Raw genomic sequence first — 115,343 nt, 5'->3', positions numbered from 1 at the left:
TCCGTATTGTATAAGTGAGCAACCTCTGTTGCTAATTTGGGTGGTACCGCGGAACCAAAGCCTTTCGTCCCAGTTTTTTGGGAAAGAAGGGCTTTTTTTGTTGGCTTCTTTTCACAACATCCAAACATTTTAGGAGGAAACCACCATGTATCAATCATTAATGACAGTAAGAGAGACTCAAATCGCAATTAAGGAAGTTAAAACATTCTTCGAGGATCAATTAGCAAAACGCCTTGAACTATTCCGCGTATCTGCACCATTATTCGTAACGAAAAAATCAGGATTAAACGATCACCTAAACGGTGTAGAACGCCCAATTGAATTTGATATGTTACATTCAGGAGAAGAATTAGAAATTGTTCATTCACTAGCGAAATGGAAACGATTTGCATTACATGAATACGGATACGAAGCTGGTGAAGGTTTATATACAAACATGAACGCGATCCGTCGTGATGAAGAACTTGATGCAACGCATTCCATTTACGTTGACCAATGGGATTGGGAAAAAATCGTTCAAAAAGAATGGCGTACTGTCGATTACTTACAAAAAACAGTACAAACAATTTATGGAATATTCAAAGATTTAGAAGATCATTTATTTGAAAAATATCCGTTCCTTGGAAAGTATTTACCAGAAGAGATTGTTTTCATTACTTCCCAAGAACTAGAAGATAAATATCCAGAATTAACACCGAAAGATCGTGAACATGCAATTGCAAAAGAACACGGTGCAGTCTTCATTATCGGAATTGGTGATGCACTTCGTTCAGGTGAAAAGCATGACGGACGCGCAGCTGATTATGACGATTGGAAATTAAACGGTGACATTTTATTCTGGCACCCAGTACTACAATCTTCATTTGAGTTATCATCAATGGGAATTCGTGTTGATAGTAAATCGCTTGATGAGCAGTTAACGAAAACTGGTGAAGACTTCAAACGTGAGTATGATTTCCATAAAGGTATATTAGAAGACGTACTACCATTAACAATCGGCGGTGGCATTGGACAATCAAGAATGTGCATGTACTTCTTACGTAAAGCACATATCGGTGAAGTTCAATCTTCTGTATGGCCTGACGATTTACGTGCAGCTTGTAAAAAAGAAAACATTCATCTGTTTTAATAGAAGTGAGGGAATAGCTTAAATATAGAGCTATTCCCTCTTTTTTTAATTGTGTAAACGAATGGTTTACAGAGAGTTTTACTAATGGTTTCTTTCATTTATATCTCTTTTTATGTAATAATTTGTTAAAGGAGGGGACGTTATGAGCATAGGAGAGCAGCTAAAAAAACTACGAGAATCAAAGGGGTTTTCGCAAGAGGATGTTGCTAAAAAGATTGGTGTGACGAGGCAAGCAGTGTACAAATGGGAAAATGATAAAAGTTATCCTGATATTCATAATCTAATTTTACTAAGCGAAATGTACAATGTTACGCTTGATGAGTTAATAAAAGGGAAACAGAATATTAAAGAAAAAATACATATTGATGAAGAAGATGAGGATTTTGAGAAAGAGAATGATTTTGGTTTTTATATTGGGTTTGGATTGCTAATTATGAGTGCATTCATTGATTATGAAGGAATACAAGTATTTGTATTAGGAGTTGCACTATTCATGATGGTTTTTTATTCGAATGTGAAGAAAGTTATTTTGAATGAATATAGATCGTTTTTTCAAGAGAAAGAGCGAAAAGATATATGTGATAAAAAGTGAGAAGAGTTAGTTATATTTCCTAGGAAAGGGTATAACGAATATTTTCATTGTATTATAATGATTTTGGGATATCGGTAATATGAAAGCTATTTGGGTAGATCCTTGAAATCTATATGTAAAATGATAATAAAGTTATTTAATTTTAAAAGCTCAAACAAGCATAACCCCGTTCTAAAGCTAGGACGGGGTTCAAAATATAATAATAAAATCGCTTAAGAGTCTACGTTTTATTCAATGATAGTGCCTTTTTATAAAACGTCACTTGCTTATTTATTACCGAGTTCTTCCGCTAAACCGATTAAAATTCCTTCGACTCCACGAATGTAGCAGAGACGATACGAGTTCTCGTACTGAACTACTTCACCAACGAGCTCTGCACCATGCTTAGTGAGTCTCGATACCATTTCGTCAATATCTTGAACGGTGAACATGACGCGTAGATAACCGAGGGCGTTTACAGGAGCATTTCGGTGATCTGCTATAGTAGGAGGGGTGAGAAATCGCGAAAGTTCAATTCGGTTGTGGCCATCTGGAGTGACCATCATAGCAATCTCTACGCACTGAGAGCCGAGTCCAGTTACGCGACCAGCCCATTCACCCTCGACAGTGGCTCGCCCTTCAAGGTTCAAGCCAATTTCCTCGAAGAAAGAGATTGCGTTATCAAGGGATTCTACAACGATGCTGACATTGTCCATTCGTAATAATTTGTTTTTTGCCATAGTCTTATCTCCTTATGTATAAAAGTTTATTATTTAATCATCCTCATAATTATACTACTAAGTAGTTACAAATTCCTTTCAGTCAAAAACACCTTGTCACAGCATAGGAAAAATGGACAAGGTGTTTTTTTATATGTCATATAGCATCTTGTTAACGAACAGCTTTTATTTAATAGGAAGGAAGTAGAGTAATATGATTTTTTTATAAGTGTTACTGAGCATATCAAATTAGCTCATTTGCACTAAAGGCTCAATTTTCGCCATAAATGATTGATGCAGTGCCTCAACACCTGTTACTAAATGAAGGCGGTCAATAACGACAGACACTTTAATTTCTGATGTACTTACCATTTTAATATGAATATCTTCTTCTTTTAAAGTAGTAAACATATTTGCAGCGACACCAGGGTTAGATACCATGCCAGATCCTACGATTGATACTTTTGCTAAATGATTTTCATATTCTACAGCTTCATAGTGAAGTGCCTCTTGATTTTGTTCCAATACTTCTAATGTTTCTCTTAAATCATTAGAATGGATGGAGAAGGAGAGATGAACAGTTCCTTCATTTGTAATACTTTGAATGATGATATCTACATTAATATGTGCCGCTGCTAATGTAGAGAAAACAGTTGAAAGTGAACCTTGTTCTAATCCTTTCACTGTGATGCGTGTAATATTATCTTCAAATGCAATACCTTTAACGATTGATTGTTGTTCCATGTTACATTCTCCTTTTACAATTGTTCCGTTTTCTTGTTCCATACTTGAGCGAACTTCTAAAATGACATTATGATTTTTAGCAAACTCAACAGCACGCGGGTGTAATACACCAGCACCGAGGTTTGCAAGTTCTAACATTTCGTCATAAGAAATTTCATCTAATTTATAAGCATCTTTTACAACTCGTGGATCCGTCGTATATACGCCGGTCACATCTGTGTAAATATCACATTTTTTTGCGTTTAGTGCAGCAGCTAATGCGACAGCAGTTGTATCAGAACCGCCTCGTCCAAGCGTTGTAATTTCAAAATCTTCACTGACTCCTTGGAAACCAGCTACAATAACAATGGTGCCTTTAGTAAGATAAGACTGAATTCGATCTGTATTAATTTTAGTAATCCGTGCACTACTATGTACAGATTCTGTCGTAATACCAGCTTGCCATCCTGTTAATGAAATCGCGTTATACCCTTTTGCTTGTAGTGCCATCGTTAATAATGAAATAGTTACTTGCTCTCCTGTCGATAGAAGCATATCCATTTCGCGTTTACTTGGATTTTCTGTAATTGCGTTAGCGAGTGCGACAAGTTCATCCGTGCTTTTTCCCATTGCTGAAACGACAGAGACAACGCTATGACCTCGTTCATATTCTTCAATAATTAAATTTGCTACATGTTGAATGCGCTCGACGCTTCCGACAGAAGTGCCACCAAATTTTTGAACAATTGTTTCCATTACAAATTCCTTCTTTCGTCTATTTTTAAGAATAGATTAGGAAATATATAAATCCCAATACTCCTGTAGTTACCAGAAAGACAAACAAAAAACACCATCTCAAATAAGTGAGGATGGTGCTGTTACAGGAAAAGGGAAACAGAAAACGGAGCTAATAAAAAAACCGCCAAAAAAGGAATATCATAAAAAATGATATCTCTTTTTTGTAGATAGCTCTTCATACGTACACGTCTGTACATATGACAGTTCTGTTTCTATTCGAAAACAGCCCCAATTGATAAATGCAGAGAAACTTATCAATTTCGGCAATACTTCCTTTCATCTAAGTTCATAGACATCTCTGTGTCTCCATTAGAATACTCATAAGTATCGCAACCTCTATCTCACGTTTTAGGCGAGAGTGTTTGATTTATGAAGTTGTTGGTAACATTTGTTTTATAATAATTTAAATTTTTCGGGGAATCAAGTGTTTTATATATATTTTAAAAATTCTTTCTTTTTTCTGAGGAAGTTTGTGAAAAATGTAGCAAAATAAATTCATTGCATGTACATTAAACTTATAGTGCATAGGAGGTGGGAGAATGAAAAGGAAACAGCCTATTTATGTTGCGACAAAAATGAACACGACGATGGGAAAATTATGGGAATATACGCAAGAACCAGATATACATACAGAGTGGGATGCTCGCTTTACTGAAATTTCGTATTTAGAGAAAAAAGAAGGAGAACCACAGAAGTTTTTGTATAAAACAAAGATTGGATTTGGGCTTGAAATAGCTGGAGAAGGGGAATCAATAGGTGAAATAAGAAAAGAAACTGGTGAAAGAATTTCTTCTTTAAAATTTTGGACGGATAATACATTATCTCTTATTCAAATAGGACGTGGTTATTGGAAGTATAAGCCGAATAAAGAATACATCCATTTTGAGACACAATATGATTATGATACAAGATTTGGTCGTATAGGAAATGTGATAGATTCCTATATTTTTCGTCCGTTATTAGGTTGGGCGACTGCTTGGAGTTTTGATGCCTTAAAATTATGGTTAGAAAAGGGGCTTCATCCTAGGTTACTAATTAGAAGAACAATGACGTATTGGCTCGTATGTTTTTTATTTGCTTTTGTATGGATATATCAAGGGATAGTGCCAAAACTACTTTTTACTCATTTAGAAGAAGTAAAGATGCTTTCTATATTAATCGGTTCAAATGAAAATAGTGTATATATACTTAAAATAATTGGGGTGTTAGAAATAATTTTCGGTGTTGTATGGCTGTTGCCAATAACAAAACGAAAATTATTTATACTGCATATTATTGTATTACTAGTTTTAACATTAGCGGCAGGATTTACGAATATTGCAAGCTTTACAGGGCCGTTTAATCCGATTACATTAAATGTTCTTCTAATGGGGTTATCAATTGTCGGTTATATAAATAGTTTCGATTTACCAAGAGCGAAAAATTGCAATAGGGCGAGAAAGGGATAAGTGTATGGCTAATATATATGAACGATTATTAGGGGATACCTATAAAAATCTTCATCCTGAATTGCAGAAGCGTTATGCGATTACAGAAGAGAATAGTTTTACAGGTGAAGGAAAGATGGATGAAATTTACGGTGGCTCTTTTTTCGTGAAATTTATATTAAAAATTGCATCGAAGTTTCGAATGTTTTTCTCGGAACGAGGAGAGGAAATTCCCTTTACGATACAAAACATAGCTGAGCGAGATGAATATGGACAAGAATTAGTAAGGTGGAACCGTACTTTTTATTTTCATAATAAGAAAAGATATTTTAACGCAGTTATGCAATTGGATGGAAACGAAAATGAAATTGTAGATTATTTTGGCGAACCACATTTACTCGTTTCTACACTGCATTTTCATATCGATGAGTTAGGGGCAATGCATATTTCTTCAAAGAAACAATGGTTTTATATGTTTGGAAGAAAAATGCCGTTACCAAAATTTTTGTATGGTGAAGCAAAAATTGTTGAAAGTTATGATGCAACACTACAGTGTTTTCGAATTCATGTACAAGTACGAAACCCGTTAATTGGCTCGCTTTTTTCATATAAGGGAACATTTGTGGAAAGGAAATAAACGATATGAAAAATATAATATTTGGGCTTGCTTGTTATGTTGTTTTTCTAATATATGAGTGGTCGAATATAAATCCTGTTGAAGCAATTATATTATTATCTGTTTTATTATTTATACCAATGTCACTTTGTATTAGTGATAAAAGAAAAAGAGATGGATCGTATTTATTATTTTATAAATTCGTATCGTTTTTATATCCAATCGCAGCAATTTGTGCAATGCTAGCTTTCGTCACAAATTACAATGTATTTGCGCTAGTTTGGTTTGTATATACAGGAATTGTTGCGTTATTTGGTGTAAGTAGATTGCTAGAAAGAGGATGGAAGCCGTTAGAAGAGATCGCCATAGATAGTGCGTTTATTTATTTGTTTTTAGGTGGTTTTTGGTTTTTTGCTTCAGTAGCAAAACTTTCAATTATGCATTTTAGCTCTGACATTGTTTTACTCACAGCAGCGCATTTTCATTATTCGGCGTTTCTATTGCCATTATCAGCTGGTTTAATAGGGAGAAAAAGAGAAAAGAGAAGTAAAGTATATGATGCTATTATGTTTATCATCATGATTTCACCTATGACAGTTGCAATAGGAATTACATACTCGAGAATATTTGAATTTTTTGCAGTGCTCCTATATTTATGTGCGATTTATGGATATGGATTTTACGTTTGGAGAGCAAAATTTAATGCTATCAGTGCAAAGATTCTTTTAATCGTTTCGTCTAGTACACTCATGGTTACAATTATGTTCTCACTTATATACTCATACGGGAATTTGAAGCATGTAATGACGATTACAATTGCTCAAATGGTTTGGATTCACGGTGTTGTCAACGGAATTGGAGTAGCGTTACCGGCATTTGTCGGCTGGATGATCGAAAAGAGTGTTCCGAATTATAAATACTATGGGAAACCAATGAGTAAATTAAGAGGAAATGTGGCAATTGGTGAGGCTTTTTTATATAGCGGCAATTTAGTAGGCAGTAAGGAATACAACGGTTTAGTTGATCAAATAACTGATTTTCATAGTGAGTCATTTGACGTGACGAAGGTACCTTTAAGTATTATTCGTTTTTATGAAAATACAACAGAGTATGAGTTGCAATCAAATATTAAATGGGCTCGTTGGTTCCGCCTATTTGCATTTTGTTATGAGAAAATGAGCAAGCATGTAGGACAAATACATTTAGGAATGGGCGACAAGTGGGAAACGATGCATGGCTCTATCATTGGTGTAATGGATGAGGAAGATGGAAGAGAGAATGTAAGGGCTTGGCTAAGGAAAAATGAAGCAGGTGAATCTATTTTTGTAGCTCTTTATTCAAAGCATACAGATAAGGATGAGACATATATGAATATCGCCTTGCCTTTACCTTATTCGAATATGACTGGTATTTTGAGGCTATGTAATGATAATCATGATTTAATCATTACTAGTAAGTTAAGAGAAAATGGCCAGGGAGATGAGGGGATTTATTTACATACTCGGTTCTTAACAATCCGTTTACCGTTAGCAGAGACTTTCATCATTACAGAGGGTAAGGATAAAATGTTAACAGCTCATCATAGCATGTGGCTATTTGGACTTGAATTTTTACATATTCATTATAAGATTGAAAAAATTGCACAGAAGTAAGAAAGGCTTGGATGGGTTTCCAAGCTTTTTTATGTATGGGTAATTGTCATAGAAATTTGTTTATTTAGCTCATTATCCCAAACACGTTGAATTTCAAAAGTGCCTGTTTCAAAAAATAATGGGAATCTTTCTTTAAACCAAGTTTGCATAGGTAGCTTTAGTGCTGTATCGATTGGTATCCATAAGAAAGAATAAGCCCTAAAGAAATTAGGACTTATTCTTCATTAAATACAAATGTTTGTTTCATTTTTTTACCTTCATTTACCGGATGGCCGTTATAAGAGAAATTCTTTTCTTCCCAAGTGATCACAACTTTAAAATTATGACTATTAAAGTCTAATGGGAATACCATGTAGTCAAAGCTTGTATGACTTTTAGAAATATTTTCATTAGGTGTAGTAGGTTTAAAGGTAGCCTTAGAGGTAGGATTGTTATCAAGTATTTCCACGGATACGTTTGATACATCATGACCGATGTTTTTTACGAGTAAACTATACGTATCAAATACACCTTGTTTCGGCTGGATTGCTTGCTTGTTTGAGTTATGAGATTTATCAATTTCGACATACCATTGTTTAGACTTTGATGCAATCGGTAGTGACTGAAATGTGTAAGCACTAGCTTGCATTGGTAGTGCTAAACATATAAGCGTAAAGAGAGTTAATATTTTTCGTTTCATTTTTTGAGAGCTCCCATTCTTTAATGGATTTACTTGTTATTATCTTCTTTTTACGAGTGAATATACCATATAATGTAAAGTGGTTATTGTGAGTAGTGAATTAATATCTTATTCACTACTCTTATAGCTGGCATAATTACGTATGTAGTAAGAAAGAATAAATTTATTTTTTCTATACTTAGATTGCCGCCCTTTTTAAAAGGGCTATTTTTACGTTTTAATAAAAAGAATATCCTAAGAGTTCCGTATAAATTATTTATTTTAATGTAGTTAAATGTGCTTATATATGTGAAATTAGAGAAGGAAGCTGTGTAGAGATGTTTCTACACAGCTTTTTAGGATACGAAAAAATTTCCAAAATATGTTAAAATAATATTGTCATACAACAAGGGGGATTTGTTTTATGGAAAATGGACATCTTGCTAAAGTAGACTTAACGAAAAAAATTGAATCAAAATCTAAGTACAACAAGAAACTCGAAAAATATCAAAGGCGCTTATTAGCATTACAACAAATTTTGAAAGAAGAAAAAATCGCGGTTATGCTTGTTATGGAAGGATGGGATGCGGCTGGTAAAGGTGGGGCAATTAAGCGGGTGACGGAACATCTTGATCCACGTGGGTTCCAAGTAAATCCAATTGGAGCACCTGCACCTCATGAAAAACGTTACCATTATTTGCAACGTTTCTGGCGCAAAATTCCACAGTACGGGCAAATCACCATTTTTGATCGCTCATGGTACGGTCGTGTGTTAGTTGAGCGTGTTGAAGGATTTGCTACAAAGGAAGAGTGGATGAGAGCATATGATGAGATTAATGATTTTGAAAAACTACTAACAGATGACCATTACATAATAGGGAAGTTCTTCTACCATATAAGTAAAGAGGAACAGTTAAAGAGATTTAAAGATAGAGAGAAAAATCCTTTGAAAAGATGGAAAATTACAGACGAAGATTGGCGTAATCGTGAAAAATGGGATGAATATGTTGAAGCAATGGAAGACATGTTTGAAAAAACAAGTAAGCCAAATGCGAAGTGGCATATTATTGAAAGTAACGATAAATTGTATGCCCGTGTGAAAACGTTAAAAATCATTATTTCATTCATTGAGGATTATTTCTTAGAACATGGTATAGAATTGCCTTCTTATTATTATGAAATGAAAGAGGATATTGAAGTTTTGCAAGATGTAGGTGTTAAAGAGTAAAAAAGAAAATGGTCCTGTGAATTGGTGAAACCAAATTATGGGGCTTTTTTATTTAGAAACATTTTACAATTAACAGAATAAGGTATATAATCAATAATCATATTAACATTGTTAATATGATTATTGATTATATACTATGTGGGGGTTTTACTTTGAAGGGAAGAGATGTTGTTTTAGGTTTACTAATGGAAAAGGAATTGTCTGGTTACGATATTAAAATTGTGTTTGAAGACGTATTTACTCATTTTTTTGATGGAAGTTTTGGAATGATTTATCCAACGTTACGACAATTGGAGAATGAAGGGAAAATAAAAAAAGAGGTTGTCATGCAAGAGGGAAAACCGAATAAGAAAATGTACTTTATTACAGATGAGGGGCGTGAAGAATTTTATCAATACATGCAGACACCTGTAGAGAAGGATGTTTTACGTTCGGATTTTTTAATGAGAATGTATTTTGGTAACTATAGTGATGATGTAACAATAAAAAAATGGATTAAAGATGAAATTGAAAGAAAAGAAGCGTACATTGCAGATCTTCGATTGAAATATGAAAAGTGGAGAGTAGGTATTACTTTCGTCGAAGAAATTTCACTAGATGTAGGTATTGCATCGTATAGTGCACAAGTGGAGACTTTGAAGAAAAAATTAGAAGAGTTAGAGGCGAAAGAAAACAATAAAACAGAAGAATGAAAAACGCGTTCACAATAAATAAAGGGGTATATAAAGATGGAGCAATCAAAGGGTATTAAGATTGTCTTTTTAATGTGTCTAGGTATCTTTCTTTGTATGATTGATACGACAATTATGAATATAGCTTTACCGGCAATACAATCGAGTGTAAATACTTCGTTAGAAAAGATGTCTTGGGTATTAAATGTTTATACAATGACGATTGCAGTACTTGCCATTCCGTTAGGGCGGATAGCTGATATCTTTGGAAAAGCAAAGATGTATATTCTTGGTCTGGTGATTTTTGGTGGTGGATCGGTACTTTGCGCTTTTGCTAATACAGGTGATTTTCTTATTTTTTCTCGTTTTATACAAAGTATTGGGGCAGCGATTTTATTTCCAACAAGTATGGTAATTGGTGTATCAGCTATGCCATTAGCTAAGAGGCATGTTGCGCTTGCGATTTTAGGAGTAACACAAGGATTGTCAGCTGCTATGGGACCAGTAATAGGTGGAATTATTACGCAAAATTTAGGATGGAGATGGGTGTTCTTCGTTAATGTTCCGGTTTGTATAATAGGAATCGTGTTATGTTGCATCATGCTACAAATAAAAAATGAAGAACGTATTATTTCAAAAATAGATTGGATAGGACTACTATTAAGTAGCACAGCAATTTTTTCATTTACTCTCATATTAGTAAAAGGTAATACATGGGGATGGCAAAGTAATATTGCTTTGTCTTGTTATGCAATTAGCACTATTTCTCTTATTCTATTTGTTTTAGTAGAACGAAAGATTCATAATCCAATGGTGAATTTAAAGTTATTTCAAGATCGAATGTTTGTCGGAGCGTCTATCGTTGTTATATTAAGTAATTTATTTTTAATTGGAGTTACTGTATTGCTTCCAACGTTCTTGACGAAACTACAAGGTCGAACGGAAATTGAAGCGGCTTTTTTAGTGACACCTATTTCAGCAATGATATTTTTTGTCTCACCAGTTGCAGCAACTTTAATTAAAAAACTCGGAAAAGTAACTATTATTTTGTCAGGATTTCTTATTATGGGGCTTTCCTACTATTGGTTGCAAATGATTGATGTTCATTCAACAAATATAGAAATTATTATTCCATGTATGATATTAGGTGTTGGATATGGTTTAGTAGTGGGGCCAATTACAGTTTTAAGTGCGTCTTCGTTTGAAGGAGAATTGTTAACTGCTTCTCAAAGTGTTGTATCAATGTTACGACAAGTCGGAATTGTATTGGCAGTCGCAATATTTGTCTCTAACTTAACTCACAATTTAACTGTAAATAAAGAAAAAGTATATCGTTATGCAGAAGAAAAGGTGCGTACTATTCATGTGAATAGTACTGAGCAAACTGAAATTTTACAAATGACTAAAGAGAAAATAGAGAATCAAAGTTTAGAGTCGAATATAAATAAGAAACAAAATGCAATGACAATGGGATTAAGTAAAGAGAAAAAGGAAGAATTGATTCGCGACAAGACGGATGAAATATTAAGAAAAGTTCCAGTAGAATATAGAGATGTAAAAAGAGAAGAAGTTATGAGGCAAGTGACAAAAGAAGTTGAAAAACAAGAGGAAAGTATAAAGAAAGAGGTACTCACATTTTCAAATGATGTGAATCATTATGCCAAGAATCAGATGGCTATGAGTTTTACAGATTTATATAAAGCAAGTGTGCCAATTATTTTAATTTGTGCTTTCGTAAGTTTGTTGTTTTGGGAAGGGAAAGCTTTGAGTAAAAAGAGAAGGGGAAGATTAGTAGAAGAAGCGTAAAGAAAAACAGGCTATAGCAGCCTGTTTTTTTCATTGTTTTCTCCTTGCATATTGTGAATAGTAGTATTTTTAATATAGCATGGGATAAGTCGAGTATGATTAGAAAGTTTTTTAGAATGAAAGGGATGAATGGAAAATGCCATTGAATATGTAACGTTATACATAGTACATTAACAAGAGGGATTAATTTTAAAAGGAGGATGGGGAATTGCTAGATAAGGCAGGGGCTTTAATAGATAATCATGTGTACACAGAAGAAGAGCAACAAAAACTATACAAACGAACGTTAATAATCGTCAGCATTTCACAAATGTTTGGCGGTGCAGGACTAGCTGCTGGTATTACAGTGGGAGCACTTCTTGCGCAGCAAATGCTTGGAACAGATGCATTTGCAGGATTACCAACTGCTATGTTTACATTAGGATCGGCATTAGCAGCTTTCATAGTAGGGAAGCTTTCGCAACGATATGGACGCCGGATAGGTCTTGCAACAGGGTTTATAGTAGGCGGATTTGGAGCAATTGGTGTTGTAATGGCAGCTTTAACGAACAGCATTATTCTTTTACTTATTTCTTTACTCATATATGGTGCCGGTACAGCCACGAATCTACAAGCTCGTTATGCAGGTACAGATTTAGCAGATAAGAAGCAGAGAGCAACGGCTGTTAGTATTACGATGGTAATGACGACTTTCGGTGCAGTTGCAGGACCAAATTTAGTAGGGGTAATGGGAAGTTTTGCTCATTCAATTGGAGTTCCTAAACTTGCAGGTCCGTTCATACTATCGGCAGCAGCATTTATACTGGCGGGTCTAGTTCTTTTTGTTATGCTTCGTCCAGATCCTTTGATTATTGCTAACATAATAGAAAGATATAAACAGGAACATACATATAAAGGACAACCAATAACAGAAGAAGCGAAAGAAAATAAACGAGGTATTACAGTTGGAGCAATCGTAATGATACTTACGCAAATAGTGATGGTTGCGATTATGACGATGACGCCAGTTCATATGGGACACCACGGTCACGGTTTAAGTGCAGTAGGACTTGTGATAGGTTTTCATGTAGGTGCAATGTATCTTCCATCTCTCGTTACAGGAATGTTAATTGATAAAATTGGCCGAACTACAATGAGCATAGCTGGTGGAGTGATTTTACTTGCAGCGGGTGTCATAGCTGCGATAGCGCCAAGTGATTCTTTATTATTATTAATCGTTGCTCTGTCTTTACTTGGGCTAGGATGGAACCTCGGATTGATAAGTGGTACAGCACAAATCGTTGATTCCACAACACCGTCTACACGTGCTAAAACACAAGGGAAAATAGATGTTTTTATTGCGCTAGCTGGAGCTTCTGGTGGAGCAATGTCAGGTATGGTAGTAGCGAATTCAAGTTATGCGGCATTGTCATTGGCTGGAGGCGTGTTAGCGTTATTACTTATTCCTGTTGTGATATGGTCTCGAAAAGGGGCAAGAAATTAAATGAAAAAGAGGTTCTAGTTACTGACTAGAGCCTCTTTTTATACACTTAAATTAAATTCCACTCTACAATAAGCCCTAAATGCGTAAGCCCGCCACCAAATCCGTATAGTAAAAGTGTGTCTCCGTTATTTAATTTCCCTTCTTTTATAGCTAAATTTAAAGCGAGTGGAATGGTGACTGAAGAGGTATTCCCCATATATTCCACGCTCGTTAATGTTTTTTGTATTGGAATTTGAGATTTTTCGCAAATAGATTCGATCATTCGTAAGTTAGCGCTGTGGGGTATGAACCAGTCTATATCATCTACTTGCATATTTACGGTATGTAATAAATTTTTTATGCCTTTTGGTACTGTGCGTGTTGCCCATTTATATACTTCTCTTCCATTTTGAACGATTTTTTCATTTGTTTGCAGTGGTGTGCCATTCATAGTAGTAGATAAGTTTGTTCTATATAGATGAATGCCGCCATCACCGTTTGTTCCCATGTGAGCAGCGATAAAGCTTTGGGTGTTTTCATCTCTTTCTAATAAAATAGCTCCAGCACCATCACCGAATAAAATACAGGTCGTTCTATCGGTATAATCAGTAACTTTAGATAATGTCTCTGTCGCTACGACAAGTACTTTTTCATGTGATCCAGAAGTGATTAAGCTATTACCGACGTGTAGTCCATATGTAAAACCAGCACAAGTTGCATTTAAATCAAAAGCTAGTGTATGAGGTATGTTGAAGTATTGTTGTATTTGGCAAGCAACACTAGGGAAAACGTAATCAGCAGTATTAGTAGCGACAATGATACAGTCGACATCTTCTAAGTTTTTCTTATATGTTGTACATAAATTTTCAATTGCTTTAATGGCTAAGTTTGAGGAGTATTCTTCGTCGCTAGCGATTCTTCTTTCCTTCATTCCTGTTCTTTGTACAATCCATTCATCATTCGTATGGACCATCTTTTCTAAATCGTTATTAGACAATATTTGATCTGGAACATAAGTACCAATTGCAGTAATACGAGATTTAGAATGCATAGGAACATCTCCTAACTTTTATTTTTATAACCTGATACTAATATTAGGTTATAAAAATGTCAATAAAGATTTTTGTTGTATTAAAACGATAATACTTAACTTACTATGAAGGAATTTGGCGAGTGCTGTAAAAATAATATACGAGAAGTTTCTAAAATTGATAATGAAGGGAGTTAAGCTCCTTGAAAAGGATTTTACACATGTTTCCTGTTGTCATCATTTGTAGCTTTATTCTTATTATTTTTCCTGAGAAATCTTATGCTTGTGATTGTATTAAAGTATCAACAGAAGCTGCATTTCAAAAAACGATGTAGTGTTTGAGGGAAAAGTAATTGAGGTTGGAAGGAAAGCAGAGGTTGGAACTGAAGTGTTATTTGAAGTGAAGAAAATTTGGAAAGGGACAACTTCTTCGCAAATTATCGTATATACAAAGGGTGGTGATTGTATGTTTCGCTTTGTAGAAGGAGGAGAGTACTTAGTATTTTCTACTCAAAGAGGATCAGAAAAACAATTACACACAAATAGTTGTAGTGGAACGAAGAGATTGGATGAGGCAGGGGCAGACAAAGCGGCTTTAAGTCAAATTGCAAAAGAGTCTGTTCCGACGAAGAAAGTGGATTTAAAAGGTGAGATGGTGAGCGGTTTAAATTGGCGGCAAGTTGCTATTATTTCCATTGGTTTGTTATTGATGATTGTTTTTGTTATTTTTATTGTGAGAAAAACTCGCAAAAAATGACGATTAAAGTAAAAATATAAAGATTTTCTTTAGTGTGATATAGGTTGTTAAACCTTGTGAAAGCGAATTACTTATGCTACACTTTATGTAACTTAAAATGAACGGAGGGGCTTCCTTTGATCTTAATCAGATTACGTCTCAATACTTTGTGCCAATAATTGAATAGCGCTCAAAGGCTCTGTCTGTGTACAGAGTGAACGGGATTGGTCTGCCTATTTTAAAGGAACCCTTTATTAAACTTATATGTGAAAAAGAGGGAGGGACGAATACGCCCTCTTTTTGTTTTGCCTTTATAAATAGAATGGGATTGTATAAGTGAACACTTACTGTGGATACGTATACAATCTTGGGACTTTTTGACTATAAAATAGGATGAAAGCATAGCTTTCTTCTATTTCTTTGGTGAACCCTTATCCGTTTACGAAAACACAGGCAGCGACCTGTGTTTTTTATTTTACGTAATCGAAATGGAGGAATAAATATATGGAAGAAGTATTACAAAGAGCAGTTTTAGTTGGAGTAAATGTAGGTAATGAAGATGATTTTGCATATTCGATGGAAGAGTTAACAAATCTTGCGGAAGCTTGTGATGTAGAGGTAATTGGGCAAGTAACGCAAAATTTACAACGAGTAAATCCATCGCATTATATCGGAAAAGGAAAGATTGAAGAAGTTGCAGCGTATGTACAAGAAATAGATGCGAATATGGTTATCTTTAATGATGAGTTATCTCCTTCACAAATTCGAAATTTAGAAGAGGATTTAGATTGTAAGGTAATTGATCGTACCATTTTAATTTTAGATATTTTTGCGCAACGTGCGAAAACGAAAGAAGCACAGCTACAAGTAGAAGTAGCACACCTTCAGTATATGATGCCTCGTTTAATCGGTCTTCGTGAATCGTTAGGGAGACAGAGCGGCGGCGTTGGTACGAAAAATAAAGGTGTCGGTGAAAAGAAGTTAGAGTTAGACCGTCGTAAAATTGAAGAACAAATTTCAGTTTTGAATAAAGATTTAGAAGCGCTCGTTGCCCAGCGTCAAACGCAGCGAAAGCAGCGTAAGAAAAATGAAATACCTGTTGTAGCATTAGTAGGTTATACGAATGCAGGAAAGTCAACGACGATGAATGCAATGCTTGAAATTTATAATGGTACAGAAGAAAAACAAGTATTTGAAAAAGATATGTTATTCGCGACGTTAGAAACATCTGTACGAAATATTGATTTGCCAGATAATAAATCATTTTTATTAACAGATACAGTTGGATTTGTAAGTAAATTACCACATCATCTTGTGAAGGCGTTCCGTTCAACATTAGAAGAAGTAGCGGAAGCAGACCTACTTATTCACGTTGTAGATTACGCAAATCCAAATTATGAACAATTAATTGATATTACAAATGAAACGTTAAAGAAAATTGGAGTAGAAAATATTCCAACGATTTATGCTTATAATAAATCAGATATGGTAGATGTTGAAATTCCGAAAGTGCAAGAAGATCGCGTTTATTTATCAGCGAAAAAACATGTTGGAATTGAAGAACTTGTAGAAATGATTCGCTCACACATCTATAAAGAATATACGAAGTGTGAAATGTTAATTCCATATGATCAAGGACAGGTAGTTTCGTATTTCAATAATCATGCACACGTTTTATCTACGAGTTACGAAAACGAAGGTACCAAATTACAAATAGAATGTAAGACGAGTGATTACGAGAAGTATAAGCATTTTGCAATTTAATGTAAGAGGCAACCCAGTATGTGATTGGGTTGTCTTTTTTTGTACTGTTTTACCGCTGAAAGTTACAAGGATGCAAGCCAATGACGGGAGTTAAGTTATATTTCTGGAAAAAGAAATGAAAGCAGTATAGAATAGAAATGTTTCAAAAGTCAGAATTTATTACACCTACTGTAATAAATATATATTTTGTACAGAAAGGGGAGATTCACATATGCAGGCAGTTTCACACAAAAAAACTGTAGAAACACCGACAATATATCGAATTTTATTTGCGATTAGCTTTGGGCATTTTTTAAATGATTCGATGCAAGCAGTTGTGCCGGCGTTGTTTCCTATTTTGGAAAAAACGATGAATTTATCCTATATGCAAGTAGGGTGGATTGCGTTTGCATTAAATATGACGTCATCGATTATGCAACCGGTGTTTGGTATGTATTCAGATAAGAAGCCGTCACCATTTTTATTACCACTCGGCATGTTTTCAAGTATGCTTGGAATGATTGGACTCGCGTTTGCACCAAACTTTATTATTGTTATTATTTCTGTTTTATTTATTGGTTTAGGTTCCGCGGTCTTTCATCCAGAAGGCGCTCGTGTTGCGTATATGGCGGCAGGTGCAAAACGAGGGTTAGCGCAAGCAATTTATCAAGTTGGGGGAAACACGGGGAATTCTTTAGCTCCTATTTTTACAGCACTAATTTTCGTTCCACTCGGTCAAATTGGTTCATTAGGTTTTACAGCATTTGCAGCAGTAGGAATTGTATTATTAATTTTCGTATCGAATTGGTACAAAAATGAATTAGCAACCGGTGCTGTAAGAAGGAAGAAGAGGGCTGCACTTGAGGCGGAAAATGCAATTGTAAGTACACACATTAAATTCGTTATTATACTTCTTGTTTTTCTTACTTTTGTACGCTCTTGGTACGGTGCTGGTATCGGGAATTTCTATCAATTTTACTTAATAGAGCATTACGGTTTATCTATAAAAAATGCCCAGTATTTCGTATTCGCATTTATGATTGCTGGTGTGTTAGGAACTTTCTTCGGAGGACCGTTAGCAGATCGATTTGGTAAGAAAAATATCATCGTATTTTCAATGTTAGGTTCAGCGCCACTTGCACTGTTATTACCACATGTCTCACTTGTGTGGGTCGTACCGTTATTTTTATGTATCGGTTTTATTAGTTCAAGTAGTTTTAGTGTAATTGTTGTATATGCACAAGAGCTTGTACCTGGAAAAGTGGGAATGGTGTCAGGATTAATCGTAGGTCTTGCGTTTGGACTTGGAGCATTAGGTGCTGTAGTTCTTGGGAAATTAGCAGATATATATAGCCTGCAATTTATTATGCTATTATGTAGTTGTCTACCATTAATTGGACTCACTTCATGGTTACTGCCAAGTGATAAGAAAACGATAGAATAGGGGATGCGCTATGAAATTGTGTGAAAACGTTACGGAATTAATAGGAGATACACCTGTCGTCCGATTATCTAAATTTATTCCGGAAGACGCAGCAGATGTGTATGTGAAACTAGAAATGTTTAATCCATCGCGCAGTGTGAAAGACCGTGCTGCTTATAATTTACTTCACGTTGCAGAAGAAAATGGTCTCATCAAACCAGGAGATACAATTATTGAACCGACAAGCGGGAATACAGGGATTGGTTTAGCGATGAATGCAGCAGCTAAAGGGTATAAAGCGATTTTAATTATGCCAGATAATATGTCAAAAGAGCGTATTAATTTATTGAAAGCATACGGAGCAGAAGTAGTTTTAACACCAGCAGAACAAAGAATGCCAGGAGCAATTGCGAAGGCGTTAGAACTGCAAAAACAAATACTGAATAGTTTTATCCCGCAACAATTTGAAAATCCAGCTAATCCGAATATTCACCGTTATACAACTGCACTTGAAATTTACGAACAAATGGATGGAGAGCTTGATGCTTTTGTTGCAACGGCAGGAACAGGCGGAACGATTACAGGGACTGGTGAAACGTTAAAAGAGAAATTGCCAAACTTATATATTGCAGTAGTGGAACCGAAAGGATCTCCCGTTTTATCCGGTGGTGTACCAGGTCCTCATAAACTAGTAGGAACAAGCCCAGGATTTATTCCGAAAAACTTAAATACAGAAGTGTATAACGAAATTATTCAAATTGCAGATGAAGAGGCTTTAACGACAATGAGAAACTTAGCTAGACAAGAAGGATTATTAGTTGGGCCATCTTCTGGAGCATCTGTTTACGCTGCAATCATGATAGCGAAACGCCTAGGCGTTGGTAAAAAAGTTTTATGTATTGCGCCTGATACAGGTGAACGTTATTTGAGCATGGGGTTATTTGAATAAAAAGGATAGAAACACCTTAATAGTGAATAGCTGCTATTAAGGTGTTTGTTTTATGGAATGAAGAGGGGGAGAAGAACAATGAAACTATTAAAACCAATCCATGAATATAGTGAGCATATTACGGCGTATAGACAAGCGTTTTTACACTCAGGGGAACAACCACATGGAAGTAGTTCTTTACAAAACTTTGATTCTCTTGATGAATGGTTTGAAAAAGTGAGTAAACAAGAACTAGGAGAAAATTTACTAGCTAATCGAGTGCCATCTAGTCAGTTTTTAAGTTTTGAAAAAGGGAAACTTATAGGTTTTGTGAATATTAGACATAGATTAAATCCAGAATTATTACGGGAAAGCGGTCATATTGGATATAGTGTCCATCCGAATAAACGTCGCCACGGTTACGCTACGAAACAACTACAACTTGCATTAGCTGAAGCGCAAAAATTAGGATTGCAGAAAGTATTAATAACTTGCGATAAATCCAATATCGGTTCTGCTAAAACGATTCAAAAGGTTGGAGGTGTGTTAGAAAATGAAGTAGTTTCTTCTCGTACTGGTGAAGTTATTCAGCGCTATTGGATAGAAATATGATTAAGTAGGAATTTGAAAAGGTAATGCAAGCTGTAATATCGAAATAGATAAATGAAATATAGGGGATTACTGCAATTTTAGGGGGAAATGAAATGGGATTAAAAGAGAAAGCGATAGAGATGTCAGAGATTTATAGGAAAAATCCGAAAGTAGAAGCTATTATTTTAGCGGGTTCAGTAGCTAGAAAGCTTGAAGATGAACATTCAGATATAGAATTACATATTTTATGGTCAACACCGCCGGAAGATGAGGATCGTAGGGCCCCTATTTATCATATTGATGGGAAAATATTATCGTATCATCCGTATGAGGAAGAAGAATGGTCGGAAACGTATTTAACGAAAGAGGGAATTAAATTAGAGATTAGTAACTTTTTAACAGAGACAGTAGAGAAAGTGATTTCGGATGTGGTGGATCAATATGATATAAGTTATGAAAAACAATGTGTTGTATCATCCATTCATGATGGTGTTAGTTTGTATGGAGAAGGGAAAGTGAATGAATTAAAAGAAAAAGTAGCGGCATATCCAGATGAACTAGCAAAACGGATGATTTCAGAAAATCTATGGTTAAGTAATCGTTGGCACAATCGAAAGGCGCTTTTAAAACGGAAAGATTGGCTTATGCTTTATGACATTATTTGCGAAGTACAAAGGAACGTATTCGGTGTTTTATTTGGTTTGAATAAAATGTACGTACATCATCCAGCGTTTAAATGGATGCCTAATAATGTGGAACGAATGACTATTAAACCTGAAAAATTATATGAACGTATGGCGGACACATTAATAGGGAATCCAGAAAAAAGTGTGCAGGAGTTAGAGTTGCTAATAGAAGAAGTGTTGCAACAAGTTCATACATACGCGCCAGGAGTAAATGTGGATGAGCAAGAAAAATCTATTTTTTATTTTGTGAAATAGAAAATAGTAATAAGGGGGAAGTTATGGGTTTTTTTAATAGGTTTTTTAAAAAAGTTGAAAAAGTAAATGAGCAAGAAGCTACTCTTCATGAATTAAGTGAAGAATTGTATGTTGAATCACCGGTAGAGGAAGCGACTAGTTACTGGGTATCAATGGCACAAAATATAATTGTTAATGCTGTAAAAGCGGCTGACAATGATGTGGAACGTGCCTTCGTGTTATTGAATTTGAAGAAAGGTGAGGCTTCATTTGATATTTTTTATCAAATAAATGGGCAATTGTATTTCTGGGATCAGCTAGAAAATGAGACGATAAGAAATAGAATTCAGAACGAGTTGTTACCGCAAGCTCCAGAAGTTTCAAATGCAGTAAATGAGCAATTTCGTGGAGCTGATCACCCTATAATTTCGTTCGCACAATTGCAGTTTGAATGGGAAACGAAAGCCTGGTTCTCACATATAATTTGGGAAGATAGCCTTGCTGCTCAATTGCCCAAAACTCAAATTCTAAATGAATGGTTTCGTGTAATTAAAGAAGAAACGAAAAATAGACCACTGGATAGTGATGCGAAATTTTCTTGGTATCCATCAAACTCTTAAAAAATGAATACAGAGAGACAGGTTATGTTTCTAGATGATTTGTATTATTGAATAAGTATCAATAATACGTAATTCTTTTTCTATTGCCTGTTAGAATTCGTTATGTACTAAGCTACTTGTTTTCTAAACTAAAACTTATATTTCGAATTTTTAAATAGATTGTAATACATAAAAATTCAAAATATAAGTTGACACTATTTTTAATGTGTGATAAAAATGATAGTAATCAATTCGGAAAATAATATTTGGGCAATGAAAGGGTATAGTAGTGAATATCTCCCTATTTCAGAGAGCTGATGGTTGGTGTGAATCAGTATATAGATTATTCATGAAGTTCGTCCTGGAGCATCTTTCATAAATCTCGCATTATGAGGAAATGAAAGACGGTAGTTTATACCGTTATCAAATAAAGTGGTGAAGATTTTTTCACAACTAGGGTGGTACCGCGATATTTATCGTCCCTACGTATTTACGTAGGGACGTTTTTTATTTAGGTCCTAACTTTGGTGTGTCTTCATAACTAGGGTGGTACCGCGATATTTTATCGTCCCTACGTTTTTGCGTAGGGGCGTTTTTATTTAGGTGGTTTCTTAGTGTTCTTCACAACTAGGGTGGTACCGCGATATTTTTGTCGTCCCTACGTATTTACGTAGGGACGTTTTTTTATTAGGGAGGAAGTGAACGTATTAGAAAAGAGTATTGATAGAACAATATAAATACCGAATTGTAACAAAGAAAAAGAGATAGAGAGGAGATTAACAAATGAATTCACAGCAATGGACATCGAAATTAGGTTTCGTATTAGCTGCAGCAGGTTCGGCAATTGGTCTTGGGGCGATTTGGAAATTCCCATATATGGCCGGCATTGGAGGAGGCGGAGCGTTCTTCCTAATTTTCATCGGTTTCACATTATTAATTGGTTTACCGCTATTATTAGCTGAATTTGTTATTGGAAGAAGTACACAAAAAGAGGCTGTCGATGCATATAGAGAGATTGCTCCTAAAACGTTATGGCCTTGGTTAGGTAAATTAGGAATTGTAACATGTTTCATATTACTTTCTTTCTACAGTGTTGTAGGAGGCTGGATTTTATTATATTTATGGAATGCAATTACAGGTAGACTATGGGAAGGAAATGGAGCATACGAAGCTACGTTTGGTGAAATCATTTCCAATCCATATTTAGCAGTTGGATCACAGCTATTATTCATCCTTATTACTATTTTCATCGTAAGTAAAGGTGTACAAAATGGTGTTGAAAAAGTAAATAAATATTTCATGCCAGCATTATTCGTTTTATTCTTTGTATTAATCGTTCGTGCACTTACATTAGATGGTGCTGGAGAAGGCGTTCGTTTCTTCTTACAACCTGATTTCTCACATGTAACATCAGAAGTTATATTATACGCAATGGGGCAATCGTTCTTCTCATTATCTGTCGGGGTAGCCGTTATGGTAACGTATAGCTCATACTTACCGAAAGAAGAAAGCTTACCACGTTCAGCATTTTCTATCGTAGCCTTAACTCTTGTTATTACATTACTTGCAGGACTTGCAATTTTCCCAGTTGTGTTCGCATTTGGAATGGAACCATCTCAAGGGCCGGGACTATTATTTATCGTGTTGCCAGCTATTTTCAGTAAAATGGCGTTCGGAAAATTATTCTTCATTGTTTTCTTATTACTATTCTTCTTCGCTACGATTACATCAGCAATTTCGATGTTAGAAATTAGTGTTGCATCGTTAACATCAAAAGGTAAAGGGAAACGTGAAAAAATGGCCTTAATCGTAGGGTTATTAATCTTCGTTGTTGGGGTACCATCAGCATTATCATTCGGTATATTAAGTGATCTGAAGATTTTCGGAAAGACAGTCTTTGATTTAGCGGACTATGCAGTAAGTAACGTTTTAATGCCACTTGGTGTATTATTAGTTTCTATCTTTGTTCCTTTAAAAATGAAGAAAGATGTATTAATGAAAGAGCTAGGTGTAAGTAAAAATAAAGGTTATAAACTATTCGTATTATGGTTATTCTTACTTCGTTATATCGCACCAATTGCGATTATTATCGTATTCTTAAATGTACTTGGCATTATATAAAAAGAAAGGTAGCGTATCATACATAGATACGCTACCTTTTTATTTTGCTCTTTTTTGCAATTCATTTACTGTTACGAACTGATAGCCCTTCTTAGATAAAGAATCTAAAATACCTTCAATCGTTTTAAAATTTTCATTAGACTCATCATACATAGAATGCAGTAAAATGATAGAACCTGGTTTTACATTTTTATTAACATATTCAATTTTATCAGCTGCAGATTTATAAAAAGTATCGGGCTCAAGATCCCATATAATCGTTTCGATATTATTTTTATTTAAATAATAGGGTAGTCCAATTAATTTTTTTCCGTTAGGGGGCCTAAAATTAATTTCGTCTGTAAATCCTGTTTGGCGGATTAATGAATTCGTTTTTTCTATTTCATCTTTAATAAAAGAAGGTGTTTTGAAAACCATTCTATTATGAGAATATGTATGGTTTCCAAGTTGGTGCCCAGATTGCGCGATAGCTTCTCCTAACGATAAATTTTGCTCTAATTCATTTCCAATTAAAAAGAAAGTAGCTTTAGCGTTGTATTTATCTAGTAGCGGTAATATTTGTTTTACATTGTTAGTAGGGCCATCATCAAAAGTTAAAGCAATCACTTTTTCATTTGTTTCTACGCGTTGTGTTAAATCTCCAAATAATTGAAAGCTTCTTGCGTTCATCAATTTGTATGTTCCGAATAATGCCGTGATAATAAAGAATAGTGTAACGATTGTAATGATAATTTTTTTCTTCATAATGTAACCTCACAATGATTTTTAATTCAGTTAAAAAGTATTATATCAAACTAAGTAATTTCGTGCTTTAAGAAGGGTGTGGATGCAAGGAGAAGGAATTTATCATATAATAAAATGCAAAAGGTATATTAGGAGGTGTTTATATGGCGATTATAATTCAATTGCCAGACACTGCAACGTCTCATGCAAAGCCAAGTATGGAAATGGCGATACTTTGCGTGAGGTAGACAAGTAATATACAATCGCCTATATGAGCTCGTATCATTTTTTATATTTGGCTTTGCACCTTATTGAAATGGACCATAAAAAATAAGGGGCGAGCAGAAATGAAATACGTAAAAGCTAATGCTGTTTTACCAGAGAGTTTAATTACTGAAATTCAAAAGTATATACAAGGTGAAACAATTTACATTCCGAAACAAGAAACGAAACATTATAAATGGGGTACACGATCTGGCGGAAGAAAACAACTAGATGAAAGAAATAAAGCAATTAAAGAAGCGTTTAAAAGTGGGATTGCTATTCATCAACTTGCAGAAGAATATTTTCTTTCTGGGGAAACGATTAAAAAGATTGTGTATTCTAAATAAGAGGAAAAGAGTCTGATTCATATATTACTTTGAATCAGACTCTTTTTGTTTTATGTGTATTGGATATATGAGGTGTGAACGGGCATGATAATAGAAAAAATGTGCCGTTTTTTTATTAAATGGTATACAGAGCACTTGAAAAGTAGAAAGGTGAACATATATGAATCATATTGGACAAATAACGATAGAGCTTTTAGTTGGTTTTTTTGTTCTATTAATTGCTACAAAAATATTAGGGAAAACACAAATATCTCAGCTAACGCCATTTGATTTTATTTCTGCAATCGTCCTAGGTGAGCTCGTTGGAAATTCAATATATGATCCTAAAATTAAAGTATGGTCTATTTTATATTCAGTATTTGTTTGGGTAATTTTAATTTATACTATAGAAGTGATAACACAAAAAGTAAGAGGAACAAGAAGGTTTTTTGAAGGGTATCCTTCAATTATTATTCGTAACGGAAAGATTGATCGTGAACAATTAAGCGTAAATCATTTGGATATAAACCAATTACAACAAATGCTTAGGCAACAAAAAGATATATTTTCAATCCGAGAAGTTGAATATATGATATTGGAACCGAACGGAAACATAAGCGTTCTGAAAAAAAGTAAATACGAATCTCCTACTATAAATGATTTAAGTTTAAAACATAAGCCTGTATACTTACCAATTTCATTAATTAGTGATGGAAAAGTAGTTAAGGATAATTTGAGGGAAGCGGGATTTGATGAAGGATGGCTTTATAAACAAATAAAGCAAAAAGGAATTACTAAATTTGAAGACGTATTATATGCGGAATGGAAAACAGATGATGGCTTCTTTTGTCAGGAAATGCAGCGGTAGAGAATAAGTGATATATGTAATGTTTGTTTCTAAGTTATCTTTTACATATCAAAAAACGTAATCATTGTATACAATAAAACTAGATCAACAATTTGTATGGAGTGATAAAGATGGAAGCGTTTATTAGAAGTGATCAATATAATTTTATAAAATCACAAGCTTATATTTTAGCAAACGGGCATGCAACGGCAAATGATAGAGGTGTAATTCAAGCGTTAAAATCGCTTGCGATTGAAAAGATAATACATGTATTTGAGAATTTAACGGATGAACAGAAAGAGTTAATTGATACGGTATTAACAGTTCAAAATAGAGAAGATGCAGAATCATTTTTAATGAAAATAAATCCGTATGTAATTCCGTTTCAAGAAGTTACAGCACAAACATTAAAAAAATTATTTCCTAAAGCGAAAAAGTTAAAACTTCCTGATATGGAAGAAATGGATATGAAAGAAATATCTTATTTAAGCTGGATCGATAAGGGGTCAAGCAGGAAATTTATTATAGCGAAAAATGATAAAAATAAATTTGTTGGTCTGCAAGGAACGTTCCAAAGTTTAAATAAAAAAAGCATTTGTTCGTTATGTCATGGACATGAAGAAGTAGGAATGTTTTTAGTTGAAATTAAAGGCGATGTACCAGGAACTTTCGTTAAAAAGGGAAACTACATTTGCAAAGATGGTGTAGCTTGCAATCAGAATATGAAATCGCTAGATAAATTGAACGATTTTATTGAACGCTTGAAGAAATAACGAGAAAACCTCTAGTATTTAAACTGGAGGTTTTTATTTTTTGAAGAAGTAAAATAAGCTTTCTTTGTAAATGTAGATTTATAATGAAATTTGATAAAAATATCTATTATGATACAGTTGCTTATATGCAAGGAGGTAAAACATGGATTACCTTTTATCGAAAGAAAAAGTGAAGCGATGGCCCAAAGATATGATAGCGGCGGGGCGTTGTCATACAGTTGGCCTGAAATCGGATGGCACGGTAGTAGCGGTGGGCCGGAATAAAGAAGGGGAATGTAATGTAAGTGGCTGGCGAGATATTGAAGCAGTCGCAGTGGGCAATGTTCATATGGCAACGAACACGGGTAATGCTCATACAATCGGTCTTACATGTGACAGTACTGCGGTAGCAGTGGGTTGGAATAAGCATGAACAATGTGATGTAAACGATTGGCATAATATTGTAGCGGTTGCGGCAGGGTGGCGTCGTACTATTGGCCTGAAATCGGATGGCACGGTAGTAGCGGTGGGCCGAAATAAAGAAGGAGAATGCAATGTAAGCAGTTGGCAAGGTATTGTGGCAGTCACAGCGGGTGACTGGCATACAGTCGGTCTTAAATTGGACGGCACATTGACGACTGTGGGGAATAATCGATATGGTCAATGCAATGTAAGTAGCTGGCGAGGTATTGTAGCGGTCAAGGCTGGGTATCTTCATACTGTTGGTCTTAAACGAGACGGTACGGTGACAGCAGTGGGGAATGATAAACATAACCAGTGTGATGTAAGTGGCTGGCGAGATATTGTAGCAATAGCGGCTGGTACGAATCATACAATCGGACTTAAATCAAACGGTACCGTGGTGGCAGTGGGTTGGAATGAGTATGGTCAATGTAACGTAAGTGATTGGAGAGATATTGTAGCGATAGCGGCTGGTTGTGCACATACAGTCGGACTAAAATCAGACGGCACGGTGATAGCGGTAGGTAATAATGAATTTGGCCAATGCAATGTAGGTAGCTGGCGCGACATTCGGTTGCCTGGCAAATAGTCAATTTACAATAAATCATTAGTAATATTATTCTATTTTAGGAGTAATTATGGAATAGGATATGTAGAAAATAATTAAACTTAAATCTGCTGAATAAGAATCTCTTTTGAAAAGGGATTCTTATTATTTTTCATAAAATGAGGGTATAAATGGAATTTTTGAACAAATTTTATTTCAAAATTACAGTAGAAGATATAAATTAAAAAGTATAGAGGAGATAAAGGAATGCTTAAAAGGTTTTTACTTTCTTTACCGGATGTTTTACTTATATGTATCGTTCTCTACATAATGTACACAAATTCTTTTAGTTTTGGACAGATGCTAGTAATTTCCATTTCAATCGGAATTATTGGTGGTCTTGCTATTAGAATTTGTAAGGATGTATTCACATATATAAGATGGACAATTAAACAAAGAAAAAATTGAATATGTTTAATAGTTATTAGGAGGGAATGAAATGACTAAGAAAAAGAATAGAGTGAAAAACGAGATAGTACTTTGGTCACTAACAGCAATTGTTCTATTAATTGTATGGTACTTTTATCAAAAATAAAAACGCATCGTACTCAAAAAGCACGATGCGTTTTTATTATTTTTTTTGCCAATTTTCTTTTATAAAGTCTTCACGACCAGATTCCTTTTGCTCAGTAGCATATTTCTCTGGATTCTTTTTATAGAAATGTTGGTGGTATTCCTCTGCTTCGTAAAAAGGTGCAGCAGGACGAATTTCAGTCACGATTGGATCTTTAAACATACCGCTTTCTGCAAGAGCTTGTTTTGATTTTTCAGCAAGCCCTTTTTGTGTTTCGTTATGATAAAAAATAGCGGTACGATAAGATGGACCACGGTCAAAAAATTGTCCGCCATCATCAGTTGGATCGATTTGTGGCCAATATAAGTCTAGTAATTTCTGATAAGGAAAAATAGAAGGATCGAATGTAATTTGAACAACTTCTAAATGTCCAGATGTTCCAGCTTTTACTTGTTCATATGTTGGGTTTTCTACATGACCTCCTGCATAGCCAGAAAGTACTTTATGAATACCAGGAAGTTCATCAAATGGTTTTACCATGCACCAAAAGCAACCGCCTGCGAAGGTTGCGAGTTCGTATGTTTTTTCGGACATTGCTGTAATCCTCCTAAATGTATATGTTTTATATAGTATTATATAAATTGTTTTATTGCGCAATAAAAAAGATTTGAAAATATATGTTTTTTATAAACAAGATCCTCCGCTCACATCAATTAATTGTCCAGTAACCCAGCGGCTGTCTGGAGAAGCAAGGAATGCAGCAGTATCGGCAATGTCTTCTACTTCACCTAAGCGATTGAAAGCGGAAATAGTAGTAGCGTACTGCTTCATCATCGGGTCGCTCAAGAGTTCTGCATTCATATCTGTTTTAATAAATCCTGGAAGTATTGCATTCACCGTTATTCCTCGTGCTCCAAGCTGTTTTGCTAGCGTAAAAGTCATTGTATTAATAGCGCCTTTCGTCATACTATATGCAACAAAATCAGGTAAAGAAATGCGGGTGGCAGCGGATGAAATATTAATAATTCGGCTATTGTCACGTAAACGTGGCAGTGCTTGTTGAATGATAAAGAATGGTGCTTTTGCATTTACTGAAAACGTTCTATCAAAAAATTGTTCAGTCGTTTCTTCAATAAAAGCACCAGGACCGATGCCAGCATTGTTTATTAAAATATCAAGTCGTGTTTCACCAGTGCGCTTTTGTAATTCAGTATCTAAAGCTTTATAAAGGTTTTCTACACCGTGTAAGGATTCTAAATTTGCGCCGATAGAAAAAGCTTGGCCACCATTTGATTGAATTTCATGAACAGTTTCTTCAGCGCCATCTTTTCGATTACCGTAATGAACAGCAACCAATGCACCGTCATTTGCTAAACGTTTAGCGATTGCTCGTCCAATTCCTCGGCTTGCTCCTGTAACTAACGCTACTTTCCCTTTTAACATAGTTTCCTCATCTCCTCATAAACTTTATAAGTTTTTCTTTATGTAGTAATGCAAACATACTTAAGTAATATATGAGTGTATGTAAGTAATGCATTCCAATTTTGATTTGAGAAAAAATAAATAGAATGAATTTTGATTTTTTTGAAAAAACATGTTGACAAGGAAAAGAACAACGTCCTATAATACGTGTAACAAATAAAAGTTAATTAAGAATTTTCTAACTTTATATGTTGTATATGCAAAGAAGAGGAAAGTAGATGATTATGATCGTTTCAGAGAGCTACTCCAAGGCTGTGAGGGTAGTAACAATCGAATCATTGAAGATCACCTCGGAGCATCGCTTGCGAAAGGGAAACTGAGTAGAGGGCGGCGGCATCGTCTCCGGTAAAAGGACGGAGGTCTGATTGGACCTACAAAGCTTATATTTCGTGAGAAGTATAAGGAAGCTGAGTGGTAACGCGAAACTCTCGCCTCAGCAATCAAAGCTACTAAATTGTAGTAGTTGATTGCTGAGGCGAGAGTTTTTATTTTTAAAAATAGAAGAAGAGAATGCGTAGAAGAGGAGAGTAAATGATAAAGATTGTTTCAGAGAGCTGCCCCGAGGCTGTGAGGGTGGTAACAATTCACTCATTGAAAATCACCTTGGAGCACTACTTTTGAAAACTAGTAAAAAGTAGCGGGGTTGTTCCCGATAGAAAAACAAAAGTCTAATTGGACTTGCAGAGCTTATATTTCGTGAGAAGTATAAGGAAGCTGAGTGGTACCACGATTCCCTCGTCTCAGCAATGGATTGCTACAAGTATGTAAGTAATCGATTGTTGAGACGAGTATATTTTTAAGGTTTATATACTGAATATTCTGTTAAAAATACTCATCTCAGCAATCGATGTAGAAATAGATTGCAAAAAATAGAGAAAAAAAGAGGAGCGATGTGAGATGGGAAACCAGTACATTTACATGAATGGGGAATTTGTAGAAAAAGAAAAGGCAGTTGTTTCAGTATATGATCACGGTTTTTTATACGGAGACGGTGTATTTGAAGGGATTCGTAGTTACGGAGGAAATGTATTTTGTTTAAAAGAACATGTGAAACGATTGTATGAATCAGCGAAATCTATTTTACTAACAATTCCAATGCCGGTAGAAGAAATGGAAGAAGCAGTTTTACATACACTCCAAAAAAACGAATATACTGATGCTTACATTCGCTTAATTGTCTCAAGAGGAAAAGGTGACTTAGGGCTCGATCCGAGAAGTTGTGTGAAGCCGAGCGTAATTATCATTGCAGAACAATTAAAGTTATTCCCACAAGAATTTTATGATAATGGGCTAAGCGTTGTATCGGTTGCATCAAGACGTAATACGCCAGATGCGTTAGATCCACGTATTAAGTCAATGAATTATTTAAATAACGTACTTGTAAAAATCGAAGCAGCACAAGCAGGAGTGTTAGAGGCTCTTATGTTAAATCAACAAGGATATGTTTGTGAAGGTTCTGGTGATAATGTTTTCGTTGTGAAAGATGGAAAAGTATTAACCCCGCCATCCTATTTAGGAGCATTAGAAGGTATTACGAGAAATAGTGTTATCGAGCTATGTGAGCGACTGAGTATTCCGTGTGAGGAAAGACCGTTCACTCGCCATGATGTATATGTAGCGGATGAAGTATTTTTAACAGGAACAGCAGCGGAGTTAATTCCAGTTGTAAAAGTTGATTCCAGAGAAATTGGAGATGGGAAACCAGGAAGTGTAACGAAACAATTGACCGAAGAATTTAAAAAATTAACGAGAGAAAGAGGAGTACGTGTTCCCGGGCTGACGGAAAGCTTAGCGTAAATAAGGAGAGGAGTTAATGGAAATGAAGCAGCAGTATACAGCGTATGAGAAATTACAGTATGAAGAAATGACAGGCGCTGGGCATGTGATTCAATGTTTAAAGAGATTAGGTGTAACAACCGTTTTCGGCTATCCGGGCGGAGCAATCTTGCCAATATACGATGCTTTATACGAAAGTGGTTTGAAACATGTTTTAACTCGTCATGAACAAGCTGCCATTCATGCGGCTGAAGGATATGCGAGAGCTTCTGGAAAGGTCGGGGTAGTCTTTGCTACCTCTGGCCCAGGGGCGACAAATTTAGTTACGGGTTTAGCAGACGCTTATATGGATTCGATTCCTTTAGTTGTCATTACCGGGCAAGTTGCAACGCCTTTAATTGGTAAAGATGGATTTCAAGAAGCGGATGTTGTCGGAATTACAGTACCTGTTACGAAGCATAATTACCAGGTTCGTGATGTGAATCATGTATCACGAATTGTGCAAGAAGCTTTTTATATCGCCAAAAGCGGGCGCCCGGGACCAGTATTAATTGATATTCCAAAAGATGTTCAAAATGCAAAAGTCACCAGTTTCTTTAATGAAGAAGTTGATATTCCGGGGTACAAACCAGAACTTGTACCAGACAGCATGAAACTTAGAGAGGTGGCTAAAGCAATTTCAAAATCTAAGCGTCCACTTCTTTATATTGGAGGAGGTGTCATTCATTCAGGTGGATCCGATGAACTCTTCGAATTCGCAAGGGAGAACCGTATTCCAGTCGTTTCAACTTTAATGGGACTTGGTGCATATCCACCGGATGATCCATTGTTTCTAGGGATGCTTGGTATGCATGGGACATACGCTGCTAATATGGCGGTAACAGAATGTGATTTACTACTTGCATTAGGTGTTCGCTTCGATGATCGTGTAACAGGAAAATTAGAACTTTTTTCTCCGCACTCGAAAAAAGTACATATTGATATTGATTCTTCTGAGTTTCATAAAAATGTAACTGTAGAACATCCGATTGTTGGTGATGTAAAAAAAGCGTTACAGATGCTGTTACATATGTCTATTTATACACAAACAGACGAATGGCTTCAGAAAGTAAAGACATGGAAAGAAGAATATCCACTTTCTTATAAGCAAAAAGAATCTGAGTTAAAACCACAGCATGTGATCAACTTAGTAAGTGAATTAACGAATGGTGAAGCGATTGTCACAACAGAAGTAGGTCAGCATCAAATGTGGGCTGCTCACTTCTATAAAGCAAGAAAACCTCGGACGTTCCTTACTTCTGGAGGATTAGGAACGATGGGGTTTGGTTTTCCAGCAGCAATCGGTGCTCAGCTAGCTAAAAAAGAAGAACTTGTTATTTGTATTGCAGGTGATGCTTCTTTTCAAATGAACATTCAAGAACTACAAACAATTGCTGAAAATAATATCCCTGTAAAAGTATTTATCATAAATAACAAATTTTTAGGGATGGTAAGGCAATGGCAAGAAATGTTTTATGAAAATCGTTTATCAGAGTCAAAAATTGGATCACCAGATTTTGTGAAAGTAGCAGAAGCTTATGGAGTAAAGGGATTAAGAGCAACAAATTCAACCGAGGCGAAACAAGTGATTTTAGAAGCATTTGCTCACGAAGGTCCTGTCGTAGTTGATTTTTGTGTAGAAGAAGGTGAAAACGTATTTCCGATGGTTCCGCCAAACAAAGGAAATAACGAAATGATTATGAAGAGGTGGGAAGAATGAGTCATACTTTTTCACTCGTTATTCATAACGAGCCAAGTGTCTTATTACGTATAAGTGGGATTTTTGCTCGGCGTGGTTATTATATTTCTTCTTTACATTTAAACGAAAGAGATACTAGTGGTGTTTCTGAAATGAAACTCACAGCAGTTTGTACTGAAAATGAAGCGACATTACTTGTTAGTCAGTTGAAAAAATTAATTGATGTTCTGCAAGTAAATAAATTATAAGGAGTGTATGGAATATGAAAACATATTATGAAAAAGATGCAAATGTAGAGTTATTACAAGGGAAAACTGTTGCAGTAGTTGGTTATGGATCACAAGGGCATGCGCAAGCACAAAATTTACGTGATTCTGGTGTAGAAGTAGTAGTTGGTGTTCGTCCTGGTAAGTCGTATGAAGTAGCGAAAGCGGATGGGTTTGAAGTAATGTCTGTTTCAGAAGCGGTTCGAACCGCACAAGTTGTACAAATGTTATTGCCAGATGAACAGCAAGCACATGTATATAAATCAGAAGTAGAAGAGAATCTCCGTGAAGGACAAATGTTACTTTTCTCACATGGATTTAACATTCACTTCGGCCAAATTAATCCGCCAAGTTACGTAGATGTAGCAATGGTTGCGCCAAAAAGTCCAGGTCATCTCGTTCGCCGTGTATATCAAGAAGGAAATGGTGTTCCGGCATTAGTCGCAGTGCATCAAGATGCGACGGGAACAGCGATACATGTAGCATTAGCGTATGCAAAAGGTGTAGGTTGTACACGGGCGGGTGTAATTGAAACGACATTCCAAGAAGAAACCGAAACGGATTTATTCGGTGAGCAAGCTGTACTTTGCGGCGGGGTAACTGCACTTGTGAAGGCCGGGTTTGAAACGTTAACGGAAGGTGGATATCGCCCTGAAATTGCATACTTTGAATGTTTGCATGAATTAAAGCTAATTGTTGACTTAATGTACGAAGGTGGATTAACGACTATGCGCCATTCTATTTCAGATACGGCAGAATTTGGAGATTATGTAACAGGATCGAGAATTGTTACAGATGAAACGAAGAAAGAAATGAAGCGTGTTCTGACAGAAATTCAGCAAGGTGAATTTGCGAAGAAATGGATTTTAGAAAATCAAGCAGGGCGTCCGACGTATAACGCAATGAAAAAAGCAGAACAAAATCATCAATTAGAAAAAGTGGGAGCAGAGCTTCGTGAAATGATGAGCTGGATTCATGTACCGAAAGAATTAGTAAAGAAATAGAGTAAGAGAGTATAAATGAAAAATATGTAAGAGGGGATTTGACAAGATGAGAAGTGACATGATTAAAAAAGGTTTTGATAAAGCACCGCACCGTAGTTTATTAAAAGCAACTGGTTTGAAAGATGAAGATTTTGATAAACCTTTCATAGCGATTTGTAATTCTTTTATTGAAATTATTCCAGGGCATAAACACTTGAACGAGTTTGGGAAACTTGTAAAAGAGGCAGTTCGCGCGGCAGGTATGGTACCATTCGAATTCAATACAATTGGAGTTGACGATGGTATTGCGATGGGACATATCGGTATGCGTTATTCTCTTCCGAGTCGTGAAATTATTGCAGATTCAGTAGAAACGGTTGTAAATGCACACTGGTTTGACGGCATGATTTGTATCCCAAACTGTGACAAAATTACACCAGGTATGATGATGGCTGCACTACGTATTAATATTCCGACTGTGTTTGTTTCAGGCGGCCCGATGGCGGCTGGAAAAACGTCAAAAGGAGAAGTTGTTGATTTAAGCTCTGTTTTTGAAGGGGTAGGAGCTTATCAATCTGGGAAAATTTCAGAAGAAGAATTAAAAGATATTGAAGATCATGGCTGTCCATCTTGTGGCTCTTGTTCGGGTATGTTTACCGCGAACTCTATGAATTGTTTATGTGAAGTGTTAGGTTTAGCTCTTCCTGGTAACGGGAGTATTTTAGCAATTGATCCAAGACGCGAAGAGTTAATTAAACAAGCAGCAGAGAAATTGAAAATTTTAATTGAAAGAGATATTAAGCCGCGTGATATTGTAACAGAAGAAGCAATTGACGATGCTTTTGCACTTGATATGGCGATGGGTGGATCAACGAATACAGTATTACATACGCTAGCACTCGCACAAGAGGCAGGACTAGATTATGATATGAATCGTATTGATGCAGTTTCAAGACGTGTACCCCATTTATGTAAAGTAAGTCCAGCCTCAAATTGGCATATGGAAGATATTGATCGTGCGGGCGGGATTAGTGCAATTTTGAAAGAGATGAGCCGGAAAGAAGGAGTACTTCATCTTGATCGAATAACTGCTACTGGGCAAACATTAAGAGAAAATATTGCTGAGGCAGAGATTAAAGATAAGGAAGTTATTCACTCTCTCGAAAACCCTCATAGTGAGGAAGGAGGATTGCGTATATTAAAAGGCAACCTTGCGAAAGATGGAGCAGTTATTAAAAGCGGTGCAACAGAGGTAAAGCGTTTTGAAGGACCTTGTGTTATTTTTAATTCACAAGATGAGGCACTTGCTGGCATTATGCTTGGGAAAGTGAAAAAAGGAGATGTAGTTGTCATTCGTTATGAAGGACCAAGAGGTGGCCCTGGTATGCCAGAAATGTTAGCACCAACATCAGCAATTGCTGGAATGGGATTAGGTGCTGAGGTTGCATTATTAACGGATGGACGTTTTTCTGGAGCTTCACGTGGAATTTCAGTAGGACATATTTCACCAGAAGCAGCAGCGGGCGGGATGATTGCACTTCTTGAACAAGGGGATATTGTATGTATTGATGTTGAAGAACGCTTGCTAGAAGTAAGGGTGAGTGATGAGGAATTAGAAAAGCGTAAAAAAGAATGGAAACGACCAGAACCGAAAGTGAAAACTGGCTGGCTTGGACGTTATGCACAAATGGTAACATCGGCGAATACAGGGGCTGTTCTGAAAATCCCGAATTTTGATTGAGCCAATTTAAAAGAGATAAGGATGATATATAATGGTGCAAAAGATAAAGGAGAGAGTGAAAATTGAAGATATCTTAATGGCCCATAATTGCATGAAAGATATCGTTATTAAAACACCGTTACAACGTGATACAGTTTTATCTGAGAAATATGATTGTGACGTTTATGTAAAACGAGAAGACTTACAATTAATTCGCTCTTTCAAAATTCGTGGTGCATACAATTTGATTCAAAGTTTACCGAAAGAAAAGTTACAAAACGGTGTTGTTTGTGCAAGTGCTGGTAATCATGCGCAAGGAGTTGCTTATACGTGTAATTTATTGAAGATTACGTCAAAAATATTTATGCCCACAACAACACCGAAACAAAAAGTATCACAAGTACAATTTTTCGGTGGTGATTTCGCAGAGATTGTATTAGTTGGTGATACATTCGATAGCTCTTTCCAAGAAGCACAGTGTTATTGTGAAGAAAATAGAATGACATTTGTTCATCCGTTTGATGATCCGTATGTAGTTGCTGGTCAAGGGACAGTGGCAGTTGAAATTATGCATGATATGGAGAAACCGGTTGATTATATCTTTACAGCAATCGGTGGTGGTGGATTAGCATCAGGAGTTGGTACATATGTAAAAGGTGTTAGTCCTACTACAAAGGTTATTGGTGTAGAGCCAATGGGAGCTGCATCTATGAAAGAGGCTTTTCTTCAAAATGAAAATGTGGCATTGGATAAAATAGATAGCTTTGTTGATGGGGCAGCTGTTAAAAAAGTAGGAAAGTTAACATTTGAAACTTGTAAAGATGTAATTGATGATATTGTTTTAGTACCAGAGGGGAAAGTTTGTACGACGATTTTAGAACTGTATAAGAAAAATGCGATTGTAGCTGAACCGGCTGGTGCACTCTCTATTGCAGCACTTGATTTATACAGGGATGAAATAAAAGGTAAAACAGTTGTATGTACGCTAAGTGGTGGAAATAATGATATTGATAGAATGCAAGAAATGAAAGAGCGTTCGCTCATTTATGAAGGACTGAAACATTACTTTATCATTGAATTTCCGCAACGTTCAGGTGCGCTAAGAGAATTTCTTGATAAAGGATTAGGACCAGAAGATGACATTACGCGCTTTGAGTATATTAAGAAACATAATAAAGAAAATGGTCCAGCATTAGTCGGCGTAGAATTAAAACATAAAGAAGATTATGAGCAATTAATTACTCGCTTTAAAGAAAATAATATTCAATTTATGGAACTTAATAAAAACCCAGTTTTGTTTGATTTGCTTATTTAATAGAAGGAAAGAGTTAGAATGTAAATAAAAAAGATAGATACAAGCGAGGAAATATAGTGCTTGTTCTATCTTTTTTATAGTTAAACTAGGTACTCATTAAATTCAAGAAGAATAAAGCTAGCTAACCAAAAGAGTATCGCAATACGAATGATTACATACATTGTAAATTCAGAGGGAGTAAGATTTCTCTCACGCTTTATTTTTTTAAATAGTCTCACAGAATAAAAGGAACATAAAAGTAGGATTGCTATAGACATTTTATAAACGTTCTCTAACAAACTTACATTTTCTAATAAGTCTTTCAGCATGTTTATCACCTATTCTGTAAAGTATATTACAGAGAAATAGATCTTGAGCTGTCTAGTTTCGTTTGTTTTTTATTTTCCCTGTATCATCAATTTCTACATCAGTTGAAATTGTTTGTAAATATTGAAGAGCTTTTTTCTTTTCTCCCTCATTTACAGGGGAAACTTGGTTGTTGCGAATGATATAAGGATTGAATGACATTTGGACATCCTTTCCTTTAAAAGTTAAAGTTAATACGCCAGTTTCAGCGCTTTTCCCATTCACATAACTCGGGAATAAAAAGTTACCTAATGAGTAAGCGATAGGAACTTTATTATAATACTCAAACCCTTGTAACCAATGTGGATGGCTTCCGACAATTGCGTTAGCTCCTGCTTCAACCATTTTAGGTACATATTGCTTTTGGTATTCTACCGGACGATTTGATTTTTCAACGCCCCAATGCATATAGACGATTAAATAGTCTGCATCTTGTTTTTGTTCTTTAATTGTTTTTGTTACAAGATTTAAATCATAGCCATTCGCAACGCCAGGTTTATTCTCATCAGCTACCCAATTAGAATCAGGCATAAATCGAACGAAGGAAAGAAATTTGAACTTTTTCCCTTTTACGGTCATTTCTCGTGCTGTATATGCATCTTTCGCATTTTTTCCGGCTCCAATGTAAGGGAACTTTAATTTTTCTACGTGAGAAATCGTATCTAATAATCCATCTTGCCCATAATCAAGTGTGTGGTTATTCCCAATATTTACGATGTCATATCCAGTGTTTTTAATAGCTTGTAGTGTAGATGGATCACTTTTAATCCAAAACAGTTGCCCAGGTGCTTTCTTTTCTTTCGTTGTAAATGCCGACTCTAAATTCACAAAAGAAATATCAGCTTTTTTTATTTCTTCTTTTACATGTTGGAATGGGTAATCAGCCCCGTTTTTTTCGATTATAGGACGCAATTGCCAATCAAACATTGTATCACCAGAGAAGGTGAGTGTGATTTCTTGGTCTTCTATTTTCTTTTCGCTTTTTGAAGCGGTTTTACTAGATTTGTTTTGTAAATCGGGTTTGTCTTTTGCTTTTGAAATAAAAGAGTAATTGATTAATAAAACAATCGGTGTAATGAAAAAGGCTATTAACAAAAATCGTTTTAGTAAAGTTTTCATATATACCTTCCCTTTTAATATTATCCCGCAATTAAATTAACACTGAATCTATTAAAGGTAATTAAAGTTACAAAAAATAGCGGGTTATGTAGTGGAAAACATTTGTTAATATTCTCAATATTAAGTTAACATATAGATAACCTGTAAATCAATGTATAAACCAAAATATAGAAATAAAGAATTCGAAGGGTGAAGAATGAGAAATGGTTATATTAGGAGCAGTTGTAAATGGGATTTGTATTATATTTGGTACTTTACTTGGTAAATTATTTAGTAGGATTCCAGAAAGTATGAAAGGGACGATAATGCACGCAATCGGTTTAGCGGTTACTGTGCTTGGGCTTCAAATGGCATTAAAAAGTGAAAACTTTCTTGTTGTCATACTGAGTTTAGTGATTGGTACGGTAATTGGAGAATGGTTACAATTAGAAGAAAAGTTAAAACATTTAGGGGATTGGCTAGAAAATAAAGTTGGATCGAAAGGAAAAGGTAGCATATCAGAAGGTTTTGTAACAGCTACTTTAATTTTTGCAATTGGCGCGATGGGGATACTTGGTGCACTTGACAGTGGGATTCGCGGAAATCATGATATTTTATTTACAAAGGCGATTATCGATGGATTTATTTCTATTATATTAACGACAACTCTAGGAATTGGCGTAGTATTTTCGGCGATTCCAGTTGTTTTATATGAAGGTGGTATTGCAGTTTTTGCAACACAAATTAATAGTTTTGTCCCAAAAGAATTAATGAACCAATTTATAGTGGAGATGACGGCTACGGGCGGCATTATGATATCTGCTATTGGATTGAACTTGCTTAGTATTATTAAAATCAAGGTGGCAAATTTACTTCCAGGTATATTGGTAGTGGGTGTAATTGTTTCAATTATTTATGGTTACGGTTTGTTAGTAAATTAGTAGAGGATGGAAACACATATGGAGGAATTTCAATTTACAAAACGTGTGCATAAAATATTGGAGATTGCAGCAAAAGAGAGTGAGTGTAACATAATTCAACCAGTCCATCTGTTTATAGGTATGTGTAAAGAAGGTACAGGAGTTTGCGCTGAGTTATTTATGTATTTGTTTCATAAAGTGGGTCCAGATTTTTTAGAAAAACTTTCGTTACGAAAACGATTCGATTTACATAATCAAGAGTATAAAAAAATAGGGCAATATAAACTATCTTATAAAGCGATAGAAATTTTACAAATAGCGAAGAAACGTATGGAACGCTTTCAGCAAGTAGTAATCAATGAAGGACATGTTATGTATGCATTATTTCGTGTAGATACAGATATTGGCGAATTTATACATACACAAATGCAAGAAGATATATTACGTATTACAGCTGCACCGAGAGACTTAGCGGTTGATTTAAATAGTTTTAAATCTATTTATAATACATTATTTTGTCATGTAAGAAGAGCTAGTCCTTCTGATTTTGATAAGTTATCACGATTTGTGGCGGATGAATTTGGTGAACGGTGGTTACAGTCGGTTGATTACGGATTTCGGACATATAATGAAAAGTTACCTATCTATATTGCACAGCAGGAGGAAGTGATAATTGGTTTCGCCTGTTACGATGTAGTGAGAGGAAAGAAAGGATTGTTTGGTCCGATGGGCATAGCGAAACAAAATCGAGTGAAAGGTGTAGGAAAAGAATTATTGCATCATTGTTTATATAATATGAAGCAAGATGGATATGAATATGCGATTATTGGACAAGCAGGTCCCATTGAGTTTTACGAGAGAAATTGTAATGCTCGTTTAATACCGATAAATAATAAGTAACCAACTTCATATAGAGGAGTTGGTTTTATTATGAAAATGATGTAGAGATGTAGTGGTTTTTACTAGAAAATAGCGGGTTTTGTAGTAAATCTTGCATATAAAGCAAATTACTAAACTTTTTACAAGAAAGGGTGTAGAATGGGTATCTAAAGAAAGAAGGTGTGAAAATGGCCAGCTGGAAACGGAATTTAATGATTTGTTGGCTAGGTTGTTTTACCACTGCAGCCGGTATGAGTTTAGTAATTCCTTTCTTATCTTTTTATATTGAGGAATTAGGAGTAACTGGCACTTCAAATATTGCACAGTGGTCGGGACTTGCATTTGGTGTAACATTTTTAATGGGTGCGATCGTATCGCCAATATGGGGAAAGCTTGGTGATATACATGGACGGAAATTGATGCTTATTCGTGCGAGCCTCGGTATGGCGATTATTATGACGCTTATGGGGTTTGTAACGGATGTGTATCAACTAGTCGCACTAAGATTTTTAATGGGAGCAGTATCTGGTTTCCTTTCAACCGCGATGACATTTATTGCAGCAGAAACTCCGAAAGAACATTCAGGTTGGGCGATTTCCACAATTTCAACCGGGGGCGTGAGCGGCTCATTACTTGGCCCATTACTTGGTGGTTATTTGTCTGAGTTAATTGGAATGCGTCATGTCTTTCTTGTTACAGGAGCTTTTTTATTCCTTTCCTTTCTCATCGTTTTTTTCTTCCTGCATGAAGAAAATCACTCTGCTCAAGCAAAAAAAACACAGCCGAAAAAAGTATGGACGATGGTCCCAGCGAAGCATTTAATTATTAGTTTATTTGTAACAACATTTATTATTCAACTTGCTAATATGTCAGTTCAACCAATTGTTACATTGTACGTGAAAAATTTAGTAGGTCCTCATACTGCACATATTGAAACAATTGCGGGTGCAGTTATGTCAGCGACAGGATTAGCAGTTATTTTGGCAGCACCAAGACTAGGAAGATTATCAGATCATATCGGTCCTCAAAAAACGTTAGTTGTAGCGTTATTTGCAGCAGGAATTATTTTTATCCCGCAAGCATTTGTAACCTCAGCTTGGCAACTATTAATTCTTCGATTTTTATTAGGTATCGCCCAAGCAGGATTATTGCCTTCCGTACAAACTCTACTAAAACAACATACACCAACCCATGTTACGGGACGAATATTTGGATATAATCAGTCGTTTCAGTTTTTAGGAAATATGATTGGTCCAGTGCTCGGGGGACAAATTGCAGCGCATGCAGGCTTCCAATATGTTTTCCTCTCTACATCATCACTATTATTTATTGCGTGTATTTGGGTTTATTTTCATAATAAGAACGAAGAAGTATCAGAGAAACAACGTTTGGAAGTTAGTTAACTAAGTGAATGAAAAAGAAAAAGGATGAAGCAACATGTGCTTCATCCTTTTTCTTTAAAATCGAAGACAGAGATAACTTAATGTACCAAGCTCATAACTACGGTGAATGACTTCACCGCTATTCTCGCCACTTCCCATTGCAATAAACAAAGGAACAAAATGCTCTGCTCTTGGTACTGCTAATTGTGCATGAGGAGCATTATTCTCCCAATTAAACAATGCATCTTTATCGTTATTCTGCATATGTTTAATAATCCAATCATCAAATTCAATTGCCCATTTTTCAGGAGTAGTTTGATTCCATTTCAGTGCTCGTAAATTATGAACGGTAACGCCACTACCGATTACTAAAATATCTTCTTGTCCGAGTCCTTTAAGTGCTTCTCCAATTTCAAATTGTTCTTTTGCAGAAAGGAATGGATTTACTGATATTTGCACGACAGGAATATTTGCTTCTGGATACATGCGGTACAGGAGTGTCCATGAACCATGATCTAAACCTCTCGTCATATTATGATTGACTGGAATACCTTTGTTTCTAAATTTTGTTTCTAACATAGATGCAATGCTAGAAGAGCCTTTCGCACGATATTTGATTTCGTATAACTCAGGGGGGAAACCTCCAAAATCATAAATTGTTTCATACTCGTTATCTGATGAGGAAATCGTTAATACTTCACTTTCCCAGTGAGCAGTGAAAATAACAATTGCTTTCGGTTTATATGTTTCTCCAAGTGTTTTTAAAAATCGTGTATAGTCTGTATCTTGAATAGCGAGCATAGGCGAACCATGTGCTAAAAATAGTGATGGCATCATAATAGTAGAAACCTCCTAAAAATTATATAATTACTTTATGTAAGTAACTATATAATTTTATTTTTGATTCGTCAAGAGATTAGTTTGAAAGCAAGTCTGAAAAATACATCATTTGTCATAATGAAAGCAATTACATATAATATAAAATAAGAAAAGTGAATGGATATTCATTTTTCTTAAAGGTATACATAATAAATTTGGGGGCTGACGAAATGAATGTACAGGAAAGTTTCGTTACGGCATTGGATGGATCGGAAATTTATTTGCGTAAATGGTTACCAGAAGGAGATCCGAAAGGAATTATTCAGATTGCACATGGCATGACAGAGCATGCAGGGGTGTATACAGAATTTGTAGATGCTTTATTGGAAGCAGGTTATGGTGTTTATGCGCATGATCATAAAGGACATGGGAAAACAGTAAAAAAAGAAGAAGATTATGGTCATTTTGAACCAAATATAGGGTGGAATCAAGTTGTATCGGATGTTATCTTTGTTTCAGAAAGGATAAAAGAAGAACAGTCAAGTCCTTTGTTTTTACTTGGACATAGTATGGGTTCTTTTTTATCAAGACGTGCTGTACAACTTAGGGGTGAACTATATGATGGATTTCTAATTTCAGGAACAGGTGGAAATCCAGGGCTTTTAGGAGCTATTGGTCATAAAGTAGCAACAATCGAAATGAAATTGCGCGGGGCAAAAACGAAAAGTCCAATGTTAAACTTTTTATCTTTCGGAAACTTCAATTCGAACTTTAAGCCAAATCGTACAAAATTTGATTGGTTATCTTCAGATAATAATCAAGTTGATAAATATATTGCGGATCCGTTATGTGGTTTCATTTGTACGACGAGTTTTTACCGAGAATTATTTTCTGGAGTATTAGAAGTAAATAAACTAGAAGAATACAAGAAGACGCCAAAGAATCTTCCGATACATATATTCTCTGGTGATCGTGATCCTGTTGGCGATATGGGGAAAGGTGTAAAAGAAGTATATGAAAACTATAAAAAATGTGGTGTGAAAGACGTGACACTACGTTTATATGAAAATGGTAGACATGAAATGTTTCATGAAGTAAATAAGGATGAAGTATTTAAAGATTTAATTTCGTGGTTAGATGCGCATAATAAATGAGAAAGATAATCCCAAACTGTTTGTAGTTTGGGATTATTTATTATACAGAAATAGGGGCAATAAATTCTTAAATTCACTTTACTTAATAAAAAATAAATCTTATTCTATAGTCGTTAAAAAAATAAAGAAATATTGTATGAGAGGAAACCTCACTTTTCTGAAGTGAGGTTTTTTGTAGTAACGAAGTAATAGTGAATAAAACTAATTTTAAAAGTAACTTAAAATCAAACTTTTTATAAAGCAACAGATGCCTGTTCATAATAGTAGTATAATAGTGAATGAGGTGTTAATAGAATGGAAGATAGAACGTTAGGTTTATTACTAGATGTTGTTGGTGAATTATTTTCAGATGAAATTTCAATTGCTGTTTCGAATACGAAAGAATATATTTACTATCGGCCAAGTAAACGAATTGATTTAAAGATTAGTGTCGGGGATCCTATAAAGGAAGGAACGATTGCTCATAAATCGATGGTGATGAATCAAAAAACATCTGAGTTTATTAATCGGGATGTTTTTGGTATTCCTTATCATGGAATGGCTGTACCATTTTCAAACAATGGAAAGCTTGAAGGGTGCGTAACGGCAATTTATCCAGCTTTAACGGATGGAAAGTCAGTTGTTACTTTAAAAACAACAGACGGCTGGATTCCGGTTCCTTTTTCAAAGGTTATGTATTTAGAGGCTAAAGATAAAAAGACGTATGTGAATTCAGAAGAGTTATCAGGAACACATAAATACTCTCTACAAGAATTCGAATACTTGCTTCCGAAAGATTCATTTATTAGATGTCACCGTTCGTTTATTGTAAATGTTAATCATATTAAAGCGATTTATCCTGATACCCATTCTACTTTTGTACTTTCGCTGGATAATGGTGAGAGGGTACCAGTTAGTCAATCATACGCTAGTTATTTCCGTAAGCTTCTAGGATTCTAAATTTTTCTGCTTTAGAACCTAGATTTGCTGTTCTGTCTGAATTTTCGGCATTGTATACTAAAATCCCTATTTTGATAGTGTTAATGTGTAAAATAATTATGAATATTCAATGAGAGAGGGATTACATATGGAGAACAATTTAGATAGAATCAGAGATCAACGCCTAAAAGATCGGGTAGTTACACCTGAAGAAGCAGCTTCCTGGATTCAAAGTGGAATGACTTTAGGCTTAAGTGGGTTTACACGTGCAGGTGATGTAAAAGCAGTCCCATTTGCGCTTGTAAACCGAGTTAAGAATGATGAATCTTTTAAAGTAAATGTTTATACTGGGGCTTCTTTAGGATCGGATGTAGACAAATTATTTGCTGAGGCAGGAATTTTAGGGAAAAGATTACCTTTCCAAGCTGACGCGACTATGCGAAAAGGAATTAATAACGGAGACTTTTTATTTGTGGATCAACACTTGTCTCATACAGCAGAGTTACTCCGTGCTGACGTTCTGGATATAGATTTCGCTATTTTGGAAGCGGTTGCGATTACAGAGGACGGAATGATTATTCCAACCACTTCAATTGGAAATTCCTTAGCGTTTTCCTTAAATGCTAAGTCTATTATTATTGAAATGAATATGGCTCAATCCGCGCAATTAGAGGGGCTACATGATCTATATGAACCAGGTAAACAAGGGGAGAGGCTTCCAATTCCGCTTGTGAAAACAGATGACCGAATTGGAACAATCGGTATTCCAATTGATCCTGAAAAAGTAAAGGGAATTGTGTTTACGAATCAATTGGATTCGCCATCGACAATTGTTCCTCCGGATGAAGAAACTGTTATTATGGCACAGCATTTAATAGAATTCCTTCGAGAAGAAGTCAAAGTAGGCCGATTAACAAATCGTTTAGCGCCGTTACAATCAGGAATTGGTTCAGTGGCTAACGCCGTATTGCATGGAATGTTAGATTCAGAATTTGAAGATTTAGAAGTATATTCCGAGGTTTTACAAGATGCAGTTTTTGATCTTATGGATGCTGGAAAAGTCAATTTTGCTTCTTGTTGTTCTATCACGCTTTCTGAAGAGAAAATGCAACAAGTATTTTCTAACTTTGAAAAATATCGTGACAAATTAATGATGCGTCCACAAGAGATTTCCAATCATCCTGAAATTATTCGTCGCCTTGGATTAATCTCAATTAATACTGCATTAGAATTAGATATATACGGAAATGTTAACTCTACTCACGTTTTAGGTACAAAAATGATGAATGGTATTGGTGGGTCTGGCGATTTTGCAAGAAATGCCCGCCTAGCTATCTTTGTTACTAAATCGATTGCGAAAGGTGGTAACATTTCAAGTATCGTTCCTTTCATTTCTCATGTAGACCATACTGAACATGATGTAGATGTTATCGTCACTGAACAGGGATATGCCGACTTAAGGGGACTTGCGCCAAGAGAAAGAGTGGAACTTATTATTGAGAATTGCGCACATCCAATGTATCGTGAACAGCTACGAGCTTATTACGAAGAAGCAAAAATAAGAGGTGGACAAACTCCTCATATTTTAGAAAAAGCTTTTTCTTGGCATACGAACTATGCTAAAAATGGAACAATGCTTGAAGCGGTAGTAGAAACTGTATAGGTTTGTATCGTACGAAATAGTAAAACGAATGAGTGAGCTTGAAGATTAAATTTTAGAAAAAGAGAACGCCAACTTTTATGGATGGCGTTCTTTTTCTTTAAAAAAATTGTTGAAAATCGTATTGATTATAATAAAGATTTATAAAATTAATTTCTAATTTATGGAAATTAAAGGTTTTTTTGAAGTGCTTTCCGAATCAGTTTAGTAGTGTACATATTGAAAGTGAGGAAAAAGAATCATGAAGATAAGAGAAGCATTATTAAGTGAAGCAAATGAATTAAGCGAACTCGCACTACATTCAAAAGCAACGTGGAATTATAGTGAAGAATTCATACTTGCTTGTAAGGAAGATTTAACAATTACGGAAGAGTACATAAAAAATAATTTTGTATATGTTTTAGAAAACGATAATGCGAAGATTGGTTTTTTCTCATTTTTACGTAATGATAAAGCTCTCGATTTCTTGTATATTCATCCTCATTACAAAGGAAAAGGTTACGGGAAAATACTTTGGGAGTATGTAATAGAAAAAGCCAATGAATTAGAATTAAAAAGTTTTACAATTGATAGTGATCCGAATGCAAAAGGATATTACTTGAAAATGGGAGCACAGTTAATAGGAGAGACACCATCAACTGTCTTTAAGGGTCGTGTACTGCCTCTTTTGAAATATGATGTGTAAAACTATTAATAGTAGGGGAAGATTAGAATGGATGATGTAAAGGAAAAAAGAATATATGAAGCACTAATAAAATCGTGGACAATTGAAAACCCAGCAAAGGGACAATGTGGTGTTACAGCTCTTGTCGTTCAAGACATATACGGAGGAGAAATTAAAAAGACAAAAGTAATAGAGGTATGGCACTTTTATAACTTTATAGATGGGCAGAGATTTGATTTTACAGAGACTCAATTCAATGGGAAATTGAATTATATGGATGAAAAGTCAAATCGGGAAGAAGCATTTGCAGATACAAATGAAAAGCAATATAGCATTTTGAAGGAAAAAATAACAAAAGAATTAAAATTATCTTTTGACTCTTAATCTTTGATAAGTTACTATAATGGTGGTAACTTATTAAAGGGAACTTCATAGAGTTGAAAGGGGAAATACTTTTGAAAACAACTTATGTAAACGCTACAATTGTAACGATGAATGAACAAAACGAAGTGATAGAAAATGGATATATCATTGTAGAAAATGATCAAATTATAGATGTAAAGAGCGGAGAATTCGCTAATGATTTTGAAGTAGATGAAGTAATTGACATGAAAGGAAAGTGGGTTTTACCAGGGCTTGTAAATACACATACACACGTTGTAATGAGTCTCCTAAGAGGTATTGGAGATGATATGTTATTACAGCCATGGCTTGAGACGAGAATTTGGCCACTGGAAAGTCAATTTACTCCAGAGCTTGCGGTAGCTAGTACGGAATTAGGATTGCTTGAGATGGTAAAAAGTGGTACAACATCATTCTCTGACATGTTTAATCCAATTGGAGTAGATCAAGACGCAATTATGGAAACGGTATCAAGGAGCGGGATGCGAGCTGCTGTTTCAAGGACTTTATTTAGCTTTGGAACGAAAGACGATGAAAAGAAAGCGATTGAAGAAGCTGAGAAATATGTGAAGCGTTATTATAAAGAAAGTGGCATGTTAACTACGATGGTTGCACCACATAGTCCATATACATGTAGTACAGAATTGTTAGAAGAGTGCGCACGGATTGCAGTAGAGAATCAAACGATGGTTCATATCCACCTTTCTGAAACAGAGCGTGAAGTACGTGATATTGAAGCACAGTACGGAAAACGTCCAGTAGAATATGCAGCGAGCTGCGGATTGTTTAAACGCCCAACAGTTATTGCACACGGTGTAGTATTAAATGATGATGAGCGTGCATTTTTAGCAGAACATGACGTTCGAGTAGCTCATAATCCGAATAGTAATTTAAAACTAGGTTCTGGTATAGCGAATGTAAAAGCGATGCTAGAAGCCGGAATAAAAGTAGGGATTGCAACAGATAGTGTTGCGTCTAACAATAATTTAGACATGTTTGAAGAACTGCGCATAGCAACTTTATTGCAAAAAGGTATACACCAAGATGCAACAGCATTACCAGTTGAAACAGCTCTTTCTCTTGCGACAAAAGGAGCTGCGGAAGTAATTGGCATGAAACAAACGGGATCACTTGAAGTTGGTAAGTGTGCCGATTTTATTACGATTGACCCGTCTAATAAGCCGCATTTACAACCAGCGGATGAAGTGTTATCACACCTTGTATATGCTGCTAGTGGAAAAGATATAAGCGATGTAATTATTAACGGAAAACGTGTCGTTTGGAATGGCGAATGTAAAACGTTAGATGAAGAGCGTATTATATTTGAAGCAAGTCGTTATAAACGAGGTTTACAAAGATAACTTTTTTAGGCTGTGGAGAGAATCTTCTCCACAGCCTATTTCTAATTTGTAAACCTCACTATATTTTTTAAAACTTTGCAACAGAAGTGATAATGCTAACACTACCCAAAAAATTAGATGTTGACGCTAGTTTTAGAGTACATTGATAGTTAGGACATGTATTTATTTTTGGTTTTTAATAAACTTATTGTATTATTGTGTATTAAATGAACTATTAAGGAGATTAAAGGTAAAGCAGCTCCAATGAGTAAAGTTACTTCACTATTAAATTTATAGTAAGTATAACTTCCAATCCATGAACCAAAGGCTCCTCCCAAAAAGAAAATGGTCATATATAATCCATTAAGTCTGTTTCTTATCTCGGGATTCAAACCAAAGATAATTTTTTGACCTAATAATAAATTTCCTGCTACACCAATATCAATGCAGATACCTGAGATAAGAATTAAAATTATGCTAAATAGTGAATGATCTTGAACAAAGAATAATAGTACGATCGATAATAGTACGAGTGCCATTGATACATTAGTCATTGTAAAAATATAACCTTTATCTGCTATTTTACCAATAGTAGGAGTTAATAAAGCTCCAGCAATTGCAACAAAGCCAAATAATGCAATTTCATTATTTGAAAAATGTAATGGCTCTGATCTTAATAAAATTGGAATAGCTGTCCAATAAAGGCTAAATGCAGCAAATAAACATGCGTGATAAAAAGCTCTTTGTTGTAAAGGAGAAGTATTTATTAGTAGCTTTACCATAGAAGTTATTAAATTTGGATATGTCATGTTACTAGTTGAGATAACTTCATAGTTGGGTAAAAATTTTAGAATTAACAGTAATACGGTAACTAGGGTTATTAATGAAAAAAGAAATACCATTCTCCAGCCAAACCACTCTGTTATTCCGATAGATAATGGGCGAGCAATCATAATCCCAATCAATAAACCACTCATCACTTTACCCACATATTTACCTGCCTCTTCAATTGGCACGATTCTCATTGTTAGTGGAACTAACATTTGAGCTGCACAGGCCCCAATGCCAATTATAGTTGTTAATAGTAAAAAAATAATTCCGTTTGTCGAAATTAGCGTACCAATTAATGAAAAAATAGTTAACCCGATAAGAATTCCTATTATTTTCTTACTTTTCAATAAATCAGCCATCGGTACGATAAAAAATAACCCCAATCCATACCCAATTTGTGTCAAAGTAGTGAGCAATCCAGATAAATCAGAAGAAATGTTCAGATCTTTTGCAATGAATTGTACAATTGGTTGTGCATAATAAATATTTGCAGCAAGTGAACCACAACTAATTGCTAAAATAAATATTAGAAAATTTGTCTTTTTAGTCAATTTTATCATTCCTTTTATTTATTTTGGTACGTTCGTTCCAGAAACTTTAAAAAAGAAAGACTATAGGTCTGCAATAGTCTTATCTACTAGATGATAGGCTGAATTTTTCTCTTTTTTATATTTAGACATTACATTCAAACTATGATTTAAACTTAATAAAGAATATGCAACTAATTCAGTATCAACCTCTTGTGAAATTTCTCCTTTCTTTTTTCCTTCTTCGATAACTTGCTTAAATACTTTTTCAAGTTCATTAAAATCATTTATGAGTATTTCTTCTATGGCAGGGTCAATTTGTCCAATAAGCAGTGAAGAATTAGTTATCATACAACCTTTTGGAATCTCACCTGAATAACATTTTTCAATATGTTGATAAAAAAAGGATTTAAGTGATGCTTTTGTGTTTATACCACTAAAAAGTAAATTTCTCTTTTGAGAGCCATAATTTTTATAATGTTCCAAAACTAGTTTAAATAGTGCATCCTTATCTCCAAAGCTATCGTAGAGAGTAGATCGACTTATACCCATCGTTTCAATAAGATCTGATATATATGTAGCATCATAACCTTTTTCCCAGAATAAATGCATAGCTTTATTTAAAGCGTGTTCTTTGTTAAAACTAATACTTCTACCCAATTTATAACACCTCCATTCATGTAACTTAGTATAAATATTCCGGAACGATAAGTCCAGAATATTCGTCTTAATTTCCGAAAGTTTCGTAAAATATCCGTAAATATTAATTTGGTATTGTGGTATTTAGATGCTATAAAATAGAAAGTATGTATTGAAGCGACAATTAAATTCGATTTTATTGAGGAAAAGTTAAGCTCCTATTAGTTTATATGTTTTTTTCGTTAAAAATCGAAAAGATTCCAAGGTAATCCATATCCTTTTAAAAGGATAGTTTTTTTCTTGAACGAATAAATATTCAAAAGAATGTCGCATCTTTCTGCTAGTATTTCTGCTATAATATATTACGCTTTATAATATTTTATATTTAAGGAGAACAACTCATGAAGCGAAAAAAGAGCCATTTAATGGTAATGGCACTTGTTACATCTTTATTATTAACAGCTTGTAATAATAAAGCGGATAAAAGTGACATAGAGGTTAAAAAACAAGTGTTAAATGTAACAGTATCAGAAGAAATTCCTTCTCTGGACACTGCGAAAACAACAGATGGTACATCAGCACACATTATGCAGAATATATTTGAAGGGTTATATGTATTAAACGATCAAGATCAGCCTACTCCAGCCATAGCAAAATCGTTTAAAAGAAGTGAAGATGGTAAGAAATATACATTTGACTTGCGTAAAGATGCAAAATGGTCAAATGGGGATAATGTAACAGCAAATGATTTTATATTTGCTTGGAAACGTGCAATTAACCCTGAAACAGCCTCTCAATATGCGTCCATGCTCTTTTATGTAAAAAATGCGAAAGAGATCAATAAGGGAACAATGCCTCTTGATGCACTTGGGGTTAAAGCGATAAATAATTATACGTTAGAAGTTGAACTCGAACAGCCAGTTCCGTATTTTTTACAGTTGTTAGCACTATCTATATACTTACCACAGCATGAATCATTTTTGAAAGAACAAGGAAACAATTATGCATTGGAACCTAGTAATCTCATATATAACGGTCCATTTGTATTAGAAAAATGGAAGCATGAACAAGAGTTTCAATTAAAGAAAAATACTACATATTGGGATCGAAAGAAAGTGAAATTAGATGAAATAAACTTTCATATCCTAAAGGATACAATGACAGCTGTAAATTTATATGAAGCCGGAGATTTGGATCGAGTACCTATTAATTCGCAAGTTGTAGACAAGTATAAAGGGAATAAGGAATTACATATGTCGAGTGATCCTGGAATTGCTATGCTTCGTTTTAATGAAAAAAATAACGCGTTAGCAAATAAAAAGGTGCGTCAATCTATTTCATTAGCGTTAAATAAAGATGATTTCGTTGCTCACTTTATTAATAACGGAGCAAAACCTGCAAGTGGACTTGTACCAGTTGGTCATGTAAATGAAGTGACTGGTAAAGATTTTAGAAAAGAAAATGGAGATATTTCCTCATATGATTTGCAAAATGCGAAAAAACTTTGGGAAGAAGCGAAAAAAGAGCTTGGGGTAGAACAAGTAAACCTAGAGTTCTTAACGTTCGAACAAGATAATGCAATACGTATGGCAGAATATATAAAAGGTGATTTAGAGAAGAATTTGCAAGGGTTAACGATACAAATTAAACAACAGCCATTTAAGCAAAAATTACAGTTAGAACAAATAGGTGATTACGATATAACTATGGCAAATTGGGGACCTGACTATAAAGACCCAATTAGTTATTTAGAGTTATTTACGACAGGGAATCCGAATAATAAAATGAATTATTCTAATGTTCGTTACGATGAATTAATAAAGAAAGCGAAAACGGATTTTGTACTAGATACGGAAAAACGATGGGAAGCGTTGCGAGAAGCCGAGCAGGTATTATTAGAAGATGCTGCGGTGGCGCCGCTTTATCATATTGGCTCAGCATATGTACAAAAGGATTATGTAAAAGGAATTGAAAAGCATCAATTTGGTGGTATTTATACTTATAAGAATGCTTATATTGCTAATGAATAAATACAAAAAACCTTACTTTTTAAAAGTAAGGTTTTTTACACATAAATTCTATTAAACTGATTTTAATAAAGCGTAAAAATTCGTATCATATGGGATATCATCTTGATACATATAATTTTTTAGAACGCCTTCTTTTTCAAAACCTAATTTTAATAGTACTTTATTGGAAGCTTCATTTTCAAGAAATACAATTGCTCCAATCCGCTTTAAATGAATCGTATGGAAACCGTATGATATAACCTCAGAAACAGCTTCAGTCGCATATCCTTTTCCCCAGTGTTCAGGCAAAAAGGCATAACTTATATTGGCTCGTTTATGCTCAGAAGACCAATCGTGAAAACCAATGGTACCGATGAGTTCTTTCTTGTCTTTTAATTCGATTCCCCATTTTATACCGCTTCTTGCATTGTAACTCAACTTAAAGTTATGAATGATTTGTTTCACTTGATCAACATCTTGTAACGGTTTTTGGCCATAATAGCGCAGTACATTAGTATTAGAAAAGCATTGTAGTATACGCGGTGCATCTTCTTCGGTAAGTTCTCTTAAAATAAGTCTTTCAGTTTTTAATAAAGGAAACATATTTTCGCTCCTTTTCACATGAAAATAGAATGTATTTGTTATTATATAATTTAATCTGAAAATAAAGATTATTCAAGGTGTAAGGGTAGATTTGATTTATGATAAACTTAGATGTGGAATATATTTCAAAAAAGAGGTTTGGAAATGGAAAAAAATTCGATATTAATTGTAGATGACGATAAAGATATTATTCAATTTATTAATGTGAATTTAAAACAAGAAGGTTTTAAAGTTTTTAGCGCTCATAACGGAGAAGAGGCTTTAGAAATAATAAATAATAACAGTATTCAACTTGCTATTTTGGATATTATGATGCCTCAAATGGATGGTATAGAACTTTGTAGAAGGATTAGAGAGAAACATAGTTTACCAATTATGTTTTTAAGCGCGAAATCATCGGATGTAGATAAGGTAATTGGATTTAGTACTGGGGCAGATGATTATATTGTGAAGCCGTTCAGTACAATTGAATTTATAGCAAGAGTAAAAGCCCAATTAAGAAGGTATACATATTTCAATCAAAATGCTCCCCAAGTAATGGAAAAGAAAATAAACATTAGAGGTTTAGAAATAGATGAAGTGTCGAGAACAGTAATGTTATATGGAGAAACAATGAATCTTACGAAAACTGAATATGATATTTTACACTTAATGGCAGCTGCAAGGAATCGTGTGTTCACAATTGAAGAAATATATGAGAGCGTTTGGAACGAAAGAGCCTATGAAAGTAATAATACAGTAATGGTTCATATTGCAAGATTGAGAAATAAAATTGAAGAGAATCCAAAAGAACCGAAGTTTATTCAAAATGTTTGGGGAGTCGGATATAAAATTGAAGATTAAATCATTACAAGGCATTAGAGCTAAGTTTTTTATCGCATTCATATGTAGCATCTTGTTAGCAACTGTAAGTATAATAGTGTTTCAAATTTTAATTGGAAATACATATAGTCATGTTACTGCATTAGAGGAAAAATATTCATTTTTATACTTTATAGTTTTTTTGATTTTTACTACGACATACTTTGCATGTATGACAAAAACAATGATGAAAAGATTGTCTGAAATTAATAAGAACGTGAAGGAAATAAGTAACGGTAATTTTGAAGTACATATACCTATTTCAAAAAATGACGAGATTGGTGAATTAGCGGCAAATGTTAATAGAATGGCCAAAAGCTTAAAAGAGTCTATCGAGAATGAAAAAAAATCACAGGAAATGAAAAATGAAATGATTAGTAATATTTCTCATGATTTACGAACGCCAGTAACATCTTTAATCGGTTATGCGGACCTGTTAGGAAATAAACTCCATTCGAATGGAGAAGAATGTGAACAATATGTAAGTATATTAAAGCGAAAAAGTTATGAATTAAAAAATCAAGTAGATGATTTATTAGAATACTGTCAAATAAATTATAGAGAGATTGAATTACATAAAGATGAAGTAGATATGAAAGCATTAATTGAACAAATCATGATTGACTTTGTACCACAATTAGATGATGCCAATATGAGCTTTTATATTAAAAGTGATGAAGTGCTACATGTAGAAGTTGATGTGACACTTATAGTGAGACTATTTGAAAATGTAATAGGTAATAGTATTATGTACGGGAGAGATGGAAAGGAAATTGCAATTGGAATTTTCAATAAAACAATGAATGTTGAAGTAGAAATTAAAAATTTTGGACAATGCATTCCGAAAGAGGACCTTCCTTACGTTTTTGAGAAATTTTATCGTAGTGAAAAATCACGTAGTTCTCATACGGGTGGGAAAGGAATGGGGCTTGCAATTTCGAAAAGTATAGCGGAGCTCCATCAAGGGGATATAACTGTACGTAGTAACGATAAAGAAACAGTTTTTACTGTGAAATTACCGCAGTATAAAAAAGTAAGAAAGTCGTAATTATTTCTTTTATATGTCGTAATTTTTACTTTGTATCATTGAGAAAAATGATATGAGAGTAGGGATGCGACATGTGGAAGAAATTTTTATTAGTAATTATAGTTTCTTTTTTAATTATAAGTTGGAGTTTAATTTATCTAGCTAATGGTGTTACATCAGTTTTTGTTTGGTGGAGTATACAGGCTTTTAGTTTTATTTCAGTTTTCCTCTTGATAGGATCAGTAATAATATTTTTTTGGAAAGGCATTTTTAGAAAGCGGATAGATAGAACGCTATTTTTAATCATTCTGTTTTCTATCATTGGAGCTTGGCCTGTCGGTTGGTTTGCTAATATAGGTAGAATTCCTTATCCAGCAGATATACAATCTATGAGTCCTAAAGCAGTAGTTCGTTTTCCTTTGAATGAGCCAGCATTAATAGGTTGGGGTGGTGATCGGTTAGAAATGAACTATCACGTTATAAAACCAAATGAAAGGTGGGCATATGATATTCTCATTCCACCTGCTGAAGTGAAAAGTAGTAAGTTAGAGGATTACGGAATATATGGAGCGAAAGTAATGGCACCAGCTTCTGGGACGGTGGTATCAATTAATAATAATGAACAAGATTTAGTTCCGGGATCGGATAATTTTCAGTCAATGGCTGGGAATCATATTTATTTACGACTAGATGAAACAGGCACATTTTTAATTCTTGCCCATTTAAAGAAAGGGTCAATTAAAGTGAAAGAAGGACAACGTGTAAGAGAGGGAGAAGTTCTTGCTCAAGTCGGTAACTCAGGAAGTTCAAGTGAGCCGCATTTACATATCCATCATCAAAGGCAAGATCCGTCAAAGGTAAGTATGTTTTTTGTGGAAGGATTGCCACTTTACTTTCGAGCTGAAAATGGTGTCATGATGCCGGAAAGAGGAGAATATATAAAAGGGAATTAGGGGGGGAAGCGCTAATGTGGGAGAAGTATTATGTTGAAACTGATAGAGGGAGATTTGAGTATTTTCAAAAGGGTGAAGGAAAACCACTGTGTGTAACGCATTTATACAGTGAGTTTAATGGCAAGGGTAACTTATTTGCTTCGGCATTTACGAATCATTACACAGTGTATCTTATAAACTTAAGAGGGTGCGGAAACTCTACACATGACACCACTAAATATAATCTAGGAATGGTAGATGCAGTACGTGATTTAGAGGCGATACGTAAAGCATTAAATATTGAAGATTGGACGTATGCAGGTCATTCGACTGGTGGAATGCTTGCTTTACAGTATGCGATAATGTGTCCGGAGAAGCTTGTGAAAATTATAGCTGGCGGATTATGTGCATCAGCTGAGTATATAAATCACAAAAATAGTATTTATTGTAGAGATAATAATCAAAATGCTCGTTTAAGAGAAATATTTGCAGTACTTAGGGACACGGCTTCTACAATTGATGAGAGGCGTGCCGTAAACAAAGAATGGACAATGATGTCTTTATATAATGAATCAGCTTATGATGAAATGATTACTAGACCGAACAGCGGTAAAACAGTTTCAAAACGTCTTGATTATTTTTCTTATAAGGAGTTACCTACATTTGATGTGCGTTTACAATTAGAGAATGTAAATATACAAGCCCGTATTTACGCTGGAATTTATGATGCACAGTGTCCTCATGAATTTGCAGTAGAAGTAGCCGAACTTATGCCAAATGCAATAATGTCGACATTTGAATACAGTAATCATTTTCCATTTATTGAGGAGGAAGAAGAGTTTGAAAAATTTGTTGAAAGCACGGTGTGATATGTGAATAGATGATGAAAATTTATAATTCAAAAGAGAAGGCTGTCTCCAAATAATCTTGGGACAGCCTTCTTTTTTCATTACCCTACAAATGTTTGATACAGTAAGAAGATATTTAAAACGATAACGAGTGCTGCAATTATCCAAGCGATAAATGTTGTTATGCGGTGGTTAACGAGTGCACCCATAATCTTTTTATTACTTGTAAACATAATAAGTGGCACTAATGCAAATGCAATACCGAATGATAAGACGACTTGGCTCATGACTAGAGCGTAAGTTGGATTTACACCTAAAGCGATAATAACTAGTGGTGGAATCATTGTAATAAATCGGCGTAAATATAACGGAATATGCATGCGAATGAAACCTTGCATAATAATATCACCCGACATTGTACCGACAGAAGAGCTAGATAGTCCTGCTGATAAAAGTCCAATCCCAAATAATGCAGCCGATACAGGACCTACTAAATTGGTAAATTGAGTGTAAGCAACATCTAAATCTTCAACGTGCAAGCCATTTTTAAAGAATAGTGCAGCTGCTACAATTAACATACTTGCATTAATTGCTCCAGCAATAACCATTGCAATAATAATGTCGATAAATTCGAAACGAAAAATCTTTTTCTTTTGTTCGTCATTTGTTCCGACCACGCGGCGTTGTGTTAATGCAGAATGCAAGTATATTGCATGCGGCATAACTGTCGCACCTAAAATCCCTGCTGCAAGTAATATACTGTCTACACCTTGGAATTTTGGAATAAATAGTCCTGAAAGAAGGGGACTTAATTCTGGTTTTGCATAAAAAACTTGAATCCCAAAAGCAATTACTACAATGAAAATCATTCCTGTAATAATAGCTTCTAGTGGACGAAATCCTCTACGTTGAAATTCAAGGATAATAAATGATCCGGCTGCTGTAATTAAAGCGGCAGGTAGCATCGGGATTCCAAATAGTAAGTAAAGCCCCAATGCAGCTCCAATAAATTCCGCTAAATCTGTAGCCATAATAACTAGTTCACCTTGTATCCATAAGCCGATAGACACAGGCTTTGGAAAGTTTTCACGAGCTATTTCGGGTAAATTGTTTCCTGTAGCAATTCCTAATTTAGCCGATAAAGTTTGGATTAATACAGCCATTAAGTTAGAAGCGAGTATAACCCATAATAGTAAATATCCATATTGTGAACCAGCTGCGATATTTGTAGCAAAGTTGCCAGGATCAATATAAGCAACGGACGCGATAAAAGCGGGTCCTAAAAATGGTAACAGTCTTTTCCAGCCTTTTGTTTCTCCACTTAAAGCTAAGTGAGCTGATTGTACAGTTGTACTTTCAGAAGGGAGATGTTTATCTTTTGTTATATCTTTATTCATAGTAGTTTTCCCCTTTAAAATGTTAACTTGATGAAATTATTGTATTTATTCTTACTCATTATTTCAATACATTTAAATATGTTATGTGATAATTTCATTTGAACACGAAAGTTTCCTTAATGCAAATTATATGCCTTTATGCAATGTATGGTGTGATAATGTAAAATGAATTGGGAGTTTATGGTGTGATGACGTGGGGAAACATAGTGAATTAAAGGGCTGTTTTTGAAATTTATGTGAACATAAAGCTGATAATACAGCATATTAATTGATGGAATTGCAATTGTATGATATATAATATATTGGGATTACAACATAACCATAGTGTTATGATGTGTAATCTTGTTTTTTATTTTTGTTAACTGATAGAAAATAGTATAAAGAAAAGAAAATGGGATTCATTTTCTTATTATATATGTTTTGATATGAACGTTAACTTATACATGATTTTAAAAATTAGATAGGTGGTAGAAATACATTGGCAACTACAAAACCATACAGAGTATTACTATATTACATGTACACAACAATTGAAAACCCAGAAGAATTTGCTGCAGAGCATTTAGAATTTTGTAATTCACTTGAATTAAAAGGAAGAATTCTTGTAGCAAAAGAAGGTATTAACGGAACTTGTTCTGGAACTGTAGAGCAAACAGAGAAATACATGGAAGCAATGAATAATGATCCACGTTTTGATGGTATCGTATTTAAAATAGATGAAGAAGAAGGGCATGCATTCAAGAAAATGCACGTACGTCCTCGTCCAGAATTAGTTACACTTCGTCTAGAAGATGACATTAACCCACACGAAATAACTGGGAAGTATTTAGAGCCAAAAGATTTTTATGAGGCAATGAAACAAGAAGATACAGTTATCATTGATGCACGAAATGATTATGAGTTTGATTTAGGACACTTCAAAGGTGCGATTAAACCTGATATCGAATCATTCCGTGAATTACCAGATTGGATTAGAGAAAACAAAGAAACACTTGAAGGTAAAAAGATTTTAACTTACTGTACAGGTGGAATTCGTTGTGAGAAATTCTCTGGTTGGTTAGTTCGTGAAGGTTTTGAAGATGTAAGTCAGCTTCACGGCGGAATTGTAACGTACGGAAAAGATCCAGAAGTACAAGGTGAGCTTTGGGATGGACAATGTTACGTGTTTGATGAGCGTATCGCTGTTCCAGTAAACCAAAAAGAACATGTTATCGTTGGTAAAGATCACTTTACAGGTGAACCATGTGAGCGCTATGTAAACTGTTCAAATCCAGAATGTAATAAGAAAATTTTATGTTCTGAAGAAAACGAAGCGAAATATTTACGTGCATGTTCTCATGAATGTCGTGTAAGTCCACGTAACCGCTACGTAATACAACATGAATTAACGGAAGAGCAAGTAGCTACTGCATTAGAGAAAATCGAAGCTGGGAAGTAAGCTGAATTCGTATAATAAAAAAGGGTATTCCAAGTTTTAATTTGGAGTACCCTTTTTTTATTATCCAGTCCTGTCATTCGTCGTTTTTTGTCGGTAAGTCGATATATTTAAAAATCGCTGATAAAAATTTCACTTACTGCAGCACACCAAGAATTTGAAAATAACCTTCTTTAGTTTTTATCCTCTTTCTCTTTAACGGCAGAAAGTACCGTTTGTTTTACCCAAGCTTTTCTTTGTTTATGCTGTAGACCCCATTGATATAAACTTTGGGCTCCTAAAATAAGTGAAATGACAATGCCGCTAATCGCAATTAATAGAGCGAAAAATTCAAGAGGGGACGATATTTTGTTTGAATCGGTGTTTCTTAAAAGGTCAATCATAGTAAACCCTAACATTTGGCCCACTACAGAGTAGAGCGTTAAAATTAATAATAAAAGGCTATCTTTTTTAGAGGCGACATTTTCTTGATATTTAAACAAACTATCAAGATTTTGTTTCGCGTTCGAGTATAGAACCTCAATATTAAAAAGTTTTCTTAAGCGGAAGAAAATATCTTCACTTTGTGATTGGGATACTAATTCTAAAGAAAAATAATTAGCAGTGAACGAATTGATCGAATAAATTAATTTCTCTATTTCATTAGTATCTTGTTCAATGTTTAGCTCAGCATAGGCGTTTGCCATTTTTAATAAAACAATTTTATGAAATAGGTTTAATAATAAAGCGTAATAAAATTCTCCGAACATTTGACTAGCAAGTTTAGAGATTTCGCGTTCTCCTTCATTTGTTACACATGTAAAAATATGTTCTTCCATAATGAAATAACGATTTGGAGCCCATCTCTGGTAAGCGTGTTTTTTTAAATAGTCATGAATGTAAGGAAGGTTATTTGCACTTACATATGGTTTACCATCACTTGTTAATCCGGAAAGACTAGAAGTACGATAAACATCTACTTCATTAAGTTCCATACCTTCTTTTAGTGACAATAAAGTTTGAACGTACATTCTTTGGTCTTCAAAGAAAGGGAAGGTTTGAAAGTATGAACTTCTTAATCTCTTCTTTTCAAAGAAATCAGTTACGCCATGAAATAAATAACCAAAAATGAATTTTTCAACTTGGGAATACTTTTTTCCGTTACATTCAATACAAATAGACTCATTTGTATCAGTGTTAGTTTCAAGTACACGGAAGCGAGCAGCGAATTCGATTGCTTCAGATAAAGTCATGTTTGGAGCAGTGTTTACTTCTGTTCGAATTGTTAAGAAGCCAAGTTCATAAGGACAAAGTGTTACATCAATAGAGTGTATCTTGAATGGGATTGAAATAAGGTTTGTTGTTAAATGTCCAGTTAAGTTAAGGTCCTTTGAATAACGTTGCAAGCCCTTTTGATGCTCTGAATGAGGAAAGAGAATTTTATTTGTAAATGAAAGATAGTATGCTTCCATATTTTGATGTGAAACTTTAAACTCCCCATAATATGTATTTTCATCATCGAGATGATCGAGCCGAAAAGGACGAAAATCGTTTTTTTGTAAGAAAGGGAACATATTTTGTTCATATCCAGCTTTAAACGAAAACGGGAATATAAATTGGAATATAGCTGTTGTTACACCTTTTTCCTCAATTGATTGTATTGCCTCCATCTACATTGTGTCCTTTCCATATATGCTATAGAAACAACATGCCCAAATTTATTTGAAAATAACCACTCTTTTATACTCAATTGAGAGTGAAAATTCAGCTTATTTAGTAGAGGACATGTATAATGTTATGTATACTAAAAGTTATAAAATTGTATTTTGAAAAGGGGCATGCTGTATGCGGATTTTAGTATTAGGCGCTGGTGGAGTCGGAGGATTTTTTGGTGGCAGATTAGTCGAGAAGGGAGAAGATGTCACGTTTCTTGTTCGTAGTAAACGGAAAAAGCAATTAGAGGAAAGAGGACTTGTAATCCGAAGTGTTAACGGGGATTTTTCCTTCCAACCGAAATTAATAACGAAAGAAGAGAGAACTTCTCAATTTGATGTTATTTTATTTTCAACAAAAGCGTATCACTTAAACGAGGCTATTCAAGATTTGAAGCCGTTTGTTGGCGATAATACTGTAATCATTCCATTGTTAAATGGTATCGCTCATTTATCACTACTACAAAAAGAATTCGGCGAAGAAAAAGTAATTGGCGGTTTATGCTTTATCGAGACGACGTTAAACGATCAAGGAGAAATTGTACAAACTAGCGCTGCCAACAGACTTGTGTTTGGAGAAATTAAGTCTCAAAATTCAGAGAGAGTAAAGCATATTTCTAAAGCATTTTCAGGTACGAAGTCTAGTTTTGTTTTAAGTGAAAATATTACGCAAGATATGTGGCATAAATATTTATTTATTACTGTAATGTCAGGTGTGACAACGTTAATGCGTGCACCAATTGGACCAATCCGTGAAAGTGAAGGCGGCCGTGATTTTATCCGTAATGTGTTTGAGGAATCTGTACAAATCATGAGAGTATTAGGAGCTCCAGTAAAGGCTAATATTGCCCAGGAACATATGAAAACGATTGATAAAATTTCGTATGATATGAAGTCATCAATGCAACGTGATATGGAAAAGGGTTCGTTTATTGAAGGGAAGCACTTGCAAGGATATTTACTGGATGTAGCAGAGAAATTTTCTATAGCGGCACCATTATTAGAATCTATATATCAAAATTTAAAGGTGTATGAAGAGATGACCTTTAACAAATCTGTAATAGAATTAGATGTATGAAAAAATAAAAAAGATAGCAATATATAAGTGTATTGCTATCTTTTTTATTTTTTGTATGACAAATTATTTATTTCTTTTCGTTCTATCTGTCAAATTTATTTCCTGTTCACGTTTACCATATAACTGATTAATTTCATTTGCTACTGCATCTAAATATGAATCGGAAAAAATAGGCTTCTTTTCTTTAGACATATGGGTCTCCTTTGCGGATTTTTAATATTCATTATGTATATTTCTCAGCGGATTATGCGCAATCATTTTAATTTTTTTCTTATTAAAAATTTTTGTTTACTTTTTGAAAATAAAGGAGTATTATAATCCACAGTTTCAATTTTCTAAATCGCTGAAACCGCATGGTACGGGGGACCCGTTTTTACGGATTAGTACATAATCCGATGGGGTGAATCCTTGAAAAAGGTAGGGCTACTCATAGGCCCGAATCCGACAGCTAACCTCGTAAGCGTTATATTGAGAAGGAAGGTGGAGCTTGTGCGACAAAAAAAATAATGTCTACAAGTCTATTTCGCTATGGCTTGTAGACATTTTTTGTTTTCTGAAGAAATCGTTTACTGGCTGTAACAAGCAGAAAAGTTCGTACAAAATTATTGGAGAGTGGACAGCATTGGTTTCATCTATTAAAAGATTTTTAATTGGAAGACCGTTAAAATCAACAGAGCTTGGAGAACAAAAGCTTAATAAAACGAAAGCTTTAGCTATTTTATCTTCTGATGCATTGTCATCAGTTGCTTACGGTCCAGAGCAAATTTTAATTGCTTTAGCAGGTGTGGGAGCGATCGCTTATTGGTATTCCATTCCGATCGCTGTTGGGGTATTAGTATTATTGACAGCCCTTATTTTATCTTATCGTCAAATTATTTTTGCTTATCCGCATGGCGGGGGAGCGTATGTTGTATCAAAAGAAAATTTAGGGATGAATCCAGGCTTAATTGCTGGAGGATCTTTATTAGTCGACTATATTTTAACTGTTGCGGTAAGTGTATCTGCAGGTACAGATGCGCTAACATCTGCTTTTCCTAGTTTACATGCACATAATGTAATCATTGCGATTATATTTGTTATATTTATTACCATCTTAAATTTAAGAGGAGTAACGGAATCAGCTTCCGTTTTAGCATATCCTGTTTATTTATTTGTTTTAGCACTATTTATATTAATTGGTGTAGGCATATATAATATTTTGACTGGTCACGTTTCACCAACTTTACACACGCCGATCGGAACGCCGGTTGCGGGCATTAGTTTGTTTTTACTGTTAAGGGCATTTGCATCAGGTAGTTCTGCTTTAACAGGTGTTGAAGCAATTTCAAATGCAATTCCGAACTTTAAAGATCCTGCGCCAAACAATGCTGCAAAAACATTGCTTGCAATGGGTGCATTACTTGCTGTGTTATTTTCAGGAATTGTATTTTTAGCTTATTATTACGGAGTGACGCCGAGTAAAGAAGTAACAGTTGTTTCTCAAATTGCTGAACAAACATTTGGACGTAATTTCATGTACTATTTCATACAAGGTACAACAGCTTTAATATTAATTCTCGCAGCTAATACAGGCTATTCTGCATTTCCTTTATTAGCGGTTAACCTCGCAAAAGATAAATTCATACCGAGAATGTTTACGATTAGAGGAGACCGTCTAGGTTACTCAAACGGTATTATAATACTTGGAGTTGCTTCGATTATTTTAATTGTAGCTTTCCAAGGACAAACAGAACATTTAATTCCGTTATATGCAGTAGGTGTATTTATTCCATTTACACTTTCTCAAACAGGGATGGTATTAAAGTGGCTTCGTGAAAAACCTGAAGGATGGGCTTTAAAATTAACGGTTAATTTAATTGGTGCAGTTATTAGTTTTATCGTAATGAGCATGTTCTTTTTAACTAAATTTGCACAAGTTTGGTCGATTCTTATTTTCTTACCTGCTATTATCTTCTTGTTTCATCGAATTAAGAAGCATTATGATGCAGTGGGTGATCAATTAAGTTTAAAAACTTGTGAACCTCTTATTCCAATTGAGGGGAATGTAATTGTCGTTCCTGTAGCAGGTATGACGCATGTAGTAGAAAATTCATTGAACTATGCGAAATCTCTTTCTGCAGATCAAGTTATCGCTGTATATGTTGCTTTTGACAGAGAAGAGGAAAAGAAATTTGAAGAGAAATGGAAGGTGTGGCAACCTGAAGTAAGGCTTGTTACATTACATTCTCATTATAGAAGTATTATTCAGCCGCTAACGAAATTCATTGATACAGTGCAGTATAAGGCAAGTGAATCGAATTACCGCGTTACGGTCGTTATACCACAGTTCATTCCGAAAAAAGGTTGGCATAACATTCTTCATAATCAATCCAGTTTACTCATACGTGCGTATTTACTTTATAAAAGAAATGTTGTTATTACGACAGTTCCATATCATTTGAAAAAATAAGAAGATTTTTGAAGGATAGCTTCGTGAAAATGAAGCTATCCTTTTTGTGTATATGCTATGCATAATTGCATATGGGTTTAAAAATTATATCGATATAATTTTATCTGTTATTTGCAAGTAGTGTTTTCTGTTGTGATATGTAGATATTTCAATCAATAAAGTGAATCGGATTATATTTTGAAATAAGGACATGAAAGCTTGAAAATAAAGGGAATGAAAATACTTCTTTACGTTATATAAACAGCTGTGTTTAAATGACCTTACAGTACAAAACATATATGAAAACAAAACGAAATTTCATATTTACGCATGTTGTTTAGTTAAAAATGAATAATATTTTTACGTAATATATTCACTGTGTGAATGTGGGAATTTCGATGAAATAGAAAATTTATACAATATTATTCATACTAAACACATATGAAAAATAATAAAATGTTTTGTGACGATAAGTAAGTACTGTAGCAATACGAGAGAGGTGGTTCATACATGGATCACGGTGAGAACGTTCTCTATTTTAATCATCTCAAATTATGGGCAAGAAAATAGAATAATAAAATGCGATAGTAATAGTTGCTAATACATAGGAGGAGTTAAAGTGAAAAAGACTTTAATTACAGGGTTATTGGTTACAGCAGTATCTACGAGTTGCTTCATTCCTGTAAGCGCTTACGCTAAGGAGGGGCAAACAGAAGTGAAAACAGTATATGCGCAAAATGTAATTGCTCCAAATACATTATCCAATTCAATTAGAATGTTAGGATCACAATCACCGCTTATTCAAGCATACGGATTAATTATTTTGCAACAGCCAGACATTAAGGTAAATGCGATGAGTAGCTTAACGAATCATCAAAAGTTTGCAAAGGCGAATGTACGAGAATGGATTGATGAATATAATCCGAAGCTAATTGACTTAAATCAAGAAATGATGAGATACAGCACTAGATTTAATAGCTATTATAGTAAGCTCTATGAACTAGCAGGAAACGTAAATGAAGATCAGCAAGCAAAAGCAGATTTTATGAGTGCATATGGAAAATTACAATTGCAAGTACAAAGCATCCAAGAGAGTATGGAGCAAGATTTATTAGAGTTAAATCGATTTAAAACAGTATTAGACAAAGATAGTAACAACTTATCAATTAAAGCCGATGAAGCAATAAAAACACTGCAAGGATCAAGTGGAGATATTGTGAAATTAAGAGAAGATATTAAAAGAATTCAAGGGGAAATTCAAGCTGAACTAACTACTATTTTGAATAGACCTCAAGAAATCATTAAAGGTTCTATTAATATCGGTAAACAAGTATTTACAATCACAAATCAAACTGCACAAACGAAAACAATCGATTTTGTTTCTATCGGTACTTTAAGTAATGAAATTGTAAATGCTGCAGATAGTCAAACGAGAGAAGCAGCTCTTCGCATTCAACAAAAGCAAAAAGAGTTATTACCACTTATTCAAAAGTTATCACAAACTGAAGCAGAGGCGACTCAAATTACATTCGTTGAAGATCAAGTAAATAGCTTTACAGAATTAATTGATCGTCAAATTACAACTTTAGAAACGTTATTAACGGATTGGAAAGTTTTAAATAATAATATGATTCAAATTCAAAAGAATGTTGAAGAAGGCACGTATACAGACAGTAGTTTACTTCAAAAACATTTCAATCAAATTAAAAAAGTAAGTGATGAAATGAATAAGCAAACAAATCAATTTGAAGATTACGTTACAAACGTTGAAGTACATTAAACAGAAAAATAATTAGCGATATAGGGAGAGAAGAAAAATGACAAAAAAACCTTATAAAGTAATGGCTCTATCAGCACTTATGGCAGTATTTGCAGCAGGAAATATTATGCCGGCTCATACGTATGCAGCTGAAAGTACAGTGAAACAAGCTCCAGTTCATGCGGTAGCAAAAGCTTATAATGACTATGAAGAATACTCATTAGGACCAGAAGGCTTAAAAGATGCAATGGAAAGAACAGGTTCAAATGCTTTAGTAATGGATCTGTACGCTTTAACAATTATTAAACAAGGTAATGTTAACTTTGGTAATGTATCATCTGTTGATGCGGCTTTAAAAGGAAAAGTCATTCAGCATCAAGATACAGCGAGAGGAAATGCGAAGCAATGGTTAGATGTATTAAAACCACAGCTTATTTCAACGAATCAAAATATCATTAACTACAATACGAAATTCCAAAACTATTATGATACTTTAGTTGCTGCAGTTGATGCAAAGGATAAAGCAACTCTTACGAAAGGCTTAACTAGATTATCAAGTAGTATTAATGAAAATAAAGCGCAAGTGGATCAGTTAGTAGAAGACTTGAAGAAATTCCGAAATAAAATGACTTCGGATACGCAAAACTTCAAGGGTGATGCAAATCAAATTACATCTATATTAGCTAGTCAAGATGCAGGGATTCCACTATTACAAAATCAAATTACAACGTACAATGAAGCAATTAGTAAATATAATGCAATTATTATCGGTTCATCTGTTGCGACAGCTCTAGGACCAATTGCAATTATCGGTGGTGCAGTAGTTATTGCTACGGGCGCAGGAACACCGCTAGGAGTAGCATTAATTGCAGGTGGCGCAGCAGCTGTAGGCGGTGGTACAGCTGGTATCGTATTGGCGAAGAAAGAACTTGACAATGCACAAGCTGAAATTCAAAAAATAACTGGACAAATTACAACTGCTCAATTAGAAGTAGCTGGGTTAACGAACATTAAAACACAAACTGAGTATTTAACAAATACGATTGATACTGCAATTACAGCGTTGCAAAACATTTCAAACCAATGGTATACAATGGGATCAAAATACAATTCTTTACTTCAAAATGTGGATTCAATTAGTCCAAACGATCTTGTTTTCATTAAAGAAGATTTAAACATTGCGAAAGATAGCTGGAAAAACATTAAAGACTATGCAGAAAAGATTTATGCTGAAGATATTAAAGTAGTAGATACGAAAAAAGCATAATCGAATACGAATCGTTAGGGCGTTAAGTGTTGATGAATGATTTGAAGCTCCTGTTCAGTTGTGAGCAGGAGCTTTTGATATCCTTATAAAGAGAATAGGTGAAAAATATGCAGAAACGATTTTATAAAAAATGTCTTTTAGCGGTAATGATTGCTGGGGTGGCAACGAGTAACGCATTTCCTTTACATCCTTTTGCAGCAGAACAAAATGTAACGGTGCTACAAGAAAATGTGAAAAACTATTCTCTTGGACCAGCAGGATTCCAAGATGTAATGGCACAAACGACATCAAGCATATTTGCAATGGATTCATATGCAAAATTAATTCAAAATCAACAAGAGACGGATTTAAGTAAAATAAGTTCGATTAATAGTGAATTTAAAGGGAATATGATTCAGCATCAAAGAGATGCAAAAATTAATGCAGCATATTGGTTAAATAATATGAAGCCTCAAATTATGAAAACAGATCAAAATATTATAAATTACAATAATACTTTTCAATCGTATTATAATGACATGTTAATAGCGATTGATCAAAAGGATAGCGGGAAATTAAAAGCGGATTTAGAAAAGTTGTATGCGGATATTGTAAAGAATCAAAATGAGGTAGATGGATTATTAGGAAATTTGAAAGCTTTTCGCGATAGAATGGCGAAAGATACAAATAGTTTTAAAGAGGATACAAATCAGTTAACATCGATATTGGCAAGTACGAATGCTGGTATTCCAGCTCTAGAGCAACAAATAAATACATATAACGATTCGATTAAAAAGAGTAATGATATGGTCATTGCTGGTGGCGTACTTTGCGTAGCTCTAATAACATGTCTTGCTGGCGGGCCGATGATTGCGGTTGCGAAAAAAGATATCGCAAATGCAGAAAGAGAAATCGCCAATTTAAAAGATAGAATTTCAGGAGCACAAGCAGAAGTCGTAATTTTGACTGATATAAAAAATAAAACAACAAACATGACAGAAACAATTGATGCAGCAATTACAGCACTACAAAACATATCAAATCAATGGTATACAGTAGGTGCAAAATATAATAATTTACTACAAAACGTAAAAGGAATTAGTCCGGAAGAGTTTACGTTTATAAAAGAAGATTTACATACAGCGAAAGATAGCTGGAAAGATGTAAAGGATTATACAGAAAAATTACATGAAGGTGTGGCAAAGTAAACAGTGGACTAGTTCTGCTGTTTATTTTTTTATCCTGTTTTTTTGAGAAATAAATTTTTAAAGAATCATTATAGACTTTTACTTTATTAGTATTAAGTGAAACTTATTCACTTAATTTCCTATCAGAAATTATAAAGTGAAAACAGAACATGAAATACGCAAAAAATATCACAGGGCAGATTCTCAAAATATTTCAAAATCCACCCTGTGATCATATACTCATTTACAAGTGAAAATAATTAATACCCTAAAATATCTACTTCAGCTGCTGAAGCAAATCCATTCTGTCCTTTCGTTACTTCCACTTTTACATACTTTGCAGTAACTGGGGTAAATGTTGCCGTTTTCTTATCACTATTATTTTCCCATGTTCCTGATGATATTTTGTCATACGTAATGCCATCTACACTCGTATAAATATTGTAAGTTAAAATACGGCCATTTTCTGACCAATCTTGCCTTGGAAGATATGCCAATTGTGAAATGGTACGTGTATCACCAAGTTCTAGTGTCAAATTGTAAGGATATTGATTTGGTGTCCAAGTACTATGCCAAAATGTATCTGTTTTTCCATCTATCGCCTTACTAGCTGAGCCCGTTGATTCCTCACTATTTGCACTTGCCTTCATTATTTTTTTTGACAATACAGCAAGTGGTTTAACAGGTTTAGCATCCGTCGCTTCCCATATAGGTGCAATTAATGTTGGGTTGTTTAAAGCTTCTACTTTTTGTCTCGTTTCTTGTGTTGCTTTTAATCCCCATTTATCAAAGAATGGCAGTACATTTTGTTTTGCTATTTTCGATGTATTGTAAATAAATGCCTGTATTTTATCCTCGTCTGTTTTGGGAAGTTGATCCTCTGGTATCTCACGATATAATTTGTGGAGATTTGGATAAAAATCATCCCCATATGCCAAATGAAGTTGCCAAAGCATAACAAGTTTTACAAACAGGTCGTCAATATTTTTATATTCCTTATTTGTTTGTTTTAAATACGCAAAAGCTCTATTATAATCTCCCTCTGTATCTAAACGTGTTGGTATATTTGGGTATATTTTCTTGAATGCAGCTAAAGAATATAGATTATTAGTTACTTCACCCATACCTCTTAAATCATTCCACGTCCATGGATATTGTTGTCGTGCATGTCCCGCTTCATGCATTTGTCCCCACCCAAACTCATTGACATTTAAAGTGCTTTTGATAGCTTCACCAGCAGTCGTAAAGACGGCTCCATCCCAACTTGCATACATGCCCCAACTTTGTGCGTTAGGATTTTCTACAAAGGCCCAAATACGACGAGTTGAACGATGTAAAGGATTAGGATCTGTTTCAGATAGCCCTGCTAACTTGTCTTGCGCTCGAATCATTTCATCATATTTATTTAATAGGGGCACAGGATCTTGATTTACAATATATTTATTGGCACTATCACGAGTTACAGTTAGCACCGCTCGTTCTGATTTCAATTGTACTGCATGTGCATTTGGATAGTTGTTCATCATGGCAATCCAGTCTGCTTTTGTGTGTTTCCCTAATACAAAGAAAGGAATAGGGCTACCGCCTTGCGTTACTTGCACCTTAACTGTTCCTGTGCTTTGAAAATTATCTAACCCTAATACGCCGCCGTTTGGTGAAGAGATAGTATTAGAGCCCGGAGAAAGATCAATTTCTTTTCCCCATTCTTTATCATATTGATGTGTCCCAATAATGGCTCTAATCTTTTGCGTTCCTGATACTGTAATTGTAACCTGTTCATTAGGTTTCACATATATGCCTGTTGGCATATAATTTTTTTGCTCACTTCTTTTTTCTCTTTTTGCTTCATCCCAAAAACTTCCTGTACCTGGAAGGTCAAACTCTCTTTGTTCAAATTGAGTTGCAGTTTGTGCAGTTTCAGCATGTACATCTAAATTGTTTGACATAATAGGTGTAAATAACGTGGTTGCTAAAATAGCAGATGTTGCAAACACCTTTATAGTTTTTTGTAATCTACAATTCTTTCTTCTGTTCATATAGATCAGTCCCTTCGTTAAAATTCATTATTACTTACATACGAAATATCAGTTTTTTCACTAATGCCGAAAGTGGATTTTTTAAATTCACACTTATAAAAAAATGTTGATGATATTTTTAGATGAGTAAAAAAAAGCATAGTAACACTTCAAGTTCCCTTCCTGATTAATTTAGAAACACATTACCTTCATTGATTTTTTTAATCACTCCTCTAAGTAAACAATTAAGATAAATGTCCTATCTCAAAGCTCCTTTCCTAATTTTGGGATTACGAATTAAGTATAGTTCAAAAATAAAGTTATACAATTGAGAAAAATTAAAATGTTAAAAAATTACATTCCCGTAAAATTTTTAACATTTACTAAAAAATATTTGTTATAGAGAGGAGATTCACATACCCATCAAGCTAAACTTTTGAAATATCTCCAAAAGGAAAATTCTATCTCTTCATAATTATTCATACAATCCGATTCAGTTTTCCTTTCTATGGGGGCAATTTAACTCTTAACTTGATGGGCATGTGGCGTTACCTCTAGGAGATAGCTTCATCTAGATAGGATAATGTAAACATGAAAAAATGGGTAAAGTGGAAACACGTTTGTTTATTTGCAAAATGAATAAAAAGAAAACCCCCTTGCAGATAAATGTAAGGGGGTTTTTTTGAGTAGTAATTTCGTATCCATGTGTGCGTAAAAATTTTTCCGTTATCGCTCCCTTTGATAGAATCCATTTTCATATAGGTTTTTTACTGAATTTTTTTAAAAATTAAATTTTACGGCTTGATAATTCGTTCAAAATGATTTAATCTTATGTCAAATGATATGTTTATCTATCAAAAATGCTTTTGTAAAGATAAAGGAGTGATTGAGAATGTTAAACGTCCCATTGATGGTAAGCCTTTAGGTGCAGCAGCATTGAAAAGGTTGGGAAGAAATGAGTGAGCTTTCACAATAAAGAACTCTATAACTTTATGTAATGTTTGATACCTTCGATTAGATTTTTTGAAAAACAAACTAATATTAATTGAATCAAAGTTTAGAAAGTAAATATATGAGTAGTAGAAAAAATCCATTAGTTGTTATCATGTCTTGATGAAAAACGTAAAAAATAGGCAAGAGAAATTCTGAGAAAGCCTGTTCAGAAAGTATGGTATAAAAGCAGGTTAGTGAGAGGAATTCAAAACCAATTTGATAAAAGCGAGGTAAATAATATGACTTTTGAAGAAAAATTACAAGCATATGCAGAACTTACGGTGAAAATCGGTGTTAATATTCAACCAGGGCAATACTTATTAGTCAATACATCAGTAGATGCATTGGATTTCGCCCGTATAGTTGTCAAAGAGGCTTATAAGGCTGGGGCAGGGCGTGTTCATGTTAATTTTTCGGATGAAGAAATGGAACGTGCTTACTTTGATTATGCCTCAGATGAAGAATTTAATCGCTTCCCAGAGTGGATAGTCAAAATGAATGATGAGCTGATCGAACGTAAAGGAGCACTATTAATGATAGATGCTACAGATCCTGATAAATTTACAGGTATTTCATCTGAGCGTCTAGCTACCTATCAAAAGGTAGCAGGAGCTGCTCTGAGAAACAATCGCAACGCCGTAATGAAGGATTCAATAGCTTGGTCGATGGTAGCAGTTCCTTCACCAAAGTGGGCATCGAAGGTGTTCCCGGATTTAGCAGCTGAGGATCAAGTACCAGCATTATGGGAGGCTATTTTTAAAGCTGTTCGTATTGGTGAAGGCAGTGCTATTGAAAAATGGCGTGAACATGTAACAAATTTAGAATCTCGTGCGGTCCTACTGAACAATAAAAAATATATGAAGCTTCACTATACAGCGCCAGGTACTGATTTAACAATTGCATTAGCACCACAGTATAAATGGATTACTGGAGGTGGTAAAACTCCTGATGATACTATCTTCATGGCTAATATGCCGACAGAAGAGGTTTATACGTTACCGATGAAACAAGGTGTAAATGGCTATGTAAGCAATACAAAACCACTAGTTTATCAAGGGAATATTATCGATGGCTTTAAACTGACATTTGAAGAAGGAAAAATTGTTAAAGCTGAAGCACAGGTAGGACATGATTTATTACAAGAGCTTATTAATGTGGATGAAGGCTCTTGCTATTTAGGTGAAGTAGCACTTGTACCACATGAATCACCAATTTCAGCATCGGGAATTTTATATTTTAATACATTGTTTGATGAAAATGCATCGAACCATTTAGCGATTGGTAAAGCTTATCCAACTTGCTTAGAGGGTGGAAGAGATTTAGAAAACGATCAGCTTGAAACGTTAGGTGCAAATATTTCAGTAACACATGAGGACTTTATGATTGGCAGCAGTGAGATGGACATCGACGGTATTCTATCAGATGGAACTGTAGAACCAATTTTCCGTAAAGGTAGCTGGGCATTTTAAGTTTTTAATTTGAAGAAAGGAGTAGAGTGGATGAAGCGATTAGCATAATCGGTGCAACTATATAGGTGTTTCATCTGCTTTTGCTCAGGCTGAAAACTAGCTCTTTAATTAGAAGTAAAATGCATGCAAAGGAGATAGGCCAATGAATTTCTGGGAAGTTGTTTTGATAATTGTAAATTTTAGTCTATTGAGTTGGGTACTGTTAGTAGGCGGGGAAACGAAAAAGTGGTCTAAATTAGCTACTTTGGTTGCCGTTGTAATGGTTACAGTTCAGTTATTGGCAGAAGGTTTTAGGTGGCAGATGATTCCGGCATATGTATCCCCAGTTATCTTAATTTTATGCTATTTATTAACTGGGCGGAAAAAGGGTTTTAGAAGTTCGGGTATATTCATAGTTAAGACTTCGTTGCTATGTATCTATTTGTCTGTAGCAGTTGCGCTACCCTTACTTATGCCAGTATTTTCATTTGAAGAACCAACTGGATCGCATAGGGTCGGTACGAAGGTATATCATTGGATTGATCATCAGAGAAATGAACCATATTCGAAAAATCCAACCGATCGGCGCGAACTGATGGTGCAAATTTGGTATCCTGCAGCTGAAAAAAGCAAGGGGGATCGAGAACCTTATATTCGTAACATAAATGAGCTCTCCAAGGGATTGGAAAAAACATTGTCCATTCCTGCATTTGCATTCAGCCACATGGAATTGGTAAAGTCTCATTCGTTTATGGATTTACAACTCTCAGACTCAGAGAATCACTATCCCATATTACTTTTCTCTCATGGTTTTAATGGTTTTCGTAATCAAAACACGTTTCAAGTTGAGGAGTTGGCTAGTCAAGGGTACATTGTTCTAAGTATCGATCATACCTTTGATGCTGCAGCTACCGTCTTTCCAGATGGTCGAACTGCTTACGTACAGCCCATCAATTTAACTGATGAAGGGGATAGCCACATAAAATTATGGGAGGAAGATGTCAGCTTTGTCCTTAATCAGATAGAGAAACTTAACCAAAACGATGAGACCGGCTTCTTTACAGGAAGACTGGATACATCGCGAATTGGAATGTTTGGCCACTCTTACGGTGGAGCTACCGCAGCACAAATACTTGCAAAAGATTCTCGTGTCAAAGCAGCTATCAATATGGATGGTACATTCTATGGGGAAATTTTTCCTGAAAATGGAATTGGAAAACCGTTTCTGCTCATGAGTGCAGAAGAGCCTGATGAAGCAGATCCCTATGAAGTGAGGGAGCGATACGGACGTGGGTTAGCTGGTGGTGGTATGTCAATGCTCATTCCTCATACGGATCATACAAGCTTCACTGATTTACATTTGTTCTCCCCTGTGTTGCAGAGCACAGGTGAAAATCCAAAGGAAGTTCATCGTATTATCAACGAATTCAGTCTGGCATTTTTTGACCAGTATGTAAAACAGAAGGATGACGGCTCCATCCTTAAAAGGCTGATGACCAAATACCCGGAAGTGAATTTTAAAATAAACCGATAACTTTATGCAGAAAGTAACTCGTACCATTTCCTTTGGCTCTTGTATTTATTACATTAAAGAATTTAATTTCTTCATCGTTATCTAAATAATGAAATGCTAAAAATGAAACATTCAAAGTGCTATCAGTTTCAGTAATATAATTCTTTTTGAAAAGCTACATTCAGCAGCTGGACACTTTATTTGAGATTGTTTATTATAATATCAAATGATATATTTATCTATCAAAAATGACGACTTTATACAGAAAAAGGGAGAGATTGACGATGAAGAAAGACTTGTCAGCGTTGAAGGAAGCGAGATTTAATGCAATTCTTGATTCAGCTACTATATTGCTTGTTGAAAATCCTACTGCTTCGATGAATGAAATTGCGGAATATGCGGGAATTGGAATTGCTACACTCCATCGCTACGTCGAAAGCAGGGAGAAATTGATGCTGTTCTTGGGCCATCGGGCTATACAACTGGTAAGTGATACTGTAAACCAGATTCCACTGGATGAGGAAAGAAGCGAAAACTATATCCCGGAACTCATTGAAGCGTTAATCCCTTTAGGTGACAAAATCTATTTTCTAGGTCATGATGCATCTGTATTTAACAACAAAGAATTAGGTGAAGCAGAAGAGAAGCTGAGGGAACCCTTAAGACGCGTTATTGAATTGCTACAACAAAGAGGTTACTTTCAGCAAACAGTTAGCAGTGAATGGATTTTGAATACGCTTTATGCTCTGCTTTTCCATACCTGGGAACAGGTACATGAAGGAAATGTGGCTAAAAAATCTGCTGCAGAGCTTGTTTTAAATACATTTTATTATGGTTTCAAAGCTAAGGATGAATTGAGAGGGAAGTGAACTGATTCAAATCCATGATAATTAATATTAATAATATAGAAAGTGAAAAGGAGCAATAGGATAATGAATAAAATCTCTATTGTAAAGGCTGTTCATCAATCCATGGTCGGCGCCCAGCTAAATGTAATGGCATTGGAATACATGGCGTTTCCACTTGCAGGATCTGAGGAGAAGAACACAGTCGATTGGACATTTTGTAAGCTATGGCGGCAGGAGAACAACCGTTTCAGTCATCAATACGCTTATGAAGCTCAAATGGACGGGAAAACTTTAGGGATGATTACTTGCTATCCCATACCCGTTTTAAATCGTCTTGCCTGGCCCACTTTTAAACAGCTGCTTTCGTTCCGAAAGCTGGGTTTTGTTGTTTATAACATTCAGAATATCAAAATGCTTTATTCCATGTTTACCTTGAAGGAGGGAGAAGATGACGAGTTTCACATCGGAACAATTGCCTTACTGCCCGAAAGTCGAGGACTAGGGATAGGTACCAGACTAATTGAATTTGCTGAGGAACAAGCTTCGCTGCAAGGCTTTGCCAAATGCTCTCTGACGGTAAAGAAAGAGAACCAACTTGCCATTAAATTGTATCAGAGGATAGGCTACCAGATTACAGGTGAAATCAATAAACCAAAGTTATCGTTGTACAGAATGGTCAAAAACGTAGAACCTTACAACCATTTATAAAAAATTTGTACAGTATTAGGGTACCGCCACATTGCTCATCAACTTAAGAATTTAGAATTACCCCAAAACGAAAAAATGGACTTTTTGTACAAGTTGACACAAAATTTCGTTTTGGAGGTACTAAAAAATTTTAGCTTGATAGTGATGGGGGCCTCTATATAAAAAAACACAGTTTACACTCAAACTGTGTTTTTTCGACGTACAATGATTTATTAATATCTCTTTTTATTTACTTATATACGTACAGCTGTACCACTTACAGCAACCATTAACATTCCATCACGAACAACTTCGTAATCTACGTCAATACCAACGATAGCGTTCGCACCTTTTTGTTTTGCAAGTTCTTTCATTTCGTCCATCGCAATATCACGGGCTTCTTTTAGCTTACTTTCATAAGCACCAGCACGGCCACCAACAACATCACGAACTGAAGCGAATAAATCGCGTACAATGTTTGCACCCATAATAGCTTCCCCATTTACAATATCAATATACTCAATAATCTCTTTACCTTGAATTCCAGAAGTCGTTGTTACAATCATGACTGACACTCTCCTAATATATTATAATTTTTGATTAGCTTTCTTATGGCTTTCTTATGCCGTAGAAAAAGTGGTTCTGTTGCCAAGAATACTCGATAGAAACATAGAGCATTTTTGCATTAAAACTTGCAATTGTCTAACATATGTTTTCCTATGACATATGCAATTGAATAAAAGTAATAGAATTATTTAGCATATGTATCGCCATAACATATGCAAGGGATCTGTTAGAAATAAGATAAGCCGCAGTAAGTATCACCGCGCCAGGTAGATATATAGCATAATCCGAAAGCTGGTTCGTATGAAGGAATGTAAAAATTAGAATCGAAATGATAGATGCAATAGCAGTACCAATATAATGTGAAAAACGATTTAATATTATATGACGAAATATAATTTCTTCAAGTATTGGACCGAGAATACCAAATACAAGTAATGTAAATATAAGAGGTATCTCCGCGCCCGTTTCAAGGAGCTGTTCTTGATTCTCTGGCTGACCAAGTGCGAGAAAACGCATAACAGTCTGTTCTACAATTACCGTAAATAAAACCACCAGAGGAACACTTACTATTTTCAAAATTGTCTTCTCTTTAAAATAAGCAAAACTCTCAATAATTTCTTTCTTAAATAAAATTATTCCTATAATAGCAGGTACAGTAAAAGCAATGGCACTAATAATAAATTCTGAGTCAGCTAAATTGCTGTTAGTTAAAAGTGATAGGCCAAATAATATGAACCAGCCAAATTGAAGTAGTGTAAAGATTGTAAAAACTAGTAGCATATTAATTTCTTTTTTATTGGTTTGTATAAAGTTCACTTTGTTACCTCCATAATTAAATTACTTAGAATCTTTGATTTTTCTTTCTGCATTATGTTCTCCTTCTAAAATATATTTATATAAATACCGAACCGGACCGTTCGGTTCGGAAACTAATGATACTATAAGTTTCTAGTTTTTTAAACCCCTTTTATAAATTATTAATAAAATAAAAATGGTAAACAACAAATATATTTATATCTCAGTTGCTTATTTACAAGCAAATTTCAGTACTCATTAATTTTTGACAATTAGCTTTTTATAGAATGAAGTGATAAGGCTTTTAACTGCAAGGACTGCGGGAGATATCCTAATATACGAAGTGAAAGTGGGAGTAGTTCAAACACTTTAGCTAAACATATTAATAAAAATTATATATAATAATCATATGTCTATACGTTAAAATTAACTATATATTTTTACACCTCTACGATTTTAGGTAAAATTAGTTGTATAATATGACTGAATTAAACAATCGGTCATGTTATTTTAACAGAAAATTCACTTAAGTTATATGGATAATATAATTTGATTAACTTCTTTTCAAATTGTATTGTTTGAGGTTTCCATAAGATAGGGATTGATAAGATATTTCTGTTCCGAACTTATTTATACTTACAAAAAAATTAAGAAAATAGAGGGTAAACATTACCTAGAATATTAGGATCGTTTTCATTAGGAGGATTACAAAGCATGACTAAAGTTGATAAGGTAAAAGAAAAAATTATTGAAACATCATTATATTTATTTAATACTAATGGGATAACTCGCACATCCATTCAGGATATAATGACAGCTACTGAGTTACCTAAAGGATCTATTTATCGTAGATTTAAAAGTAAAGAAGAAATTGTCCTTGCTGCCTACGACAAAAGTGGTGAGATTATGTGGAGTCATTTTCATAAAGCAATGGAAAATAAAAAGAATGCAATTGATAAAATCCTTGCAATATTCCTTGTATATCAAGATGCAGCTAATAATCCTCCTATTGCTGGAGGCTGTCCATTACTTAATAGCGCAATTGAAAGTACTGGAGTATTTCCAGAATTACAAAAAGCAGCAGCAAAAGGCTATGATGATACAGTAATGTTAATGGCTTCTCTCATAAAAGAAGGAATAGAGAAACAAGAACTTAAAGAAGATATAGACATTATATCACTCGCTTCTTTTCTTGCCTCTTCAATGGAGGGAGCTATTATGGCAAGTCGAGTATCTAACGATAATATACACCATCATTACTTTATTGAACAAATAAAACATCATCTTTTCACTTATTCTAAATAAGTGGGAACTTGCTTGTTTTCATCCGATTTTTATAAAGTTAAATTGAATACATACCCCCTATGGACAGTATCTTTTGTTTATGAGGGGTATTTGAATAGATTTTAGCAAAGGTAGTCTTTAGATGATGTTTCATGTTTCTTATTGAACGATTTCATTATATATAATAAGCGTAATAGAAGTTCAGTTAAATAAAATTCGGTAGTCGAATTTTTTTGCATAAAGCTGTATAATGCTTGTAACGAAAGGGAAATACAGGAAGGGATTTGTAATGAGTTACTATGGAAAAAGATAAACAACAATTAAGCGTTGAAGTTGCAAGATTATATTATCAATCAGATTATAGTCAGCAAGAAATTGCTAACAAATTAAATATTTCAAGACCGACGATTTCTAGATTGTTAAAGTACGCGAAAGAAAAAGGGTTTGTTCAAATTAGCATCGCCGATCCATTTGCGGATTTAGATAACGTTGGGAATTTACTGAAAGAAAAGTACAACTTGTTAGAGGCACATGTTGTGTTTTCTCCAGTACCGGAATATGCAACGATTACAGAGTATATAAGTAAATATGCTGCTGAGTATATGGAAAAGACGGTTAAAAACGGTGATATTGTTGGTGTAAGCTGGGGAATGACGATGTATGAAATCGCTAGAAAAATCGTACCGCAACATGTAAAAGGGGTAGAGGTTGTCCAGTTAAAAGGCGGTATTAGTCATTCGAGTGTAAATACATATGCGAATGAGACGATAGCTTTATTTGCAGATGCTTTTCAAACGACGCCAAGAAATCTACCTCTTCCAGTTATATTTGATAATGCAGTGACAAAAGAATTAGTAGAGCAGGATCGACATATTCATCACATTATTGAAATGGGGAAACAAGCGAATATTGCAGTTTTCACTGTAGGAACAGTGCGAGACGAAGCGCTATTATTCCGATTAGGTTATTTCGATAAGGATGAAACAAGTTTACTCAAAAAACAATCGGTCGGTGACATTTGTTCACGTTTCTTTGATGGAGACGGAAATATTAGTAGCGAAGAGATTAATCAGCGTACAATTGGAATTGAGTTAGAGGAACTGAAATTAAAGAAACGCTCTATTTTAGTTGCAGGTGGTAATAGAAAAATAAAAGCAATTGATGGTGCGTTACGTGGCGGGTATGCAAATGTATTAATTATCGATCAGCATACAGCAAAAGAACTGTTACATTATCAAAAAGGTTAGAAATAAAAGGAGTTCTCAAAATGTTAATTTTGAGAACTCCTTTTATTTTGTTATGTATGAATGATAGGAGTCTTTTTTGAACACAAATTGCCTTTTTAAAAATAATTATGGATATGGAGATACATACTACCATTGTTAACAAAGAAAATTTGATTATATATGAAGTGTTCTTTGTTAGAATGCGCTTTATTTACTACAAGAAAATGCCTTTTAAAAAATAATGAACAAAATTTCAAAAGTGTATTTACATTTGTTCAACTAAGAGTTAGAATGAAGTTGTTAAAAGATATGAGGAGTGAAGATAATGAACATTGCAAAGTTAATTGACCATACAATTTTAAAAGCTAATACTACTAAAGAAGATGTTATGAAAGTAATCGAAGAAGCAAAGGAATATAAATTCGCTTCTGTTTGTATTAACCCAACATGGGTAAAATTAGCGGCTGATGAACTAGCTGGACATGATGTAGACGTTTGTACTGTAATCGGTTTCCCATTAGGAGCAAGCACTACTGAAACAAAAGCATTTGAAACAAAAGATGCTATCGCAAAAGGTGCAACTGAAGTTGATATGGTAATCAACGTAGGCGCTTTAAAAGATGGCGACAACGAGTTCGTTGAAAAAGATATTTATGAAGTAGTACAAGCAGCAAAAGGAAAAGCGCTTGTAAAAGTAATCATTGAAACTTGCCTATTAACAGATGAAGAGAAAGTACGCGCTTGTGAATTATCAGTAAAAGCTGGTGCTGACTTCGTAAAAACTTCAACTGGATTCTCAACTGGCGGAGCAACTGCTGAAGACATCGCATTAATGCGCAAAACAGTTGGACCAAACGTTGGTGTAAAAGCATCTGGTGGCGTTCGTACACGTGAAGATGCAGACAAAATGGTAGCTGCTGGAGCTTCTCGCGTTGGAGCAAGTGCTAGTGTTGCAATCGTATTAAATGATGCAAAAGGTGCTACAGATAACTACTAATCGATAAAAGCTTAAAGCAATAGATATACGTTTAAAGTATATCTATTGCTTTAATAATTGAAAAAAATGTAAGCGGATACGAATGGGAGGAAACGGCTTATGAAATACTTAATCGGTGTTTTTGGCCTCGTATTGATTTTAGGTATCGCTTGGCTTGCTAGTAATGATAGAAAGAAAGTCAAATATCGTCCAATCATAACGATGGTTATATTACAATTCATTTTGGGGTTTCTATTATTAAATACAAGTGTAGGGAATATATTAATTAGCGGGATAGCAGATGGTTTTGGAGAGCTATTAAAATATGCCGCTGACGGTGTGAATTTCGTATTTGGTGGATTAGTAAATCAAAAAGAGTTTTCGTTCTTTTTAAGTGTATTAATGCCAATCGTATTTATATCAGCCTTAATAGGTATTTTGCAACACATTAAAGTATTACCTATTATTGTGAAATCTATCGGTCTAGCATTAAGTAAAGTAAATGGAATGGGGAAACTAGAATCATATAACGCTGTTGCTTCTGCGATTTTAGGACAATCTGAAGTGTTTATTTCAGTTAAGAAACAACTAGGATTATTGCCAGAGAAAAGAATGTATACATTATGTGCATCTGCAATGTCTACCGTTTCAATGTCTATCGTTGGATCGTATATGGTGTTATTAAAACCACAATATGTTGTAACCGCTTTAGTGCTTAACTTATTCGGTGGCTTCATCATTGCTTCTATCATTAACCCGTATGAAGTTACTGAGGAAGAAGATATGTTAGAAGTACAAGAAGAAGAGAAAAAGACTTTCTTTGAAGTATTAGGGGAATACATTATTGATGGATTTAAAGTTGCGATTACAGTAGCAGCTATGTTAGTCGGTTTCGTTGCTCTTATCGCATTCATTAATGCAGTATTTAAAGGTGTAATCGGTATTTCATTCCAAGAAATTCTTGGTTATGCATTTGCACCATTTGCATTTATTATGGGTGTACCTTGGCATGAAGCAGTTAATGCCGGAAATATTATGGCAACAAAATTAGTATCAAATGAATTTGTCGCTATGACAGATTTAGCACAAGGAAACTTTAATTTCTCAGATAGAACGACAGCGATTATCTCTGTATTCTTAGTTTCATTTGCAAACTTCTCTTCAATTGGAATTATTGCAGGGGCAGTTAAGAGCTTAAATGAAAAGCAAGGGAATGTAGTCGCAAGATTTGGTTTGAAATTACTTTTCGGTGCAACATTAGTAAGTTTCTTATCAGCAACGATCGTTGGCTTATTATTTTAATAGATTCATATCATATAAAAAGGAATGGTGATTGTAATGAGAATGGTAGATATTATTGCAAAAAAACGTGACGGCAAAGAATTAACGACTGAAGAAATCAAATTCTTTATTAATGGATATACAGACGGAAGTATTCCTGATTATCAAGTGAGTGCACTTGCAATGGCAATCTTCTTTAAAGATATGACAGATCGCGAACGTGCAGATTTAACGATGGCGATGGTTGAGTCTGGAGAAACGATCGACTTATCAGCAATTGAAGGAATTAAAGTAGACAAACATTCAACTGGCGGTGTTGGTGATACAACAACATTAGTATTAGGACCATTAGTAGCTGCTTTAGATGTACCAGTAGCAAAAATGTCTGGTCGTGGATTAGGACATACAGGCGGAACAATTGATAAATTAGAAGCGGTAGAAGGATTCCATGTTGAAATTACGAAAGAGCAGTTCATTGATATTGTAAACCGTGACAAAGTAGCTGTTATTGGACAAACTGGAAACTTAACACCTGCAGATAAAAAGATTTATGCATTACGTGATGTAACAGGAACAGTAAACTCAATTCCATTAATCGCGAGTTCAATTATGAGTAAAAAAATTGCAGCTGGTGCTGACGCAATCGTACTTGATGTAAAAACAGGTGCTGGCGCATTTATGAAAACAGAAGAAGATGCAAAAGAATTAGCTCATGCAATGGTGCGTATCGGAAATAATGTAGGACGTCAAACTATGGCTGTTATTTCAGACATGTCACAACCTCTTGGATTTGCAATTGGTAACGCTCTAGAAGTGAAAGAAGCGATTGATACGTTAAAAGGTGAAGGCCCAGAAGATTTAACGGAATTAGTACTTGTATTAGGAAGTCAAATGGTCGTACTTGCGAAAAAAGCAAATACGTTAGAAGAAGCTCGTGAAATGCTAATTGAAGTGATGAAAAACGGAAAAGCAACTGAGAAGTTTAAAGAGTTCTTAAGCAATCAAGGCGGAGATAGTTCAATTGTAGACAATCCAGAAAAAATGCCACAGGCGAAGTATGTAATTGATGTACCTGCAAAAACTTCAGGTGTTATTTCTAACATTGTTGCAGATGAAATTGGTATCGCAGCTATGCTACTTGGTGCTGGCCGTGCGACAAAAGAAGATGAAATCGATTTAGCAGTAGGATTAATGTTACGTAAAAAAGTTGGCGATGCAGTAAAAGAAGGCGAGCCATTCGTAACAATCTATGCAAATCGTGAAAATGTAGAAGATGTAAAAGCAAAAATTTACGAAAATATTTCTATCGCTGAAACAGCAGTGGCTCCTAAATTAGTTCATACAGTTATTACTGACTAATCATAATTACACATACTTTAAGGGGGAAATAATATGGATAAGAAAAAATATATCGAAGAAGCAAATAAGATGTTAGCAAAAGCATATATTCCGTATTCGAAATTTCCTGTTGGCGCAGCATTAGTTACGAAAGAAGGTAAAATCTATACTGGTTGTAATATAGAAAATGCTTCTTACGGTTTATGTAACTGTGCAGAAAGAACAGCGATCTTTAAAGCAGTATCAGAAGGAGAGCGCGACTTTAGTTACTTAGTTATTACAGGAGAAACTGATGGACCGATTTCACCATGTGGTGCGTGTAGACAAGTAATTGCTGAATTCTGTGATCCGAAAATGCCTGTATTACTAACGAATGTAAAAGGTGATGAAAAAGAAGTGACTGTTGAGCAATTACTTCCAGGTGCTTTCACAATTGACGATTTAAAATAAGTTAAAAAGCCATTTTGCAATTATTAATTGCAGAATGGCTTTTTTGTTCATATTCCGTTCATAAACTTTGCGTAAAATGATTGCAGCGAATATGGAAAGTTTACAGCAGGAGGAATATAATGAAGAAATTCTATAATGCGGCATGTAGTTACTTATTGGTTTATGATTTTGCTAAAAAAGTCATTTAAATAGATAGGAGTGGAAAGTATGATAGCACTTTTATCAAGTGTCATAGCGGTTTGTATGGCTGTTGGGGTAATGTTTCTACGTTTTAAAGCAGCGAAAAAGCCGGTAACGAAAAAGAAAATTATATTACCACCAATTTTTATGAGTACAGGCACGATGATGTACTTTTTACCAGATTTTCGATTAACATCGTTAGAAATAGTCGAGGCAATTAGTATAGGGATTATTTTCTCTATTTTTCTTATTAAAACAACTAAGTTCGAAATAAAAGGCGAACATATATTTATGAAACCGTCAAAAGCATTCATATTCATTTTAGTAGGCTTATTAGCTGTACGCGTGGCATTAAAGTCATATTTAAGCCAATCAATTGATTTGGCAGAGTTAAGCGGCATGTTTTTCTTACTAGCATTTGCGATGATTGTGTCGTGGAGAATTGCGATGTATCGCTCGTTTACTAAATTAGAAAAGACAATAAACAGAGCTGGAATTTCTATATAGGAAATCCAGCTCTGTTTATGTTTTATTGAAATTCTTTAGCGCGGAACTCATTTGCTTAATTTTAAACGTATTTGAGCATCTTGTAATGCAACTGGTGTAACGTTAAGACCATTCGAATCAACAATTTTTGTATTTAATAAAATGGAATCTAGGCTTCCACGAAATGTTTCTGTATAGTTTTGACGTAACATTTGTTGTTCTTGTTTTTCATCAACTGTTAATCCAGATGTTCTTTCTTTTTTTGATAATTCATTAATACGGAATAAAATGTTTTGCATTTGTTTTCACCTCTAGTTAGAATTAATTTCATTAGTTACTTACTAATGTATAGTTATTGTAACCTATCTTTCATTAAGTGTCAACGTCTATAAAAATTTCTTTTTTGTAAGGGTATGGAGGGAAAAAGGATGTGAATAACTTAATGATACTTGAAATAGAAAAGATGTTAATATACAATACCGTAGTAGGGTATAAAATTGTTGTTTTACATTATGAAAGAAATGAGCACAAAGGAGTATGTAATAATGAATGCAGTAATTTCAAAGAAAGAAACAATCATCTCATATACGATTGCTATTTTATTTATTTTAGCCATGGTAACAGCGGGTGTGTTATTAAATGATCCGGAAGTTATTCTGCCGGAAATGGCAGCGATGGCAATTGCTTTATGGGCGTATCGTGAGCCAGGATGGTTAAGGCAACCAGAAAAAATCTTCATTGCACCTTCAATAACAGCTGTGATTGGTTTTATGGTGAATCAAATGGATATTGCTTATTTAGGGAAAGTAAGTTTAACGCTTGTATTCATGATGCTTTTTTTACGTGTAATTCAATCCAATTTAGCACCATCTATTGCGACAGGTTTATTACCATTAGTAACAAATGCAACGGAATGGTCATTTGTTATCGCGGTATTCGCTTTAACATTTATTTTAATGGTTGGTGTTCTTGTATTTAAATTGAATAACGGTATTAAGCGAAAAGTGCAAATACAGTATAAATATATGACTGTATTTCTCATACTAAATTTCGTATGGATTAGTTTATGTTGGATAACTGGTTATGAACAATTAGCAGTTATTCCACCAATATTAGTTGTTGTATATGAATCACTTCAAAAGCCGATGTACAATGAAAAAATGGCTTTTAAACAAATAGTAGTATTAACTACATCTGCAACTGTTGGAACAATATTGTACTTTGCGATTGATTCATGGATTGTAGTCACTTTATTAAATATGATATTAATGCTTATTTTATTAAAAATTGTTGGTGTACGTATTCCAGCAGTGTATGCATTTCCATTATTGCCGCTCGTATTTCCAGATGAAATGATAAAGATGTTACCAATAGCTTCATTTGTTGCGGGAGTATTTTTATTTGGTGCAGTACTACTGTATAAAAAGTGGGAGATGAAGCAAAAGGGCATGGCAATGTAGATAGAGTAAAGATAGCTTTTAATTAGTAAAATAAATAGACACCTGTGAGTGTCTATTTATTTTATGAAAAATTTAGTTTAATTCATTTAAGTAATGAACAAGTTCTGATGCTTTAGAGAAAAATGGAGAATGGTCAGCTTCTAAAGTAATAATTTTCTTGCAAGGTGTTTCTGTATTCATTCGGCGCTGAAAATCAATTGGAATCGCTCTATCTAGAGTCGTTTCAATATAAATGCGATCTATGGCTCCAAAGTTTTCTTCAGATATTTTCAGCTCTTGTTGGAAGGGTCCTAGTGGTTGAGGACGCATTTGATTAAAAGATGCTTCTTTAATAGAACCGTCTTCTGTAGCATTTAAAAATGTTTGTTCAATTAGATTAGGTATAAGTTCAGCAGTCAAGTCATTTTCATTTATAGTGAATTGCGGGCCATCTTCTCCGTCTAATTTACTACCAAGACTTTCTCCATTTCGTGGTAAGAAAGCACAAAGATATACTAATTTATCGATTTTATTTGGTATAAGTTCAGCAGTTTGAGTAATAACGATTCCACCCATACTATGTCCAACAAGAATAACCTTTTCATTTTGTTGATTTATATTAGCTGTTACTGCATCAACATAGGAATCTAACGTTATATTTTGTGAAGGAGTTGTATCTTTCCCACTTCCAGGTAAGTCTAGTGTAATAACAGTGTGACCTAAAGCCTCTAGTTGAGGTTTTACTAATTCCCATGCCCATTCACCTTGCCATGCTCCATGTACTAAAATGTAAGTACTCATTTAATCAACACTCCTCTAGGGTATATAAGTTTCATCTATTTGTAATATTGATGATGTATACTCAGTGTAAATGAAGTGGTTTCATAAATATAATGAAGGTTATTTATAGATGATATAAATATATTTTATATAAGGAGAACAGAATGAATGTTTTTGATTTTAAAGTCTTTACATATGTGGCTCGTTTAAATAGTATTAGTCTGGCAGCAAAGGAATTACATATGACACAGCCAGCAATAACACATATTATTAACAAATTAGAGAAACGATATGCTATAACGTTATTTGATCGCTCTAGACAAGGAACGATTCTAACTGAAAATGGCAAAGAATTTTTAGTTGGTGTGAATCGACTTCTAATGGAGTATGAAAAACTTGAGGAAACAGCTTTCCAGTTGAAGAATAAAAGCTTGTATAAAATTGTACTAGCTACGTATCCTTCCGTTACTGTATATTGTTTGGCGGAGTGTATTCAACTAGGGAATATTGATCATAGTCAATATGTACTTGCAGTTCGAGAAGGAAGCTATCAAGAAGTGTTAGATTGGCTATCATCAGGTAGTGCAGATTTTTCTATTTCTATAAAAGAAAAATTAATACAAGGATTTCATTATGATGTCATTGGTGAAGATCCGTATGTTATGGTTTCTTCAAAAAAAGTTCCGCCTAACCTTACTATTAATGATATAAAAAATTATCCTTTTATTATGCCGCTTTCTGGTTGCAAAGAAGTGCTCGAACCGTATTTGATGAAAAATGAAATAACAGTTAATAAAGTGATGGAGTCAGAATCAATTAGTTCAGCATTAGCACTTACTATACAAGTTAATGGTATAACAATCGTTCCGTTATCAGGACTACATAAGCAAATTATTCATGACTTCATTGTACAGCCGATAGAAATTACAATTCCACGACAACTTATTATGCAATGGTCACCTAAAAAAGAGAATGACCCGCTGTTTCTCGCGTTTGTTAAGAATTTATTAGCTCAACTACAGCAAAAGAAAAAATGAATATAATATTACAAAAGATAAGCTCATTTCACTAGAGCCTATCTTTTGTATGTATTACCAATAAAGAGCAGTATCATAAAATCCGATTAAAATAAGGAGAAAACCAGCTATACGCTGAATGCTATTTCCTATTTTCCTGCTCTTCTTTAGTAATGCCCCGTTTAATCCCAGATAGGAGATGAAGGACATTAATACGACGATAGGAAGCGCAGTTCCTATCGAAAAGAACGTTGGAAACAAGTACCCGTAATTAAATGATAAAGATAAAGGGATTAACGTTCCAAAAAATAGAACGAACATAGTCGGACAAAAAGCTAAGGAAAAGAAGAATCCGAGTAAAAATGAACCAACTTCATTTTGATTTCGTATAAATTTAATCGAGAAGAAATATCTTCTTTTTATAATACCTGACAACAGTAGCCCCATTAAAATTAATAGGGGTCCCATCATTTTTCGTAACCATGGAAAATACAAAGTCAATATTTGCTGAATCTCTTTTCCTAAAAACCATACTAATAGTCCAAGCGTCGTAAAAGCCATTATTTTTCCTAAAATGAATAAAAGTATATGTTTCCATACATGTCCCTTTTGTAAAGATTGGTTGCTATAAAGTGTAATAGCACTAATGTTTCCTGTTAATCGGCAAGGAGCAAGGGTACCTACTATGCCTAATAAAAATGAAAATAAAAGAGGTACAGATTTCGTAGCATTCGCGGCATCCATTAAAGGAGACATGAGTTGATAGCTCCATTCACTTATTGTTGAAAACACATTATATTCACCCTTCTACTTAAATTGGAATGTTCCTTCATTAGCAATCTGCTTCCACGTATTACCCTCATCTGTAGAGATGAACACATTTGATTTCATTGTAGCAAATACGATTTCAGCTGAATTTTGAGGGTTTTGTGAAATATACATAATTGCATCTTTAGAATCTAAAGGTGGAATTTGTATGTTTGTTTCTTCATTTGTAGCAATTGATTTCTTCGTTACGATTGGCTTATTAATAGGGGCCTAAATAACATCTTCATTACTTAATGTAATTGCGGTCGATTCAAGTGATTTAGGGAATAGTTCAAATGTATTTCCGTAATCTGTAGATAAGTAAACACCGTCTTTAGCACTTACCGCGACTACACTAGATTGATTCGGATGTACTGAAAAGGAATGAATCGTACTTGAAAGACCTTTTAACTTACTATTTTTCCATTCTTGTCCGTTGTTCGTACTGAAATAAAAACCTTGTTGTAATTCAGAATTAGGGCGTTCGTTGTATAAATAAATTGCTTCCGTATTATATCCGACAGCAAGGTTATGAAAATCGGATTCTCCATAAAACGCTAGCTTTTCAAGGGTATTACCGCCATCAGAACTTTTCAATAATCCTAAAGGATTTTTTAAATTTGCACCTGGTTCAGGATGACCGCTGGCAAAGAACCCGTTCTTCGTTGCCTGAAAGCCCATATAATCATGTAGTCCAGTTTTAGTTTCAAGCCATTTTCCATTTTGATAAACTTTTATCCCGCTATGAGTGGCGATAGAAACCCCAGACATATTTCCTGCATAGCCAATTCCGTGAATGTGCTCGATTTTTCCAGATGTAATTTCTTTATAGAAGTCTTGCGGACTCGTATTTGCTGTTTCTATATTTTTTGGCTGAGATTGCACCGTTTCTTTTTTCACTGGTGCTGTTTCGACGTTGCTAGAACATCCTGAAATTATTAATAAAGAAGTAATTGCTAACCCTGTTGCTACATAATGTTTCAAAGTTATGGCTCCTTTCCTATATATGAGATTTTAAGTATATGGAATAAATATCAAGAAATTGTGGAGTGGTATGCATAATTTAGCGTGGAAGAGGCCCGAGTAATGAAAATTCTCCTTTCGCTATGAGTATAATTAATTGACGAAAAATTATAACAATAATAGAATAAATTGTATTGATGATTAGTTTCACAAGCATACATAGAACACTAGGGGGATTATTATGAAATCAACATTTTTTGCTCAAAATAGAGAAAGACTAACGAAAACATTACCTGATGAATCCGTTACGATTTTATTTGCGGGACAAGCACCGCATATGTCAGCTGATGCACATTATAAATTTGTACCGAATCGTAATTTTTACTACTTAACGGGAATCGATGAACCAAATGTTATTTTTATGCTGAAAAAGTTTGGGAATAGTGTAGAAGAGACACTTTTCATTGAAAAATCAGATCCAGTAATGGAAAAATGGGTTGGGAAGACAGTTTCTAGCGAAGAAGCAGAGGGAATTTCAGGTATAAAGAAAGTTTTATATTTAGATAGCTTTGAAAAAGCAGTATCAAATATACTCTTTACAGAAAATGCGAAGCATCTATATTTAGATATAGAACGTCGCGAGTGGAATGGTACGGAGACAAAAACATTAGCATTTGCTAAACATGTAAGAGAAAAATATCCACACGTAACAATTGGTAATGTATATCCGAACATTTGTGAATTACGAGTTTTTAAAACCGAGGAAGAAATTGAAATTATTAAAGAAGCGATTGCTATAACGAAAGACGGTATTTACAACGTACTTAAGCATGCAAAAGCAGACATGATGGAGTATGAATTAGAAGCTCAATTTGATTTTACACTGAAATCATCTGGCATTAAGCATCATGCGTTCAATACAATTTTGGCAAGTGGTAAAAATGCTACAGTTCTTCATTATGAAGATAATGATGCACAAATTCAAAATGGTGATTTAGTATTGCTAGATTTAGGTGCTCAAAAAGACTACTATAACGCTGATATTAGTTATACATTCCCGGCAAATGGAATATTCTCTAGTCGTCAAAAACAAATTTATAATATTGTATTAAAAGCATTAAAAGAAACAACAGAGATTATTAAGCCGGGATTAAAGTTCGCTGCATTAAATGAGCATACAAAAAAGGTACTGGCAGAAGAGTGTAAAGCAATTGGTTTAATTCAAGAAGATGAAGAGTTATCAAAATACTATTATCATGGTGTCAGCCATTTCCTTGGTTTAGATACACATGATGTAGGAACATATAAAGATAGAATGTTAGAAGAAGGTATGGTTATAACAATTGAACCTGGTCTTTATATTGAAGAAGAATCAATTGGAATTCGTATTGAAGATGACATTCTTGTAACGAAAGACGGGTATGAAAACTTGTCAAAAGATATCATTAGAGAAGTTGAAGAAATTGAAGAATTTATGAGTGTAAATAATGAACATGTAAAAGGAAACCAAGCTGTAGTTAAATAATAAAAGAGTCATCACTAATTTATTTGAACTTTATCTCGAATCGTGGACAATTAAAAAATCCATGATTCGGGATAGGGTTCTTTTCTTCGAAATACTAATCTTTAATTATTAATCCTAATAAAGTAGCAAACTGAACAGCTTGATATGTTGATACTTTACATCCTCTTAAATCGTTCACTGAAACTGTAAGTGTATCAAAGGTAGAAGAACTAATATCTATCCCCTTCAGTGATGTCTGATCAAAATTAGCTTCATCAAGACTACATAATTGGAATTCAACTTTTTTAAGTTTACAGTCAAAAAAATCTGCATTATTTAATGAAGTTTCATTAAATATAATTTTTTCTAGTTTAGAATTTCCAAATGCCGCTAAATTCAAAATTGAATTCTCAAATTTAACATTTCCTAAGCTAGATTCTGCAAAATTAACCCCGATTAATTTACTGTTTTTAAATTCGACTCTATGAACAGAAGAATTGCTTAAATTAACATTTGATAAATCGCAGTTTTCAAAACAAACATCTGTAATATCAATATTGCTAAAGTCTGTATTAGTGAATTTACAATTCTTTATCACTGCATCATACAATCGCACTCTATCTACAGATTCATTTTCGAAAGTGGAGTCTATAATTTCACACACTTCTAATGTTGGATCTTCTTCATAAAAAATATCTTGAAAATTCTTTGAAGATAACTCTGGTGAAATTTTTGGTCTATCAATTTTCATCGTATATCAATCCTCTTCTATTTGATATATTTGTGTAATTTGAGTCCATTGTCTGTAAAGAACATTAGTTCTTATTATACAAAAATCTAAGTTCTTTTGTGAAGAGCATTTTAGCTACATTTTTCTTATTTAATAATAGCAGTGTTATTGTTTCTTAAGAAATAACGTCAAAACAAATACGAGAACGGCTAATATAGTCGCTACAAGGAAAGCATTTTGTATTTCTAAAATATTCGCCTCTTGTAATGTCTCCGCTTTTAGTAATCTTCCAATTAGCTTACGTAAGATCTAATTACATCTCCTTATTTTCTTGAAAATCAACTTCTATAATGATTTTGAAAAAGAAAAAGGGGTGATTTTCCATGAAGCGATTTGTATTAGCAGCCATTACAGTCTCTGTAATATTTTTAATTGCTGCCTGTTCTGTGACGACAAATACAACAAATGATCATAAAAATATGAATGATAAAAAAACACTACAGACTGAAACAGCTACAACACCATTGAAGGTTGAAAAAGGACCAGAAGTTACTTTAATAGCGAAAGAAGAAAAGCAAAAATTAAGTAACGGTGTTATTGTTCCAGTCTGGACATTTAATGGCTCATCTCCTGGTTCAGAAATTCGGGTGAAAAAAGGTGAAAAGGTGAAAGTGACATTAAAAAATGAATTATCTGCACCAGTATCTATTCATTCGCATGGATATCCTGTCCCAAATAACATGGATGGAATTCCAGGCGTGACACAAGATGCAGTTGAACCAGGAAAAAGTTTCACTTACGAATTTGAAGCGAACGTACCAGGAACGTACTGGTATCACTCGCATCAAGATTCTGTAAATCAATTAGATAGAGGTTTGTATGGAGCGCTCATTGTAGAAGATACAAAGGAAAAATATGATAAAGATTACACATTAATGTTGGATGAATGGGTTACAGATAAAGAAGAAATTAATAAGCAGTTAAAAGAAATGACAAAAGGGCAAATAGGTAATAAATCTAAAGGTAATGAAAATCGGGAAAAGAATGATGATAAGAACGGCATGGATCATTCTGATATGAACATGGGCAGTGATAAAAAAGACTCTAGTAAAATGGAAGGAATGGACCATGGAAATATGAAGATGGAAGGTCATGATATGAGTATGTACGATTTATTCACAATCAATGGAAAAAGCGGTGATTTAGTAGCGCCATTAAAAGTGAATAAGGGAGATAACGTTCGTCTTAGACTCGTCAATGCTGGTTATCTATCACATGATATACATGTTCATGGCCATGATATAAAAGTAATTGCGACAGATGGTCAACCAATAAACGATCCAAAAGTTATAAAGGATAAAGTAATTTCAATCGCACCGGGTGAACGTTATGATATTGAATTTACTGCTAATAATCCTGGGAAATGGTATGTTGAAGACCATTCAAAAAATAAAGGTGCAAAAGGAATGAAAGCTGTTATTGAGTATGATGGCAGCAAAGAGATGAAAGATAAAGCAGACGAAAAAGAAAAATTACCGAAAGTAGATATAATGAAATATGGTACTAAAAAATTAGGTAGTTTCACATTAAATCAAGAGTATACTGCCACATATAATATGGACTTAAATACGCAAATGAATGGAAATGAAATGGTATATACAATTAACGGAAAGGTATTTCCGGATATTGACCCAATTCAAGTGAAAAAGGGTGATTTAGTAAAAGTGAAGTTGGTAAATCGTTCTAAAATGGATGATCACCCAATGCATTTACACGGACACTTTTTCCAGGTGTTGAGTAAAGATGGAAAACCGATAGAAGGTTCTCCAATTGTAAAAGATACATTGAACTTAAAACCGGGTGAAGAATATGAAGTAGCCTTTGTAGCAGACAATCCGGGTAAGTGGATGTTCCATTGTCACGATTTACACCATGCTTCAGCAGGGATGGTAACGGAAGTGAACTATACAGATTATAAATCTGACTATGTTCCAAACCAAAACATTCCTAATAAGCCAGAATAATAGGAAGCAGTTATCCTTTGGATAGCTGCTTATTCATTTTTGTTGCAAGTACTAATGTATGTGTTGATCATGCCCGGATGAAGGTGAGGGAGTATGATCTGGGAATGTCGCGAATACGGCAACGATAATTACTACACTAATTGAAAGTAATAACAAAAAACGCTGTTGGATAAAAGTAGAAAAGTTCTCCGATAATAATTGAATCACACAGGACATAGTAATCGTTATAGTAAGTAAAAGGCTAATGAACAATATATTATGAGCTTGTTGAGCGTTTAACATTTCTGTAATCATTGCTCCCATCATACTTGCCATTAATCCAGAGAACATTCCTTCTAAAGCAGTATATAGGTGAAAACGTAGACCGATTAAGAAACCGATAAAACCACTAATTAAAATAGCAAGCAAAGTAGAATATAGTAATTCCCCCTTAAAGAGAATGCCTAAGTAAAAACCAATACTTAAACCGATACTCATACTAAAAGACATAATAAATACCATATACTCCATTAGGGTACCCTTACGTTTAGAAATATAGGATGTAATAAGAATCGAGGTACAGCAAAGTGTTAAGGTAGTTAACGTATAAGCAAACATTATGATACCTCCTTGTCCTATCGTTCATTTCATCATATGTTTATATGGAGGGTACTTATGCTTATTAATATCTGCATATTATCTGCACAATTTCATAGATGTAAGCAAAGGAACGCTTGATTTTTTAGGGCGTCTTTTTTAATTATAAGCATGTGAAAGAAATTGTTATATTATGAGTTTCTATTGTGAAGCCATAAAGAATAAGCGTATAATATTATAGGTCTCCCATTTGCGAGACAAACCGCGAATGATAAATAAGATTGTTGTTTTATCATCGCTTCTAAACATATAGACAATGAAAGTAACACTGGAATACAGATAGGGAGTTATAAAATGAAATTAATTATTGCCGAGAAACCAGATCAAGGGTTGGCTCTTGTTTCACAGTTTAAATATCGCCGGAAAGATGGATATTTAGAGGTAGAAGCGAATGAGTTATTTCCAAATGGAGCGTACTGTACATGGGCAATTGGTCATTTGACGCAGTTATGTAATCCAGAGCATTATCACGCAGAGTGGAAAAAATGGTCACTTAATACATTACCGATGATTCCAGAACGTTTTCAATTTGAAGTAACAAAGTCAAAGTATAAGCAATTTAACGTTGTGAAACAGCTGTTACATAATCCACAGGTAACAGAAATCATTCACGCAGGAGATGCTGGGCGTGAAGGGGAACTGATCGTACGAAATATTATTAATCTTTGTAACGTGCAAAAGCCGATGAAACGTCTATGGATTTCATCTTTAACGAAGCAAGCTATTTACCAAGGATTTAAAAATCTACTTGATGAATCAGATACAATTAATACGTATTACGAAGCATACACAAGATCTTGCGCTGACTGGGTTGTTGGTATGAATGCATCACGTGTCTTTAGTATTTTGTTAAAGAAAAAAGGAATGAATGATGTATTTTCTGCTGGTCGTGTCCAAACACCAACGTTAGCATTGATTGTAAAGCGAGAGAAAGAAATTGAAAACTTTAAGTCAGAGCCTTTCTGGGAAGTGTTTGCAACCTTTAATATAGAAGGAAAGAAATATGACGGAAAATGGGAAAAGGATAATGAATCCCGCTTAAAAGATCCTGATATGGCGAATAAAATTGCGGCATTTTGCCAAGGGAAACCGGCTGTTGTGAAGGAAATGAAAACGGAGCGTAAAGAGTTTCAGCCGCCGCTTTTATTTAACTTATCATCACTGCAAGCAACGGCAAATAAAGCCTTTAAGTTTTCACCGAAAAAGACGCTTGATATAACGCAAGCACTATATCAAAAAGGGATTGTTTCTTATCCACGTTCAGATTCTAACTATGTTACACAAGGAGAAGCAGCGACGTTCCCTGATATTTTACAGAAGTTAAGTCAGTTTGATGAATATAAAGGCTTATTACCGGCTCCGGTTGAATCCATTATGAATAACAAGCGTTATGTAAATGAAAAGAAAGTAACAGATCACTACGCAATTATTCCGACAGAGCAAGTTACAAACCCAAGCAGACTATCAGGTGATGAAAAGAAAATATACGATATGATCGTAAGAAGGCTTATTGCAGCTCATTATGAAGTTGCAATCTTTGACTATACAACGATTGTAACGCTTGTAGATGAACGTGCTGAATTCATTTCAAAAGGAAAACAGCAAATTCAAGAAGGTTGGCGTAAAGTTATTTTCCAAGACGATAAAGATGACGAAACCATTCTTCCAATTGTAGCTGAAGGCGAAGAAGGAAAAGTTGTAAAGGTGAAAGTGAAAGAAGGAAAAACACAGCCACCGAAGCGCTATACAGAAGGACAACTTATTACGTTAATGAAAACAGCTGGTAAGTATTTAGAGAATGAAGAGCTGGAGAAAGTATTAAAGAAAACAGAAGGTTTAGGTACGGAAGCGACTCGCGCAGGTATTATTACGATGCTGAAAGACCGTAAGTATATAGATGTAAAGAAAAACCAAGTGTATGCGACTGATAAAGGAAAAGTATTAATTACCGCAATTGGTGATAAAATACTAGCTTCACCGGAAATGACTGCGAAATGGGAACAACGTCTTGCGGAAATTGGTGAAGGTACAGCTTCACCAGCTACATTTATGGAACAGACGAAAAAGCTATCAGCTAAAATTATTGAAGACGCAGTGGAAATGTCTGAGAAGTGGGATTTCACGGGACTACATGTTGAATCGATTGAACGGAAAGGATCGAAATTTACAACGGGTAAAAAGGTTGGTAGCTGTAAAAAATGTGATGGTGATGTAATTGATAAGTCAACGTTTTACGGTTGTTCTAACTATAATACAACGCAATGTGATTTCACCATTTCAAAGAAGATATTAAGTAAAACAATTTCGCAAAAGAATATGACAAAGCTCTTAAAAGGTGAAAAGACTGATTTAATTAAAGGCTTTAAAAAGGGCGAGAAAACGTTTGATGCGAAATTAGAGTGGAAAGATAATAAGATTAATTTTGTATTTGAGAATTAATTTGTTAAAAGAGCATGACATAAAACTGTCATGCTCTTTTGTTATTCTTTTATTTAAAATTTAACGATAAAAAAAATCCTTTAAATAATAATTTTTTATTGTAAAACGATAAATTTTGTATTAAAATCAAAATCATAATAAATGAGTGAGGTGCTTTTGTTAAAAGGTAACAACCTTATTTTTAAAATTAGAGGAGGTATAACTATGAACATTAACAATTTGATTGTTAAAAATATGGATAACCCCCATGAGTTGGAGAAGATGTATAGAAAAGATCCGAAAGCTTTTAAAAAAGCATTCTCACAAGCATGGGACCAAAACCCTGATTCTCAGGTTCTAGGTGCTTGGTATGAAAGGTTGCATTTCAAGGAGAAAGTAAATAAAGAAAAAACATCTTTGTTTCAAAAAGGTTTCTTATTCATGGGCCTTTTAGCTATTCTGGCCGGCATAAGCACCAGGGTCATTTTCCACTTTGTCGAACAGGAAGCAATTGCTCCAATTAACTTGGCTTTTGGTGTAATTCCCTTTATTGCTGCTTATTTTGTTTACAATAATACTCCCAAAAAAAGTATTATTTATTCCCTTGCAGCGTTGTTCCTAATTTCCGGGATGTATCTTAATACGTTGCCATTAAATTATAAAGACAGTACCATTCTTGCTTATTTACATCTTCCTATATTTTTATGGGTCTTAGTAGGGCTTGCGTTTACAGGAAATGAATATTCAAAAGGCAGTACAAGATTAGCCTATATAAAATTTAATTTAGAATATTGTCTTCTCTACGCTAGCATGGCAGTGAGCGGAATGATACTAGCAGTATTCACCATGCGTTTATTTAGCTTTGTTGACTTAGATATAGGAGAATTCTATTTTAGTAATGTTGTTTTATTTGGAGCAGCGGCTCTCGCTATTGTGGCTGCATACTTAGTATCAATGAATCTTAAGCTTGCTAAAAATATTACACCATACATATCTAAAATTTTTAGTCCTCTCGTCCTGATCACGTTGCTTATCTATCTTATAACGGTAATTTGGGTCGGGAAAAATCCGTTCTTGGATCGCAATTTCCTAATGGCCTTCAACGGAATCCTCCTGGGTGTATTGGCTGTTACTATATTTTCTATCGTTGAAAGTGACTCGGACGAGAAAAAGAATATTTCAGATTATATAAATTTTCCCTTAATTGTTCTGGCGCTTATTATTGACACTGTCGCATTGTCAGCCATAGTATTTAGACTTTCTTCTTACGGGATTACACCTAATAGACTTGCTGTTTTAGGAGTAAACATAGTGATTTGGGCAAATCTCATTTGGATTATGTTTGCCTATATGCGTTTCTTGCAAAATAAATCAGGACCAAAAGCTATCCAAGATGCCGTTACGAAGTATTTGCCAATATACGGACTTTGGGCAGCTTTCGTTATATTTACGTTTCCTATCATTTTTAATTAGAAAGGATCTGTTAATGTAACGAAAAGTTAATTCTCTATAACATATAAAATTTTTAGAGCCGATCATTTTATAATTGGTATTATTAAGTTTGTAGTTTCGGTAATTTCATTTGTATTGATAAATAAGAAATAAGTGTTGTATGTAATCTTTCCATAATAAAAAACGTCCCAAAATGGGACGTTTTTTATTATGCGTATTGCCGTTTTTTCTTAATAAGCAACAAAACTTGTGAAACAAAAGCTAGTACCGGTAACTCAATCAACGGTCCAATAACGAGTGCAAGTGCGATAAGAGGCTCGTCTGGAAAAGCTGTTACAGCGATAGCGAGTGCAACAGGTGAGTTTCTTGCTAACGTTGTTAAGCTTAGACTTACTGTATCTTTGTAAGATAAATGCATGATGCGCCCGATAAATTGTCCTAGTAAGAAATTAATGATGAAGAACAATAGAACAGGAACGAGTAATAATAAAACGACATTCATATTTTGAAGTAAATATTTACCTTGTGATGCAAACATCGCTACTATTGCTAAACTTAAAAATACAATTTGAGCAGAGCTGAAAAACGGAATGAGTTTATTCTCGAGAGTTTCAGCTTTTTTCATTTTATTCATAATGAATTTTGTAGCGTGTGCAAGTATAAATGGTAAGACGATTACGATAACAATACTTTCTACTAAAACAGAAACCGCTACAGTTTTCATGACACCAGCAAATAAAAATAAATAAATTGGAAGGAGTAGTACTTGCAAAATTAAATTTACAGGTAAAATTGCAGTAGAAAGTGCTACATTTCCTTTCGCTATTTCAGTAAAGATTAAGTACCAATCTGTGCATGGAGTAACCATTAACATTATAAATCCAACCCAAAGTGCTGGATGATCTGAAAGAAATAGTGCTCCTAATCCCCAAGCGAGTAAAGGTGTCCATAAGAAGTTAATAGTAAGACTTGTTCCAGCAAATTTTAAATTACGAAATCCGTTTTTTATTTCTTTTAATGGGATGCTGAGGAATAATCCATATAGCATGAAAAATAAGAAGGGGACAATAAACTGGTCTGAATACGTATGTATCATATTAAATTGTCCGAGTACGATGCCGCATGTAACAGCAAAAAGAATAATAAAAGTTTGAATCTTTTCTATAGTGCTCATGAATAAATCCTTTCTATATATGAATTTTCCTCTCTAAGTTTATTATACAAGTAATAAAGATGTATTTGGTGTTCAATTGTATTTTAGTTAATATTTTTAAATTGAGATTTTATTTTTTATTAAAAGTTACTTGACTAAAGTAAGTGACTATATTACAATCACTTACATAAGGTAATTAAATAACAAAAAGTTTTGATAGCTTAACTTAAGGTATCTATTGGAACTTTTTCTTAGAATAAGAATTTTTATGATGATGAATAATGAATATGAAAAGAAAGATTAGGTGAAGAAAATGGGACTATTTAGCTCATTATTTGGTAAAAAAGAAGAAAATACGAATGTAGAGGGGAATAAAAAAATGTCAAAAGTATTATTTGTAAAAGCAAACGATCGTCCAGCGGAGCAAGCAGTTAGTTCAAAAATGTATGAAACATTTGTAAGTACTTATAAAGAAGCAAATCCAAATACAGAAATTACGGAATTAGATTTATTTGCATTAGATCTTCCTTATTACGGAAATATCGCGATTTCAGGTGGATATAAACGTAGCCAAGGCATGGAGTTAACAGCTGAAGAAGAGAAGGCAGTTGCTACAGTAGATCAATATTTAAATCAGTTTTTAGAAGCTGATAAGGTTGTATTTGCATTCCCATTATGGAACTTTACAGTACCAGCACCATTAATCACATATATTTCATACTTATCTCAAGCTGGAAAAACGTTTAAATATACAGCAAATGGCCCAGAAGGTTTAGTTGGTGGTAAAAAAGTAGTTGTGTTAGGTGCTCGTGGTTCAGATTACTCTTCAGAGCAAATGGCTCCTATGGAAATGGCAGTTAATTACGTAACAACTGTACTTGGATTCTGGGGAATTACAAATCCAGAGACAGTTGTAATTGAAGGGCACAATCAATATCCAGATCGTTCACAACAAATTGTTGAAGAAGGTCTAGAAAACGTTAAAAAAGTAGCAGCGAAATTTTAATTTATGATAGTAAATCGAAAAACCAACATGGATGACCGTGTTGGTTTTTCAGTCTATTTTTCATGTTAAAAAATGTATATTTATAAAATAAAAGAAAAGTTCGAAAATAGTATTGCAAAATATTATATAGCAAACTATAATGAGTTCAAGAATAGTTGATACTTAAATTAAATATTCAGAAAATTCAATTAGTTAAAATTGGAAAATGAGATAAGGAAATTTGAATGGGGGTTATATTATGGCGAATAAAGTACCGTTTTCGTTCATAGTAGTTATTGGATTAATGTTATTTGCACTATTTTTTGGAGCAGGAAATTTAATTTTCCCAGCGATGCTTGGTCAATCAGCAGGAGAGAATGTATGGATTGCTAACGCTGGATTTTTAGTAACTGGTGTTGGATTACCATTACTAGGTGTACTAGCATTTGGTTTTTCAGGTAAAGATGATTTACAGTCATTAGCAAGTCGCGCTCACCCAGTGTTCGGGATTGTGTTTACAACAGTTTTATACTTAGCAATCGGTCCGTTATTTGCAATACCTAGAACAGGAAATGTTTCTTATGAAATTGGTCTTAAGCCGTTTATGCCAGAAGGAGTAGGTTCTACACCTTTAATTCTTTTCACAATTATATTCTTTAGTATCACTTGTTTTTTTTCGCTAAATCCCGCGAAAATTGTCGATATTGTTGGAAAAATCTTAACGCCAATTAAGTTGACTTTCATCGGTATTTTAGTAATCGTTGCTTTTATACATCCGATTGGAGATATGCAAGCACCAGTGGAAGCTTATACATCACATGCATTCTTTAAAGGATTCCAAGAAGGATACTTAACGATGGATACGCTTGCATCATTCGTATTCGGGATTATCATTATCAATGCTATTAAAGAAAAAGGTGCGAAAACGAAAACACAAATTATGGTCGTTTGTGCAAAAGCGACAATAATTGCAGCATCTATTTTAGCAATTATCTATACAGCTCTTTCTTATATGGGTGCTTCAAGTGTTGCAAAGCTTGGACATTTAGAAAACGGCGGAGAAGTATTAGCGAAAGTTTCTAACTACTATTTCGGATCATATGGCGGAGTATTATTAGGATTAATGATTACAGTAGCTTGTTTAACAACTAGTGTGGGACTTGTATCAGCATGTTCTTCATTCTTCCATAAGTTATTCCCAAATGTTCCTTACAAAGCAATTGCAATCACACTATGTGTATTTAGTGCAATTGTTGCAAACGTAGGATTAACACAGTTAATCGCAGTTTCTGTTCCAGTATTAACAGCAATTTATCCACTAGCAATCGTATTGATTTTCTTAACATTCTTCCATTCATTATTCAAAGGAAGAGCTGAAGTTTATCAAGTGAGCTTAATCGTAACATTTATCATCAGCTTATTCGATGGATTAAGTGCAGCTGGAGTTAACATTGAAGTAGTAAGCCAAGTGTTCACTAAATTCCTTCCGATGCAGGAAGTAGGATTAGGCTGGATCTTCCCAGCGATTATCGGTGGATTTATCGGATATGGCATTAGCGTTGTAAAAGCAAAAAATCAAGTTCAACCAGCAACTAGAGCGGATAAGAAAATAGGTTAAATAAAAAAGTTATAGAACTTGTTTCTATAACTTTTTTTGTTACTATTAATAATGAGAAAAAATAAAGTAGTAGGGGAAATAAAATGAAAAAAACAATTGATCATATCGGAATCGCAGTTCGTGATATAGATAGTACCATACGTTTTTATGAACAGGTTCTATCAGGAGAATTAATAGATCGTTACGTAAGTGAGGCACCAGGTGTAGAAAGCGAAGTAGCCATTCTTGAAGTGGATGGAGATAGAATTGAATTACTTGCGCCGACAAATAACACCACTTCACCAATTGCCCGATTTATAAAACAAAAAGGTAAAGGTGTACATCATGTTGCGTATCGAGTAGATGATTTAGATGTAGCTTTAGAGGAATTGAAAGAACAAGGAATTCGAACGTTAGAGCATACACTGCGCATTAATAAGCACGGTAGAAGGTTAATTTATCTTAACCCAGCGGATACAGAAGGAACGATTATTGAGTATTGTGATTATCCGGAAGAGAAATAGAAGAAGGGTATTTTTAAAAAGGTGTTACGTAATAACGTAACACCTTTTTATTTATGTATTTCACATTTTCTTCACAAATGATTCACGATAACTTTTCTTCTTCAAGAACTTACATTAATATATTTTATGATATAATAACAATCTACTTTAAAATTGTAAGTTGTATCTATCGTGATAGTTACTATCATATTAGAAGTTTAAAGGTGGAAGAGAAATAAAGAGTTATAATTTCTATAAGTTTATATTTAATCAGGTTAATATTTCGCCGGAGAATCAAACTTCGGAAGTTAAAGTAATGAAAATAGAGCGATGAGGAAGAAAGAAGTGAAATGAGCGTGAAAGTAATGAGAAGATTAGGGACATGGTTATTACTTGCGTGTGTGCTTATCATATTGATACCGAAAAGTGCATCTGCTCATGCGTACGTTGTGAAATCAAACCCTACTGAAAATGAAACATTGAAGAAAGCACCATCTGTTGTAAAAATCGAATTCGATGAGGACATACAAGTTTCAAGTTTTAATACATTGTACGTGAGAGATACATCAGGTAAAAGAGTCGATTTAAAAGATGCTCATATTGATAAAAAAAATAAAAAGCTATTAGAAGCTGGATTAAAAGACAATCTCAAAAATGGTCTTTACTCCATTCAGTGGAAAGTGATTTCAGCTGATGGACATCCAATTCAAGGAGTTATCCCGTTCCGGATTGGATTAGCGGAAGCGGAAACAGACGATATACAAGTGGAAGAGATGGGTTACGTCCCGCAAATCGATATGATTATGGAACGTGGGATTCTATATACGAGTTTCTCGCTATTTTTAGGAATTCTCTTCTTTAATCTTATTATGTATAAAGGGAATGCAACCTCGGTTCGATCAAGGAGTAAGAACATAATATGGATCTCCTTATTTGGGATATTTATTAGCTTGTTATTCAACCTACCATTGCAAGCGAAAATAAATGCCGATGTTTCGTGGCTAGAAGCATTCAACCCTTTACTATTAAAAGAAACATTACAGCTTTCTGTTTTTGGTTATATATGGATCACTCAAATGGTTCTCATTAGTACGCTTATAATTGTTACGTATTTTGCGGTGAAGCATGAGAAGTTTTCGTCGTTTAAAGTATGGAGTATTCCAATACTATTATTTATAGGGTTACTTGTTATGAAAGCATTTAATAGTCACGCATATGGTTTAAAGTTTAAAGACATTGCTGTCGTTATGGATTTTCTACATTTATTCGCAGCTTCATTATGGGTTGGTGGTTTATCATCTATTATTCTTCTTTTACTTAAAGAGGATAACAAGTGGCATATGTATTGGGATATGATTAAGCGTTTTTCACCGTGGGCAACAGGTGCTGTCATCGTGATTTTAATAACAGGTCTTTTTAACAGTACATTTTTTATTCCAACAATCCACTCGTTATTTGATACGAAGTATGGATTGGCTTTATTAACAAAGATACTTTTATTCATTTTCATGGGGATATTGGGAATTATTCATTATGTGAAAGGGAGAATGCGAGCACAGCAAGGATTAGGAGCTACGGTGAAAGTAGAGTTTGTCATTGGAAGTATCATTTTCGTAATCGTAGCTTTTATGACAAACGTACAAACACCACCGATGCCTCCTACTGGACCTTTTACAGAGAGTAAGCAATTAGATAATGGATATGAACTTACGCTAAATGTAAGTCCGAATAAGGTAGGACAAAATAAATTCCATATTACACTAAAGGATGAAAAGGGACAGCCTATTACTGATATGGAACAAATGATATTGACGACTCAATCATTAGATATGAACATGGGAAACGGTTCATTTAAAGTTTCAGTAGTTTCACCGGGAGAATATGAAGCAGAAGGTATGTATATTAACATGACAGGAAACTGGAATATACATGTTCATGGATTAACAAAATCTCTTGATAGTTTCGATACAGATTTTAAATTTATTGTCGGTGGCAGATAAAAAGAAGCTATGTATGAAAAGGAGCTAATAGAAAATGAAACGTATAAAAAAATTAGGAACAACAATGATCGCAACAATTATTGCAATGGGAATTTTTTCGTTACCTGTTAGTGCGCACGTCACTGTAAAACCAGCAACTTCTGATATTGGTTCTTGGGAGACTTATACGATAAAAGTACCAGTTGAAAAAAATGAAGCAACGACGAAAGTTACACTGAAAATACCGTCTGGAGTAGAGTTCCAACAGTATGAACCAGTCCCAGGATGGAAAGTTGAGGAGCAAAAAGATACAGCCGGAAAAGTTAAAACTGTAGTATGGGAAGCAACAGGAGAAGGGATTTTAACCGGCCAGTTCCAGCGATTTACTTTCGTCGCTAAAAATCCGGATAAAGAGCAAAAAATAGCTTGGGACGCATATCAACAATATAAAGACGGAGAAATTGTTGAATGGACAGGTGATGAAAAAGCTGAAAAACCGCATTCACTTACTACAATTGCAAAAGGTACGTCATTAACAGGAGAACATGGTGAAGTGTCTAGTATTGAAAAAAATGAGAGTACAAGTAATATGACAACGATAGCAATTGTCTTATCTATTTTAGCGATTGTATCGTCGGTAAGTGCGTGTGTTCTTGTAGTACGTCGTAAAAAGTAAGACGTAAGAAAGAGCCTACAAACAGTAGGCTCTTTCTTACGTTTATTTCATTTCAACTTGCTGCCTTACAGCAAGTGTTTTCGGTTTCATATTTACAAAACAAATACTCACAACAATAAATAATAGTCCGATGAATAAGCTAATGGTAATAGCCTCATGTAAGAAAATTGAACTTACAATAATAGCTATTAGTGGAATGAGGAATGTATAAGCCCCAACTTTACTTGCTTCACCAGCTCCAACAAGTGTGAAGTATGCAAGCCACCCCATTGCAATAATAAAGAATGAAATAAAGAGAAGTACGCTAACAAATGGCATACTCCAAGCGATACTAGACCAGCTTTCAAACTCTGAACCAAATCCAATTAAGCAAAGGCCACCAATAATAAGCTGAAGTGTCACCATCCAAATGGCATTAACGCGGTGACCAGTCTTCTTAATGAATACTGTGCCAAGTGCCCAGCCAATAGCGCATCCTAACGCGAGAAGGATTCCAATAACAGAAATATGTCCTGTTAAACTGCTTGAGCTAATAACGCCTACACCAATAAATCCGAGAACAAGCCCGAAAATTTTCAAGCCGTACATTGATTCTTCAAGCCATATCCACGAGAAAATACCGAGTAAAACTGGTTGTAGAAATACAATGGCGGAAAATAACCCAGCAGGCATATATTGAAGGCCGACAGTTTGTAATCCGTAAAATATAATGATGTTAAGTAAAGAAGAAATAACGTATAAATGCCACGTTTCTTTTAAATGTAACTCTTTGTATTTCGGTAATGCGAACAGGAGTAAAATGAATCCTCCAATTAAAGTTCGAACGCCTGCAAATAAAACAGGTGGTGTATAATGCAGGGCAAACTTTGATAAAGGCCAATTGATTCCCCACATGAAAACGAGAAAGGTAAGGATTATGGCCGTCTTAGTTCGAGAAAGCTGTGTCACTGAAAGACCTCCTTGTTGTTATTCATTTCACTATGATATGATATCGACTGTAATAAATAAAATGAATCTTTTTTATGAGGAGTATAAGTGATTAGTTATGACCATTACACAACTGCAAGTATTAATAAAAACTGTTGAGTTAGGTAGTTTTACGAAAGCTGCCAGGGTATTAAATATGACGCAGCCAGCTGTTAGTCATGCGATTTCAAGTATTGAGTCAGAGTTAGGAGTTACTATTCTTATACGTGATAAACGAAAAGGCCTCCTCGTTACGGATGTAGGAAACAGGATTCTTGTACATATTAGAGAGATTTTGAACGGTGTAGAGAAGATTGAACAAGAAGTTGCGATGGAGAAAGGACACGAAGTTGGGACGATTCGAATTGGTAGTTTTCCGAGTGCTTCTGCACATTTCTTACCCAAAATGATAAACCTTTTTAAGGAGAAGTATCCGAACTTAGAAGTAGTTCTTTGTGAAGGAACGATTAAAGAAGTTGAAGATTGGTTAGTATCGAGGGTTATTGATATAGGAATTGTTATTTTGCCTAATAAAGATATGGAGATTGTTCCATTAACGAAGGGGAAAATGGTTGCTATCTTAAGAGAGGATCATTCTCTCTGTAAGAAGGACTCTATTACAATTAGTGATTTAGAGAATGAACCAATCATATTATGTAAGGGCGGATACGAACCACCTATTATTGATATGTTTAAACAAGCAAATGTACCACTTCGGGCTGAGTATGTAATTTCGACAGTTACTACAGCTTTAAATATGATTCAAGAAGGATTAGGCATTGCAATATTAGCTGAATTATCTTTAACGAATTTACCAAAAAATGTGCAAACGAGAGAATTGGAACCACAAGTATGGAGAGAAATTGCTTTAGCTGTTCCTTCATTAAAGGATTCTTCAATCGCTGTGCAGCTATTTATTGAAGAATTTCAATCGCTATTTGCAGAATAAAAAGAGGTGTCTCATATGTCATAATGGGACACTTTTTAATTTACTTATAAAAAATCTATGAAAAGGATTGACTTATTTTTTAGTTGTAACTATAATGATTACATCGAGGTGGTGATTACGATGAAAATTAGTAGCCGCTTTTCCATAGCTGTTCATATTTTATCTATTTTGAAAAACAATCCATCTTCACTTTGTACTTCAGACTATATGGCTGAGAGTGTCAATACAAATCCAGTAGTCATTCGTAAAATTATGTCGTACTTGAAACAAGCTGGCTTTGTTTACGTAAATCGTGGACCGGGTGGCGCGGGATTACTAAAGGATTTACATGAAATCACATTGTTAGATGTGTATCATGCAGTGAACGTAGTCGAAGAAGACAAGCTATTTCATATTCACGAGCAACCGAATCCAGATTGTCCAATTGGGGCGAATATTCAAGCGGTGTTAGAAATTATTTTAATTCAAGCACAATCCGCGATGGAAGAAGTTTTGAGAAATATTACGATGGGGCAGTTGTTTGAAACTTTGCAAGAAAAAATGAATGCTTAAATAATATTTATATTTTTTTATCATTAATGTAACTGATTTGATTACAACGATAAGGTAAGGTGTAAAAGTTATGACTGTAAAAATGAAAGTATACTCAGATTTTATATGTCCGTTTTGTTTTTTAGCAAAAGGTCCATTAGATGAGGTAGCGAAAGAGAAAGATGTAGAGATTGAATGGATGCCATTTGAATTACGTCCAAGTCCATATTCAAAAATAGATCCATGGAATGAACCAGAAAAATTAGGTTCATGGGATGCTTTCATTCTTCCGACAGCGAAGAAGTTAGGAATTGATATGCGCTTGCCACGTGTTTCACCACATCCATATACACATTTAGCTTTCGAAGGATGTCAATTTGCGAAAGAACGTGGACTAGGTAATGAGTATCATCACCGCGTATTCACAGCATTTTTCCAAGAAGAGCAAAACATTGAAGATATTGATGTGTTAACAAAATTAGCGGTAGAAGTAGGACTTCCTGAGGCGGAATTTAAAGATGCTTTAGTAACTCGTAAATATAAAGAAAAGCATCAAGAAGCAATTCAACACGCATATGATGAAGCGAATATTATGGCTGTTCCAACTGTCATGATTGGAGATGAAGTCATTCAAGGGCTTGCTAGTAAAGAAACACTAGAAAGGGTCATTGATAAAGAAATTGAAAAGGATAAAACAAATTCATTTGAAGGTATGCAATGTAATACCGATGGATATTGCTAATTCGCTTGTTATGAAATAACAAAATAAATTATAAAACAAACATTTGGAGGAATTAAAATGTCAGCAACTACAACAAACTTAAAAGAAGCAATCGTGAACCGCCGTTCAATTCGTAAAGTAACAAAAAACGATGCAATTACGAAAGAAAGAATTGAAGAAGTGTTAAAAACAGCTTTACACGCACCAACATCTTTCAATATGCAAAGTGGTCGTATGGTTGTATTAATGGATGGAGAGCATGAAAAGTTTTGGGATATCGTTAAAGAAACACTAAGAGCCCGTGTACCAGCAGAAAACTTTGAATTGACTGTAGAAAGACTAAAAGGTTTTCATGCAGGTGTAGGAACAGTTCTATTCTTTGAAGATCAAGCAACTGTAGAAAAAATGCAAGAAAATGCACCATTATATAAAGATCAGTTCCCATTCTGGTCTCATCAAGGAAATGCGATGTTACAACATACTGTGTGGATGCTATTATCTGCTGAAGGAATTGGGGCGTCATTACAACATTACAACCCAATCGTAGATGCTGAAGTGAAAGAAACTTGGAACATTCCGGCAGAGTGGAGCTTAGTAGGTCAAATGCCATTTGGTGAACCAAACGAACAACCAGCAGAAAGAACGTTCTTGCCTACTGAAGATGTAGTGAAATTTTATTAAGAAATACAATATGTAACGATAAGGAAGCTGTGTTTAAAAACAGCTTCCTTTTTTGTAGTGGTGTTAATTTATGCGCATTTAGGGAAGAAATATAAGAAATAATACGGTGAGAAGGGAATTAGAAAAATGAATGATGAGAAAAAATATACAGTGGTAGGTACTGATGTTGAGGAAGTAAAGCGTTTAAATAAAAATTCAGGATTAACGTATAATCAAGTGAAAGAAATGTTAGCAAAGCAAATGCAAAAAAAGAAGTAATTAGATTGAAATCTTTCATTTTTTTATTTAGCATTTTGATTGGAGAGAGTTAAGTAAAAGGTAACTCTCTTTTTTGTATAGCTAAGCATCTTATAGAGTGGAGGAAGAAACATGAAGAAATGGGTAAAGGTAACGCTGTCTATCACTGGAGGCATTGTCTTATTAGCGTGTGCCGGCGGATATTACGTGTATAAAAATTATTTTCCAAAGGAACCTGAGCGTATTGTATATGATAAAGAAAGAGTGCTACAACCGATACATAATCAGCTTAAAGGAATCAATATAGAAAATGTAAAGATAAAAGAAAAAGAAGTCGTAAATGCGACTGTAGATGAGCTTCAAAAAATGATTGATGATGGAAAGTTGTCATATGAAGAATTAACGAGCATTTATCTCTTTAGAATACAAGAACATGATCAAAATGGAATAACATTAAATTCTATTACAGAGATAAATCCTAATGCGATGGAAGAAGCAAGAAAGTTAGATCAAGAGCGGGGTAGAAACAAAAATTCGAATTTATATGGTATTCCTGTCGTTGTAAAAGATAATGTACAGACGGAAAAAGTGATGCCGACTAGTGCAGGAACTTATGTATTAAAAGATTGGATTGCAGATCAAGACGCAACAATTGTGAAGCAGTTGAAAGAAGAAGGAGCATTTGTTTTAGGAAAAGCGAATATGTCTGAGTGGGCGAACTATTTATCTTTTACAATGCCAATGCCATGTATAATTAGGGGATAAAAATAAAAACGAGAAGACATGTGCCTCCTCGTTTTCCAATGTTGTAATGGGAAACTTTACCGTTGAATATGGAAAAGTTTTCTACTACAATCGATTCATAACAACTCTTTTTTCTCATTTAGAAATTGTGTGTAGAAAAGGAGTTGTTTACAGAATTGTTCTCGTTGAGATTCATTCAGGCCTGCGAAAACCGTTTGAATCTCCTCGAGAATGATTTTTAATCGTTCTTCAGATTCTGGGATGTTTCGTCCCAAAAGCGCATCAATAGATACATTGAAGAAGGATGCGATTCGATCTAACGAATCTAAGTCGGGTTCATTAAAGTGGTTTTCTAAGTTACTAATCTGACTCCGACTTAATTGGATCTTATTACCAAGCTCTGCTTGTGTTAGCGTGTGACTGTTTCTAAATTTTTTTAAATTTTCTCCAAAAGTGTTCATGCCTTTAGTATAAATAAAGGCATGTTTTTTAACTATAGTTGACAGATAGTTTGTATTTAAAATGATTAATGACAGTATTTATACCAAAAAACAGAAAAATAACTAGAACATTAGTTCTGTTGGTGGTAAAATATTCTTGTGGGAATTCTGAAAGATTTAGAAAAAACTTTCTCAATATGGTTTGAGAAAAGAGTGAAACGAATGTTCTAAATTTTATGATAAGATAAAAATAATAAAATAAAAGAGCAAAAAGACCCACGGCGTTACAGTAGTGTCGCCGCACTACTGTAACGTTTTACCCTAGTGTACGTAGGGAAAACTTTCCATGAGTCAACTTCAAGTATATCATACTTCTTAGCCCATGTTAGCATGGTGGTACGTTTTCCTATTGAGAAAAACAGAGGGGGTGTCTTAAGTTCAAGGGAGGGACCGTCGTGCAGAATTGTACAAACTTAAGTAACATTGTGGTAGAAAAAGATATAACGCCTACTAAACTCTCTAAAATCACAAGTTTATCACAATCAAATTTGTGGAAAACAATGAATGGTCAGGTGCCTATGAATTTTTCGAAACTGATGAAAATTTTGGTGAGTACGGAAAACGAGAATGAAAAAATAAAAACAGTTCAAGAGTTTTTGGAATCTACGAAAAAAGAATCGGACATTAGGACAGCCATGTACTACGTGTATTTAGCGGGCTATACAGATATATTAAAAGAATTGCTCGAAAGAAAGTGTAAACATACGGTAACAAAGAACTATAAAGATATTTTAAAAGTTGGTTTGGAACGTCAATCTGGAAATCTACGCTCAAAAGAATTTTTTAAGAGCCTAGACAATCTTCGAGCAAAAGTGAATTTAAATAAGGTTAATGTAAATGTTTTAGTAAACTTATTAAGTGTCTATGGGTATTTTGACATGGGGGCTTACAACGTATTTACTACGATGCATGATATGATTAAAGATAAAATATGTGAAATGCCGCAAGGATTAGAAAAAACGTTAATTGATGCCGAATTAAAAGCAATATGTGCATATGCGTATTTAATGCAGGATGAAGTAGAAACTGCAAGATGTTTGCTGTTTGAGGTACTGGGGGTACAAGAAGCCCCACGTTTGTTAAAAGCTACAGCATATAGTGTGTTAGGGGAAAGCTACGTTTTCGAAGATGCGGAGAAATATATTAAATATTTTGAAAAGTCACTACAGGAATTGGATAAAATAACAAACAGTAAGTCGCTATTGAAGCGGAAATTAGTTGAAAATACATTTTCGTTTTGTTGTATAATTCATAATTTTCCTGTAAAATTGGAATATATTCATGATAAAGCTGAGCAAGCGCTACGGAAAATTTCTTTAAATGAGTATGAGGAAGCGGCTAAAATGTTGTACAAAATTGAGAATCGTACAGCTTTTCAGGATCTATACTTAGCTATTGCTATAGAAAATCCTGAGCTACGTCAGAAAGCGTATCATCGATTTTTGAAAGAAGGTAATTTATTTTACATAAAAATTTTTGATATTTTAAAATAAGGGGATAGTTAAAATGAAAAAATTTCTAGCTGGTTTAGTTATTGTTTGTGCTCTTGCGCTGACGTTATCACCGGTATCAAGTGAACTTAGCAAGGCAAAAGTTAAAGAACCTGTACAAATGAGGATGGATCCGGGGACGATCGGCTAACTGTTAAAAGAGAAATGCCACTACACTTTCGAGTGTAGTGGCATTTCGTACGTTATAGAGGTTATTCATTTTCTTTATTTTAACATTTTTGAATAATTAATTGGATGAAGGGGGAAACAATAGTGAAAAAAGAGACTGCAAAACAAGAAACAAAACGTTTAATTGGGGAATTATTCAGTGCTGAAAATGTAAGTTGTGATATGAATTATCTGATGGAGGAACTTTATAATCAAGAACAGATTACACAGGAACAGTACAATCAAATTACAACTATATTGCAACAAAAAAAGGAATAGCATCTGGCTAATCCTTTTTTACTTATTGCTGCTTTCTTTGTAGGAGTTGTCTTAATAAAATATTAGCGATTTCAGCTTGCTCATCAGTAATTTCTACCCCATCAGAATGAAGTCTGCCTTGATCTAAAAAGTCTTTTACATTAAAATTAAGACTATTTGGATTGTCTGTTCTCCCTAAGATAAAGTCTGCAGTAGTATCGAACACATCTGCTAACTGTACAAGAACCTCAGCGTTTGGTTTTCTTTTATTTGTCTCATATCCACTATACGTAGAATCGTTTTTACCGATACGATCTGCGACTTCCTGCATCGTCCATCCACGTCTATTTCTTAAGAATTTTAATTGAGTTCCTATATTCATACTTTTTACCCCCGTTAAATTCTTTTTTATATTTTTTCTTAATTTTATTTTTATAAATTTCGTAAAATATATAAAACGTTTTTTGTTTTATGTGTTTTGATACTTATAAGATACCACTTTATTGCACAATTACACAATGGTAAATACGTGCATATTGCAAGTAAAAGAGGATGGAGGTTTATAAAAAAGTTGAAATACCACTTTACTTACTTGCAAAACGCCAGTATAATAAAAAACATCAAAAGTTGTCTGGAGGTGGACATGTGAAAAGGACTTGGCTAGCAGATTTACGTGGTAAAAAACGTATGTCACAGGTGGCTCTAGCAGATAAGGTTGGTGTGACTCCTGGACATATTGCAGATTTAGAGACTGGTAGACGCGACCCAGGAGGAAAACTAGCCTTTCAAATCGCGATAGTACTTGGGTTCCCTATGGAACATTTTTATTTACCTATATACTTGCAAAACGCCAGTAAAAAAGAGGTTAGACAATCATTTGAGATGGGGTTTCCTTCCAAAGAAAAATTTTTAGAACACTATCCTCAATACGTAGATAAAACTGTAGGGGGCTGAGAAGTGTGGTGAAAAAGTTAAACTTACGTCTTGGTAACGAGTACTACGGTACAGAGAAAAAGGAAGTTCTATTTCAAGAAGTATACGAAAAATATTTAGGTGTTAAAGTAACGGTCACAAGAAAGAAAAAAACAGAAGTAAAGGCAAGTTAAAAAATTGAAAGACCAACTATGAAAAGTCAAGGGGACATTTTCAAAAAATATTGCTAGAGGATTTTGAAAATAAATCCACTGGATTCGATAGGAAGTGGCTAAACGTCTTCATAAAGTATTCATACAACGCTATATCATTTAACTATTGGTTCATCTAAAAAAGGGCACACCAAATAAACCTAAGGGTTTTCAAAAAAATGAAAGAATCAAGTTTCTACTGGTGAATGTGGAGGAACTTCATACGGTTTATTGCTTTTAAGAATGGCGTAGATAATGTAACACAGCTTTCTAGCTACGGCTCCTATACAAACATAGTAGTGCTTTCCTTGCTTTCGTTTCTTTTCATAAAAGGCTTTTAATACAGGGTCATGTTTATGAGCTGTAATAGCCGCCTGGAATAAGGCTCTACGCAAATGAGAAGAACCACGCTTGGATATAGACGTACCTGAGGATTCAAATTGCCCAGATTGGGACACAGAGGCATCGATGCCTGCGTAAGCGACAAGTTTAGATGGTTTGTCAAAGCGGTGTATATCCCCAATTTCACTTAGTATAGTGGCACCTAAAATCGGTCCAACGCCAGGTATTGTCATGATAGGAGTATCTAAATCAATTAAAAGTTGTGACATTTCTTCTTCACACTCTTTGATTTGATCTTCGATAAAACGAATTTGCTCCATCAACATTTTTAGTTGAAAGGAAAAAGCGTTTTTACAGAAGGTAACACCAAACGAATTAGAGGCTAATTCCATTAGTTTGTTGGCTGTTTTCTTCCCAAGTCGGTTACGACTGGTTTGCTCAATTATTTGTGTTAAATCATCAATAGATATCTGTTCAT

General features: G+C 34.5%; 107 protein-coding genes, 5 pseudogenes, 2 riboswitches and 3 other annotated features (1 of these 117 running past the window's edge). Of the genes and pseudogenes, 81 read left to right on the top strand and 31 right to left on the bottom strand.

Features of this window, described 5'->3' with window-relative positions:
• Nucleotides 1-75, top strand: a binding site (T-box leader); it begins 184 nt to the left of the window's first position.
• Nucleotides 76-145: 70 nt separating this feature from the next.
• Both asnA and CQ064_RS00575 read left to right on the top strand, forming a co-directional pair.
• The gene (asnA, locus tag CQ064_RS00580; RefSeq protein ID WP_000284912.1) at nt 146-1,129 is read left to right on the top strand and encodes an aspartate--ammonia ligase; all 984 of its coding nucleotides are present in this window, start codon (nt 146-148) and stop codon (nt 1,127-1,129) included.
• Nucleotides 1,130-1,271: 142 nt separating this feature from the next.
• Complete coding sequence (locus CQ064_RS00575; RefSeq protein ID WP_000021950.1) at nt 1,272-1,721, top strand: helix-turn-helix domain-containing protein; 450 nt, start codon at nt 1,272-1,274, stop codon at nt 1,719-1,721.
• A gap of 266 nt (nt 1,722-1,987) precedes the next feature.
• Here CQ064_RS00575 and CQ064_RS00570 read toward each other — a convergent pair whose 3' ends face one another.
• Both CQ064_RS00570 and CQ064_RS00565 read right to left on the bottom strand, forming a co-directional pair.
• The gene (locus CQ064_RS00570; RefSeq protein WP_001107262.1) at nt 1,988-2,440 is read right to left on the bottom strand and encodes a VOC family protein; all 453 of its coding nucleotides are present in this window, start codon (nt 2,438-2,440) and stop codon (nt 1,988-1,990) included.
• 228 nt (nt 2,441-2,668) lie between these two features.
• The gene (locus CQ064_RS00565) at nt 2,669-3,898 is read right to left on the bottom strand and encodes an aspartate kinase (protein ID WP_000448069.1); all 1,230 of its coding nucleotides are present in this window, start codon (nt 3,896-3,898) and stop codon (nt 2,669-2,671) included.
• A 202-nt stretch (nt 3,899-4,100) separates the two neighbouring features.
• A riboswitch (Lysine riboswitch) is annotated at nt 4,101-4,287 on the bottom strand.
• A 192-nt stretch (nt 4,288-4,479) separates the two neighbouring features.
• On the opposite strand from CQ064_RS00565, the gene CQ064_RS00555 reads away from it, so the two are divergent.
• From CQ064_RS00555 to CQ064_RS00545, 3 genes are read left to right on the top strand one after another with little or no spacing between them, the layout of a single operon-like run.
• On the top strand, nt 4,480-5,388 hold the full coding sequence (locus tag CQ064_RS00555) for a DoxX-like family protein (protein ID WP_000823955.1): 909 nt from the start codon (nt 4,480-4,482) through the stop codon (nt 5,386-5,388).
• A gap of 4 nt (nt 5,389-5,392) precedes the next feature.
• Entirely contained in the window at nt 5,393-6,004 is a 612-nt protein-coding gene (locus tag CQ064_RS00550) for a DUF4166 domain-containing protein (RefSeq protein ID WP_001284321.1), read from the top strand.
• A gap of 5 nt (nt 6,005-6,009) precedes the next feature.
• Entirely contained in the window at nt 6,010-7,635 is a 1,626-nt protein-coding gene (locus CQ064_RS00545) for a YndJ family protein (protein WP_000789389.1), read from the top strand.
• Nucleotides 7,636-7,664: 29 nt separating this feature from the next.
• On the opposite strand, the pseudogene CQ064_RS00540 reads toward CQ064_RS00545, so the two are convergent.
• A pseudogene (locus CQ064_RS00540) lies at nt 7,665-7,820 on the bottom strand (DNA mismatch repair protein MutT); the annotation flags it as partial.
• 29 nt (nt 7,821-7,849) lie between these two features.
• Entirely contained in the window at nt 7,850-8,314 is a 465-nt protein-coding gene (locus CQ064_RS00535) for a hypothetical protein (protein WP_000823337.1), read from the bottom strand.
• Between the two features lie 403 nt (nt 8,315-8,717).
• Between CQ064_RS00535 and CQ064_RS00530 the strand changes: the two genes are divergently transcribed.
• The 4 genes from CQ064_RS00530 to CQ064_RS00515 all read left to right on the top strand — a co-directional run bounded on the left by CQ064_RS00530 (nt 8,718) and on the right by CQ064_RS00515 (nt 13,481).
• Nucleotides 8,718-9,521 (top strand): polyphosphate kinase 2 family protein, encoded by an 804-nt coding sequence (locus CQ064_RS00530; protein WP_000427319.1) that lies wholly within the window; start codon nt 8,718-8,720, stop codon nt 9,519-9,521.
• Nucleotides 9,522-9,673: 152 nt separating this feature from the next.
• Nucleotides 9,674-10,213 (top strand): PadR family transcriptional regulator, encoded by a 540-nt coding sequence (locus tag CQ064_RS00525; protein WP_000678333.1) that lies wholly within the window; start codon nt 9,674-9,676, stop codon nt 10,211-10,213.
• A 36-nt stretch (nt 10,214-10,249) separates the two neighbouring features.
• Nucleotides 10,250-11,998: an MDR family MFS transporter gene (locus tag CQ064_RS00520; RefSeq protein WP_000438116.1), complete on the top strand. Its 1,749-nt coding sequence runs from the start codon at nt 10,250-10,252 to the stop codon at nt 11,996-11,998.
• Between the two features lie 208 nt (nt 11,999-12,206).
• Entirely contained in the window at nt 12,207-13,481 is a 1,275-nt protein-coding gene (locus CQ064_RS00515; protein ID WP_000884513.1) for an MFS transporter, read from the top strand.
• 46 nt (nt 13,482-13,527) lie between these two features.
• Here CQ064_RS00515 and CQ064_RS00510 read toward each other — a convergent pair whose 3' ends face one another.
• A complete protein-coding gene (locus CQ064_RS00510; protein ID WP_000555750.1) occupies nt 13,528-14,511 on the bottom strand; it encodes a ketoacyl-ACP synthase III in 984 nt (327 codons plus the stop codon).
• A gap of 200 nt (nt 14,512-14,711) precedes the next feature.
• Here CQ064_RS00510 and CQ064_RS00505 point away from each other — a divergent pair.
• From CQ064_RS00505 to CQ064_RS00470, 8 genes and pseudogenes are all read left to right on the top strand, one after another.
• Nucleotides 14,712-15,247, top strand: a pseudogene (locus tag CQ064_RS00505) (cobalamin biosynthesis protein CbiN).
• A gap of 483 nt (nt 15,248-15,730) precedes the next feature.
• The gene (gene hflX / locus CQ064_RS00500) at nt 15,731-16,990 is read left to right on the top strand and encodes a GTPase HflX (protein WP_000393283.1); all 1,260 of its coding nucleotides are present in this window, start codon (nt 15,731-15,733) and stop codon (nt 16,988-16,990) included.
• A gap of 211 nt (nt 16,991-17,201) precedes the next feature.
• On the top strand, nt 17,202-18,413 hold the full coding sequence (locus CQ064_RS00495; RefSeq protein ID WP_001149399.1) for an MFS transporter: 1,212 nt from the start codon (nt 17,202-17,204) through the stop codon (nt 18,411-18,413).
• 10 nt (nt 18,414-18,423) lie between these two features.
• Nucleotides 18,424-19,341 (top strand): cysteine synthase A, encoded by a 918-nt coding sequence (cysK, locus tag CQ064_RS00490; RefSeq protein WP_000762267.1) that lies wholly within the window; start codon nt 18,424-18,426, stop codon nt 19,339-19,341.
• Nucleotides 19,342-19,419: 78 nt separating this feature from the next.
• Nucleotides 19,420-19,932: a GNAT family N-acetyltransferase gene (locus CQ064_RS00485; RefSeq protein ID WP_000771274.1), complete on the top strand. Its 513-nt coding sequence runs from the start codon at nt 19,420-19,422 to the stop codon at nt 19,930-19,932.
• Nucleotides 19,933-20,024: 92 nt separating this feature from the next.
• The gene (locus tag CQ064_RS00480; RefSeq protein WP_000523178.1) at nt 20,025-20,852 is read left to right on the top strand and encodes a DUF4037 domain-containing protein; all 828 of its coding nucleotides are present in this window, start codon (nt 20,025-20,027) and stop codon (nt 20,850-20,852) included.
• Nucleotides 20,853-20,875: 23 nt separating this feature from the next.
• Nucleotides 20,876-21,451, top strand: coding sequence for a hypothetical protein (locus CQ064_RS00475; RefSeq protein WP_000505545.1), 576 nt, complete (start codon nt 20,876-20,878; stop codon nt 21,449-21,451).
• Between the two features lie 243 nt (nt 21,452-21,694).
• Nucleotides 21,695-21,917, top strand: a binding site (T-box leader).
• 296 nt (nt 21,918-22,213) lie between these two features.
• Nucleotides 22,214-23,551: a sodium-dependent transporter gene (locus CQ064_RS00470; RefSeq protein WP_001088187.1), complete on the top strand. Its 1,338-nt coding sequence runs from the start codon at nt 22,214-22,216 to the stop codon at nt 23,549-23,551.
• 39 nt (nt 23,552-23,590) lie between these two features.
• On the opposite strand, the gene CQ064_RS00465 is transcribed toward CQ064_RS00470, so the two are convergent.
• Entirely contained in the window at nt 23,591-24,295 is a 705-nt protein-coding gene (locus CQ064_RS00465; RefSeq protein ID WP_000726859.1) for a polysaccharide deacetylase family protein, read from the bottom strand.
• Between the two features lie 326 nt (nt 24,296-24,621).
• Between CQ064_RS00465 and CQ064_RS00460 the strand changes: the two genes are divergently transcribed.
• The 5 genes from CQ064_RS00460 (at nt 24,622) to CQ064_RS00435 (ending at nt 27,940) form a co-directional block, all read left to right on the top strand.
• Entirely contained in the window at nt 24,622-24,885 is a 264-nt protein-coding gene (locus CQ064_RS00460) for a CD3324 family protein (protein WP_000878325.1), read from the top strand.
• A 160-nt stretch (nt 24,886-25,045) separates the two neighbouring features.
• Nucleotides 25,046-25,732: a DUF421 domain-containing protein gene (locus CQ064_RS00455; protein ID WP_001015543.1), complete on the top strand. Its 687-nt coding sequence runs from the start codon at nt 25,046-25,048 to the stop codon at nt 25,730-25,732.
• Between the two features lie 110 nt (nt 25,733-25,842).
• The gene (locus CQ064_RS00445; protein WP_000387074.1) at nt 25,843-26,484 is read left to right on the top strand and encodes a FusB/FusC family EF-G-binding protein; all 642 of its coding nucleotides are present in this window, start codon (nt 25,843-25,845) and stop codon (nt 26,482-26,484) included.
• 142 nt (nt 26,485-26,626) lie between these two features.
• Nucleotides 26,627-27,514, top strand: coding sequence for an RCC1 domain-containing protein (locus CQ064_RS00440; protein WP_000385093.1), 888 nt, complete (start codon nt 26,627-26,629; stop codon nt 27,512-27,514).
• A gap of 225 nt (nt 27,515-27,739) precedes the next feature.
• Nucleotides 27,740-27,940, top strand: coding sequence for a hypothetical protein (locus CQ064_RS00435; protein ID WP_000919315.1), 201 nt, complete (start codon nt 27,740-27,742; stop codon nt 27,938-27,940).
• Nucleotides 27,941-28,103: 163 nt separating this feature from the next.
• Here the strand turns inward: CQ064_RS00435 and msrA are convergent, their stop codons facing one another.
• Together msrA and CQ064_RS00420 are read right to left on the bottom strand one after the other, a co-directional pair.
• Entirely contained in the window at nt 28,104-28,640 is a 537-nt protein-coding gene (gene msrA / locus CQ064_RS00425; protein WP_001291883.1) for a peptide-methionine (S)-S-oxide reductase MsrA, read from the bottom strand.
• A gap of 90 nt (nt 28,641-28,730) precedes the next feature.
• Complete coding sequence (locus CQ064_RS00420) at nt 28,731-29,489, bottom strand: SDR family oxidoreductase (protein WP_000911817.1); 759 nt, start codon at nt 29,487-29,489, stop codon at nt 28,731-28,733.
• A gap of 545 nt (nt 29,490-30,034) precedes the next feature.
• Nucleotides 30,035-30,274 (top strand) — a binding site (T-box leader).
• A 151-nt stretch (nt 30,275-30,425) separates the two neighbouring features.
• On the opposite strand from CQ064_RS00420, the gene ilvE reads away from it, so the two are divergent.
• The 6 genes from ilvE to ilvA are packed head-to-tail and all read left to right on the top strand — an operon-like array spanning nt 30,426 to nt 37,326.
• Nucleotides 30,426-31,325: a branched-chain-amino-acid transaminase gene (ilvE, locus tag CQ064_RS00415; RefSeq protein WP_000528145.1), complete on the top strand. Its 900-nt coding sequence runs from the start codon at nt 30,426-30,428 to the stop codon at nt 31,323-31,325.
• 22 nt (nt 31,326-31,347) lie between these two features.
• Complete coding sequence (ilvB, locus tag CQ064_RS00410; RefSeq protein WP_015055107.1) at nt 31,348-33,063, top strand: acetolactate synthase large subunit; 1,716 nt, start codon at nt 31,348-31,350, stop codon at nt 33,061-33,063.
• Complete coding sequence (locus CQ064_RS00405; protein WP_000019916.1) at nt 33,060-33,290, top strand: ACT domain-containing protein; 231 nt, start codon at nt 33,060-33,062, stop codon at nt 33,288-33,290. The genes ilvB and CQ064_RS00405 overlap by 4 nt, the downstream gene beginning before the upstream one ends.
• Nucleotides 33,291-33,304: 14 nt before the next feature.
• Nucleotides 33,305-34,312, top strand: a complete 1,008-nt coding sequence (gene ilvC / locus CQ064_RS00400; protein ID WP_000861146.1) for a ketol-acid reductoisomerase — start codon at nt 33,305-33,307, stop codon at nt 34,310-34,312.
• A gap of 46 nt (nt 34,313-34,358) precedes the next feature.
• Nucleotides 34,359-36,032, top strand: a complete 1,674-nt coding sequence (gene ilvD / locus CQ064_RS00395; RefSeq protein ID WP_001255815.1) for a dihydroxy-acid dehydratase — start codon at nt 34,359-34,361, stop codon at nt 36,030-36,032.
• Nucleotides 36,033-36,063: 31 nt separating this feature from the next.
• Nucleotides 36,064-37,326, top strand: coding sequence for a threonine ammonia-lyase IlvA (gene ilvA / locus CQ064_RS00390; protein ID WP_000250222.1), 1,263 nt, complete (start codon nt 36,064-36,066; stop codon nt 37,324-37,326).
• 80 nt (nt 37,327-37,406) lie between these two features.
• Here ilvA and CQ064_RS00385 read toward each other — a convergent pair whose 3' ends face one another.
• Both CQ064_RS00385 and CQ064_RS00380 read right to left on the bottom strand, forming a co-directional pair.
• Nucleotides 37,407-37,634 carry a hypothetical protein gene (locus CQ064_RS00385; protein ID WP_000910232.1) on the bottom strand — a complete coding sequence of 76 codons (228 nt, stop codon included), beginning with the start codon at nt 37,632-37,634 and terminating at the stop codon, nt 37,407-37,409.
• Nucleotides 37,635-37,686: 52 nt separating this feature from the next.
• Nucleotides 37,687-38,790 (bottom strand): CapA family protein, encoded by a 1,104-nt coding sequence (locus CQ064_RS00380; protein WP_000854532.1) that lies wholly within the window; start codon nt 38,788-38,790, stop codon nt 37,687-37,689.
• 203 nt (nt 38,791-38,993) lie between these two features.
• Between CQ064_RS00380 and CQ064_RS00375 the strand changes: the two genes are divergently transcribed.
• The 3 genes from CQ064_RS00375 (at nt 38,994) to CQ064_RS00365 (ending at nt 41,971) form a co-directional block, all read left to right on the top strand.
• Nucleotides 38,994-39,710, top strand: coding sequence for a DUF554 domain-containing protein (locus tag CQ064_RS00375; RefSeq protein ID WP_000236030.1), 717 nt, complete (start codon nt 38,994-38,996; stop codon nt 39,708-39,710).
• Nucleotides 39,711-39,728: 18 nt separating this feature from the next.
• On the top strand, nt 39,729-40,589 hold the full coding sequence (locus CQ064_RS00370) for a GNAT family N-acetyltransferase (RefSeq protein ID WP_000390852.1): 861 nt from the start codon (nt 39,729-39,731) through the stop codon (nt 40,587-40,589).
• A 167-nt stretch (nt 40,590-40,756) separates the two neighbouring features.
• Entirely contained in the window at nt 40,757-41,971 is a 1,215-nt protein-coding gene (locus CQ064_RS00365; RefSeq protein WP_000179289.1) for a multidrug efflux MFS transporter, read from the top strand.
• A 54-nt stretch (nt 41,972-42,025) separates the two neighbouring features.
• Here CQ064_RS00365 and CQ064_RS00360 read toward each other — a convergent pair whose 3' ends face one another.
• Nucleotides 42,026-42,787 (bottom strand): DODA-type extradiol aromatic ring-opening family dioxygenase, encoded by a 762-nt coding sequence (locus CQ064_RS00360; RefSeq protein ID WP_000982914.1) that lies wholly within the window; start codon nt 42,785-42,787, stop codon nt 42,026-42,028.
• A 212-nt stretch (nt 42,788-42,999) separates the two neighbouring features.
• On the opposite strand from CQ064_RS00360, the gene CQ064_RS00355 reads away from it, so the two are divergent.
• The 6 genes from CQ064_RS00355 to CQ064_RS00330 all read left to right on the top strand — a co-directional run bounded on the left by CQ064_RS00355 (nt 43,000) and on the right by CQ064_RS00330 (nt 48,928).
• Nucleotides 43,000-43,923: an alpha/beta hydrolase gene (locus CQ064_RS00355; protein ID WP_001102576.1), complete on the top strand. Its 924-nt coding sequence runs from the start codon at nt 43,000-43,002 to the stop codon at nt 43,921-43,923.
• A gap of 294 nt (nt 43,924-44,217) precedes the next feature.
• Entirely contained in the window at nt 44,218-44,862 is a 645-nt protein-coding gene (locus tag CQ064_RS00350) for a LytTR family DNA-binding domain-containing protein (protein ID WP_000390212.1), read from the top strand.
• A 127-nt stretch (nt 44,863-44,989) separates the two neighbouring features.
• Complete coding sequence (scpC, locus tag CQ064_RS00345) at nt 44,990-46,504, top strand: succinyl-CoA:acetate CoA-transferase ScpC (RefSeq protein WP_000429810.1); 1,515 nt, start codon at nt 44,990-44,992, stop codon at nt 46,502-46,504.
• 238 nt (nt 46,505-46,742) lie between these two features.
• The gene (locus CQ064_RS00340) at nt 46,743-47,186 is read left to right on the top strand and encodes a GNAT family N-acetyltransferase (protein ID WP_000701895.1); all 444 of its coding nucleotides are present in this window, start codon (nt 46,743-46,745) and stop codon (nt 47,184-47,186) included.
• A 27-nt stretch (nt 47,187-47,213) separates the two neighbouring features.
• Nucleotides 47,214-47,549, top strand: a complete 336-nt coding sequence (locus CQ064_RS00335) for a YunG family protein (protein WP_000342913.1) — start codon at nt 47,214-47,216, stop codon at nt 47,547-47,549.
• A 53-nt stretch (nt 47,550-47,602) separates the two neighbouring features.
• Nucleotides 47,603-48,928: a bifunctional S-methyl-5'-thioadenosine deaminase/S-adenosylhomocysteine deaminase gene (locus CQ064_RS00330; RefSeq protein ID WP_003270044.1), complete on the top strand. Its 1,326-nt coding sequence runs from the start codon at nt 47,603-47,605 to the stop codon at nt 48,926-48,928.
• A gap of 149 nt (nt 48,929-49,077) precedes the next feature.
• Here CQ064_RS00330 and CQ064_RS00325 read toward each other — a convergent pair whose 3' ends face one another.
• Together CQ064_RS00325 and CQ064_RS00320 are read right to left on the bottom strand one after the other, a co-directional pair.
• Entirely contained in the window at nt 49,078-50,298 is a 1,221-nt protein-coding gene (locus CQ064_RS00325) for an MFS transporter (protein WP_003270043.1), read from the bottom strand.
• 51 nt (nt 50,299-50,349) lie between these two features.
• Nucleotides 50,350-50,925 carry a TetR/AcrR family transcriptional regulator gene (locus CQ064_RS00320; protein WP_000533752.1) on the bottom strand — a complete coding sequence of 192 codons (576 nt, stop codon included), beginning with the start codon at nt 50,923-50,925 and terminating at the stop codon, nt 50,350-50,352.
• A 380-nt stretch (nt 50,926-51,305) separates the two neighbouring features.
• Between CQ064_RS00320 and CQ064_RS00315 the strand changes: the two genes are divergently transcribed.
• The gene (locus tag CQ064_RS00315) at nt 51,306-52,934 is read left to right on the top strand and encodes a peptide ABC transporter substrate-binding protein (RefSeq protein ID WP_000823498.1); all 1,629 of its coding nucleotides are present in this window, start codon (nt 51,306-51,308) and stop codon (nt 52,932-52,934) included.
• A gap of 51 nt (nt 52,935-52,985) precedes the next feature.
• Here CQ064_RS00315 and CQ064_RS00310 read toward each other — a convergent pair whose 3' ends face one another.
• Nucleotides 52,986-53,516 carry a GNAT family N-acetyltransferase gene (locus tag CQ064_RS00310; protein ID WP_000484225.1) on the bottom strand — a complete coding sequence of 177 codons (531 nt, stop codon included), beginning with the start codon at nt 53,514-53,516 and terminating at the stop codon, nt 52,986-52,988.
• A gap of 144 nt (nt 53,517-53,660) precedes the next feature.
• Between CQ064_RS00310 and CQ064_RS00305 the strand changes: the two genes are divergently transcribed.
• From CQ064_RS00305 to CQ064_RS00290, 4 genes are all read left to right on the top strand, one after another.
• Nucleotides 53,661-54,359 carry a response regulator transcription factor gene (locus CQ064_RS00305; RefSeq protein WP_000414518.1) on the top strand — a complete coding sequence of 233 codons (699 nt, stop codon included), beginning with the start codon at nt 53,661-53,663 and terminating at the stop codon, nt 54,357-54,359.
• Nucleotides 54,325-55,425, top strand: coding sequence for a HAMP domain-containing sensor histidine kinase (locus tag CQ064_RS00300; protein WP_167374444.1), 1,101 nt, complete (start codon nt 54,325-54,327; stop codon nt 55,423-55,425). The genes CQ064_RS00305 and CQ064_RS00300 overlap by 35 nt, the downstream gene beginning before the upstream one ends.
• A 71-nt stretch (nt 55,426-55,496) precedes the next feature.
• Nucleotides 55,497-56,357, top strand: a complete 861-nt coding sequence (locus CQ064_RS00295) for a M23 family metallopeptidase (RefSeq protein ID WP_000265539.1) — start codon at nt 55,497-55,499, stop codon at nt 56,355-56,357.
• 14 nt (nt 56,358-56,371) lie between these two features.
• A complete protein-coding gene (locus tag CQ064_RS00290; protein ID WP_000263707.1) occupies nt 56,372-57,205 on the top strand; it encodes an alpha/beta fold hydrolase in 834 nt (277 codons plus the stop codon).
• A gap of 80 nt (nt 57,206-57,285) precedes the next feature.
• On the opposite strand, the gene CQ064_RS00285 is transcribed toward CQ064_RS00290, so the two are convergent.
• Nucleotides 57,286-58,581, bottom strand: coding sequence for an Nramp family divalent metal transporter (locus CQ064_RS00285; RefSeq protein ID WP_001030686.1), 1,296 nt, complete (start codon nt 58,579-58,581; stop codon nt 57,286-57,288).
• Nucleotides 58,582-59,059: 478 nt separating this feature from the next.
• Here CQ064_RS00285 and trhO point away from each other — a divergent pair, with 478 nt between their 5' ends.
• Nucleotides 59,060-60,019: an oxygen-dependent tRNA uridine(34) hydroxylase TrhO gene (trhO, locus tag CQ064_RS00280; protein ID WP_000246233.1), complete on the top strand. Its 960-nt coding sequence runs from the start codon at nt 59,060-59,062 to the stop codon at nt 60,017-60,019.
• A 170-nt stretch (nt 60,020-60,189) separates the two neighbouring features.
• Here trhO and CQ064_RS00275 read toward each other — a convergent pair whose 3' ends face one another.
• The gene (locus CQ064_RS00275) at nt 60,190-61,665 is read right to left on the bottom strand and encodes a hypothetical protein (protein ID WP_000387441.1); all 1,476 of its coding nucleotides are present in this window, start codon (nt 61,663-61,665) and stop codon (nt 60,190-60,192) included.
• Nucleotides 61,666-61,840: 175 nt separating this feature from the next.
• On the opposite strand from CQ064_RS00275, the gene panE reads away from it, so the two are divergent.
• Nucleotides 61,841-62,785, top strand: coding sequence for a 2-dehydropantoate 2-reductase (panE, locus tag CQ064_RS00270; protein ID WP_001221908.1), 945 nt, complete (start codon nt 61,841-61,843; stop codon nt 62,783-62,785).
• Nucleotides 62,786-62,848: 63 nt separating this feature from the next.
• On the opposite strand, the gene CQ064_RS33970 is transcribed toward panE, so the two are convergent.
• Nucleotides 62,849-62,977, bottom strand: a complete 129-nt coding sequence (locus CQ064_RS33970; protein ID WP_000031873.1) for a hypothetical protein — start codon at nt 62,975-62,977, stop codon at nt 62,849-62,851.
• A gap of 139 nt (nt 62,978-63,116) precedes the next feature.
• Nucleotides 63,117-63,263: riboswitch (cyclic di-AMP (ydaO/yuaA leader) on the top strand.
• A 144-nt stretch (nt 63,264-63,407) separates the two neighbouring features.
• Here CQ064_RS33970 and CQ064_RS00265 point away from each other — a divergent pair.
• From CQ064_RS00265 to nheC, 4 genes are all read left to right on the top strand, one after another.
• On the top strand, nt 63,408-65,234 hold the full coding sequence (locus CQ064_RS00265; protein ID WP_000254899.1) for an APC family permease: 1,827 nt from the start codon (nt 63,408-63,410) through the stop codon (nt 65,232-65,234).
• Between the two features lie 598 nt (nt 65,235-65,832).
• Nucleotides 65,833-66,993 carry a non-hemolytic enterotoxin NHE subunit A gene (nheA, locus tag CQ064_RS00255; protein ID WP_000751827.1) on the top strand — a complete coding sequence of 387 codons (1,161 nt, stop codon included), beginning with the start codon at nt 65,833-65,835 and terminating at the stop codon, nt 66,991-66,993.
• A gap of 37 nt (nt 66,994-67,030) precedes the next feature.
• The gene (gene nheB / locus CQ064_RS00250) at nt 67,031-68,239 is read left to right on the top strand and encodes a non-hemolytic enterotoxin NHE subunit B (protein ID WP_000162967.1); all 1,209 of its coding nucleotides are present in this window, start codon (nt 67,031-67,033) and stop codon (nt 68,237-68,239) included.
• A 107-nt stretch (nt 68,240-68,346) separates the two neighbouring features.
• Nucleotides 68,347-69,426: a non-hemolytic enterotoxin NHE subunit C gene (gene nheC / locus CQ064_RS00245; RefSeq protein ID WP_001171991.1), complete on the top strand. Its 1,080-nt coding sequence runs from the start codon at nt 68,347-68,349 to the stop codon at nt 69,424-69,426.
• 239 nt (nt 69,427-69,665) lie between these two features.
• Here the strand turns inward: nheC and CQ064_RS00240 are convergent, their stop codons facing one another.
• Nucleotides 69,666-71,441, bottom strand: a complete 1,776-nt coding sequence (locus CQ064_RS00240) for a M60 family metallopeptidase (protein WP_001081793.1) — start codon at nt 71,439-71,441, stop codon at nt 69,666-69,668.
• Nucleotides 71,442-72,652: 1,211 nt separating this feature from the next.
• Here CQ064_RS00240 and CQ064_RS00235 point away from each other — a divergent pair.
• The 4 genes from CQ064_RS00235 to CQ064_RS00220 all read left to right on the top strand — a co-directional run bounded on the left by CQ064_RS00235 (nt 72,653) and on the right by CQ064_RS00220 (nt 76,930).
• On the top strand, nt 72,653-73,882 hold the full coding sequence (locus CQ064_RS00235; protein WP_000141973.1) for an aminopeptidase: 1,230 nt from the start codon (nt 72,653-72,655) through the stop codon (nt 73,880-73,882).
• A gap of 142 nt (nt 73,883-74,024) precedes the next feature.
• Nucleotides 74,025-75,395: an alpha/beta hydrolase family protein gene (locus CQ064_RS00230; protein WP_001012288.1), complete on the top strand. Its 1,371-nt coding sequence runs from the start codon at nt 74,025-74,027 to the stop codon at nt 75,393-75,395.
• A 263-nt stretch (nt 75,396-75,658) separates the two neighbouring features.
• Complete coding sequence (locus CQ064_RS00225) at nt 75,659-76,243, top strand: TetR/AcrR family transcriptional regulator (RefSeq protein ID WP_000710981.1); 585 nt, start codon at nt 75,659-75,661, stop codon at nt 76,241-76,243.
• Between the two features lie 63 nt (nt 76,244-76,306).
• Entirely contained in the window at nt 76,307-76,930 is a 624-nt protein-coding gene (locus tag CQ064_RS00220; RefSeq protein WP_001033858.1) for a GNAT family N-acetyltransferase, read from the top strand.
• Between the two features lie 233 nt (nt 76,931-77,163).
• Here the strand turns inward: CQ064_RS00220 and CQ064_RS00210 are convergent, their stop codons facing one another.
• Together CQ064_RS00210 and CQ064_RS00205 are read right to left on the bottom strand one after the other, a co-directional pair.
• Entirely contained in the window at nt 77,164-77,475 is a 312-nt protein-coding gene (locus CQ064_RS00210; RefSeq protein WP_000637507.1) for a YbjQ family protein, read from the bottom strand.
• A 151-nt stretch (nt 77,476-77,626) separates the two neighbouring features.
• Complete coding sequence (locus tag CQ064_RS00205) at nt 77,627-78,292, bottom strand: CPBP family intramembrane glutamic endopeptidase (RefSeq protein ID WP_001009381.1); 666 nt, start codon at nt 78,290-78,292, stop codon at nt 77,627-77,629.
• Between the two features lie 693 nt (nt 78,293-78,985).
• Here CQ064_RS00205 and CQ064_RS00200 point away from each other — a divergent pair.
• From CQ064_RS00200 to CQ064_RS00170, 7 genes are all read left to right on the top strand, one after another.
• Nucleotides 78,986-79,576: a TetR/AcrR family transcriptional regulator gene (locus tag CQ064_RS00200; RefSeq protein WP_000169644.1), complete on the top strand. Its 591-nt coding sequence runs from the start codon at nt 78,986-78,988 to the stop codon at nt 79,574-79,576.
• Between the two features lie 278 nt (nt 79,577-79,854).
• Nucleotides 79,855-80,802: a DNA-binding transcriptional repressor DeoR gene (locus tag CQ064_RS00195; protein ID WP_000409787.1), complete on the top strand. Its 948-nt coding sequence runs from the start codon at nt 79,855-79,857 to the stop codon at nt 80,800-80,802.
• A 304-nt stretch (nt 80,803-81,106) separates the two neighbouring features.
• Nucleotides 81,107-81,778 carry a deoxyribose-phosphate aldolase gene (gene deoC, locus CQ064_RS00190; RefSeq protein WP_001017440.1) on the top strand — a complete coding sequence of 224 codons (672 nt, stop codon included), beginning with the start codon at nt 81,107-81,109 and terminating at the stop codon, nt 81,776-81,778.
• A 99-nt stretch (nt 81,779-81,877) separates the two neighbouring features.
• A complete protein-coding gene (locus CQ064_RS00185) occupies nt 81,878-83,059 on the top strand; it encodes a NupC/NupG family nucleoside CNT transporter (protein ID WP_000876188.1) in 1,182 nt (393 codons plus the stop codon).
• 36 nt (nt 83,060-83,095) lie between these two features.
• Nucleotides 83,096-84,397 (top strand): pyrimidine-nucleoside phosphorylase, encoded by a 1,302-nt coding sequence (locus CQ064_RS00180; RefSeq protein WP_001983022.1) that lies wholly within the window; start codon nt 83,096-83,098, stop codon nt 84,395-84,397.
• Between the two features lie 33 nt (nt 84,398-84,430).
• The gene (locus CQ064_RS00175; RefSeq protein WP_000358521.1) at nt 84,431-84,826 is read left to right on the top strand and encodes a cytidine deaminase; all 396 of its coding nucleotides are present in this window, start codon (nt 84,431-84,433) and stop codon (nt 84,824-84,826) included.
• Nucleotides 84,827-85,033: 207 nt separating this feature from the next.
• Entirely contained in the window at nt 85,034-85,513 is a 480-nt protein-coding gene (locus CQ064_RS00170) for a CcdC family protein (protein WP_000561070.1), read from the top strand.
• A 47-nt stretch (nt 85,514-85,560) separates the two neighbouring features.
• On the opposite strand, the gene CQ064_RS00165 is transcribed toward CQ064_RS00170, so the two are convergent.
• Nucleotides 85,561-85,791, bottom strand: a complete 231-nt coding sequence (locus CQ064_RS00165) for a DUF896 domain-containing protein (protein WP_001179618.1) — start codon at nt 85,789-85,791, stop codon at nt 85,561-85,563.
• Between the two features lie 246 nt (nt 85,792-86,037).
• Between CQ064_RS00165 and CQ064_RS00160 the strand changes: the two genes are divergently transcribed.
• Nucleotides 86,038-86,952, top strand: coding sequence for a membrane protein (locus CQ064_RS00160; RefSeq protein ID WP_000994730.1), 915 nt, complete (start codon nt 86,038-86,040; stop codon nt 86,950-86,952).
• Between the two features lie 72 nt (nt 86,953-87,024).
• Here the strand turns inward: CQ064_RS00160 and CQ064_RS00155 are convergent, their stop codons facing one another.
• Nucleotides 87,025-87,732 (bottom strand): alpha/beta fold hydrolase, encoded by a 708-nt coding sequence (locus CQ064_RS00155; protein ID WP_000109165.1) that lies wholly within the window; start codon nt 87,730-87,732, stop codon nt 87,025-87,027.
• Nucleotides 87,733-87,875: 143 nt separating this feature from the next.
• Between CQ064_RS00155 and CQ064_RS00150 the strand changes: the two genes are divergently transcribed.
• Entirely contained in the window at nt 87,876-88,748 is an 873-nt protein-coding gene (locus tag CQ064_RS00150) for a LysR family transcriptional regulator (protein WP_001100325.1), read from the top strand.
• A 54-nt stretch (nt 88,749-88,802) separates the two neighbouring features.
• On the opposite strand, the gene CQ064_RS00145 is transcribed toward CQ064_RS00150, so the two are convergent.
• Nucleotides 88,803-89,519 (bottom strand): urease accessory protein UreH domain-containing protein, encoded by a 717-nt coding sequence (locus CQ064_RS00145; RefSeq protein ID WP_000493102.1) that lies wholly within the window; start codon nt 89,517-89,519, stop codon nt 88,803-88,805.
• Nucleotides 89,520-89,534: 15 nt separating this feature from the next.
• A pseudogene (locus CQ064_RS00140) lies at nt 89,535-90,518 on the bottom strand (F510_1955 family glycosylhydrolase).
• 220 nt (nt 90,519-90,738) lie between these two features.
• Between CQ064_RS00140 and CQ064_RS00135 the strand changes: the two are divergent.
• Complete coding sequence (locus CQ064_RS00135) at nt 90,739-92,022, top strand: aminopeptidase P family protein (RefSeq protein ID WP_000842977.1); 1,284 nt, start codon at nt 90,739-90,741, stop codon at nt 92,020-92,022.
• Nucleotides 92,023-92,116: 94 nt separating this feature from the next.
• Here CQ064_RS00135 and CQ064_RS00130 read toward each other — a convergent pair whose 3' ends face one another.
• Nucleotides 92,117-92,752 carry a pentapeptide repeat-containing protein gene (locus tag CQ064_RS00130; protein ID WP_000687268.1) on the bottom strand — a complete coding sequence of 212 codons (636 nt, stop codon included), beginning with the start codon at nt 92,750-92,752 and terminating at the stop codon, nt 92,117-92,119.
• Nucleotides 92,753-93,114: 362 nt separating this feature from the next.
• Here CQ064_RS00130 and CQ064_RS00125 point away from each other — a divergent pair, with 362 nt between their 5' ends.
• Nucleotides 93,115-94,755, top strand: coding sequence for a multicopper oxidase family protein (locus CQ064_RS00125; RefSeq protein WP_000819875.1), 1,641 nt, complete (start codon nt 93,115-93,117; stop codon nt 94,753-94,755).
• Nucleotides 94,756-94,806: 51 nt separating this feature from the next.
• Here CQ064_RS00125 and CQ064_RS00120 read toward each other — a convergent pair whose 3' ends face one another.
• On the bottom strand, nt 94,807-95,352 hold the full coding sequence (locus CQ064_RS00120; RefSeq protein ID WP_000458538.1) for a hypothetical protein: 546 nt from the start codon (nt 95,350-95,352) through the stop codon (nt 94,807-94,809).
• A 333-nt stretch (nt 95,353-95,685) separates the two neighbouring features.
• Between CQ064_RS00120 and topB the strand changes: the two genes are divergently transcribed.
• Together topB and CQ064_RS00105 are read left to right on the top strand one after the other, a co-directional pair.
• Nucleotides 95,686-97,830: a DNA topoisomerase III gene (topB, locus tag CQ064_RS00110; RefSeq protein ID WP_000766771.1), complete on the top strand. Its 2,145-nt coding sequence runs from the start codon at nt 95,686-95,688 to the stop codon at nt 97,828-97,830.
• Between the two features lie 204 nt (nt 97,831-98,034).
• A complete protein-coding gene (locus CQ064_RS00105; RefSeq protein WP_001024723.1) occupies nt 98,035-99,282 on the top strand; it encodes a DUF4153 domain-containing protein in 1,248 nt (415 codons plus the stop codon).
• Nucleotides 99,283-99,469: 187 nt separating this feature from the next.
• On the opposite strand, the gene CQ064_RS00100 is transcribed toward CQ064_RS00105, so the two are convergent.
• Nucleotides 99,470-100,435: an arsenic resistance protein gene (locus tag CQ064_RS00100; RefSeq protein ID WP_000103823.1), complete on the bottom strand. Its 966-nt coding sequence runs from the start codon at nt 100,433-100,435 to the stop codon at nt 99,470-99,472.
• A 292-nt stretch (nt 100,436-100,727) separates the two neighbouring features.
• On the opposite strand from CQ064_RS00100, the gene CQ064_RS00095 reads away from it, so the two are divergent.
• The 5 genes from CQ064_RS00095 to CQ064_RS00070 all read left to right on the top strand — a co-directional run bounded on the left by CQ064_RS00095 (nt 100,728) and on the right by CQ064_RS00070 (nt 106,154).
• The gene (locus tag CQ064_RS00095) at nt 100,728-101,420 is read left to right on the top strand and encodes an FMN-dependent NADH-azoreductase (RefSeq protein ID WP_000522528.1); all 693 of its coding nucleotides are present in this window, start codon (nt 100,728-100,730) and stop codon (nt 101,418-101,420) included.
• Between the two features lie 238 nt (nt 101,421-101,658).
• The gene (brnQ, locus tag CQ064_RS00090; RefSeq protein WP_001284785.1) at nt 101,659-103,017 is read left to right on the top strand and encodes a branched-chain amino acid transport system II carrier protein; all 1,359 of its coding nucleotides are present in this window, start codon (nt 101,659-101,661) and stop codon (nt 103,015-103,017) included.
• 83 nt (nt 103,018-103,100) lie between these two features.
• On the top strand, nt 103,101-103,520 hold the full coding sequence (locus CQ064_RS00085) for a VOC family protein (RefSeq protein ID WP_000750855.1): 420 nt from the start codon (nt 103,101-103,103) through the stop codon (nt 103,518-103,520).
• A 329-nt stretch (nt 103,521-103,849) separates the two neighbouring features.
• A complete protein-coding gene (locus tag CQ064_RS00075) occupies nt 103,850-105,499 on the top strand; it encodes a copper resistance CopC/CopD family protein (RefSeq protein WP_000114326.1) in 1,650 nt (549 codons plus the stop codon).
• Nucleotides 105,500-105,533: 34 nt separating this feature from the next.
• Nucleotides 105,534-106,154, top strand: a complete 621-nt coding sequence (locus CQ064_RS00070) for a YcnI family copper-binding membrane protein (protein ID WP_000821382.1) — start codon at nt 105,534-105,536, stop codon at nt 106,152-106,154.
• Nucleotides 106,155-106,196: 42 nt separating this feature from the next.
• Here the strand turns inward: CQ064_RS00070 and CQ064_RS00065 are convergent, their stop codons facing one another.
• Nucleotides 106,197-107,102, bottom strand: coding sequence for a DMT family transporter (locus tag CQ064_RS00065; RefSeq protein ID WP_000192813.1), 906 nt, complete (start codon nt 107,100-107,102; stop codon nt 106,197-106,199).
• Nucleotides 107,103-107,199: 97 nt separating this feature from the next.
• On the opposite strand from CQ064_RS00065, the gene CQ064_RS00060 reads away from it, so the two are divergent.
• The 6 genes and pseudogenes from CQ064_RS00060 to CQ064_RS00035 all read left to right on the top strand — a co-directional run.
• On the top strand, nt 107,200-108,069 hold the full coding sequence (locus tag CQ064_RS00060; RefSeq protein WP_000156774.1) for a LysR family transcriptional regulator: 870 nt from the start codon (nt 107,200-107,202) through the stop codon (nt 108,067-108,069).
• Between the two features lie 120 nt (nt 108,070-108,189).
• Nucleotides 108,190-108,621, top strand: coding sequence for an Rrf2 family transcriptional regulator (locus tag CQ064_RS00055; RefSeq protein WP_000704073.1), 432 nt, complete (start codon nt 108,190-108,192; stop codon nt 108,619-108,621).
• A 70-nt stretch (nt 108,622-108,691) separates the two neighbouring features.
• On the top strand, nt 108,692-109,342 hold the full coding sequence (locus CQ064_RS00050; RefSeq protein ID WP_000216673.1) for a DsbA family oxidoreductase: 651 nt from the start codon (nt 108,692-108,694) through the stop codon (nt 109,340-109,342).
• Nucleotides 109,343-109,399: 57 nt separating this feature from the next.
• Nucleotides 109,400-110,002, top strand: coding sequence for a nitroreductase family protein (locus CQ064_RS00045; RefSeq protein WP_001277032.1), 603 nt, complete (start codon nt 109,400-109,402; stop codon nt 110,000-110,002).
• Between the two features lie 126 nt (nt 110,003-110,128).
• On the top strand, nt 110,129-110,260 hold the full coding sequence (locus CQ064_RS33965) for a hypothetical protein (protein ID WP_000997344.1): 132 nt from the start codon (nt 110,129-110,131) through the stop codon (nt 110,258-110,260).
• 111 nt (nt 110,261-110,371) lie between these two features.
• Nucleotides 110,372-110,980 (top strand): annotated as a pseudogene (locus CQ064_RS00035) (amidase family protein); the annotation flags it as partial.
• Between the two features lie 119 nt (nt 110,981-111,099).
• On the opposite strand, the gene CQ064_RS00030 reads toward CQ064_RS00035, so the two are convergent.
• Nucleotides 111,100-111,444: a helix-turn-helix domain-containing protein gene (locus CQ064_RS00030; RefSeq protein ID WP_001091282.1), complete on the bottom strand. Its 345-nt coding sequence runs from the start codon at nt 111,442-111,444 to the stop codon at nt 111,100-111,102.
• Nucleotides 111,445-111,878: 434 nt separating this feature from the next.
• Here CQ064_RS00030 and CQ064_RS00025 point away from each other — a divergent pair, with 434 nt between their 5' ends.
• From CQ064_RS00025 to CQ064_RS33265, 3 genes are all read left to right on the top strand, one after another.
• Nucleotides 111,879-112,976 carry an AimR family lysis-lysogeny pheromone receptor gene (locus tag CQ064_RS00025; RefSeq protein WP_001178606.1) on the top strand — a complete coding sequence of 366 codons (1,098 nt, stop codon included), beginning with the start codon at nt 111,879-111,881 and terminating at the stop codon, nt 112,974-112,976.
• A gap of 13 nt (nt 112,977-112,989) precedes the next feature.
• On the top strand, nt 112,990-113,124 hold the full coding sequence (locus tag CQ064_RS33960) for a hypothetical protein (RefSeq protein ID WP_000713858.1): 135 nt from the start codon (nt 112,990-112,992) through the stop codon (nt 113,122-113,124).
• A gap of 122 nt (nt 113,125-113,246) precedes the next feature.
• Nucleotides 113,247-113,420 (top strand): hypothetical protein, encoded by a 174-nt coding sequence (locus CQ064_RS33265; protein WP_000712294.1) that lies wholly within the window; start codon nt 113,247-113,249, stop codon nt 113,418-113,420.
• A 22-nt stretch (nt 113,421-113,442) separates the two neighbouring features.
• Here the strand turns inward: CQ064_RS33265 and CQ064_RS00015 are convergent, their stop codons facing one another.
• Nucleotides 113,443-113,781, bottom strand: coding sequence for a helix-turn-helix domain-containing protein (locus CQ064_RS00015; RefSeq protein ID WP_001020747.1), 339 nt, complete (start codon nt 113,779-113,781; stop codon nt 113,443-113,445).
• 263 nt (nt 113,782-114,044) lie between these two features.
• Here CQ064_RS00015 and CQ064_RS00010 point away from each other — a divergent pair, with 263 nt between their 5' ends.
• Complete coding sequence (locus tag CQ064_RS00010; RefSeq protein ID WP_015055110.1) at nt 114,045-114,353, top strand: helix-turn-helix transcriptional regulator; 309 nt, start codon at nt 114,045-114,047, stop codon at nt 114,351-114,353.
• Nucleotides 114,354-114,358: 5 nt separating this feature from the next.
• Complete coding sequence (locus CQ064_RS33260; protein WP_000239434.1) at nt 114,359-114,505, top strand: hypothetical protein; 147 nt, start codon at nt 114,359-114,361, stop codon at nt 114,503-114,505.
• Nucleotides 114,506-114,711: 206 nt separating this feature from the next.
• Here the strand turns inward: CQ064_RS33260 and CQ064_RS00005 are convergent.
• Nucleotides 114,712-115,343, bottom strand: a pseudogene (locus CQ064_RS00005) (IS110-like element ISBth13 family transposase); the annotation flags it as partial.

The sequence above is a fragment of the Bacillus sp. MYb78 genome, assembly GCF_002975115.1.
Lineage (GTDB): Bacteria > Bacillota > Bacilli > Bacillales > Bacillaceae_G > Bacillus_A > Bacillus_A cereus.
This window is presented reverse-complemented; position numbering and strand designations above follow the sequence as displayed.

Coding starts and splice junctions, on each gene's coding strand:
- asnA (WP_000284912.1), top strand. CDS start 146: ATGTATCAATCATTAATGACAGTAAGAGAGACTCAAATCGCAATTAAG.
- CQ064_RS00575 (WP_000021950.1), top strand. CDS start 1,272: ATGAGCATAGGAGAGCAGCTAAAAAAACTACGAGAATCAAAGGGGTTT.
- CQ064_RS00570 (WP_001107262.1), bottom strand. CDS start 2,440: ATGGCAAAAAACAAATTATTACGAATGGACAATGTCAGCATCGTTGTA.
- CQ064_RS00565 (WP_000448069.1), bottom strand. CDS start 3,898: ATGGAAACAATTGTTCAAAAATTTGGTGGCACTTCTGTCGGAAGCGTC.
- CQ064_RS00555 (WP_000823955.1), top strand. CDS start 4,480: ATGAAAAGGAAACAGCCTATTTATGTTGCGACAAAAATGAACACGACG.
- CQ064_RS00550 (WP_001284321.1), top strand. CDS start 5,393: ATGGCTAATATATATGAACGATTATTAGGGGATACCTATAAAAATCTT.
- CQ064_RS00545 (WP_000789389.1), top strand. CDS start 6,010: ATGAAAAATATAATATTTGGGCTTGCTTGTTATGTTGTTTTTCTAATA.
- CQ064_RS00535 (WP_000823337.1), bottom strand. CDS start 8,314: ATGAAACGAAAAATATTAACTCTCTTTACGCTTATATGTTTAGCACTA.
- CQ064_RS00530 (WP_000427319.1), top strand. CDS start 8,718: ATGGAAAATGGACATCTTGCTAAAGTAGACTTAACGAAAAAAATTGAA.
- CQ064_RS00520 (WP_000438116.1), top strand. CDS start 10,250: ATGGAGCAATCAAAGGGTATTAAGATTGTCTTTTTAATGTGTCTAGGT.
- CQ064_RS00510 (WP_000555750.1), bottom strand. CDS start 14,511: ATGCATTCTAAATCTCGTATTACTGCAATTGGTACTTATGTTCCAGAT.
- hflX (WP_000393283.1), top strand. CDS start 15,731: ATGGAAGAAGTATTACAAAGAGCAGTTTTAGTTGGAGTAAATGTAGGT.
- CQ064_RS00495 (WP_001149399.1), top strand. CDS start 17,202: ATGCAGGCAGTTTCACACAAAAAAACTGTAGAAACACCGACAATATAT.
- cysK (WP_000762267.1), top strand. CDS start 18,424: ATGAAATTGTGTGAAAACGTTACGGAATTAATAGGAGATACACCTGTC.
- CQ064_RS00485 (WP_000771274.1), top strand. CDS start 19,420: ATGAAACTATTAAAACCAATCCATGAATATAGTGAGCATATTACGGCG.
- CQ064_RS00480 (WP_000523178.1), top strand. CDS start 20,025: ATGGGATTAAAAGAGAAAGCGATAGAGATGTCAGAGATTTATAGGAAA.
- CQ064_RS00475 (WP_000505545.1), top strand. CDS start 20,876: ATGGGTTTTTTTAATAGGTTTTTTAAAAAAGTTGAAAAAGTAAATGAG.
- CQ064_RS00470 (WP_001088187.1), top strand. CDS start 22,214: ATGAATTCACAGCAATGGACATCGAAATTAGGTTTCGTATTAGCTGCA.
- CQ064_RS00465 (WP_000726859.1), bottom strand. CDS start 24,295: ATGAAGAAAAAAATTATCATTACAATCGTTACACTATTCTTTATTATC.
- CQ064_RS00460 (WP_000878325.1), top strand. CDS start 24,622: ATGAAATACGTAAAAGCTAATGCTGTTTTACCAGAGAGTTTAATTACT.
- CQ064_RS00455 (WP_001015543.1), top strand. CDS start 25,046: ATGAATCATATTGGACAAATAACGATAGAGCTTTTAGTTGGTTTTTTT.
- CQ064_RS00445 (WP_000387074.1), top strand. CDS start 25,843: ATGGAAGCGTTTATTAGAAGTGATCAATATAATTTTATAAAATCACAA.
- CQ064_RS00440 (WP_000385093.1), top strand. CDS start 26,627: ATGGATTACCTTTTATCGAAAGAAAAAGTGAAGCGATGGCCCAAAGAT.
- CQ064_RS00435 (WP_000919315.1), top strand. CDS start 27,740: ATGCTTAAAAGGTTTTTACTTTCTTTACCGGATGTTTTACTTATATGT.
- msrA (WP_001291883.1), bottom strand. CDS start 28,640: ATGTCCGAAAAAACATACGAACTCGCAACCTTCGCAGGCGGTTGCTTT.
- CQ064_RS00420 (WP_000911817.1), bottom strand. CDS start 29,489: ATGTTAAAAGGGAAAGTAGCGTTAGTTACAGGAGCAAGCCGAGGAATT.
- ilvE (WP_000528145.1), top strand. CDS start 30,426: ATGGGAAACCAGTACATTTACATGAATGGGGAATTTGTAGAAAAAGAA.
- ilvB (WP_015055107.1), top strand. CDS start 31,348: ATGAAGCAGCAGTATACAGCGTATGAGAAATTACAGTATGAAGAAATG.
- CQ064_RS00405 (WP_000019916.1), top strand. CDS start 33,060: ATGAGTCATACTTTTTCACTCGTTATTCATAACGAGCCAAGTGTCTTA.
- ilvC (WP_000861146.1), top strand. CDS start 33,305: ATGAAAACATATTATGAAAAAGATGCAAATGTAGAGTTATTACAAGGG.
- ilvD (WP_001255815.1), top strand. CDS start 34,359: ATGAGAAGTGACATGATTAAAAAAGGTTTTGATAAAGCACCGCACCGT.
- ilvA (WP_000250222.1), top strand. CDS start 36,064: ATGGTGCAAAAGATAAAGGAGAGAGTGAAAATTGAAGATATCTTAATG.
- CQ064_RS00385 (WP_000910232.1), bottom strand. CDS start 37,634: ATGCTGAAAGACTTATTAGAAAATGTAAGTTTGTTAGAGAACGTTTAT.
- CQ064_RS00380 (WP_000854532.1), bottom strand. CDS start 38,790: ATGAAAACTTTACTAAAACGATTTTTGTTAATAGCCTTTTTCATTACA.
- CQ064_RS00375 (WP_000236030.1), top strand. CDS start 38,994: ATGGTTATATTAGGAGCAGTTGTAAATGGGATTTGTATTATATTTGGT.
- CQ064_RS00370 (WP_000390852.1), top strand. CDS start 39,729: ATGGAGGAATTTCAATTTACAAAACGTGTGCATAAAATATTGGAGATT.
- CQ064_RS00365 (WP_000179289.1), top strand. CDS start 40,757: ATGGCCAGCTGGAAACGGAATTTAATGATTTGTTGGCTAGGTTGTTTT.
- CQ064_RS00360 (WP_000982914.1), bottom strand. CDS start 42,787: ATGATGCCATCACTATTTTTAGCACATGGTTCGCCTATGCTCGCTATT.
- CQ064_RS00355 (WP_001102576.1), top strand. CDS start 43,000: ATGAATGTACAGGAAAGTTTCGTTACGGCATTGGATGGATCGGAAATT.
- CQ064_RS00350 (WP_000390212.1), top strand. CDS start 44,218: ATGGAAGATAGAACGTTAGGTTTATTACTAGATGTTGTTGGTGAATTA.
- scpC (WP_000429810.1), top strand. CDS start 44,990: ATGGAGAACAATTTAGATAGAATCAGAGATCAACGCCTAAAAGATCGG.
- CQ064_RS00340 (WP_000701895.1), top strand. CDS start 46,743: ATGAAGATAAGAGAAGCATTATTAAGTGAAGCAAATGAATTAAGCGAA.
- CQ064_RS00335 (WP_000342913.1), top strand. CDS start 47,214: ATGGATGATGTAAAGGAAAAAAGAATATATGAAGCACTAATAAAATCG.
- CQ064_RS00325 (WP_003270043.1), bottom strand. CDS start 50,298: ATGATAAAATTGACTAAAAAGACAAATTTTCTAATATTTATTTTAGCA.
- CQ064_RS00315 (WP_000823498.1), top strand. CDS start 51,306: ATGAAGCGAAAAAAGAGCCATTTAATGGTAATGGCACTTGTTACATCT.
- CQ064_RS00310 (WP_000484225.1), bottom strand. CDS start 53,516: ATGTTTCCTTTATTAAAAACTGAAAGACTTATTTTAAGAGAACTTACC.
- CQ064_RS00305 (WP_000414518.1), top strand. CDS start 53,661: ATGGAAAAAAATTCGATATTAATTGTAGATGACGATAAAGATATTATT.
- CQ064_RS00300 (WP_167374444.1), top strand. CDS start 54,325: ATGTTTGGGGAGTCGGATATAAAATTGAAGATTAAATCATTACAAGGC.
- CQ064_RS00295 (WP_000265539.1), top strand. CDS start 55,497: ATGTGGAAGAAATTTTTATTAGTAATTATAGTTTCTTTTTTAATTATA.
- CQ064_RS00290 (WP_000263707.1), top strand. CDS start 56,372: ATGTGGGAGAAGTATTATGTTGAAACTGATAGAGGGAGATTTGAGTAT.
- CQ064_RS00285 (WP_001030686.1), bottom strand. CDS start 58,581: ATGAATAAAGATATAACAAAAGATAAACATCTCCCTTCTGAAAGTACA.
- CQ064_RS00275 (WP_000387441.1), bottom strand. CDS start 61,665: ATGGAGGCAATACAATCAATTGAGGAAAAAGGTGTAACAACAGCTATA.
- panE (WP_001221908.1), top strand. CDS start 61,841: ATGCGGATTTTAGTATTAGGCGCTGGTGGAGTCGGAGGATTTTTTGGT.
- CQ064_RS33970 (WP_000031873.1), bottom strand. CDS start 62,977: ATGTCTAAAGAAAAGAAGCCTATTTTTTCCGATTCATATTTAGATGCA.
- nheB (WP_000162967.1), top strand. CDS start 67,031: ATGACAAAAAAACCTTATAAAGTAATGGCTCTATCAGCACTTATGGCA.
- nheC (WP_001171991.1), top strand. CDS start 68,347: ATGCAGAAACGATTTTATAAAAAATGTCTTTTAGCGGTAATGATTGCT.
- CQ064_RS00240 (WP_001081793.1), bottom strand. CDS start 71,441: ATGAACAGAAGAAAGAATTGTAGATTACAAAAAACTATAAAGGTGTTT.
- CQ064_RS00235 (WP_000141973.1), top strand. CDS start 72,653: ATGACTTTTGAAGAAAAATTACAAGCATATGCAGAACTTACGGTGAAA.
- CQ064_RS00230 (WP_001012288.1), top strand. CDS start 74,025: ATGAATTTCTGGGAAGTTGTTTTGATAATTGTAAATTTTAGTCTATTG.
- CQ064_RS00225 (WP_000710981.1), top strand. CDS start 75,659: ATGAAGAAAGACTTGTCAGCGTTGAAGGAAGCGAGATTTAATGCAATT.
- CQ064_RS00220 (WP_001033858.1), top strand. CDS start 76,307: ATGAATAAAATCTCTATTGTAAAGGCTGTTCATCAATCCATGGTCGGC.
- CQ064_RS00210 (WP_000637507.1), bottom strand. CDS start 77,475: ATGATTGTAACAACGACTTCTGGAATTCAAGGTAAAGAGATTATTGAG.
- CQ064_RS00200 (WP_000169644.1), top strand. CDS start 78,986: ATGACTAAAGTTGATAAGGTAAAAGAAAAAATTATTGAAACATCATTA.
- CQ064_RS00195 (WP_000409787.1), top strand. CDS start 79,855: ATGGAAAAAGATAAACAACAATTAAGCGTTGAAGTTGCAAGATTATAT.
- deoC (WP_001017440.1), top strand. CDS start 81,107: ATGAACATTGCAAAGTTAATTGACCATACAATTTTAAAAGCTAATACT.
- CQ064_RS00185 (WP_000876188.1), top strand. CDS start 81,878: ATGAAATACTTAATCGGTGTTTTTGGCCTCGTATTGATTTTAGGTATC.
- CQ064_RS00180 (WP_001983022.1), top strand. CDS start 83,096: ATGAGAATGGTAGATATTATTGCAAAAAAACGTGACGGCAAAGAATTA.
- CQ064_RS00175 (WP_000358521.1), top strand. CDS start 84,431: ATGGATAAGAAAAAATATATCGAAGAAGCAAATAAGATGTTAGCAAAA.
- CQ064_RS00170 (WP_000561070.1), top strand. CDS start 85,034: ATGATAGCACTTTTATCAAGTGTCATAGCGGTTTGTATGGCTGTTGGG.
- CQ064_RS00165 (WP_001179618.1), bottom strand. CDS start 85,791: ATGCAAAACATTTTATTCCGTATTAATGAATTATCAAAAAAAGAAAGA.
- CQ064_RS00160 (WP_000994730.1), top strand. CDS start 86,038: ATGAATGCAGTAATTTCAAAGAAAGAAACAATCATCTCATATACGATT.
- CQ064_RS00155 (WP_000109165.1), bottom strand. CDS start 87,732: ATGAGTACTTACATTTTAGTACATGGAGCATGGCAAGGTGAATGGGCA.
- CQ064_RS00150 (WP_001100325.1), top strand. CDS start 87,876: ATGAATGTTTTTGATTTTAAAGTCTTTACATATGTGGCTCGTTTAAAT.
- CQ064_RS00135 (WP_000842977.1), top strand. CDS start 90,739: ATGAAATCAACATTTTTTGCTCAAAATAGAGAAAGACTAACGAAAACA.
- CQ064_RS00130 (WP_000687268.1), bottom strand. CDS start 92,752: ATGAAAATTGATAGACCAAAAATTTCACCAGAGTTATCTTCAAAGAAT.
- CQ064_RS00125 (WP_000819875.1), top strand. CDS start 93,115: ATGAAGCGATTTGTATTAGCAGCCATTACAGTCTCTGTAATATTTTTA.
- CQ064_RS00120 (WP_000458538.1), bottom strand. CDS start 95,352: ATGTTTGCTTATACGTTAACTACCTTAACACTTTGCTGTACCTCGATT.
- topB (WP_000766771.1), top strand. CDS start 95,686: ATGAAATTAATTATTGCCGAGAAACCAGATCAAGGGTTGGCTCTTGTT.
- CQ064_RS00105 (WP_001024723.1), top strand. CDS start 98,035: ATGAACATTAACAATTTGATTGTTAAAAATATGGATAACCCCCATGAG.
- CQ064_RS00100 (WP_000103823.1), bottom strand. CDS start 100,435: ATGAGCACTATAGAAAAGATTCAAACTTTTATTATTCTTTTTGCTGTT.
- CQ064_RS00095 (WP_000522528.1), top strand. CDS start 100,728: ATGGGACTATTTAGCTCATTATTTGGTAAAAAAGAAGAAAATACGAAT.
- brnQ (WP_001284785.1), top strand. CDS start 101,659: ATGGCGAATAAAGTACCGTTTTCGTTCATAGTAGTTATTGGATTAATG.
- CQ064_RS00085 (WP_000750855.1), top strand. CDS start 103,101: ATGAAAAAAACAATTGATCATATCGGAATCGCAGTTCGTGATATAGAT.
- CQ064_RS00075 (WP_000114326.1), top strand. CDS start 103,850: ATGAGCGTGAAAGTAATGAGAAGATTAGGGACATGGTTATTACTTGCG.
- CQ064_RS00070 (WP_000821382.1), top strand. CDS start 105,534: ATGAAACGTATAAAAAAATTAGGAACAACAATGATCGCAACAATTATT.
- CQ064_RS00060 (WP_000156774.1), top strand. CDS start 107,200: ATGACCATTACACAACTGCAAGTATTAATAAAAACTGTTGAGTTAGGT.
- CQ064_RS00055 (WP_000704073.1), top strand. CDS start 108,190: ATGAAAATTAGTAGCCGCTTTTCCATAGCTGTTCATATTTTATCTATT.
- CQ064_RS00050 (WP_000216673.1), top strand. CDS start 108,692: ATGACTGTAAAAATGAAAGTATACTCAGATTTTATATGTCCGTTTTGT.
- CQ064_RS00045 (WP_001277032.1), top strand. CDS start 109,400: ATGTCAGCAACTACAACAAACTTAAAAGAAGCAATCGTGAACCGCCGT.
- CQ064_RS33965 (WP_000997344.1), top strand. CDS start 110,129: ATGAATGATGAGAAAAAATATACAGTGGTAGGTACTGATGTTGAGGAA.
- CQ064_RS00030 (WP_001091282.1), bottom strand. CDS start 111,444: ATGAACACTTTTGGAGAAAATTTAAAAAAATTTAGAAACAGTCACACG.
- CQ064_RS33960 (WP_000713858.1), top strand. CDS start 112,990: ATGAAAAAATTTCTAGCTGGTTTAGTTATTGTTTGTGCTCTTGCGCTG.
- CQ064_RS00015 (WP_001020747.1), bottom strand. CDS start 113,781: ATGAATATAGGAACTCAATTAAAATTCTTAAGAAATAGACGTGGATGG.